At 70.7% G+C, this 112,621-nt stretch carries 103 protein-coding genes, 3 tRNA genes and 4 pseudogenes (2 of these 110 running past the window's edge); 71 read left to right on the forward strand and 39 right to left on the reverse strand.

From position 1 onward, the window contains the following. Positions 1–235, forward strand: partial view of a thiol reductant ABC exporter subunit CydD gene (gene cydD / locus ACR9Y5_RS09520; RefSeq protein WP_481297735.1) — the end only. Its footprint begins 1,445 nt before the window's first position; the window shows 235 of its 1,680 coding nt (coding positions 1,446–1,680); the start codon falls outside the window, past its left edge; the stop codon is at positions 233–235. Next, positions 225–1,898 carry a thiol reductant ABC exporter subunit CydC gene (gene cydC, locus ACR9Y5_RS09525; RefSeq protein WP_481297736.1) on the forward strand — a complete coding sequence of 558 codons (1,674 nt, stop codon included), beginning with the start codon at positions 225–227 and terminating at the stop codon, positions 1,896–1,898. Before cydD ends, cydC begins: the two co-directional genes overlap by 11 nt. Before the next feature lie 12 nt (positions 1,899–1,910). Here the strand turns inward: cydC and ACR9Y5_RS09530 are convergent, their stop codons facing one another. After that, positions 1,911–2,720 (reverse strand): aminotransferase class IV, encoded by an 810-nt coding sequence (locus tag ACR9Y5_RS09530; protein WP_481297737.1) that lies wholly within the window; start codon positions 2,718–2,720, stop codon positions 1,911–1,913. Between the two features lie 17 nt (positions 2,721–2,737). Here ACR9Y5_RS09530 and ACR9Y5_RS09535 point away from each other — a divergent pair, with 17 nt between their 5' ends. The 5 genes and pseudogenes from ACR9Y5_RS09535 (at position 2,738) to holA (ending at position 11,190) form a co-directional block, all read left to right on the forward strand. Beyond that, a complete protein-coding gene (locus ACR9Y5_RS09535; RefSeq protein ID WP_481297738.1) occupies positions 2,738–4,138 on the forward strand; it encodes an anthranilate synthase component I family protein in 1,401 nt (466 codons plus the stop codon). Between the two features lie 128 nt (positions 4,139–4,266). After that, the gene (leuS, locus tag ACR9Y5_RS09540; protein WP_481297739.1) at positions 4,267–6,879 is read left to right on the forward strand and encodes a leucine--tRNA ligase; all 2,613 of its coding nucleotides are present in this window, start codon (positions 4,267–4,269) and stop codon (positions 6,877–6,879) included. 116 nt (positions 6,880–6,995) lie between these two features. After that, on the forward strand, positions 6,996–7,712 hold the full coding sequence (locus ACR9Y5_RS09545; RefSeq protein WP_481297740.1) for a ComEA family DNA-binding protein: 717 nt from the start codon (positions 6,996–6,998) through the stop codon (positions 7,710–7,712). A 371-nt stretch (positions 7,713–8,083) separates the two neighbouring features. Beyond that, positions 8,084–9,520 (forward strand): annotated as a pseudogene (locus ACR9Y5_RS09550) (ComEC/Rec2 family competence protein); the annotation flags it as partial. 629 nt (positions 9,521–10,149) lie between these two features. Continuing rightward, complete coding sequence (gene holA, locus ACR9Y5_RS09555; RefSeq protein WP_481297741.1) at positions 10,150–11,190, forward strand: DNA polymerase III subunit delta; 1,041 nt, start codon at positions 10,150–10,152, stop codon at positions 11,188–11,190. Positions 11,191–11,287: 97 nt separating this feature from the next. On the opposite strand, the gene rpsT is transcribed toward holA, so the two are convergent. Together rpsT and ACR9Y5_RS09565 are read right to left on the reverse strand one after the other, a co-directional pair. Next, a complete protein-coding gene (gene rpsT / locus ACR9Y5_RS09560) occupies positions 11,288–11,548 on the reverse strand; it encodes a 30S ribosomal protein S20 (RefSeq protein ID WP_481297742.1) in 261 nt (86 codons plus the stop codon). A gap of 176 nt (positions 11,549–11,724) precedes the next feature. Next, positions 11,725–12,606: an NAD-dependent epimerase/dehydratase family protein gene (locus ACR9Y5_RS09565; RefSeq protein WP_481297743.1), complete on the reverse strand. Its 882-nt coding sequence runs from the start codon at positions 12,604–12,606 to the stop codon at positions 11,725–11,727. Positions 12,607–12,694: 88 nt separating this feature from the next. Here ACR9Y5_RS09565 and ACR9Y5_RS09570 point away from each other — a divergent pair. From ACR9Y5_RS09570 to hemW, 4 genes and pseudogenes are all read left to right on the forward strand, one after another. Further along, positions 12,695–13,914: pseudogene (locus ACR9Y5_RS09570) on the forward strand (amidohydrolase). 61 nt (positions 13,915–13,975) lie between these two features. Then, positions 13,976–15,826 carry a translation elongation factor 4 gene (lepA, locus tag ACR9Y5_RS09575; RefSeq protein WP_481297744.1) on the forward strand — a complete coding sequence of 617 codons (1,851 nt, stop codon included), beginning with the start codon at positions 13,976–13,978 and terminating at the stop codon, positions 15,824–15,826. A 56-nt stretch (positions 15,827–15,882) separates the two neighbouring features. Beyond that, positions 15,883–16,548, forward strand: a complete 666-nt coding sequence (locus tag ACR9Y5_RS09580) for a DUF1990 family protein (RefSeq protein ID WP_481297745.1) — start codon at positions 15,883–15,885, stop codon at positions 16,546–16,548. After that, positions 16,548–17,798 carry a radical SAM family heme chaperone HemW gene (gene hemW, locus ACR9Y5_RS09585; protein ID WP_481297746.1) on the forward strand — a complete coding sequence of 417 codons (1,251 nt, stop codon included), beginning with the start codon at positions 16,548–16,550 and terminating at the stop codon, positions 17,796–17,798. The genes ACR9Y5_RS09580 and hemW overlap by 1 nt, the downstream gene beginning before the upstream one ends. On the opposite strand, the gene ACR9Y5_RS09590 is transcribed toward hemW, so the two are convergent. Together ACR9Y5_RS09590 and ACR9Y5_RS09595 are read right to left on the reverse strand one after the other, a co-directional pair. Continuing rightward, complete coding sequence (locus tag ACR9Y5_RS09590; protein ID WP_481297747.1) at positions 17,791–18,174, reverse strand: DUF4870 domain-containing protein; 384 nt, start codon at positions 18,172–18,174, stop codon at positions 17,791–17,793. The genes hemW and ACR9Y5_RS09590 overlap by 8 nt on opposite strands. Positions 18,175–18,269: 95 nt before the next feature. Further along, positions 18,270–18,788: a DUF4870 domain-containing protein gene (locus tag ACR9Y5_RS09595; protein WP_481297748.1), complete on the reverse strand. Its 519-nt coding sequence runs from the start codon at positions 18,786–18,788 to the stop codon at positions 18,270–18,272. Between the two features lie 157 nt (positions 18,789–18,945). Between ACR9Y5_RS09595 and hrcA the strand changes: the two genes are divergently transcribed. The 18 genes from hrcA to leuA all read left to right on the forward strand — a co-directional run bounded on the left by hrcA (position 18,946) and on the right by leuA (position 38,153). Beyond that, positions 18,946–19,968: a heat-inducible transcriptional repressor HrcA gene (gene hrcA / locus ACR9Y5_RS09600; RefSeq protein ID WP_481297749.1), complete on the forward strand. Its 1,023-nt coding sequence runs from the start codon at positions 18,946–18,948 to the stop codon at positions 19,966–19,968. A 55-nt stretch (positions 19,969–20,023) separates the two neighbouring features. Beyond that, the gene (gene dnaJ, locus ACR9Y5_RS09605; protein WP_481297750.1) at positions 20,024–21,139 is read left to right on the forward strand and encodes a molecular chaperone DnaJ; all 1,116 of its coding nucleotides are present in this window, start codon (positions 20,024–20,026) and stop codon (positions 21,137–21,139) included. A 6-nt stretch (positions 21,140–21,145) separates the two neighbouring features. Then, positions 21,146–21,874 carry a 16S rRNA (uracil(1498)-N(3))-methyltransferase gene (locus ACR9Y5_RS09610; protein ID WP_481297751.1) on the forward strand — a complete coding sequence of 243 codons (729 nt, stop codon included), beginning with the start codon at positions 21,146–21,148 and terminating at the stop codon, positions 21,872–21,874. Between the two features lie 41 nt (positions 21,875–21,915). Next, on the forward strand, positions 21,916–22,272 hold the full coding sequence (locus ACR9Y5_RS09615; protein ID WP_481297752.1) for a histidine triad nucleotide-binding protein: 357 nt from the start codon (positions 21,916–21,918) through the stop codon (positions 22,270–22,272). Next, positions 22,259–23,353, forward strand: a complete 1,095-nt coding sequence (locus tag ACR9Y5_RS09620) for a PhoH family protein (RefSeq protein ID WP_481297753.1) — start codon at positions 22,259–22,261, stop codon at positions 23,351–23,353. The genes ACR9Y5_RS09615 and ACR9Y5_RS09620 overlap by 14 nt, the downstream gene beginning before the upstream one ends. A 7-nt stretch (positions 23,354–23,360) precedes the next feature. After that, positions 23,361–23,822 (forward strand): rRNA maturation RNase YbeY, encoded by a 462-nt coding sequence (gene ybeY / locus ACR9Y5_RS09625; RefSeq protein ID WP_121260820.1) that lies wholly within the window; start codon positions 23,361–23,363, stop codon positions 23,820–23,822. Between the two features lie 8 nt (positions 23,823–23,830). Beyond that, positions 23,831–25,231 carry a hemolysin family protein gene (locus tag ACR9Y5_RS09630; RefSeq protein ID WP_481297754.1) on the forward strand — a complete coding sequence of 467 codons (1,401 nt, stop codon included), beginning with the start codon at positions 23,831–23,833 and terminating at the stop codon, positions 25,229–25,231. Further along, positions 25,228–26,121, forward strand: a complete 894-nt coding sequence (gene era / locus ACR9Y5_RS09635; RefSeq protein WP_481297755.1) for a GTPase Era — start codon at positions 25,228–25,230, stop codon at positions 26,119–26,121. The genes ACR9Y5_RS09630 and era overlap by 4 nt, the downstream gene beginning before the upstream one ends. 70 nt (positions 26,122–26,191) lie before the next feature. Further along, the gene (locus ACR9Y5_RS09640; RefSeq protein WP_481297756.1) at positions 26,192–26,716 is read left to right on the forward strand and encodes a hypothetical protein; all 525 of its coding nucleotides are present in this window, start codon (positions 26,192–26,194) and stop codon (positions 26,714–26,716) included. A 33-nt stretch (positions 26,717–26,749) separates the two neighbouring features. Beyond that, a complete protein-coding gene (locus tag ACR9Y5_RS09645) occupies positions 26,750–27,085 on the forward strand; it encodes a hypothetical protein (protein ID WP_481297757.1) in 336 nt (111 codons plus the stop codon). After that, positions 27,082–27,420 carry a hypothetical protein gene (locus ACR9Y5_RS09650; protein WP_481297758.1) on the forward strand — a complete coding sequence of 113 codons (339 nt, stop codon included), beginning with the start codon at positions 27,082–27,084 and terminating at the stop codon, positions 27,418–27,420. Before ACR9Y5_RS09645 ends, ACR9Y5_RS09650 begins: the two co-directional genes overlap by 4 nt. 51 nt (positions 27,421–27,471) lie before the next feature. After that, a complete protein-coding gene (locus ACR9Y5_RS09655) occupies positions 27,472–29,337 on the forward strand; it encodes a sensor histidine kinase (protein ID WP_481297759.1) in 1,866 nt (621 codons plus the stop codon). Further along, positions 29,334–30,023, forward strand: coding sequence for a response regulator (locus tag ACR9Y5_RS09660; RefSeq protein WP_481297760.1), 690 nt, complete (start codon positions 29,334–29,336; stop codon positions 30,021–30,023). The genes ACR9Y5_RS09655 and ACR9Y5_RS09660 overlap by 4 nt, the downstream gene beginning before the upstream one ends. A gap of 103 nt (positions 30,024–30,126) precedes the next feature. Next, a complete protein-coding gene (locus ACR9Y5_RS09665; RefSeq protein ID WP_481297761.1) occupies positions 30,127–30,882 on the forward strand; it encodes an ABC transporter ATP-binding protein in 756 nt (251 codons plus the stop codon). Continuing rightward, positions 30,879–32,324, forward strand: a complete 1,446-nt coding sequence (locus ACR9Y5_RS09670; RefSeq protein WP_481297762.1) for an ABC transporter permease — start codon at positions 30,879–30,881, stop codon at positions 32,322–32,324. Before ACR9Y5_RS09665 ends, ACR9Y5_RS09670 begins: the two co-directional genes overlap by 4 nt. 77 nt (positions 32,325–32,401) lie before the next feature. Further along, positions 32,402–33,748: an alpha/beta hydrolase gene (locus ACR9Y5_RS09675; RefSeq protein WP_481297763.1), complete on the forward strand. Its 1,347-nt coding sequence runs from the start codon at positions 32,402–32,404 to the stop codon at positions 33,746–33,748. Next, positions 33,745–36,246 (forward strand): bifunctional lysylphosphatidylglycerol flippase/synthetase MprF, encoded by a 2,502-nt coding sequence (locus ACR9Y5_RS09680; protein WP_481297764.1) that lies wholly within the window; start codon positions 33,745–33,747, stop codon positions 36,244–36,246. Before ACR9Y5_RS09675 ends, ACR9Y5_RS09680 begins: the two co-directional genes overlap by 4 nt. Positions 36,247–36,380: 134 nt before the next feature. Continuing rightward, positions 36,381–38,153, forward strand: a complete 1,773-nt coding sequence (leuA, locus tag ACR9Y5_RS09685) for a 2-isopropylmalate synthase (protein ID WP_481297765.1) — start codon at positions 36,381–36,383, stop codon at positions 38,151–38,153. 225 nt (positions 38,154–38,378) lie between these two features. Here the strand turns inward: leuA and ACR9Y5_RS09690 are convergent, their stop codons facing one another. Continuing rightward, complete coding sequence (locus ACR9Y5_RS09690; protein ID WP_481297766.1) at positions 38,379–39,140, reverse strand: trimeric intracellular cation channel family protein; 762 nt, start codon at positions 39,138–39,140, stop codon at positions 38,379–38,381. Positions 39,141–39,304: 164 nt separating this feature from the next. Here ACR9Y5_RS09690 and recO point away from each other — a divergent pair, with 164 nt between their 5' ends. Genes recO through ACR9Y5_RS09705 form a run of 3 tightly spaced genes read left to right on the forward strand, consistent with a single transcriptional unit; the run spans position 39,305 to position 41,711 of the window. After that, entirely contained in the window at positions 39,305–40,159 is an 855-nt protein-coding gene (gene recO, locus ACR9Y5_RS09695; RefSeq protein WP_481297767.1) for a DNA repair protein RecO, read from the forward strand. Further along, positions 40,156–40,980 (forward strand): isoprenyl transferase, encoded by an 825-nt coding sequence (locus ACR9Y5_RS09700; protein ID WP_481297768.1) that lies wholly within the window; start codon positions 40,156–40,158, stop codon positions 40,978–40,980. The genes recO and ACR9Y5_RS09700 overlap by 4 nt, the downstream gene beginning before the upstream one ends. A 59-nt stretch (positions 40,981–41,039) precedes the next feature. Continuing rightward, positions 41,040–41,711 carry a DsbA family oxidoreductase gene (locus ACR9Y5_RS09705; protein ID WP_481297769.1) on the forward strand — a complete coding sequence of 224 codons (672 nt, stop codon included), beginning with the start codon at positions 41,040–41,042 and terminating at the stop codon, positions 41,709–41,711. Positions 41,712–42,011: 300 nt separating this feature from the next. Here ACR9Y5_RS09705 and ACR9Y5_RS09710 read toward each other — a convergent pair whose 3' ends face one another. Both ACR9Y5_RS09710 and ACR9Y5_RS09715 read right to left on the reverse strand, forming a co-directional pair. Next, positions 42,012–42,908 (reverse strand): endonuclease domain-containing protein, encoded by an 897-nt coding sequence (locus tag ACR9Y5_RS09710; RefSeq protein WP_481297770.1) that lies wholly within the window; start codon positions 42,906–42,908, stop codon positions 42,012–42,014. 160 nt (positions 42,909–43,068) lie between these two features. Continuing rightward, positions 43,069–43,587, reverse strand: coding sequence for an aminoacyl-tRNA deacylase (locus ACR9Y5_RS09715; RefSeq protein ID WP_310129191.1), 519 nt, complete (start codon positions 43,585–43,587; stop codon positions 43,069–43,071). A 33-nt stretch (positions 43,588–43,620) separates the two neighbouring features. Between ACR9Y5_RS09715 and dusB the strand changes: the two genes are divergently transcribed. The 11 genes from dusB to ACR9Y5_RS09770 all read left to right on the forward strand — a co-directional run bounded on the left by dusB (position 43,621) and on the right by ACR9Y5_RS09770 (position 57,370). Next, on the forward strand, positions 43,621–44,811 hold the full coding sequence (gene dusB / locus ACR9Y5_RS09720; protein WP_481297771.1) for a tRNA dihydrouridine synthase DusB: 1,191 nt from the start codon (positions 43,621–43,623) through the stop codon (positions 44,809–44,811). Continuing rightward, positions 44,801–46,258 carry a deoxyguanosinetriphosphate triphosphohydrolase gene (locus ACR9Y5_RS09725; protein ID WP_481297772.1) on the forward strand — a complete coding sequence of 486 codons (1,458 nt, stop codon included), beginning with the start codon at positions 44,801–44,803 and terminating at the stop codon, positions 46,256–46,258. The genes dusB and ACR9Y5_RS09725 overlap by 11 nt, the downstream gene beginning before the upstream one ends. Positions 46,259–46,348: 90 nt before the next feature. Further along, positions 46,349–47,605: a DUF4282 domain-containing protein gene (locus ACR9Y5_RS09730; protein WP_481297773.1), complete on the forward strand. Its 1,257-nt coding sequence runs from the start codon at positions 46,349–46,351 to the stop codon at positions 47,603–47,605. 59 nt (positions 47,606–47,664) lie between these two features. Then, on the forward strand, positions 47,665–49,572 hold the full coding sequence (gene dnaG, locus ACR9Y5_RS09735) for a DNA primase (RefSeq protein ID WP_481297774.1): 1,908 nt from the start codon (positions 47,665–47,667) through the stop codon (positions 49,570–49,572). A gap of 195 nt (positions 49,573–49,767) precedes the next feature. Continuing rightward, positions 49,768–51,393: an ABC transporter substrate-binding protein gene (locus ACR9Y5_RS09740; protein ID WP_481297775.1), complete on the forward strand. Its 1,626-nt coding sequence runs from the start codon at positions 49,768–49,770 to the stop codon at positions 51,391–51,393. 93 nt (positions 51,394–51,486) lie between these two features. Further along, positions 51,487–52,584 carry an ABC transporter permease gene (locus ACR9Y5_RS09745; protein WP_481297776.1) on the forward strand — a complete coding sequence of 366 codons (1,098 nt, stop codon included), beginning with the start codon at positions 51,487–51,489 and terminating at the stop codon, positions 52,582–52,584. A gap of 1 nt (position 52,585) precedes the next feature. Beyond that, a complete protein-coding gene (locus tag ACR9Y5_RS09750) occupies positions 52,586–53,656 on the forward strand; it encodes an ABC transporter permease (protein ID WP_481297777.1) in 1,071 nt (356 codons plus the stop codon). After that, complete coding sequence (locus ACR9Y5_RS09755; protein ID WP_481297778.1) at positions 53,653–55,341, forward strand: ABC transporter ATP-binding protein; 1,689 nt, start codon at positions 53,653–53,655, stop codon at positions 55,339–55,341. Before ACR9Y5_RS09750 ends, ACR9Y5_RS09755 begins: the two co-directional genes overlap by 4 nt. A 10-nt stretch (positions 55,342–55,351) precedes the next feature. After that, positions 55,352–56,224, forward strand: coding sequence for an ATP-binding cassette domain-containing protein (locus ACR9Y5_RS09760; RefSeq protein ID WP_481297779.1), 873 nt, complete (start codon positions 55,352–55,354; stop codon positions 56,222–56,224). Next, entirely contained in the window at positions 56,221–57,219 is a 999-nt protein-coding gene (locus ACR9Y5_RS09765; protein WP_481297780.1) for a D-isomer specific 2-hydroxyacid dehydrogenase family protein, read from the forward strand. Before ACR9Y5_RS09760 ends, ACR9Y5_RS09765 begins: the two co-directional genes overlap by 4 nt. A gap of 78 nt (positions 57,220–57,297) precedes the next feature. Then, positions 57,298–57,370, forward strand: a tRNA-Asn gene (locus tag ACR9Y5_RS09770). Positions 57,371–57,444: 74 nt separating this feature from the next. On the opposite strand, the gene ACR9Y5_RS09775 is transcribed toward ACR9Y5_RS09770, so the two are convergent. The 3 genes from ACR9Y5_RS09775 to ACR9Y5_RS09785 all read right to left on the reverse strand — a co-directional run bounded on the left by ACR9Y5_RS09775 (position 57,445) and on the right by ACR9Y5_RS09785 (position 59,677). Further along, positions 57,445–58,107 (reverse strand): response regulator, encoded by a 663-nt coding sequence (locus ACR9Y5_RS09775; protein ID WP_481297781.1) that lies wholly within the window; start codon positions 58,105–58,107, stop codon positions 57,445–57,447. Then, positions 58,104–59,390 (reverse strand): sensor histidine kinase, encoded by a 1,287-nt coding sequence (locus ACR9Y5_RS09780; RefSeq protein ID WP_481297782.1) that lies wholly within the window; start codon positions 59,388–59,390, stop codon positions 58,104–58,106. Before ACR9Y5_RS09780 ends, ACR9Y5_RS09775 begins: the two co-directional genes overlap by 4 nt. Before the next feature lie 83 nt (positions 59,391–59,473). Then, positions 59,474–59,677 (reverse strand): hypothetical protein, encoded by a 204-nt coding sequence (locus ACR9Y5_RS09785; protein ID WP_481297783.1) that lies wholly within the window; start codon positions 59,675–59,677, stop codon positions 59,474–59,476. A gap of 187 nt (positions 59,678–59,864) precedes the next feature. Here ACR9Y5_RS09785 and ACR9Y5_RS09790 point away from each other — a divergent pair, with 187 nt between their 5' ends. From ACR9Y5_RS09790 to ACR9Y5_RS09800, 3 genes and pseudogenes are all read left to right on the forward strand, one after another. Continuing rightward, a complete protein-coding gene (locus ACR9Y5_RS09790; RefSeq protein ID WP_481297784.1) occupies positions 59,865–60,176 on the forward strand; it encodes an SHOCT domain-containing protein in 312 nt (103 codons plus the stop codon). 68 nt (positions 60,177–60,244) lie between these two features. Continuing rightward, a pseudogene (locus ACR9Y5_RS09795) lies at positions 60,245–60,547 on the forward strand (sensor histidine kinase); the annotation flags it as partial. Positions 60,548–60,662: 115 nt separating this feature from the next. Next, entirely contained in the window at positions 60,663–61,124 is a 462-nt protein-coding gene (locus ACR9Y5_RS09800) for a sensor histidine kinase (RefSeq protein ID WP_481297785.1), read from the forward strand. A 67-nt stretch (positions 61,125–61,191) separates the two neighbouring features. On the opposite strand, the gene def is transcribed toward ACR9Y5_RS09800, so the two are convergent. Then, a complete protein-coding gene (gene def / locus ACR9Y5_RS09805) occupies positions 61,192–61,758 on the reverse strand; it encodes a peptide deformylase (protein ID WP_481297786.1) in 567 nt (188 codons plus the stop codon). Between the two features lie 40 nt (positions 61,759–61,798). Between def and ACR9Y5_RS09810 the strand changes: the two genes are divergently transcribed. The 3 genes from ACR9Y5_RS09810 to ACR9Y5_RS09820 all read left to right on the forward strand — a co-directional run bounded on the left by ACR9Y5_RS09810 (position 61,799) and on the right by ACR9Y5_RS09820 (position 64,430). Then, positions 61,799–62,764 carry a DMT family transporter gene (locus ACR9Y5_RS09810; RefSeq protein WP_481297787.1) on the forward strand — a complete coding sequence of 322 codons (966 nt, stop codon included), beginning with the start codon at positions 61,799–61,801 and terminating at the stop codon, positions 62,762–62,764. Positions 62,765–62,857: 93 nt separating this feature from the next. Then, complete coding sequence (locus ACR9Y5_RS09815; protein ID WP_481297788.1) at positions 62,858–64,111, forward strand: glycosyltransferase; 1,254 nt, start codon at positions 62,858–62,860, stop codon at positions 64,109–64,111. Between the two features lie 245 nt (positions 64,112–64,356). Next, a tRNA-Ile gene (locus ACR9Y5_RS09820) sits at positions 64,357–64,430 on the forward strand. Between the two features lie 74 nt (positions 64,431–64,504). Here the strand turns inward: ACR9Y5_RS09820 and ACR9Y5_RS09825 are convergent. Together ACR9Y5_RS09825 and ACR9Y5_RS09830 are read right to left on the reverse strand one after the other, a co-directional pair. Further along, positions 64,505–65,122: a hypothetical protein gene (locus tag ACR9Y5_RS09825; protein WP_481297789.1), complete on the reverse strand. Its 618-nt coding sequence runs from the start codon at positions 65,120–65,122 to the stop codon at positions 64,505–64,507. A 3-nt stretch (positions 65,123–65,125) separates the two neighbouring features. Further along, positions 65,126–66,340: a GmrSD restriction endonuclease domain-containing protein gene (locus ACR9Y5_RS09830; RefSeq protein WP_481297790.1), complete on the reverse strand. Its 1,215-nt coding sequence runs from the start codon at positions 66,338–66,340 to the stop codon at positions 65,126–65,128. A gap of 882 nt (positions 66,341–67,222) precedes the next feature. On the opposite strand from ACR9Y5_RS09830, the gene ACR9Y5_RS09835 reads away from it, so the two are divergent. The 4 genes from ACR9Y5_RS09835 to ACR9Y5_RS09850 all read left to right on the forward strand — a co-directional run bounded on the left by ACR9Y5_RS09835 (position 67,223) and on the right by ACR9Y5_RS09850 (position 72,135). Beyond that, positions 67,223–68,449, forward strand: coding sequence for an MATE family efflux transporter (locus tag ACR9Y5_RS09835; protein ID WP_481297791.1), 1,227 nt, complete (start codon positions 67,223–67,225; stop codon positions 68,447–68,449). Positions 68,450–68,581: 132 nt separating this feature from the next. Next, positions 68,582–70,807 (forward strand): glycosyltransferase, encoded by a 2,226-nt coding sequence (locus ACR9Y5_RS09840; protein WP_481297792.1) that lies wholly within the window; start codon positions 68,582–68,584, stop codon positions 70,805–70,807. A gap of 33 nt (positions 70,808–70,840) precedes the next feature. After that, positions 70,841–71,443: a hypothetical protein gene (locus ACR9Y5_RS09845; RefSeq protein WP_481297793.1), complete on the forward strand. Its 603-nt coding sequence runs from the start codon at positions 70,841–70,843 to the stop codon at positions 71,441–71,443. A gap of 41 nt (positions 71,444–71,484) precedes the next feature. Then, positions 71,485–72,135, forward strand: coding sequence for a 4'-phosphopantetheinyl transferase family protein (locus ACR9Y5_RS09850; protein WP_481297794.1), 651 nt, complete (start codon positions 71,485–71,487; stop codon positions 72,133–72,135). On the opposite strand, the gene ACR9Y5_RS09855 is transcribed toward ACR9Y5_RS09850, so the two are convergent. The 4 genes from ACR9Y5_RS09855 to ACR9Y5_RS09870 all read right to left on the reverse strand — a co-directional run bounded on the left by ACR9Y5_RS09855 (position 72,105) and on the right by ACR9Y5_RS09870 (position 78,426). Beyond that, the gene (locus tag ACR9Y5_RS09855) at positions 72,105–73,409 is read right to left on the reverse strand and encodes a M1 family metallopeptidase (RefSeq protein ID WP_481297795.1); all 1,305 of its coding nucleotides are present in this window, start codon (positions 73,407–73,409) and stop codon (positions 72,105–72,107) included. The two genes, ACR9Y5_RS09850 and ACR9Y5_RS09855, sit on opposite strands and share 31 nt — an antisense overlap. Further along, positions 73,406–77,404, reverse strand: coding sequence for a Pls/PosA family non-ribosomal peptide synthetase (locus tag ACR9Y5_RS09860; protein WP_481299549.1), 3,999 nt, complete (start codon positions 77,402–77,404; stop codon positions 73,406–73,408). Before ACR9Y5_RS09860 ends, ACR9Y5_RS09855 begins: the two co-directional genes overlap by 4 nt. Before the next feature lie 113 nt (positions 77,405–77,517). Next, complete coding sequence (locus tag ACR9Y5_RS09865) at positions 77,518–77,880, reverse strand: hypothetical protein (protein ID WP_481297796.1); 363 nt, start codon at positions 77,878–77,880, stop codon at positions 77,518–77,520. Between the two features lie 66 nt (positions 77,881–77,946). Then, positions 77,947–78,426, reverse strand: a complete 480-nt coding sequence (locus tag ACR9Y5_RS09870) for an NUDIX hydrolase (RefSeq protein ID WP_481297797.1) — start codon at positions 78,424–78,426, stop codon at positions 77,947–77,949. Between the two features lie 76 nt (positions 78,427–78,502). Here ACR9Y5_RS09870 and ACR9Y5_RS09875 point away from each other — a divergent pair, with 76 nt between their 5' ends. Next, the gene (locus tag ACR9Y5_RS09875) at positions 78,503–78,961 is read left to right on the forward strand and encodes an NUDIX domain-containing protein (RefSeq protein ID WP_481297798.1); all 459 of its coding nucleotides are present in this window, start codon (positions 78,503–78,505) and stop codon (positions 78,959–78,961) included. A gap of 131 nt (positions 78,962–79,092) precedes the next feature. On the opposite strand, the gene ACR9Y5_RS09880 is transcribed toward ACR9Y5_RS09875, so the two are convergent. Further along, positions 79,093–79,428, reverse strand: a complete 336-nt coding sequence (locus ACR9Y5_RS09880; RefSeq protein WP_481297799.1) for a hypothetical protein — start codon at positions 79,426–79,428, stop codon at positions 79,093–79,095. Positions 79,429–79,508: 80 nt separating this feature from the next. Here ACR9Y5_RS09880 and ACR9Y5_RS09885 point away from each other — a divergent pair. Both ACR9Y5_RS09885 and ACR9Y5_RS09890 read left to right on the forward strand, forming a co-directional pair. Then, positions 79,509–81,316: pseudogene (locus ACR9Y5_RS09885) on the forward strand (bifunctional 3'-5' exonuclease/DNA polymerase). A gap of 67 nt (positions 81,317–81,383) precedes the next feature. Then, on the forward strand, positions 81,384–82,244 hold the full coding sequence (locus ACR9Y5_RS09890) for a DUF1684 domain-containing protein (RefSeq protein ID WP_481297800.1): 861 nt from the start codon (positions 81,384–81,386) through the stop codon (positions 82,242–82,244). 594 nt (positions 82,245–82,838) lie between these two features. On the opposite strand, the gene ACR9Y5_RS09895 is transcribed toward ACR9Y5_RS09890, so the two are convergent. Further along, positions 82,839–83,564, reverse strand: coding sequence for a PadR family transcriptional regulator (locus ACR9Y5_RS09895; protein WP_481297801.1), 726 nt, complete (start codon positions 83,562–83,564; stop codon positions 82,839–82,841). 187 nt (positions 83,565–83,751) lie between these two features. Here ACR9Y5_RS09895 and ACR9Y5_RS09900 point away from each other — a divergent pair, with 187 nt between their 5' ends. Beyond that, positions 83,752–84,255, forward strand: a complete 504-nt coding sequence (locus ACR9Y5_RS09900; RefSeq protein ID WP_481297802.1) for a DUF3145 domain-containing protein — start codon at positions 83,752–83,754, stop codon at positions 84,253–84,255. A 119-nt stretch (positions 84,256–84,374) separates the two neighbouring features. Here the strand turns inward: ACR9Y5_RS09900 and ACR9Y5_RS09905 are convergent, their stop codons facing one another. The 6 genes from ACR9Y5_RS09905 to aceE form a co-directional block, all read right to left on the reverse strand. Next, positions 84,375–85,610: a beta-ketoacyl-[acyl-carrier-protein] synthase family protein gene (locus ACR9Y5_RS09905; RefSeq protein WP_481297803.1), complete on the reverse strand. Its 1,236-nt coding sequence runs from the start codon at positions 85,608–85,610 to the stop codon at positions 84,375–84,377. Between the two features lie 104 nt (positions 85,611–85,714). After that, positions 85,715–85,966 carry an acyl carrier protein gene (locus ACR9Y5_RS09910; protein WP_018190963.1) on the reverse strand — a complete coding sequence of 84 codons (252 nt, stop codon included), beginning with the start codon at positions 85,964–85,966 and terminating at the stop codon, positions 85,715–85,717. A 45-nt stretch (positions 85,967–86,011) separates the two neighbouring features. Beyond that, complete coding sequence (locus ACR9Y5_RS09915) at positions 86,012–87,016, reverse strand: beta-ketoacyl-ACP synthase III (protein WP_481297804.1); 1,005 nt, start codon at positions 87,014–87,016, stop codon at positions 86,012–86,014. Between the two features lie 20 nt (positions 87,017–87,036). Beyond that, positions 87,037–87,957, reverse strand: coding sequence for an ACP S-malonyltransferase (locus tag ACR9Y5_RS09920; protein ID WP_481297805.1), 921 nt, complete (start codon positions 87,955–87,957; stop codon positions 87,037–87,039). 94 nt (positions 87,958–88,051) lie between these two features. Further along, positions 88,052–89,251 (reverse strand): PucR family transcriptional regulator, encoded by a 1,200-nt coding sequence (locus ACR9Y5_RS09925; protein WP_310134907.1) that lies wholly within the window; start codon positions 89,249–89,251, stop codon positions 88,052–88,054. Positions 89,252–89,273: 22 nt separating this feature from the next. Then, entirely contained in the window at positions 89,274–92,000 is a 2,727-nt protein-coding gene (gene aceE, locus ACR9Y5_RS09930) for a pyruvate dehydrogenase (acetyl-transferring), homodimeric type (protein ID WP_481297806.1), read from the reverse strand. Between the two features lie 200 nt (positions 92,001–92,200). Here aceE and ACR9Y5_RS09935 point away from each other — a divergent pair, with 200 nt between their 5' ends. Both ACR9Y5_RS09935 and ACR9Y5_RS09940 read left to right on the forward strand, forming a co-directional pair. Continuing rightward, the gene (locus ACR9Y5_RS09935) at positions 92,201–92,671 is read left to right on the forward strand and encodes a peroxiredoxin (protein ID WP_481297807.1); all 471 of its coding nucleotides are present in this window, start codon (positions 92,201–92,203) and stop codon (positions 92,669–92,671) included. A 111-nt stretch (positions 92,672–92,782) separates the two neighbouring features. Beyond that, a tRNA-Val gene (locus tag ACR9Y5_RS09940) sits at positions 92,783–92,855 on the forward strand. 52 nt (positions 92,856–92,907) lie between these two features. Here the strand turns inward: ACR9Y5_RS09940 and ACR9Y5_RS09945 are convergent. After that, positions 92,908–93,519: a TetR/AcrR family transcriptional regulator gene (locus ACR9Y5_RS09945; RefSeq protein WP_481297808.1), complete on the reverse strand. Its 612-nt coding sequence runs from the start codon at positions 93,517–93,519 to the stop codon at positions 92,908–92,910. A gap of 99 nt (positions 93,520–93,618) precedes the next feature. Here ACR9Y5_RS09945 and ACR9Y5_RS09950 point away from each other — a divergent pair, with 99 nt between their 5' ends. From ACR9Y5_RS09950 to ACR9Y5_RS09970, 5 genes are all read left to right on the forward strand, one after another. Next, positions 93,619–94,953, forward strand: coding sequence for an MFS transporter (locus ACR9Y5_RS09950; protein WP_481297809.1), 1,335 nt, complete (start codon positions 93,619–93,621; stop codon positions 94,951–94,953). Positions 94,954–94,997: 44 nt separating this feature from the next. After that, complete coding sequence (locus ACR9Y5_RS09955) at positions 94,998–97,283, forward strand: glycoside hydrolase family 3 C-terminal domain-containing protein (protein WP_481297810.1); 2,286 nt, start codon at positions 94,998–95,000, stop codon at positions 97,281–97,283. 76 nt (positions 97,284–97,359) lie between these two features. Beyond that, the gene (locus ACR9Y5_RS09960; protein WP_481297811.1) at positions 97,360–98,112 is read left to right on the forward strand and encodes a phosphatidylethanolamine N-methyltransferase family domain-containing protein; all 753 of its coding nucleotides are present in this window, start codon (positions 97,360–97,362) and stop codon (positions 98,110–98,112) included. 235 nt (positions 98,113–98,347) lie between these two features. Continuing rightward, complete coding sequence (locus ACR9Y5_RS09965) at positions 98,348–99,415, forward strand: zinc-ribbon domain-containing protein (protein WP_481297812.1); 1,068 nt, start codon at positions 98,348–98,350, stop codon at positions 99,413–99,415. Between the two features lie 101 nt (positions 99,416–99,516). After that, a complete protein-coding gene (locus ACR9Y5_RS09970) occupies positions 99,517–99,945 on the forward strand; it encodes a VOC family protein (RefSeq protein WP_481297813.1) in 429 nt (142 codons plus the stop codon). Positions 99,946–99,956: 11 nt separating this feature from the next. Here ACR9Y5_RS09970 and ACR9Y5_RS09975 read toward each other — a convergent pair whose 3' ends face one another. Next, positions 99,957–100,181, reverse strand: a complete 225-nt coding sequence (locus ACR9Y5_RS09975; protein ID WP_481297814.1) for a hypothetical protein — start codon at positions 100,179–100,181, stop codon at positions 99,957–99,959. A gap of 140 nt (positions 100,182–100,321) precedes the next feature. On the opposite strand from ACR9Y5_RS09975, the gene ACR9Y5_RS09980 reads away from it, so the two are divergent. After that, a complete protein-coding gene (locus ACR9Y5_RS09980; protein ID WP_481297815.1) occupies positions 100,322–101,164 on the forward strand; it encodes a class II glutamine amidotransferase in 843 nt (280 codons plus the stop codon). 40 nt (positions 101,165–101,204) lie between these two features. Here ACR9Y5_RS09980 and ACR9Y5_RS09985 read toward each other — a convergent pair whose 3' ends face one another. After that, positions 101,205–101,693, reverse strand: a complete 489-nt coding sequence (locus tag ACR9Y5_RS09985; protein WP_481297816.1) for an FBP domain-containing protein — start codon at positions 101,691–101,693, stop codon at positions 101,205–101,207. A gap of 343 nt (positions 101,694–102,036) precedes the next feature. Here ACR9Y5_RS09985 and ACR9Y5_RS09990 point away from each other — a divergent pair, with 343 nt between their 5' ends. Further along, on the forward strand, positions 102,037–102,426 hold the full coding sequence (locus ACR9Y5_RS09990) for a RidA family protein (RefSeq protein WP_481297817.1): 390 nt from the start codon (positions 102,037–102,039) through the stop codon (positions 102,424–102,426). A gap of 124 nt (positions 102,427–102,550) precedes the next feature. Here the strand turns inward: ACR9Y5_RS09990 and ACR9Y5_RS09995 are convergent, their stop codons facing one another. Next, positions 102,551–102,778 (reverse strand): hypothetical protein, encoded by a 228-nt coding sequence (locus ACR9Y5_RS09995; RefSeq protein WP_481297818.1) that lies wholly within the window; start codon positions 102,776–102,778, stop codon positions 102,551–102,553. Positions 102,779–103,004: 226 nt separating this feature from the next. Here ACR9Y5_RS09995 and ACR9Y5_RS10000 point away from each other — a divergent pair, with 226 nt between their 5' ends. From ACR9Y5_RS10000 to ACR9Y5_RS10010, 3 genes are all read left to right on the forward strand, one after another. After that, positions 103,005–103,319 (forward strand): hypothetical protein, encoded by a 315-nt coding sequence (locus ACR9Y5_RS10000; protein ID WP_481297819.1) that lies wholly within the window; start codon positions 103,005–103,007, stop codon positions 103,317–103,319. A gap of 33 nt (positions 103,320–103,352) precedes the next feature. Continuing rightward, positions 103,353–104,096 carry a class I SAM-dependent methyltransferase gene (locus ACR9Y5_RS10005; RefSeq protein WP_481297820.1) on the forward strand — a complete coding sequence of 248 codons (744 nt, stop codon included), beginning with the start codon at positions 103,353–103,355 and terminating at the stop codon, positions 104,094–104,096. Between the two features lie 88 nt (positions 104,097–104,184). Further along, positions 104,185–104,598: a YciI family protein gene (locus tag ACR9Y5_RS10010; protein WP_481297821.1), complete on the forward strand. Its 414-nt coding sequence runs from the start codon at positions 104,185–104,187 to the stop codon at positions 104,596–104,598. 235 nt (positions 104,599–104,833) lie between these two features. Here ACR9Y5_RS10010 and ACR9Y5_RS10015 read toward each other — a convergent pair whose 3' ends face one another. The 5 genes from ACR9Y5_RS10015 to ACR9Y5_RS10035 form a co-directional block, all read right to left on the reverse strand. Next, the gene (locus tag ACR9Y5_RS10015; RefSeq protein WP_481297822.1) at positions 104,834–105,598 is read right to left on the reverse strand and encodes an ABC transporter permease; all 765 of its coding nucleotides are present in this window, start codon (positions 105,596–105,598) and stop codon (positions 104,834–104,836) included. Then, on the reverse strand, positions 105,595–106,440 hold the full coding sequence (locus tag ACR9Y5_RS10020; protein WP_481297823.1) for an ABC transporter ATP-binding protein: 846 nt from the start codon (positions 106,438–106,440) through the stop codon (positions 105,595–105,597). The genes ACR9Y5_RS10015 and ACR9Y5_RS10020 overlap by 4 nt, the downstream gene beginning before the upstream one ends. Continuing rightward, complete coding sequence (locus ACR9Y5_RS10025; RefSeq protein WP_481297824.1) at positions 106,437–106,817, reverse strand: DUF1048 domain-containing protein; 381 nt, start codon at positions 106,815–106,817, stop codon at positions 106,437–106,439. Before ACR9Y5_RS10025 ends, ACR9Y5_RS10020 begins: the two co-directional genes overlap by 4 nt. Positions 106,818–106,819: 2 nt before the next feature. Continuing rightward, the gene (locus tag ACR9Y5_RS10030; RefSeq protein ID WP_481297825.1) at positions 106,820–107,209 is read right to left on the reverse strand and encodes a PadR family transcriptional regulator; all 390 of its coding nucleotides are present in this window, start codon (positions 107,207–107,209) and stop codon (positions 106,820–106,822) included. Between the two features lie 122 nt (positions 107,210–107,331). After that, entirely contained in the window at positions 107,332–108,204 is an 873-nt protein-coding gene (locus ACR9Y5_RS10035) for a cytochrome c oxidase assembly protein (RefSeq protein WP_481299550.1), read from the reverse strand. A gap of 96 nt (positions 108,205–108,300) precedes the next feature. Between ACR9Y5_RS10035 and ACR9Y5_RS10040 the strand changes: the two genes are divergently transcribed. Further along, positions 108,301–108,426, forward strand: coding sequence for a hypothetical protein (locus ACR9Y5_RS10040; RefSeq protein ID WP_481297826.1), 126 nt, complete (start codon positions 108,301–108,303; stop codon positions 108,424–108,426). A 47-nt stretch (positions 108,427–108,473) separates the two neighbouring features. Then, on the forward strand, positions 108,474–108,929 hold the full coding sequence (locus ACR9Y5_RS10045; protein WP_481297827.1) for an MBL fold metallo-hydrolase: 456 nt from the start codon (positions 108,474–108,476) through the stop codon (positions 108,927–108,929). A gap of 46 nt (positions 108,930–108,975) precedes the next feature. Here ACR9Y5_RS10045 and ACR9Y5_RS10050 read toward each other — a convergent pair whose 3' ends face one another. The 4 genes from ACR9Y5_RS10050 to ACR9Y5_RS10065 form a co-directional block, all read right to left on the reverse strand. Further along, on the reverse strand, positions 108,976–110,847 hold the full coding sequence (locus ACR9Y5_RS10050) for an alkyl/aryl-sulfatase (protein WP_481297828.1): 1,872 nt from the start codon (positions 110,845–110,847) through the stop codon (positions 108,976–108,978). 82 nt (positions 110,848–110,929) lie between these two features. Beyond that, positions 110,930–111,640, reverse strand: coding sequence for an ANTAR domain-containing protein (locus ACR9Y5_RS10055; protein WP_481297829.1), 711 nt, complete (start codon positions 111,638–111,640; stop codon positions 110,930–110,932). Next, the gene (locus ACR9Y5_RS10060) at positions 111,637–112,341 is read right to left on the reverse strand and encodes a GAF and ANTAR domain-containing protein (RefSeq protein WP_481297830.1); all 705 of its coding nucleotides are present in this window, start codon (positions 112,339–112,341) and stop codon (positions 111,637–111,639) included. The genes ACR9Y5_RS10055 and ACR9Y5_RS10060 overlap by 4 nt, the downstream gene beginning before the upstream one ends. Positions 112,342–112,369: 28 nt before the next feature. After that, on the reverse strand, positions 112,370–112,621 hold the 3' portion of the coding sequence (locus ACR9Y5_RS10065; RefSeq protein WP_481297831.1) for a DUF7882 family protein. It continues 120 nt past the right edge of the window; 252 of the gene's 372 nt are visible here — the last part of the coding sequence; the start codon falls outside the window, past its right edge; it ends in the stop codon at positions 112,370–112,372.

Raw genomic sequence — 112,621 nt, forward strand, 5'->3', positions numbered from 1 at the left:
GGTCGCCCGCGCGCTGTACCGGCTGCGCTCGCGCGGCTGCCGCATCCTCGTGCTCGACGAGCCCACCTCCGCCCTCGACGCGCGTACCGAGGATCGACTGGTCGTACGCCTGCGCCGGATCGCCGCGGAGGGCATCGCGGTGCTCGTGGTCAGCCACCGCGAGGCCGTCGCCTCGGCCGCCGACTCGGTGATCACGCTGGAGGCACATCAGGAGGAGGCGGCGCATGTCGGCTGATCCGGAGGCTCGGCGCATCCTGCGGCTCGCGCTCCCACCGGCGAGGCGGCTCTGGACGGCGATCGCCTTCGGCGTGCTGAGCGGGGGCAGCGCCGTCGCGCTGCTGGGCGTGTCCGCCTGGCTGATCACCCGCGCGTCCGAGCAGCCGGCGATGCTGTACCTCTCGCTGGCGATCGTGGGCGTGCGCGCCTTCGCCCTCGGCCGTGCCTTCTTCCGGTACCTCGAGCGGTTGTCCGGCCACGACGCGGCGTTCCGCCAGCTGGGGACGGTGCGCGCCCGCCTGTACCGGCGCCTGGAGCCGCTCGCTCCGGACGGGCTGCGCGGCGTCCGTTCGGGCGACCTGCTCACCCGGCTGGCCGACGACGTGGACGAGCTGCAGAACCTGTCACTGCGCGTCGTCCAGCCGCTCGTCACGGCGGGAATCGTCGTGGCGGGGAGCGTCGTCGTCACTGCGCTGGTGCTCCCGGCAGCAGCCGTCGTGCTCGCCGTCGCTCTGGCCGGCGCCCTCGCGGCCGGCGTGCTGGTCGACCGGTGGGCGACCGGCACGGCCGAGCGCCGGATCGCCCCGCTCCGCGCGGCGCTGAACGACGCACTGCACGATCTGGTGAGCAATCTGGACGTCCTGACGGCGTTCGGAGCGCTGACGGGAGCACAGGAGCGGGTGCGGGCGGCGAGCAAGCGGCTGACCTCCGTCGCGCGCCGCCGTGCCGTGGGGCTGGGCGTCACGGCGGGAGCCGTGTCCCTGTTCGCCGGTGCGGCCACGCTCGGCGCCCTGGTCGTCGGCGTCCCCGCTGTTGGCCGGACGTTGGACGCGCCGTCGCTCACGGTGATCGCCCTCCTGCCGCTCGCGGTCTTCGAGGTCTTCGGGGCCTTGCCGCTGGCTCTGGGCGCCTGGCGTCGCGTCCGCACGAGCGCCGAGCGGATCGCCGCGACCGCTCCCGTCGGCGTGCCGGACGGCATCCCCGTGGATGCCCGAGATGCCGCATCCTTCGCCGGTCCCGACGTGCCCGAGCTGCGGCTGGAGGGGCTCTCGGCGCAGTGGCCCAGTGCGGACTCGCCGGTGCTGCGCGATCTCACGCTCCGCCTGGCCCCCGGCGAGCGCGTGCTGCTGACCGGCCCCACCGGCGCCGGCAAGACGGCGCTCGCGCACGTCCTCACCCGGCTGCTCGACCACGACGGCGGCTACCTGCTGGGCGGCTGCGAGACGCGCGGCCTGCGCCAGGACGACGTGCGCCGGGCGGTCGGCCTCGTGGAGCAGCGACCGCACGTCTTCGACGCGGACATCCGGCAGAACCTGCTCTTCGCCCGCGACACCGCGAGCGACGACGAGCTGCTCGGCGTGCTGGACCGGGTGGGGCTGCGGGACTGGGTGCTCGAACGCGGCGGACTCTCCGCCCGCGTCGGCGAGCGCGGGGCCCTGGTCTCGGGCGGCCAGGCCCAGCGCATCGCGCTCGCGCGGGCGCTGCTCGCCGGCTTCCCGGTGCTCATCGTCGACGAGCCGGCCGCCAACGTGGATGCCGCGGTGGCCGACCGGATCGTCCGCGATGTGCTGACCACAGCGGAGCAGGATGGACGCACCGTGCTCCTGATCTCGCACACCGAGGTGCCCGGCGAGCTGATCGACCGGAGCCTGCGGATGGAGGACGGGCGGCTGGTGGCCTGACCGCCCGGCGGCCTAGGCCTCCGGTTCGGGCAGCGGCCGGGCGAGCGCGGCGAAGCGTGCACGCCAGGCGTCGGTCCGCGCGGGGTCGACAGCAAGGGCCGGGCCGTCGACCCAGGCCGTGACCGCCCGGATGCCGTGCAGCGCGTTCACCGCCCACACCACGGCGCCGTCGAGCTGCGCCGGCCGCACCTCCTCCTCGTCGACCGGCACGCCGACCGCCGCGGCGATCCCGCGAACGGTCCGCGCGGCGACGCTGTCGACCCGCGGCAGTGCGAGCGGCGGCGTGAACAGCGTGCCGTCGCGCCACCACAGCAGCGCGGTGGTTGCCCCGTCGACCACCCGTCCGTCGTCGAGCAGCACGGCCTCCTGAGCACCCTTGCGCTGCGCGGCCTGACGCGCCGCGCTCAGACGTCCGATGTCCGGTCCCTTGAGATGCGGCACCCGGCGCGGGTCGCGGTCCGCCGTCGCCACCACCAGGCGGTCGGTCAGGTCGGGCGCGGGGCGCACCCGCACGCGCAGCCGGAGCGCGTCCCGCACGCGCACCAGCTCGAACCGAGGGAACCAGACGCCCGTTCGCGGCAGCGCCGCGACCCCGGCCTCCCAGAATCCGGCGACGTCGTCCCCGTCGTACCCCTGCTCGCGCACCGTGTCGGAGAAGCGCGAGCGGTGCAGCCGCAGGGCGAGGGCAGCACCGTGCCGGACCAGGAAGGAGTCCGCGGCCAGCAGCTCGGTCTCGACGACCTCGCAGTCGTCGCGGATCCGCAGCTCGCCGTCCGCCCAGTCGGCGAGGGTCGTCAGGGGTTCCGTTGTGCGCGCATCCACTCGCCTAGGCTAGTCCGGTGGCCCCACCGCTCCGTGTGCTCCGGCTCGACACCTGGGTCGACCCGGCGGACGCGTTCGCCGCGCTGTTCGGTGCGCCGGAGACGGGCGACGCCGTCTGGCTGGACAGCGGCCCGCACGCGTCGGAGGGCCGCAGCCTGATCGGCACCGGCCGCGTCACCGCGACCGCCTCGGTGGCCGAGGGCACCGTGACGCTCGGCGGCCGGACGCGCGAGGGCGACATCCTGAGCGTCCTGCGCGACGACCTGGCGGACCGGGCGAGCGGAGTGGGGTCCGGCCATCCACTGGGATGGTGGGGGCGGCTGGGGTACGAAGCCGGCGCCGCAGCGGCCGGCGCGCCCGTCGCTCCCGCCGGGGTCCCGGACGCCGCCCTCCTGCTCGTCGACCGCCTCCTGTCGTTCGATCACGAGGCGGGGACCATCGAGCTGGTCGCCGCCGACGATGCGGACGGACGGGGCTGGATCGCGACGACGGCCGATGTCCTTCTTGACTGCCGCGGCGCAGCAGCGGCTCACCTCGCGGAGCACCCCGTGCCGGACGCCGCGGCTGCGTGGCGTCACGACGACACCGCGTACCTCGCCGCGATCGCCGCCTGCCAGGAGGCGATCCGCGCCGGCGACGCCTACCAGCTGTGCCTCACCAACCGGGCGGAGGCACGGACGGTCGCAGATCCGCTCGCCGTGCACCTGCGGCTCCGCCGCGCGAGCCCCGCGCCGCACGCCGGGTTCCTCCGGATCGGCGGGGACGTCCTCGTCAGCTCGTCGCCCGAGGAGTTCCTCCGCGTCGAGGCCGACGGACGCGTCCGCACCCGGCCGATCAAGGGCACGCGGCCGCGCGGCGCGACCGTCGCGGACGACCTCGCCCTCCGGGCGGAGCTGGAGGCGAGCGAGAAGGAGCGCGCCGAGAACGTGATGATCGTCGACCTCATGCGCAACGACCTCGGCCGCGTGTGCGAGCTCGGCACGGTCGAGGTGACCCGGCTGCTCGCCGTCGAGAGCTACGCGCAGGTGCACCAGCTCGTCTCGACGGTGGAGGGGCGGCTGCGCGCCGGGCTCGGAGCGCTGGATGCGGTTGCCGCGTGCTTCCCGGCGGGCTCGATGACGGGAACGCCGAAGCTCAGCGCCATGCGCATCCTGAACCGCCTGGAGCGCGGTCCGCGCGGCGCTTTCGCCGGCTGCTTCGGGTACCTCGCACTCGACGGGAGCGCCCGGCTCGCCATGGTCATCCGCAGCCTCCACTTCACCGCCGGAACGGTGACCATCGGGGCGGGCGGCGGCATCACCGCGCTGTCGGTGCCCGAGGAGGAGCTCGCGGAGGTGCGGGTGAAGGCGGCGGCGCTCGTCGCCGCCGCAGGCCTGAGCACACAGGTTCCTCCGGCCGTCACGCCCGCGGCGAACTGAGGGCGCGCTGGGAACGGACTGGGCGGCGTCGACGTTTAGTACTCTGGAGACCCGGGCCATCTCGCCCGGACCTCTTCCGTGCCGCCCGATCCCGCCCGCGGCACGACGGAACCGAGAATGAGAGTCACGTGGCACACGAGCACGACGCAGCCGGCAGCACGGCCGCGAGCACCCCGCAGGACGCACCCGATCGCCCGCAGTACGACTTCGCGGCGATCCAGGAGAAGTGGCTCCCGGTCTGGGAGGAGCTGCGACCCTTCGCCACCGACGACCCGGCCGACAAGCGGCCGCGCAAGTACATCCTCGACATGTTCCCGTACCCGTCCGGCGACCTGCACATGGGCCACGCCGAGGCGTATGCGCTCGGCGACGTGATCGCGCGCTACTGGCGTCAGCAGGGTTTCAACGTGCTGCATCCGATCGGGTGGGATTCGTTCGGCCTGCCCGCCGAGAACGCCGCCATCAAGCGCGGCCTCGACCCGGCCGGCTGGACCAACGACAACATCGCCCAGCAGAAGGCGAGCATGCGCCGCTACGCGCCCAGCTTCGACTGGGACCGCGTGCTGCAGACCTCCGACCCGGCGTACTACCGCTGGAACCAGTGGCTGTTCCTGAAGCTGTACGAGAAGGGCCTGGCCTACCGCAAGGCCAGCCAGGTCAACTGGTGCCCCTTCGACCAGACGGTGCTGGCGAACGAGCAGGTCGTGAACGGCCGCTGCGAGCGGTGCGACAACCTGGTCACGAAGAAGAAGCTGACCCAGTGGTATTTCCGCATCACCGACTACGCGGACCGCCTGCTCGACGACCTGAACCAGCTGGAGGGCGCCTGGCCGTCCAAGGTCATCTCGATGCAGCGCAACTGGATCGGCCGCTCCACGGGCGCCGACGTGATCTTCCAGATCGAGGGGCGCGATGAGCCGGTCACGGTGTACACCACCCGACCGGACACGCTGTACGGCGTCACGTTCATGGTGGTCGCGCCCGACTCCGACCTGGCCTCCGAGCTGGTGAAGGATGCGCGTCCCGAGGTGCGCAAGCGTTTCGACGACTACCTGGAGGCCGTGCGCGGCACCACCGAGATGGACCGTCTCAGCACCGAACGCGAGAAGACCGGGGTGTTCCTGGAGCGCCACGCGATCAACCCGCTGACCGGCGAGCGGCTGCCGATCTGGGCGGCCGACTACGTGCTGAGCGACTACGGCCACGGCGCGATCATGGCCGTGCCGGCGCACGACCAGCGCGACCTCGACTTCGCCCGCGCGTTCGACCTGCCGGTGCGCGTGGTCGTCGACACCACGCAGCCGGTGACCGGCGCCATCCCGGTGATCCACACGGACCCGGCGACCGGCGAGCCGATCCTGCCCGAGGAGGCGGCGCTCGAGAACCCGTCCGAGACGGGGGTGGCGCTGACCGGCGAGGGCCGGCTGATCAACTCCGGTCCGTTCGACGGGCTGAGCAAGTCCAACGCGATCCGCCGGGTCACCGAGGCGTTGCAGGCGTCGCACCTGGGCGCCGCCGCGAAGAACTTCCGGCTGCGCGACTGGCTGATCTCGCGTCAGCGGTACTGGGGCACGCCCATCCCGATCATCCACTGCGAGCAGTGCGGCGAGGTGCCGGTGCCCGAGTCCGACCTGCCGGTGCTGCTGCCGCCGGCCGACGGCCTCGACCTGCAGCCGAAGGGTACCAGCCCGCTGGGCGGAGCGACCGACTGGGTGAACGTCTCCTGCCCGAATTGCGGGGGTCCGGCCAAACGCGACACGGACACGATGGACACGTTCGTCGACAGCTCCTGGTACTTCCTGCGGTTCCTGTCGCCGAACGACGACACGCAGGCGTTCGACCCGCGCGAGGCCGAGAAGTGGGCGCCGGTCGACCAGTACGTGGGAGGCGTGACGCACGCCATCCTGCACCTGCTGTACGCGCGGTTCATCACGAAGGTGCTGTTCGACCTGGGCTACATCAGCTTCACGGAGCCGTTCACGGCGCTGCTGAACCAGGGCCTGGTGCTGATGGACGGCTCCGCGATGTCGAAGTCGCGCGGCAACCTGGTGAAGCTGTCCGAGCAGCTCGACGAGCACGGTGTGGATGCGGTGCGCCTGACGATGGCGTTCGCGGGCCCGCCGGAGGACGACATCGACTGGGCGGACGTGTCACCCGCAGGAAGCGCGAAGTTCCTGGCGCGCGCCTGGCGCATCGCGGACGACGTGACCAGCGCGCCCGACGTGGTCTGGAGGACCGGCGACCCGGCACTGCGCCGGGTGACCCACCGCTTCCTCGCGGACGCGCCGGGCCTGGTCGAGTCCTTCAAGTTCAACGTCGTCGTCGCGCGCCTGATGGAACTGGTCAACGCGACCCGCAAGGCGATCGACTCGGGCGCCGGCCCGGCCGACGCCGCGGTGCGCGAGGCGGCCGAGGTCATCGCCATGGCGCTGAACCTGTTCTCCCCCTACACGGCGGAGGAGATGTGGCAGAAGCTCGGCTACGAGCCCTCGGTCGCCCTCGCCCAGTGGCGCAAGCCCGACCCGACGCTGCTGATCGAGGAGTCGGTCACGGCGGTGGTCCAGGTGGACGGCAAGGTTCGCGACCGCCTCGAGGTGTCGCCGAAGATCGCGTCGGACGAGCTCGAGGCGCTGGCGCGGCAGTCGGACGCCGTGCGCCGCTCGGTCGGCGACCGCGAGGTCGTCAACGTGATCGTGCGCGCGCCGCGGCTGGTGAACATCGCGACCAAGCCGCGAGGCTGAGCGTTCCTTATCGCGCGGAAGCGCCGAGTTGTTTCCACAGCCCGGCGCTTTCGCCGTCTCTGCACCGATTCGGCGTCGGCGCTCTGAGGAGGGCTGCGGCTTTCTAGCGTGAGGGGATGCGACACCGAGCACATCCCTCCCCGGCGGGCGACGCCGTGGATGCCGACCCGCAGAGGGCCGAAGCGGTGGCGACTCCGCCGGGCCGGCTCCGTCTCGGCGTCGGCGCCGCGGTCGTGCTGCTCATCCTGGCCGGGGTCGTCGCGGTGCTGGTCTCCGCGGGCGCGCAGCAGGGGCATTCGACGGGGCTGCCCACGCCCACCACCGCCTCGTCCGCCGGTTCTTCCCTGGGGGCGGCATCCGGCACCGCCGGCCCGAGCGTTCGCGGGGAGGTGCTCGTGCACGTCACCGGCGCGGTACGGAAGCCGGGCCTGGTGTCGCTGGCACCGGGAGCGCGCGTCGTGGATGCGGTCGCCGCGGCGGGCGGCCTCACGGAGGACGCGGAGTCGGCCGGTGTCAACCTCGCGCGGCCGGTCGCCGACGGCGAGCAGCTCGTCGTGCCCCGTATCGGTGAGACGCCGCTGGCGGCCGCGCCGGGTGCCGCCGGCACGGGAGCGTCGGCGAGCGGCGGGTCGGCGGGCGGAGCGACGGTGAACCTGAACACCGCCACGCAGGCCGAGCTCGAGACGCTGCCGCGCATCGGGCCGGCGCTCGCCCAGCGCATCCTGGACTGGCGTCAGGCGAACGGGCGCTTCGCCCAGATCACCGATCTCATGAAGGTGACCGGGATCGGGCCGAAGCTGTTCGACGGGCTCAAGGACCGGGTGGTCGTCTGATGCCCGACCTCCGGCTCGCGTTTCCCGCCGTCGGCCTCTGGGTGACGTGCGCTGTGCTGATCGGGTGGACGGACGGGGCGGCTGCGGTGTCCGTCGTCGCGGGGACCGCTGCTGCGGCGTGCCTCGGAGCCGCGCTTTTTCGGGCGCGACGGGCGTCCGCGAGACCGTGGCGCGCCGGTCGGGGCGGTCTCGACCGGGGCAGGTCGGCGTCGGCGTGCGCGTGGGGAGTGGTCCTTCTCGGGGCCGTCGCGCTGGGAGCGGGGGTCATAGCGGTGCAGGCACCCGGCCGGACGGCGGTGGAGCTGGACCGCGCCGCTCAACACTCCGACGTGGTCCGGGTCCTGGTGCGCGTCGAGCGGCCGCCGCACCGCATGGCCTCTGGCTTCGGCTCGGAGCCGCGCTGGACGCTCCGGGGCACCACCGTGGGGGAGCCGCGCGGAGTCCCGGTGACCATCCAATTCGACGGGAGAGCGGAGGACGCGCGCGCTCTCGCGCTCGGCGCGACCGTGCAGGCCGACGGGGTGCCCCGACGGGACGATCCGGGGGAGGCCACGAGCTACACCGTGCGCAGTTCCGGCGTCGGTGCGGTGCGTGTCGTGGAGCCGCCGCCACCCTGGCTGGCGTGGGCCGCTACGGCGCGGACGACGTTCGCCGCGGCCGCCGCACGGACACCGGGGGAGGGCGGCACGCTGCTGCCAGGCCTCGCCATCGGCGACGAGACCGACCTCTCGCCCAGCCTCGACGAGGCGATGACGGCGTCGTCGCTCAGCCACCTGACAGCGGTGTCCGGGGCGAACTGTGCGCTGGTCGTCGGCCTGGTCTTCCTGATCGCGCGTGCCGCCGGGGCCGGTCGGCGCACCCGCGTCCTGGCGGCCGGAGCAGCGCTCGCCTGCTTCGTCGCCCTCGTCGGTCCGGGCGCGAGCGTGACCCGGGCGGCCGCGATGGCGGGCGTCGTCCTCGTCGGGCTCGCGCGCGGACGACCCGCCGACGGCATCCCGGCTCTGGCACTGGCGGGTGTGGTGCTGCTCGTGCACGACCCGTGGCTGGCCCGCGATTACGGCTTCGTGCTGTCCGCGCTGGCCACGGCGGGGCTGCTGGTGCTCGCCGGTCCGCTCGCGACGCTGCTGACCCGGTGGATGCCGCGTGCGCTGGCGCTCGCCCTGGCGGTCCCGACCGCAGCTCAGCTGGCGTGCCAGCCGGTCCTCGTGCTCCTCTCGCCGACCCTCCCGCTGTACGGCGTGCCGGCCAACCTGCTCGCCGAGCCCGCTGCGCCGATCGCGACCGTGCTCGGCTGCCTCGCCTGCGCGGTCCTTCCCTGGGCGCCGGCACTCGGCGACCTCATCGTGCGGCTCGCCTGGCTGCCCGCCGCGTGGATCGCCCAGGTGGCGACCGCGATGAGCGCGCTTCCCGGTGTGGCTCTCCCGTGGGCCCCGGGTCCGCTGGGGGTCGCGCTGAGCGGGGCGGTGCTGGTGGCGGTCGCCGTCCTGGTGCTCGCCCGGCGGGCACCGCGTGCCGTCGCGATCTCGGCGTGCGTCGCCCTCCTCGTCGGGGCAGTCGGATACGTCGGCGCCCTCGGCGGCGCAGTCGTCGGGCGCGCCGTCGCCCTTCCCGCCGACTGGCAGCTGGCCGCGTGCGACGTCGGGCAGGGCGACGCCCTGCTCGTGCGCGACGGCGACGCCGTCGGGATGATCGATGTCGGACGCCACCCGGAGCCCGCAGCCGCGTGCCTCGACCGGCTCGGCATCCAGCACGTCGACGTCCTGGTGCTCACGCATTTCGACGCCGACCACGTCGGCGGGGTGGCCGGGGTCGCCTCGCGCGTTCGGCGCGCGATCCTGCAACACCCGGTGCGGGATGCCGACGACCGCACGCTCGACATCCTGCGCGCGGCGGGCGTGCCGGTGGAGCAGGGGAGCGCAGGACTGCACGGAGATCTGGGCGCGCTCACCTGGCGCCTGCTCTGGCCGACGGCGACCGCCGCGCCGGGCATGGACACGGGCAACCCCGGCAGCCTCACCCTGGAGACCGAAGGACGAGGGCTGCGGTCGCTGTTCCTAGGCGACCTGGGCGAGGAGGCGCAGGATGCCCTGCTCGCCACCCGGGCGGTCCGCCCCGTCGATGTGGTCAAGGTCGCCCACCACGGATCGGCCGATCAGAGTCCGGCGCTGTATCGCATGCTCGGAGCGCGGCTGGCCCTCGTGTCCGTCGGTGCGCACAACGGCTACGGCCATCCCACACGCCGGGCTCTCGACCTGCTGGCGTCCTGCGGGACGCCGGTGGCGCGCACCGACGAGCAGGGGCTTGTGCTCGTGTCGCCCGGGCCGGACGGCATCCGCGTCTGGAGCGAACGGCCGCCCGCGTCGAGTGCCGGTGGTCCACCGTATCCTGGAGGAGTGAACCGGCCCGATGCCGGTTCCGCACGATCGCAAGGAGACACGTGGCGACCCGAGCCGGCAGCAGGGGCGGAGCGAGCAAGGCGCGGCCCGCCGCGAGCGTCATCCCCCAGGTGCCGTGGAACCAGATCCGGTCGGCCCCGGTGGTGCTGGTCACGGGCTCGGAGGGCTTCCTGGCCGACCGCGCCGTGCGCACACTGCGCGACGCGCTCAAGGCCGACGACCCGAGCCTCGAGATCAGCGATCTGCACGCGGGCGACTACGCGCCGGGAGAGCTGCTCACCCTCGCGAGCCCCTCCCTATTCGATGAGCCGCGGCTCATCCGCGTGGAGGCCGTCGAGAAGTGCAACGACGCGTTCCTGGCCGACATGCTCGACTACCTGACCGCCCCCGCGGACGGCACCGTGGTGACGTTGCGGCACGCCGGCGGTGTGCGCGGCAAGAAGCTGCTGGACGCGATCCGTGCGGGTACCGGCGGAGGCATCGAGGTGGTCTGCGCCGAGCTCAAGAAGGATGCGGAGAAGTACGACTTCGCGCAGGCCGAGTTCGCGTCCGCGGGCCGCAAGGTGACGCCGGGCGCTCTCCGCGCCATCACGTCCGCCTTCTCCGACGACCTCGCCGAACTCGCGGCCGCATGTCAGCAGCTTCTCTCCGATTCGGCCGAGCAGATCACCGAGGCGACGGTCGACAAGTACTACGGGGGACGTGTCGAGACCAACGCGTTCCAGGTGGCGGACGCGGCGATCGCCGGCCGCCACGGCGAGGCGCTCGTCACGATGCGCCACGCCCTCGCGTCGGGAGCCGACCCGGTTCCCATGGTGGCGGCCTTCGCCAGCAAGATCCGCACGATGGCGAAGATCTCCGGCGCACGAGGCGGATCAGGGCAGCTGGCTCAACAGTTCGGGCTGGCGCCCTGGCAGGTCGATCGCGCGCGCCGCGACCTTCAGGGCTGGACGGAGGACGGGCTCGGCCGCTGCATCGAGCTCCTCGCCGAGACCGACGCCAACGTCAAGGGCGGCGGCCGCGACCCGGTGTTCGCGCTGGAGCGCCTGGTCCGCGTGGTCAGCGCCCGCGGACGCGACTGAGCCGCATCTCGCACATGCAGCGAGCCCCCGCCCGGACCATGGTCCAGAAACGGGGGCTCGCTCGCGGCGCGGGACAGGTCCCGCGGTCGGTCGTCGCTTAGAGCGCGGCGACCTGCTTGGCGATCGCAGACTTGCGGTTCGCCGCCTGGTTCTTGTGGATGACGCCCTTGCTGGCCGCCTTGTCGATCTTCTTCGCAGCGAGACGCAGCGCCGCGGTCGCCTTGTCCTTGTCGCCGGCGACGACGGCCTCACGGGTGGCGCGGATGGCGGTCTTGAGCTCGCTCTTGACGGCCTTGTTGCGCTCCTGCGCCTTCTTGTTGGTGCGGTTGCGCTTGATCTGCGACTTGATGTTTGCCACGAGTGGTCACTTTCGTTTCTGAGTGAGTTAGGGATGTGCCGCTCAGCGGAGAGGGCGCCTTGCGGCGTTTCGTGCGGACACATCCACACGCAAGCCAACAAACAACTCTACCAGCGGGTCCCGCATCCCGCCAAAATCGGTGCGACGTCCCGTCGGACGCCGACGCGCGGGAAGGTTCAGACCCGCGCCGGCGCGTACGAACCGACCAGCAGCTCCTCCAGCAGCGTTGCACCGTTCGGCTCCCAGCCGAGGTCGATGCGGGCCTTCGAGCCTCGGGCCTGCTGGTCGAGGAGCAGGGCCTCCGCCAGTCCTTCGCCGAAGCGGGAGCGCGTCTCGTCGACGGGTTCTGCCACCGCGCCACCGGCGAGTCCGGCCGCCTGCGCGGCCGCTTCGCCGAGCTCGCGCACGGTCGGGCTCTGGCCGCCGGCGCCGATGTAGGTGGCGCCGGCCGTCCCGTGCTCCAGCGCCAGCACGTAGAGCGCGGCGAGGTCGTCGACGTGCACGGTGGCCCAGTGCTGCGACCCGTCGCCGATCAGGCGGAGCGCGGGAGCGGCGCCCTCGGTGCGCGGCGCGTCGGCCACCACGTTCGGCAGCCCCTTGCCGTGACCGTAGACGATCGACGGGACCACGACGGTCCCGCGGACGGCGTCGGCGCCACGGACGAGGTCCTCGGCCGCCGAGCGCCAGGCGGTGATCGCCGGAGGTGCGATGGGCGACTCCTCGGTGATGTCGTCGTTCGACCCGTAGGTCCAGATCCCGCCGGTGTGCACGAAGGGCTTCCCGGAACCCGCAATCCCCGCCAGCACAGCCGGCACCAGAACGGCGTCGACGTCCTTCCCGGACGCCAGGTGGATCACGCCGTCGCTGTCGCGCGCGGTCCGCTCCACGAGGGCGGCGTCGGACGCGTCGCCGACGAGCGCGGTCGCGCCCGCGGTCTCGACGGCGGACGCCTTGTCCCCGTCGCGGACCAGAGCGGTGACGCTGTGACCCTCATCGAGAAGGCGGGTGAGCACGGAGGATCCGATGAAGCCGGTCGCGCCGGTGAGGAGGATGTTCATACTCGTCCACAACTCGACCGGCGTCCGGATATTCCACACATCCGGAGGGCCGCCGGAACGGCCGCGGCGACACGCGTACGCTCGGATCATGACTTCCTCCACCATCGCCATCGTCAACGGTCACGTCGTCCCCGTCGCCCAGCCGCCCATCGAGAACGGCACCGTCCTCGTCCGCGACGGCGTCATCGAGGCGGTCGGCCCGGCCGGCGAGGTGACGGTTCCCGACGGCGTCACGGTGGTGGATGCGGCCGGCAAGTGGGTGCTCCCAGGCTTCATCGAGTCGCACGGCCATGTCGGCATCCACGAGGAGGCCAACGGACCGGCGGGCGACGACACGAACGAGATGACGACGCCGAACACGGCCGCGGTCCGCGCCATCGACGCCATCAACATCGACGACGAGGGGTTTCGCGACGCGCTCTCCGGCGGGGTGACCTCCGTGGTGGTGAAGCCGGGGTCGGGCAACCCGATCGGCGGTCAGACGGTGGCGCTCAAGACCTGGGGCGGCCGGATCATCGACGAGCAGATCATCCACGAGGCGGTGAGCGTCAAGTCGGCTCTGGGCGAGAACCCGAAACGCGTCTACGGCGGCAAGAACCAGACGCCGAGCACCCGCCTCGGGGTCGCCATGATCATCCGCGAGGCCTTCGTCGCCGCCCAGAACTACCGGGCGCAGCGCGACAACGCCGAGCGGGAGGGCAAGCCGTTCGACCGGGACCTGTCGAAGGAGACCCTCGTCCGGGTGCTCGACGGCGAGCTCGCGTGGATCAGCACACCCACCGCCACGACGACATCGCCACCGCGCTGCGCCTCGCGGACGAGTTCGGCTACCGCCTGGTGGTCAACCACGGCACCGAGGCGCACAAGATCGCCGACGTCCTGGCCGAACGCGACATCCCCGTGATCTTCGGGCCGATGTTCACGTCGCGATCCAAGGTGGAGCTCCGCGACCGCGCGATCGCCAACCTCGCAGTGCTCGCGAAGGCCGGCGTGCGGGTGGCGATCACGACCGACCACCCGGTCGTGCCGGTCAACTTCCTGATCTACCAGGCTGCCCTCGCCGTGAAAGACGGCCTGCCGCGCGAGACGGCGCTCGAAGCGCTGACCGTCAACCCGGCCGCGTTCCTGAAGCTCGACGACCGCGTCGGCTCGCTGACCCCCGGCCTCGACGGCGACGTCGTCGTGTGGTCGGGCGACCCGCTCGACGTGAATTCGCGGGCCGAGCGCGTGTTCATCCAGGGCGCCGAGGTCTATCGGTTCGAAGACGGGCAGGGGCGCGTGGTCGAGCGCGCCGAGCGATTCGCCTGAGCGCAGGCGCGTCGGCCCGGGTGCGCTGCGCGGCCCGGGGACATGGGAGAATGGCCGGACGATGTCACCACGAGCTCTCCAGGCCCTCGAGCCCGCCGCGACCGACCCGGCCTCCCTCCGCAACTTCTGCATCATCGCGCACATCGACCACGGCAAATCGACGCTGGCCGACCGGATGCTGCAGATCACCGGCGTGGTCTCCGAGCGCGACATGCGCGCGCAGTACCTCGACCGCATGGACATCGAGCGCGAGCGCGGCATCACCATCAAGAGCCAGGCCGTGCGGATGCCGTGGGAGGTCGAGGGCCAGACCTTCGCGCTGAACATGATCGACACCCCCGGGCACGTCGACTTCACGTACGAGGTGTCCCGGTCGCTCGCCGCCTGCGAGGGAGCCATCCTCCTCGTGGACGCCGCCCAGGGCATCGAGGCGCAGACGCTCGCCAACCTCTACCTCGCACTCGAGAACGACCTCACCATCGTCCCCGTGCTCAACAAGATCGACCTGCCCGCCGCCGACCCGGACAAGTACGCGCAGGAGCTCGCCAGCCTCATCGGCGGCAAGCCCGAAGACGTGCTCCGCGTCTCCGGCAAGACCGGGATGGGCGTCGAGGCGCTCCTCGACCGGGTCGTGGCGGAGATCCCGGCGCCGGTCGGCGTCGCCGACGCCCCGGCCCGCGCGATGATCTTCGACTCGGTCTACGACAGCTATCGCGGCGTCGTCACGTACGTCCGCATGGTCGACGGCACGCTGCACCCGCGGGAGCGCATCCAGATGATGTCGACGCGCGCCACCCACGAGATCCTCGAGATCGGCGTCTCGTCGCCCGAGCCCACGCCGTCCAAGGGACTCGGCGTCGGCGAGGTCGGCTACCTGATCACCGGGGTGAAGGACGTCCGTCAGTCCAAGGTCGGCGACACGATCACGACCGCCGCGAAACCCGCCACCGAGGCGCTCCCCGGGTACACCGAGCCGAAGCCCATGGTGTTCTCCGGCCTGTACCCGATCGACGGAAGCGACTACCCGGAGCTCCGCGAGGCGCTCGACAAGCTGAAGCTCTCCGACGCCGCCCTCGTCTACGAGCCGGAGACCTCGGTCGCGCTCGGCTTCGGCTTCCGCTGCGGATTCCTCGGCCTGCTGCACCTCGAGATCATCACCGAGCGGCTCTCCCGCGAGTTCGGCCTCGACCTCATCACCACCGCCCCCAGCGTGATCTACGAGGTGACGACGGAGGACAAGAAGACGGTCACCGTGACCAACCCGAGCGAGTTCCCCGGCGGCAAGATCGAGAAGGTGGAGGAGCCGGTCGTCAAGGCCGCCATCCTCGCCCCGAAGGACTATGTCGGCGTGATCATGGAGCTCTGCCAGGGCCGTCGCGGCTCGTTGCTCGGCATGGAGTACCTGGGCGAGGATCGCGTGGAGATCCGCTACACGATGCCGCTCGGCGAGATCGTCTTCGACTTCTTCGACCAGCTCAAGTCGAAGACCGCCGGCTACGCGTCCCTCGACTACGAACCGTTCGGCGAGCAGGAGTCCGACCTGGTGAAGGTCGACATCCTGCTGCAGGGCGAGACGGTGGATGCGTTCAGCGCGATCGTCCACCGCGACAAGGCCTACGCGTACGGCACCATGATGGCGTCGCGGCTGCGCGAACTGATCCCGCGTCAGCAGTTCGAGGTCCCCATCCAGGCGGCGATCGGCGCCCGCATCATCGCGCGTGAGAACATCCGGGCGATGCGCAAGGACGTCCTCGCGAAGTGCTACGGCGGTGACATCACCCGCAAGCGCAAGCTCCTCGAGAAGCAGAAGGAGGGCAAGAAGCGCATGAAGATGGTGGGCCGTGTCGAGGTCCCCCAGGAGGCCTTCATCGCTGCGCTCTCCGGCGACACGGAGAAGAAGGACAAGAAGTAAGCGCCGGCGCGCCGCCCGGTACCGCGGGCAACCCCCGTTTCGCGAACCCCTCCGTCATGGCGGAAGATGAATACATGCGCCGCTCGACGTTCACCGACCAACCCGTGACGTACGGGGCGGTCGGCGCCACCCAGGCGGCCGATCTGCTGTACTACCCGCCGAAAGGCTACAAGCCGCTCGAGCGCAGCATCCGGCTGGGCAGCGGCGACGAGCGGTTCGAGACCTCGGCCACCGCGCTGATGGCGTGGGGCGTGCAGAAGGGGAGCGGCATCCACGTGACGGATGTGCGCGAGGGCACCGGCGTGCAGTACGAGGGCGTCGAGTTCGGGCCCGACGGCACGCCGATGCGGATGCGCACGAACCGCCCGGAGGAGGACGTCTTCGCCGAGGACGGCACGCCGTTCGTGCGCAACGGCATGACGGCGGTGCTGAAGATCCCGTTCGGACCGTTCCGCGTGTCCGCGCCGATACGCGTCGTGTACGTCGTCGACGAGCCGCACCGGCGCGGTTTCGCCTACGGGACGCTGCACGGGCACCCGGAGAGCGGCGAGGAGCTGTTCCTGGTGGAGCAGCGCGAGGACGGCACCGTCTGGTTCGTGCTGCGCGCTCTGTCCCGCCCGTCGAACGCCTTCTACCGGCTGGCGTCGCCGGTGCTCTCCCTCGTGCAGCGCCGCTATACCGCGAAGTACCTGCGCGCACTGCACCCCGCGAGTTCCGCCTGATGCCCAGCACCCTGCCTCTCGGCGACCCCGCTCCCGCCGATGGACTGCTGCCCGCATCCACCAGGGTGGACGCCCCGCAGCGGGACTTCGGCGTCTACCTGCACGTGCCGTTCTGCCGGGTGCGCTGCGGCTACTGCGACTTCAACACGTACACCGCCACCGAGCTGCGCGGCGTCTCCCAGTCCGACTATGCCGGCCACGCGGTCCGCGAGGTGGAGTTCGCGGCCCGGGCCCTGAGAGCGAGCGGCGTTCCCGACCGCCAGGCGTCGACGGTGTTCTTCGGCGGCGGAACGCCGACCCTGCTGCCACCCGGCGACCTGACGGCGATGCTCGGCGCCGTGCGCGACGCCTGGGGTCTCGCCGGCGGCGCGGAGGTGACCACCGAGGCGAACCCAGACTCGGTGGATGCCGACGATCTGCGCCGGCTCGCCGACGCGGGCTTCACGCGGGTCTCGTTCGGGATGCAGTCGGCCGTGCCCCACGTGCTGGAGACGCTGGAACGTACCCACGACCCCGCGCGCGTCCCGCTCGTCGTGGGCTGGGCGCGGGAGGCGGGACTCCAGGTCAGCCTCGACCTCATCTACGGAACCCCGGGGGAGTCGCTCGACGACTGGTCCCGCAGCCTCGACGCTGCCCTGGCGTGCGAGCCGGACCACCTGTCCGCCTACGCCCTGATCGTCGAGCCCGGCACGAAGCTGGCGCGGCAGATCCGCTCCGGCCAGGTGGCGGAACCGGACGACGACCTCGAAGCCGACATGTACGAGCTCGCCGACCAGCGACTCGCCGACGCCGGCTACGACTGGTACGAGGTCAGCAACTGGGCGACCGACGAGGCGCACCGGTCCCGCCACAACCTGGCCTACTGGCTGGGGCACGACTGGTGGGGGATCGGGCCGGGGGCGCACAGTCACGTCGGCGGAGTCCGCTGGTGGAACGTCAAGCACCCTGCCGCGTACGCGCAGCGCGTGCTGGCCGGCGAGTCCCCGGCGGCGGGGCGCGAGACGCTGGATGCGGACACGCGGCACGTCGAGCGCGTCCTCCTGCTCAGCCGCATCCGGGAGGGTGTGCGCATCGGAGAGCTCGGCGACGCCGGCCGCCGCGAGGTACCGGCCCTCATCGCCGACGGCCTGGTAGACGGACGAGCCGCCCTCCGTGGATCGATCGTGCTGACCCTGCGGGGGCGGCTCCTGGCCGACGCGGTGGTCCGCCGGCTGCTGGCCGACGACGCCGCGGAACGGACCGCTAGCTGACGAAGCGGATGGCGACCGGGTAGGTGTAGAACTCACCCTGGTTCGCCTTCACCGCGGCGATAATGCTGAACACGATGTTCAGCACCCACGCGGCGAGGACGATGAAGATTCCGATCACGACGATCGACAGGATGAAGCCCACCACATAGGCGATGAAGATCGTGATCTGGAAGTTGAGCGCGGTGGCGGAGTGCGCGCGCACGAACGGCCCGCGGTCTTTGAGGACGAGGTAGCCGATGAGCGCCGGGATCCAGCTGAACAGGATGCCGCCGATCTGGATGAGCGTCGCCCAGAGCTTCTCGTCGGCCGGGCTGAGCTGCGGCGCGCCGCCGCCGTAGGGCTGCTGCGGCGGGGGCGGCGGGGGTGTGGCGGACATGGTGCTGTTCTCCTCTGACTGGCCAGGGGTGGACGTGGTGCGTCCAGCCTAGGGCGCGGCGCCGTAGGCTGAAAAGAGTCTGAACGCGCGACCTGCTACTTGATGAAGCGGAAGTTGACCGGGTAGCGGTAGGTGCCGCCGCTGTTCACCCGCACGAAGCCGAGGATCGAGAACACCAGGTTCAGGATGTACAGCGCCCACGGGATGAGCAGGCCGAAGAGCAGGTAGCCGATGCCGTAGGTGAAGCTGCCGATGATGATCCCGATGATCTGCGACGCCACCCAGGCGATGATCCAGGTGATCTGCCAGTTGAGGGCTTCCTTGGCCTCCTGGTCGGTGAGCCGGCCGCGATCCTTGAAGACCAGCCAGATGATGAGCGAGGGAAGGAACCAGAGGATGCCGCCGAGGTGGGCGAACGACGCCCACTGCTTGTCCTGGGCGGGGTCGAGAGGTGCGGCTCCGGCGGCGGCGTACGGCTGCTGTCCCGCGCCGGCCGGCTGCGCGTAAGGCTGCTGGGGCGGCACGTTGCCGTACGGCTGCTGCGGCGGCACGCCTCCGGGCTGCTGCGGGGGGACGCCGCCTGCCGGGTCGGTGGGCTGGTTCGGGTCTGTCATCTGCGGAACCCTTTCATGATCGGTTGCGAGCGGGTCGAACCGGTGCCCATACGGTACTGCCGACGCGTCTCAGCCAGCAATCATCCGGCGGGCGTTTCCGCGCGGTAGGATTGGCACTCAGGATCCGCGAGTGCTAATAGATCGACGGGAGGCGGACATGGTCTCGGAACGCAGCCTCGAAGTGTTGCGCGTCATCGTCCAGGACTACGTGGCGTCGCGCGAGCCCGTCGGCTCCAAGAGCATCGTGGAGCGGCACTCCTTCGGCGTCTCGGCGGCGACCATCCGCAACGACATGGCGCTGCTCGAGGAGGAGGAGCTGATCGCGGCCCCGCACACCTCCTCCGGGCGCGTGCCGACCGACAAGGGGTACCGCCTCTTCGTCGACCACCTCGCCGAGATGCGACCGCTGACGCCGGCGCAGCGGACGGCGATCGAGACCTTCCTCGGCCAGTCCGTCGACCTCGACGACGTGCTCTCGCGCACGGTGCGCCTCCTGTCCCAGCTCACCAGCCAGGTGGCGCTGGTGCAGTACCCGTCGGTCGCCCGCTCCCGCATCCGGCACATCGAGCTCGTCGCGCTGGGCCCGCGGCGGCTCCTCAGCGTGCTGATCACCGACTCCGGAGCGGTCGAGCAGCGTGTCATCGAGCCGGTCGCCAAGCTGAGCGACGAAGACGTGGCCGAGATCCGCGGTGCGATCAACGGCGCCGCGGCGGGCCTCACCCTCGGCGAGGCGACCACGCGGTTGCGGGAGCTGCCCGGCGCTCTCACCGAGCGCACACGCGCCCTCGTCGAGCCGGTCGTCAGCGCCCTGCTCGACCAGATCGCGGTGAACCGCCAGGAGAAGCTCGTCATGGCGGGCGCCGCGAACCTCGTGCGCACCGAGCTCGACTTCCCCGGCACCATCACCCCGGTCCTCGAGGCGATCGAGGAGCAGGTGGTGCTGCTGCGGCTCTTCGACGAGATGGCCTCCGACCAGCACGGGGTCGCGGTCAGCATCGGACGCGAGAACGCCGGATTCGGCCTGACGGAAGCATCCGTCCTCTCCAGCGGTTACAGTGCGGCGGGGTCGGATGTCGCCCGCGTCGGCCTGCTCGGACCGCTCCGCATGGACTACTCGGGCAACATGGCGGCGGTCCGTGCCGTGGCCCGTTACCTCTCCCGGCTGCTCAGCGACCAGTAGGCCGCCCGGCAGCCCTCGATCACCACACGCGACGAAAGAAGAAGGAACAGCCCACGTGGCCGACCACTACGAAGTCCTCGGCGTCGAGCGCGACGCAAGCCCCGACGAGATCAAGAAGGCGTACCGCCGGCTCGCGCGCGAGCTGCACCCGGACGTGAACCCCAGTTCCGAGGCGCAGGAGCGCTTCAAGCTGGTGACGCACGCCTACGACGTGCTCAGCGACCCGCAGCAGCGGCAGCAGTACGACCTCGGCGGCTCCGGGGGATTCGGCGGCGGCGCGGGCACCGCCGACTTCGCCGGTTTCAGCGACATCTTCGAGACGTTCTTCGGCGGTGGCGCCACCGGTGGACGCGGGCCGCGGTCGCGCCGCGAGCGCGGTCAGGACGCCCTTCTGCGGGTGGAGGTCGACCTCGACGAGGTCATCTTCGGCACGCACCGCGACCTGGAGGTCGACACGGCCGTGGTCTGCGAGACCTGCAACGGCTCGTGCTGCCAGCCCGGCACGCAGCCGGTGACCTGCGACATCTGCCACGGGACCGGCAGCATCCAGCGCTCGGTGCGCTCGCTGCTCGGCAACGTCATGACGTCGAGCCCCTGCGGCACCTGCCGCGGCTACGGCACCGTCATCGCGACGCCGTGCGTCACCTGCCAGGGCCAGGGCCGCGTGCGAGCACGCCGCACCGTGCCGGTGGACATCCCGGCCGGCGTCGACACCGGCCTGCGTCTGCAGATGCCGGGCAGCGGCGAGGCCGGTCCCGCCGGTGGCCCCAATGGCGACCTCTATCTGGAGATCAAGGTCAAGCACCACGAGGTGTTCAGCCGCGACGGCGACGACCTGCTCTGCACCCTCGAGCTCTCGATGACGGATGCGATCCTCGGCACGACCGCGAACGTGAAGGCCCTCGACGGCGACATCCGCCTCGAACTCAAGCCCGGCACGCAGTCCGCCGACATCGTCACGGTCAAGGACCGGGGCATCACCCACCTGCGCGGCAGCGGCCGAGGCGACCTGCGGGTGGGCATCCAGGTGGTCACGCCCACCAAGCTCGACCACAAGGAGAAGGAGCTGATCAAGAAGTTCGCGGCGTCCCACAGGGCGCAGGAGCCCTCGCTCGCGCACTTCCAGCAGGGGCTGTTCGCGAAGCTCCGCGACCGGTTCCTCAACCTGTAGCGCCTCATGGCGTCCCTGTACGTGCGCGAGGACCTCGACGACGTCGAGGTCGGAGCGCGCCTGTCGCTGACGGGCGCCGAGGCGAAGCACGCCGCGACCGTCAACCGTACCCGGCCCGGCGAGTCCGTGCTGATCGGCAACGGCCGGGGACTGGTCGCGTCCGGCGAGGTGCTGGTCGCGACGAACACCGAGCTGACGATCGACGTCGAGGCCGTCTCGCGCGTCGAGCGCCCGGCGCCGGCGATCACGCTGGTGCAGGCCCTGGCGAAAGGCGACCGCGACGAGCTCGCGATCCAGGCGGCGACGGAGCTCGGGGTGGATGCGGTGGTGCCGTGGTCCGCATCCCGCTCGGTCTCGCGTTGGGAGGGCGCCAAGGTGCAGAAGGGCCGGGAGCGCTGGAATTCGATCGTCCGGGAGGCGGCGAAGCAGTCCATCCGCGCCTGGACGCCGGAGGTCGGCGAGCTGGCGACGACGAAGCAGATCGCCGCACGGGCCGCGACCGCGCGCGTTCTCGTGCTCGAACCCGACGCGGAGGAGCCTCTGACCGGCGTCGCGCCCGACGGCCGCGACCTCGTGCTGGTGGTCGGGCCGGAGGGCGGAATCGCGCCGCAGGAGCTGGCTATCCTCCGGGACGCGGGTGCGGAGCTCGTGCGTCTCGGCGGGACGGTGCTGCGCACCTCGACCGCGGGACCAGCCGCCCTCGCCGTGCTCAACGCGACGCTCCGCCGCTGGTGAACGCCCGCCGCGCTGTCGGCGGGCGCGAATAGGATAGAGGCATGGCAGAGACGGAGCGTTCGATCTTCTCCCGCATCATCGCGGGCGAGATCCCGGCCGACGTGGTGTACGACTCGGAGCGCATCATCGCGTTCCGCGACATCGCGCCGCAGGCGCCGCTGCACCTGCTCGTGGTCCCCAAGACCGAGCAGTACCGCGACGTGACGGAGCTCGCCGCTGGCGACCCCGACCTGCTCGCGGAGCTCGTGGCGACGGCGAACAAGCTCGCCGCCGAGCACTCCGACGGCGATTTCCGTCTCGTCTTCAACACCGGACGGGGCGCGGGCCAGACCGTGTTCCATGTCCACGCGCACGTATTGAGCGGTCAGCTCGAGGAAGGACGCCTTGGCCAACTCTGATTCCACCGCCCCCGGAGCGCTGCCCGAGGGCAACGCCGCCGAGGCGCACCTGAGCGTCGACGGTGTGCAGATGGTGCGCCTGCTCGGGCCGCAGGACCGGCTGCTCACCACGCTCGAGCGGCAGTACCCCCTGGTCAACGTGCACGTGCGCGGCAACGAGATCACGCTCGCCGGAGACCCGGCTCAGGTGGCCGCAGCGCAGCGGCTCGTCGAGGAGCTGCTGCAGATGGTCCGGAACGGCCAGGAGCTCTCGGCCGCCGAGGTGACCAGCTCCGCCCGCATGCTCGGCACCGACCTCAACCTCAGCCCGTCCGACGTGCTCGGGCAGGCGATCCTCACGGCTCGCGGCAAGAGCATCCGCCCGAAGACCCTCGGCCAGAGCCAGTACGTCGACGCGATCGACCACAACACCATCGTCTTCGGCATCGGCCCGGCCGGCACCGGCAAGACCTACCTGGCGATGGCGAAGGCCGTGCAGGCGCTCCAGCGCAAAGAGGTCAACCGCATCATCCTGACCCGACCGGCGGTGGAGGCGGGGGAGCGGCTGGGCTACCTGCCCGGCACGCTGACGGACAAGATCGACCCGTACCTGCGCCCGCTCTACGACGCGCTCAACGAGATGATGGACCCGGAACTGGTCCCCAAGCTCCTCGCGGCAGGGACGATCGAAGTGGCCCCGCTCGCGTACATGCGCGGTCGCACGCTCAACGACTCCTTCATCGTGCTCGACGAGGCCCAGAACACGACGCCCGAGCAGATGAAGATGTTCCTGACGCGGCTCGGGTTCAACTCGAAGATGGTCGTCACCGGCGACATCACCCAGATCGATCTGCCCAACTCGGCCAGCGGTCTGCGGCTGGTGACCCGCGTGCTGAACGACATCGACGACATCCACTTCGCCCGGCTCACGAGCGAAGACGTGGTGCGGCACAGCCTGGTCGGACGGATCGTCGACGCCTACACCGAGTACGACGCGCGCCAGCAGGCGCGGCACCACGAGCGCGAACAGGCGGCCGAGTTCGCCAACCGCGCCGAGCGCCGCAGCGGCACGCCGCGCGACCACCTCCCGAAGCGACGATAGGGCCGCAGTGAGCATCGAGATCAACAACGAGTCGACCATCGAGGTCGACGAGGCCGCCCTGCAGCGGCTGGCGACGTACGCCTTCGACATCCTGCACGTGCACCCGGATGCGGAGCTCGCGATCGTGCTGGTCGACGAAGCCGCCATGGAGCAGCTCCACGTGCAGTGGATGGACGAGCCCGGCCCCACCGACGTCCTCAGCTTCCCGATGGACGAGCTGCGCCCGGGCACGGAGGAGGAGCCGTCCCCGGCGGGCCTCCTCGGCGACGTGGTGCTGTGCCCGCAGGTCGCCCAGGTGCAGGCCGAGACGGCCGGCCACTCGCTGATGGACGAGCTGCTCCTGCTCACCACCCACGGCATCCTGCATCTGCTCGGCTTCGACCACGCCGAGCCGGCGGAGGAGCGCGAGATGTTCGCGATCCAGCGCGACATCCTCGTCGGCTTCGCCCGCTACGACCGACAGCGGTAGGAGGCGGGATGCTGCAGGCGCTGTTCTTCATCGTCGCGTTCCTGCTCGTGGCTTTCGGCGGCCTCATGGCCGCCGTCGACTCCGCCCTCGCAGTGCAGTCGCGCGGCGACATCGCCGACCTGGCGGAGACATCGCGCGCCAAGAAGTCGCTGCGATCCATCGCGGAGGACCCGGGGGCGTACCTCAACGCCGTCAGCTTCACCCGTCTGCTGGCGGAGACGACCGCCGCCGTGCTCGTCACCCTCGCGTTCGAGCAGATCTTCGCCGAATGGTGGGTGTCGCTCATCCTCGCCGCCCTCATCATGACCGCGGTGTCGTTCGTGCTCGTCGGGGTGAGCCCGCGCAGCGTGGGCCGGGCGAACTCCACCCTGCTGCTGCGGCTCACGGCGCCCCTCGTGCGGTTCGTGCGCGTGGTGCTCGGCCCGATCCCCGGGGGCCTGGTGGCGCTCGGCAACCGCGTCACGCCGTCCCGCGCCCGATCGGCCCCGGTCACCAGCGAGGAGCAGCTGCTCTCGATCGTGGACGAGGCGACCGAGTTCGACGTGCTCGAGGAGGACGACCGCGAGCTCATCCACTCCATCTTCGAGTTCAACGAGACGGTCGTGCGCGAGGTGATGATCCCGCGCACCGACATGATCACCGTCGACGCGACCGCCGGCCTCGGCACCGCGATGGGGCTCTTCTTCTCCACCGGCGTCTCGCGCATGCCCGTGATCGACGGCGGCGACCCGGACGAGGTGGTCGGCATCCTGTATCTGCGCGACACCGCCAAGCTGAGCTTCGAGCGCCCGCTCGGCGCGGACGAGCTCACCGTGCGCGACCTCGCCCGCCCGGCCCTGTTCGTGCCCGAATCGCAGAAGGCGGATGCGCTGCTCGCCCAGATGCAGCGCGAATCGAACCACCTGGCGATGGTGGTGGACGAGTACGGCGGCATCGCCGGCCTCGTGACGCTGGAAGACCTCATCGAGGAGTTGGTGGGCGACATCTCGGACGAGTACGACCACGAGGTCGCGCTCATCCAGCCGCTCGGCGAGGGACGCTACCGCATCGCGACGCGCCTGCCCATCGACGACCTGGGGGAGTTGTTCGACCTCGAGATCGAGGAGGAGGACGTCGACAGCGTCGGCGGCCTCGTCACCAAAGCCCTGGGGCGTCTGCCCGAAGTCGGCTCGACCGTGAACGTGCACGGGCTGCGCTTCACCGTCGACCGGATCGAGGGCAAACACAAGCACGTCGCGTCCGTGCTGGTCGAGCGGGATGTGGCACTGCTGCCCGAGCCCGACGGCGAGCAGGTCCGGATGCCGAAGGACGAGGACCGGCCCGACCGGCACGCGTCAGAGCGGCACCATACCGAGCGGCAAAGCGCCCGCACCGACCACCGACACACCGCGCAGGAGACCAGATCGTGACCGAGTACCACGCCGGATTCGTCTCGTTCGTCGGCCGCCCGAACGTGGGCAAGTCGACGCTGACCAACGCGCTGGTGGGCGAGAAGGTGGCGATCACCAGCTCCAAGCCGCAGACCACGCGCCGCGCGATCCGGGGGATCGTCCACCAGAAGGACGGCCAGCTCATCCTGGTCGACACCCCGGGCATCCACCGCCCCCGCACCCTGCTGGGCGAGCGTCTCAACACGCTCGTGCAGTCGACGCTCGGCGATGTCGACGTGATCGGCTTCTGCGTGCCGGCCGACGAGAAGATCGGACCGGGCGACCGCTTCATCAACGACCAGCTCGACGAGTACCCGCGCGCCAAGAAGGTGGCGATCGTCACCAAGGTGGACGCTGTGGGCAAGGCGCAGGTCGCCGAGCAGCTGCTCGCCGTCTCCGCCCTGCGCGAGTGGGAGGCGATCGTGCCGGTCTCCGCCGTCAGCCACATCCAGCTCGAGACGCTGACCTCGGAGCTCATGAAGCTGCTCCCGGTGTCGCCGGCCCCGCTGTACCCGGACGAGGCCATCACCGACGAGGGCCTCGAGGACCGCATCTCCGAGCTGATCCGCGAGGCCGTGCTCGAGGGCGTCGAGGACGAGCTCCCGCACTCCCTGGCGGTCACCATCGACGACATCGTCGAGCGCGACGACAAAGACCTGGTCGAGATCTACGCGAACCTCTTCGTGGAGCGCGACAGCCAGAAGGCGATCGTCATCGGCAAGGGCGGCAGCCGCATCCGCGACGTCGGTGCCGCCGCGAGGGCCCCCATCGAGGAGCTGATGGGCCGCCACGTCTTCCTGTCGATCCGCGTCAAGGTCGCCAAGCACTGGCAGCGCGACCCGAAGCAGCTGGGGCGCCTCGGGTTCTGAGGCGGGCGACGGGCGCACTATCGGCCTCGCGCGTCGGTGTGAGACCGAGGGGCGATGGGCCGTCCCGATTGTGGCCACTCTGTCAGCCGCCTCGTTCGACGCCGCCAGCGGCGAGGTGATCGGAGCAGGCGAGAGCAAAGTCGACTTCGGGGTGATCCTGTACAACCTCGGCCAGCAGGACGCCGCCCGGGCCTACTGGGCGGCCCAGGGGAACTCCCGGTACGGCCGCATCCTCACCGACATGAAACCCGCCACCGAGCTCGCCGATCGGATCGGCGGGGTGGTCGACACGCTGCGGAAGATCAAGGACACCAACAATGGGCTCGCGGCAGAGATGCAAGCAGAACTCGAACGAGCAAAGACCCTGTATCGCACACTTCATCTCTCCGTGACCCAGTACGACATCGACCAGTGCGTCGACACGCATCGACTGGATGTCGAGCACAACCTGGACCAGGACGAGGTGCACAGGGTCATCAAGCGGGTGGACACGCATATCGCGACGGTGAAGGCGCTCCGTGACGGCATCCACAACGCCGTCACGAACGCGTTGATCCATGACCGCCGGTCTGCCGCCGCATTCGCTGGACAGTAATTTCGCTGGAGAGTAGTAGAGAGAAGCAAGACGATGCGCACCCCATATGACAATCCGCTGGGCGATGCGATCGCCGGCAGCACCGACCCGGACTCGATGCGTGCTGCGGCAGACGACGAACTCCGTCGCTCGGCACTAGCCCTGCTGAATGGCGCCCTGCCCGCGGACGTGCGACATCGCAATGCGGCCTTCCGGCCACGCCGACTGGCGGCGGTGAACGACGCCGAGCGCGCGGTCTGGGCGGTCCTGGCGAACGCTCGGGTTGATGGCGTCCTCGCCGGGGCGGTTGCTGAGAAGGTCAAGCAGGGCCTCGCCCAGGTGGCCGGCGACAACGACTATTCGACGGCGATCAGGAGCATCCGATCGTGACATCTCCCTCGCTCAGCGCACTCGAGAGGGATCACGACGACGAGGCCGCCGGAGCGCGACGCCGGTTAGAGCACGCCGAAGAGAACTTCATGTACTACCGGGCGGAGGCGTTCCGCTTGCAGGAGACGGCCCATGCGATCGCCCGGCACGAGGGCTTTCTCGACGACCCGGGATTCGCGCACGTCTTCGCCCAGGTGCACGCGGACATCAACGAGAACCTGCACGGAGGAGGCCGCGCCGTCGGTGAGCTGTACGACGAGCTTCAGGACCTCACCGTGCGGCACCAGCGCGAGCGGGAAGAGCTGCTGGCTCGCACCCGTACATCCCGAGGATGATTCCTCCGGCAGGATGCCCGGCGCCGGCGGTACGGACTCTACGGTAGAAGCATGCCCTCGCGCCGCCGACTCCTGAGCGCGCTGGCCCCGTACCGCTGGGTGCTGGAGCCCGCGCTGGCCGTCGCGCTGTTCGGGGCGTGGTTCGTCACGGGGCTGCCGTTCGAGCTCGCCGCGGCGCTCGCGCTCGTGTTCTACTGCGGTGCGGTCGCGCTGTCGCGCATCCTGCCCGCGGTGTCGCTCGCACTGGTGTGGGTGGCGGTGCTGCTGGAGCTGACCGAGCAGGAGTCGGCGCATGGCGCGTTCCGGGTGATCGCGGCGATCGCCGTGGTCGCCGCGCTGGTCGGGGTCGCCGCGCACGGCGGGCGCGTGCTGCGGTGGGTCGACTTCGGCTCGGCCATCCTGCTCGCGCCGGCGATGGCGTACCTGTTCACGGTGCGCGGCGAGCTGAAGTTCCCGCAGTTCGGTCCCGTGATCGGCGGCTATTACACCAGCCAGGGGGTCGGCTTCCTGCTGATGAGCCTGCTGCTCGCGGTGATCTTCGTCGCCGGCTGGCTGCTCGGGTTCCTCGTCGCGCGTCAGCGTGCCGCGCAGGCCGGTCAGGGTTCCCACGGCTCGTCGGTGCTCGTCTGGCTGGCGTCGAGCGGAGGGGCGGAGGTCGCCGAGGACGACCCGGACCGCGCCCAGCTGGTGCGGCGGCTGACCCGGACCCAGCTGACGGCGGACATCATCGGCGCGGTCGTGTTCGAGGTGTTCTGCCTGGTCGTCGGGGAGCAGGACCGCACCGCGTTCGTCGTGATCACCGTGTTCGCGGTCGCCGTCGCCCTGCGCCGCATGTCGCCCGCGGTCGCGCTCTCCCTGGCGTGGCTCGCGGCGGTCGTGCAGATGACGAGCGGCCACAGCATCCTTGTCAGCGACCTCGGCGTGCTCATCGTGCTGTACGCGACCGCGGCGTACGGCGACCGCATCGTGCGGGCCGCGGGTCTCATCTCCGCCGGTCTCGGCGCGCTGGTCGCCGCCCTGTATCTAACGGTGACCGCGGCCGTCGCGCAGGGGTACTACGACCTCCTGTCGAGCGCAATCGCGAGCGTCGCGCTGCAGTTCGCGTTCCTCTTCGTAGTGAGCGTGACCGTGCTCGGGCTCTCGTGGGTGCTCGGCCTGCTGGTGCGCACCTGGCGCAACGCCCGGGTGGCGCGCCGCGCCCGGCAGGCGGCAGAGCTCGACCGGGACCGCGCCGTCGAGGATGTCGTGGTCGAGCAGGAGCGCACCCGCATCGCGCGGGACATGCACGACGTGGTCGCCCACTCGCTCGCGGTCGTCATCGCGCAGGCGGACGGTGCGCGCTACGCGCGGCACTCCGACCCGGACGCGGTGGACGAGGCCCTGAGCACCATCGCCTCCACCGCGCGGTCGGCGCTCGGGGACGTCCGCGTGCTGCTCGCCGAGCTGCGGCAGTCGCATCCGGCCGACTCCGCGGGCGGGCCGCCCGGTCACGACGGACCGCAGCCGTCGCTCGCCGACCTCGACCAGACGGTCGAGCACATCCGCTCGGCCGGTCTCGACGTGGCCCTCGAGCGCACGACGACCGGCGAGGCGCTCGGGTCGGCGCAGCAGCTGGCGGCCTTCCGCATCGTGCAGGAGGCGCTCACCAACGCGCTGCGCCACGGCGACACCAGCCGCCCCGCGAGCGTCGTGCTCGCCGACGCCCCGGACGAGCGGGGTCCCGGACTCATCATCACCGTGAGGAACACCATGAGAGACACCACCGTCGAACCGACCGCCACCGGCTCGTTGTCACGCATCGGCCACGGCCTGCCCGGAATGCGCGAACGCGCCTCCCTCGCCGGCGGCTCGCTGACCGCGGGACCGCAGGGGCACGAGTTCGTCGTGTCGGCGTTCCTGCCGGGGGCGGCCGCATGACCGGGACGGGCGTGGGCACGCGCATCCGGGTGCTGCTGGTGGACGACCAGCCGCTGTTCCGCGCCGGGGTGCGGATGCTGCTGGGCTCGCAGGAGGACCTGGAGTTCGCGGGCGAGGCCGGCAACGGTCAGGAGGGCGTGCGGCTCGCGGCCGAGACGCGTCCGGATGTCGTGCTGATGGACATCCGGATGCCCGTCATGGACGGCATCGCGGCGACCAGCGCCATCATCGCCGACGCCGAGCGCGCCGGCCGCACGCCGCCGCGGATCGTCGTGCTCACCACGTTCGACCTCGACGAGGCGGCCGCCCGGGCGATCCGGGGCGGCGCGAGCGGGTTCGTGCTCAAAGACGCGGAGCCGGAGTTCCTGCTCGCCGCCATCCGGACGGTCCACGCAGGCAATGCGGTCATCGCCGCCGGCGCGACCCGGGAGCTGTTCGAGTACTTCTCCTCCGCACAGCCGACGCGGCCGGAGCCGCCGGAGTTCGCGTCCCTCACCTCGCGCGAGCGGGAGATCTTCGTTCTCGCCGCGCGTGGGCTCAGCAACGCGGAGATCGCCGGCTCGGAGTTCCTCAGCGAGGCGACCGTGAAGACGCACATCTCCCGCATCCTCGCCAAGCTGGGGCTGCGCGACCGCGTGCAGATGGTCGTCTACGCCTTCGAGCACGGCCTCACAGCGTCGGAGTAGCGGCGTCGGCGCCCGGGCCGGGTCCACGTCATCCTCCGGGAGGACACAGGATCGGCCCGCCGCCCGATCCGCCGGCGCAGGCCCGCTCCCTAGCGTTGATGGCATGGAGCTGACTCTCACCGGAACGGTGGCGCGCGTCGAAGCGGCCACGAAGACCTACGGCAGTGGAGCCGGGCGCGTGAACGCGCTCGACGACGTCACCATCGGCATCCCCGCCGCCGCCTTCACTGCCATCATGGGCCCGAGCGGTTCGGGCAAGTCCACGCTGATGCACGTGATGGCCGGCCTCGACTCGGTGACGAGCGGTCGCGCGTTCCTCGGCGACACCGAGATCACGGACCTGGGGGATGCGGAGCTGACGTTGCTGCGCCGACGCCGCGTCGGGTTCGTCTTCCAGTCGTTCAATCTGGTTCCCACCCTGGATGTGCGCGGCAACATCCTGCTGCCGTTCGAACTCGACGGGCGGAGGCCCACCCGCAGCCAGATGGAGTGGATCGACCACCTCATCGACACGCTCGGCCTGCGGGGACGGCTGACCCACCGGCCGCACGAGCTCTCCGGCGGCCAGCAGCAGCGCGCCGCGATCGTGCGCGCGCTCGCCACCCGCCCGGACCTCGTGTTCGCCGACGAGCCGACCGGCAACCTCGACTCGCGCACCGGCCGGGAGGTGCTCGGTGTGCTGCAGGAGGCGTCGCGCACCTTCGGCCAGAGCATCGCCATGGTGACGCATGACCCGGTCGCCGCGAGCTTCGCCGACCACATCGTGTTCCTCGCGGACGGCCGCGTCGTCGCCGAACGGTCGGCGTCGAGCGCCGAGGAGATCTCCTCGTTCATGCTCGGGATGGAGACGGGCGCGTGAGCCGGCCCTTCTCCGCCTTCCGGGCGAACGCCCGCGACCACCGCGCCGGCATCCTGGTCGCCGCCCTGAGTGCGGCGTTCGGGGTCGCACTGGTCGGCGGAGTGAACGTGCTCGGCGCGTACATCGGCCGGTCGGCGATGGGGGAGCACGGCAGCGTGCAGCTCGCGATCACCGTGGTGGCCGCCATCTTCTTCGTCGTGGCTGTGTATGTGGGCGCGATCGTCACGACCAACACCTTCGCCACGGTGATCGCCGGGCGCACCCGGACGATCGCCCTGCTGCGGCTGATCGGATCGAGCGCGCGGGCGCAACGCCGCTCCGTCGCCGGCGAGGGGTTGGCCGTCGGCCTCCTGGGGGCCGTCGTCGGCGGGGGTGCGGCCGCCGTGCTGGCGCTCGTGGCCGTGCGCGTACTCGTCCTGACGAGCGTGCTCCCCGACGCTCGCTACCCGGTGCTGTCGTGGACGATGATCCCGCCGGCCGTGATGGTCGTGCTCACCACCTGGCTGGCCTCCTGGGTCGGGAGCCGCCGCGTCCTCACCGTCACGCCCGTCCAGGCGCTGGGCGCCGCGCAGGAGCGACCGGCCGCTGCGGTGCGCAGCCGGGGGCGCCTGACCGTGTCCCTGCTCCTGATCGTCGCGGGCGGCGGGCTGCTCGTCCTCGGCCTCCTGCTCGGGCTCGGTGTGCTCGCCAGGCTCGGCGCGACCCTCGCCGCGCTGTCGCCGTTCGGGGTGCTCGTCGCGATGCTCGGCGGCATCCTCTCGTTCACCGGGATCGTGCTGGCCGCGCCGTTCTTCCTGCCCGGCGTGCTGCGCGTGGTCGGACTCCTCGTCGGGCGCGGCGCTGCAGGCCGACTCGCCGCGGCGAACGCGGTGCGCAACCCCGAGCGCAGCTCGCGCACCGCGATCGGCCTGGTGATCGGCGTCACCCTCATCACGATGTTCGTGGTGGCGGCGTCGAGCTGGCAGCAGCTCATCCGCCAGGCCGCGGCCGCGGAGCCGGGGATGTACGAGGGCGCCGACGGAGTGATCGGCGGAACCCTGGCCGTGTTCACCGTGCTGGTCGGTTTCTCCGCCGTGATCGCCGCGTGCGGAGTCGTCAACACCCTGTCGCTGAGCGTGCTGCAGCGTGCCCGCGAGCTCGGGCTGCTGCGCGCACTCGGCTTCAGCGCCGGGCAGGTGCGACGGATGATCCTGACCGAGAGCGCGCAGCTGACCGTCGCCTCGGTGCTCACCGGGCTGGCGCTCGGCACGCTGTACGGATGGATCGGCGCGCAGTCGCTCCTCGGGATGATCCCCGGCGGCGGTCTGCTCGCGCCCGCGCTCCCGTGGCCGTTCCTGGCCTCCATCGTCGTCGCGGCGGCGGCTCTCGCCGTGCTGGCTGCGCTGGCGCCGACGCGCCGTGCCACCCGGGTGTCGCCCGTGGAGGCGCTGGCCGTCGAGTGACCGCCGCTGAATGTTGGCTGAACTCTCACAGAGCCTCAGCTATCGGTGAACTGGGCACTGAATAATCGAACGCGGCCGTGCCGCCGAGCACCGTATCCACGCCCGCACCGAGAGGACCCGCCCTGAACTGGCTGCTGACCCTGAGGATCGACAAGCCGCCGTTCCTCATCGCGCTCGACGTCCTCGCCGCCGTTCTCGCGCTGTACCTGCTGATCCGGCCCACGTGGAAGCGGACGCTCGCCGGCCTGATCGCCGCTCTGCTGGGTGGGCTCCTCGGGTGGTTCCTGGTCTGGCTGCTGACGGATGCGATGGACCTCTTCGGCGTGGCGCTGACGCCGGTCACCACCCTCTGGACGGCGCTGGGCTTCGGCGGCGTCAGCCTGGCGGTGGCGAACCTGTTCCGCTCGCGCTGGTGGCGCAAGCTCATCGCGATCGTCAGCATCCCGGTCTTCCTGGCCGCGGCGTTCTGCGGGATCAACGTGGACTTCGGCGCCTACCGCAACCTCAACGACGCTCTCGGCGTCGTGCCCTACAAGGCGCTCGACCTGCATTCCGAGCGGGGGGAGGTGGTGGTCGGGACGGACTGGAAGGCCACCGCGGCCGCGGCCGACCCCGGCACGGTGCCGGCGAAGGGCGAGATCGGCACGGTGCGCATCCCGGGCACGGAGTCGCGTTTCCCGGCGCGTAAGGCCGTCGTCTACCTGCCGCCGATCGCGCTCACCGCGAATCCGCCCGCGCTGCCCGTGCTGTACGCGCTCTCCGGACAGCCGGGCGCCCCCGCCGACATGTTCACGGCCGGCGGAGTGGGCACAGCGATGGACCGGTTCGCCGCGGAGCACGGCGGCTACGCCCCGATCGTCGTCGCCGCCGACCAGCTCGGCGGTCCCGGGCGGAACCCGATGTGCGTCGACTCGCGCGATTACGGGAACTCTGCGACGTATCTGCTGGCGGATGTGCGGAATTGGGTGCGTTCGAACCTGCGGGTGAGCGGCGATCCGGCAGGATGGGGGGTGTTCGGCTACTCGCAGGGCGCCACCTGCGCGGTGCAGTTCGCGAGCGGCCGGCCGGACCTGTTCGGTTCGGCGTTGGCCTCGTCGAGCGAGTTGGGTCCGACACTGGGGGACGAGGGACTGACCATCAGCACGGGATTCGGCGGGTCGAAGGCCGCCTACGAGGCGGCGCAGCCCCCGGCGATGATGACGAGGAACGCGCCGTACCGCGACTCGGTGATGGTCTTCGGGGCCGGCCAGGACGACGCGAAGTACAGCGCGTTCGCCCGGACGCTCTACGGCGACGCGGAGCGCGCCGGGGTGCGTGCTCAGCTGCTGAGCTCGCCGGGCACCGCACACGACTGGAAGACCGTCCGGTATGTGCTCGCCCACGGGTTCCCGGCGATCGCCGCTCAGATGGGGCTCGGATCGTGAAACCGGCCGCTCTGCTCACGCGGACCGGCCGGCTGATCGCGCAGCATCCCTTCACGACCGGGTTGACGCTGCTGATCCTGGTGCTGGCCCTGGCGACGGGGCCCCTCCGCGGCCCGCACCGCCCGCTCCGCGGCTGGCTCGGCGCGGGCGCAGTCCAGCTGCTCGACGGGCACTGGTGGTCGCCGTTCACCGCGGTGCTCTTCACCGACGACCTGGTCGAGCTGATCGTCGTGCTCGTGCTGACCGTGGTGCTCGTCGGCGCCTCCGAGCGCCTGATGGGCACCTGGCGCACCGTGCTCGCCTTCTTCGGAACCGCGGTTGTCGGCATCGTGGTCGGCGCCCTGCTGCAGGTCGCCGCCAACGACATCGGCGAGCTGTGGGCGAGGAACGTGCACGGTCTCCTGGTGCTCGACGCGTACACGGCGATCGGCGGGACGATCATGACCGCGAGCGCCTTCGCCGGCACGCTCTGGCGGCGCCGCATCCGCGTGATCACGCTCCTCGTCGCCATCATGTACGTGCTGTACTCCGGACTCCCCTCCGATCTCTACCGCCTGATCGCGGTGCTGACCGGGCTGGCCCTCGGGCCATTGCTGCGCCAGACGAAGATCGCGGGGGACTGGCTGCGCAGCTCCCACCACGAGGTCCGGGTGCTGCTGGCCTCCGCCGTGACCATCACGGCTCTGGGGCCGGTGATCGGCCTCCTGGGCTCGACGCGCTACGGCCTGCTGTCGCCGATCGGCCTCCTGTTCAGCAACGAGGCGCCGAACGCGAGCTCGGTGGTGGAACGCTGCCAGGCGTTCGCCGTCACCCGGCAGTGCGTGCGCGATCTGACCCTGGAGCGGATCAACGGGCTCGGCCCCGTCCTCCTCTCGGTCCTTCCGCTCCTGCTGCTGCTGGTCGCCGCCTACGGTCTCGTGCGCGGGCGCCGGTTCGCCGTCTGGCTCGGCGTCGCGGTGAACGGCCTGCTCGCCCTGCTCTCCGCGCTCTATTACGGCATCCTGCCGATCGCGTCCGCCCGTCCGACGGTGTCGGCGAGGTACTGGGAGATCACGGCGATCCTGGCCCTCTCGACGCTGGTGCCGCTGGCCATGGCCGTGCTGCTGATCGTCTTCCGCCGGCACTTCACCGTGATGCCGTCCGCCCGGGCCGTCCGGCGGTACCTGGTGCTCGTGACGACGACCGGTGTGGCGCTGATCGGTCTGTACGTCCTGGTCGGCTGGTTGCAGAAGGACACCGGGTTCACCCGGCCCATCGACCTCAGCGACCTCTTCGACGACGTCCTCGAACGCTTCGTGCCGGTCAGCTTCCTGCGGCGGGAGCCGGTGCAATACCTGCCGACCACGCCTCTTGCGACGATCGTCTACCACAACATCGGAACGGTGTTCTGGCTGGTCGCGATCGTCGGCGCCATCCCCGCGATGCTCGGCCGCGGGCTCCGGAGACGCGGCACGGGCGAGGCCGCTCACGTCCGCGAGCTGCTGCACCGTGGCGGTGGCGACGCGATCTCCTTCATGGCGACCTGGCCGGGCAGCTCCTACTGGTTCGACCCCATCGGGGGCGGCGCGATCGCGTACCGGGTCGAGGGACGCGTCGCTCTCACCACCGGCGGTCCGTTCGGCGCCCCGGGCCCGCACGACGGGGCCATCCAGGGCTTCGCGCGATTCTGCGACGACAACGGCTGGATCCCCGTGTTCTACAGCGTGGATGCGCACCACACCGGCCTGTTCGAACGCCTCGGCTGGTCGACGATGACGGTCGCGGAGGAGACGGTCATCCTCCCGCAGCTGTGGGCGACGACCGGCAAGAAGTGGCAGGACGTCCGCTCCTCGATCAACCGGGCGGAACGGGCGGGCATCCGCTCGGAATGGACGACCTACGCGGCCCTGAGCCTGTCGGCGGCGGTGCAGCTCTCCGACATCTCGGAGCAGTGGGTGGCCGAGAAGGACCTGCCCGAGATGGGCTTCACCCTCGGCGGGCTCGACGAGCTGCGCGACCCGGAGGTGCGGCTCATGCTCGCCGTCAATGAGGGGGATGGTCCGGAGAACGGCCGCATCGAGGCCGTCACCAGCTGGCTGCCCACCTATCGCAACGGCATCGTGGTGGGATGGACGCTGGACTTCATGCGCCGACGTCCCGACAGCATCAACGGCGTCATGGAGTTCCTGATCGCCGAGGCCGCGACGCGGATGAAGGCGGACGGCATCGAGTTCATGTCGCTCTCCGCCGCCCCGCTCGCCCACACCGCGGCGACGCAGGAGGGGGAGAAGGACACGATGGACCGGCTCCTCGGCTACCTCAGCTCGTCGCTCGAACCGGTGTACGGCTTCCGCTCGCTGTTGAAGTTCAAGCAGAAGTTCCAGCCGGAGCTGCACCCGCTGATCATGGCCTACCCGGACCCGGTCGCACTGCCGGCCATCGGGATCGCCCTGGTCCGCGCCTACCTTCCCGGGCTGTCGGTGCGCCAGGCCGCGACGTTCGTGCGGGGGCGTGGCTGACCCGAAGGTGGTAGTCTCGGTGCTGTGTACGGTCTGCTCCTCCTTAGCTGCCGCGACGAGTCCTAGTTCCGGGCCTCACTCGTCGCGGAGTTCGTCGTCGGCTCTCCAGACACACCGCGAGGAGTAAGAAGACCATGAAGAACACGCAGGCGCCGAGCGCCATGCCGATCCACAAGTACCGTCCCTTCCACGAGCAGATCCGCGTCGACCTGCCCGACCGCACCTGGCCCGCGGCCCGCATCACGCAGGCCCCCCGCTGGTGCGCCGTCGACCTCCGCGACGGCAACCAGGCGCTGATCGACCCGATGAGCCCCGAGCGCAAGCGCATCATGTTCGACCTGCTGGTGCGCATGGGCTACAAGGAGATCGAGGTCGGCTTCCCGTCTGCCAGCCAGACCGACTTCGACTTCGTCCGCAGCCTGATCGAAGAGGACGCGATCCCCGACGACGTCACCATCCAGGTCCTGACGCAGTCGCGCGAGCACCTGATCAAGCGCACCTACGAGTCGCTGGTCGGCGCCAAGCAGGCGATCGTGCACCTCTACAACTCCACCAGCATCCTGCAGCGCGAGGTGGTGTTCCGCACCGACCAGCAGGGCATCATCGACATCGCGCTGAGCGGCGCACGTCTGTGCCGCCGGTTCGAGGAGCTGGTTCCCGGAACGACGATCTACTACGAGTACTCGCCCGAGAGCTACACCGGGACCGAGCTCGAATTCGCCGCCGACATCTGCAACCAGGTGCTCGAGGTGTTCGAGCCGACGCCCGAGCGCAAGGTCATCATCAACCTGCCGGCCACCGTCGAGATGGCGACGCCGAACGTCTACGCCGACTCGATCGAGTGGATGTCGCGCCACCTGAACCACCGCGAGAACGTCATCCTGTCGCTGCACCCGCACAACGACCGTGGGACCGCTGTCGCCGCCGCCGAGCTCGGCTACATGGCCGGCGCCGACCGGATCGAGGGCTGCCTGTTCGGCAACGGCGAGCGCACCGGCAACGTCGACCTGGTCACGCTGGGCGTCAACCTGTTCACGCAGGGCATCGACCCCCAGATCGACTTCAGCGACATCGACCAGATCAAGCGCACGGTCGAGCACTGCAACCAGCTGCCCGTCGGCGAGCGCAGCCCCTGGGGCGGCGACCTCGTCTTCACCGCGTTCAGCGGGTCGCACCAGGACGCCATCAAGAAGGGCTTCGAGGCGATGGAGGCGCGGGCCGAGCGCGAGGGCGTGTCGGTCGACGACCTGGTCTGGGCGGTTCCTTACCTGCCGGTCGACCCGAAGGATCTGGGCCGCAGCTACGAGGCGGTCATCCGCGTCAACTCGCAGTCCGGCAAGGGCGGCGTCGCCTACCTGCTGAAGAACGACCACTCCATCGACCTGCCGCGCAAGCTGCAGATCGAGTTCTCGGGCGTCGTGCAGGCCAAGACGGATGCCGAGGGCGGCGAGGTCACCAGCGACCAGATCTGGGAGATCTTCCAGGACGAGTACCTCCCGGCGCCGACCACCGACCCGGACGCCAAGTGGGGCCGGTTCGAGCTGGGCAGCACCACCACATCGAACGAGACCGGCGACCACGTCGTGCTCACCGTGACGCTGCGCGACGGGGACACCGTGTCGAAGGCCACCGGGGAGGGCAACGGCCCGATCGCGGCGTTCTTCGACATCCTGCACCAGCACGGTGTGGACGCCCACCTCTACGACTACTCGCAGCACACGCTGTCGGCGAGCGAGTCCGCCCTCGCGGCGGCCTACGTCGAGGTGGATGTGGACGGCCAGCGCCGCTGGGGCGTCGGAATCGACGCGGACACGACCACGGCATCCTTCAAGGCGGTCGTCTCCGCCGTCAACCGCGCCGTGCGCGCGGGCGCCGGCCGCTCGGAGGAGCAGCTCGTCGGGGTGTGACCCCGCGCGCTCTCTCTGCGCTACGCTCCGGAACCCGACATTCGTGCCGAATGTCGGGTTCCGTGCGTGCGGGGCGCGCATTCGTGACGAATGCGCGTCTCGGCGCGTGCCGACATTCGTGCCGAATGTCGGGTTCCGTGCGTGCGGGACGCGCATTCGTGACGAATGTGCGTCTCGGCGCGTGCCGACATTCGTCACGAATGTCGCTGCCGGAACGGCGAGACGCTACTCGCCGCGGTCGATACGGTAGCGCGGGATCGCGCCGGTCTCGGTGCGCTCGTCGGTCTGCGCGGCGCTCTGGCGGCGAGTGAAGCGCGGCCAGCGCATCCGAGGGAGGCGGCCGAGCTCGCGCTGTTCCGGCAGGCTCCAGCCGAAGCGCACGGCGAGCAGCCGGATGACGAGGGTCACGACGACGCACACCACCGCAGCCGGGATGAGCGGGACGCCGAGGTCCACCATGACGACCAGCACGATCGTCCCCGCACCGGCGGCGACCGCGTAGAGGGAGCCGACGTGCATGAGGGCGATCGGCAGGTTGAGCAGCATGTCGCGGAGGATCGAGCCTCCCACGGCCGACACCACGCCAACGAACACGGCCGGCACCTCCGGCAGCCCGAGCGCGAGCGCCTTCGTGGCACCGATCGCACCGAACAGGCCGATCGTCAGAGCGTCGAGGAACGTGATGATCGGGTCGAGCCGGCGGAACAGCCGCACCAGCAGCATCCCGAGCAGCGCCGCGACCACGGTGATCGGCAGGTACCAGTTCGACTGCAGCGCCACCGGCGTCACGTTCAACAGGATGTCGCGCAGCAGGCCGCCGCCGACGCCGGTGGCGACGCCGATGATCGCGACGCCGAGCAGGTCGAGCCGGCGGTCGCGGAAGCCGGAGGCGAACATCGCGCCCTGAAGGCTGCCCACGCCGACGGCGAGGAGGTCGCCCCACAGTGGGATGGCCAATGCGCCGATGTTGAGGGCGGTCGTGCTCACCCGTCATGTGTACCATGCGCGCGGTGGAGCTCATGGGCAGCGCGGAGCGATGCCGCGACCCCAGCGCCGCGGGAGCCCGCGCCCGAGGTCAGAAGCTGCGACCGAGGTCACAGCGGACGGCCGCGCGTCCGCCGCGCTGTCAGCCGCAGGCGCGATACTGGAGTGTGCCTGTCTATCGTGATGAAGCCGTCGTGCTCCGCACCCACAAGCTGGGGGAAGCCGACCGCATCGTCACCATGCTCAGCCGCCAGCACGGCAAGATCCGCGCGGTGGCGAAGGGCGTGCGGCGCACGGCGTCCCGGTTCGGCTCTCGGCTGGAGCCGTTCATGGTCGCGGACGTGCAGCTGTACGAAGGCCGCAGCCTCGACACGATCACGCAGGCCGAGACGCTCGGGGCGTACGGCGCCCTGATCGCGGACGACTACGCCAGCTACACCGCCGCGAACGCGATGGTGGAGGCGGCCGACCGGCTCACGGATGCCGAGGCGTCGCTGCAGCAGTACCTCCTCCTCGTCGGCGCGTTGCGCTCCCTCTCCCGGCGCGAGCACGGACCGGGCCTGACGCTCGACTCCTACCTGCTGCGCGCTCTCTCCTTGGCGGGCTGGGCGCCGAGCTTCCAGGACTGCTCGCGCTGCGGCGCGCCGGGCCCGCACACCGCGGTCGTGGTCCAGCTCGGCGGCGTGGTGTGCCCCGACTGCGCCCCGCAGGGTGCGCCGAGGGTCGACCCGGAGACGATCGCCCTGCTCGGCGCGCTGCTGGCCGGAGACTGGGAGGCGGCGGAGGCCGCGTCCGAGACGACGCAGGGGCGCGCCAACGGCGTGGTCGCCGCGTACACGCAATGGCACCTCGAGCGCGGGCTGCGGTCGCTCCAGCACGTGCAGCACGACCGGGATCGCCCGGTCGCGCAGGCGGCCCGTGTCGCCGGCGCCGCGTCCACGGATGCCGTCCCCACCGACCTCGGTAGCGCCGACCTCGGTACCGCCGACCCCGTCCCCACCGACCAGAAGGCGAGTGGATGAGTCCCAAGCCGTACACGCACAAGGATGCGGTCGAGTACCGCCCGCTCGACTGGACCGGGGTGCACCCGCCCGCGTTCCCAGCGGGCGGCGTCCCGGAGCATGTCGCCATCGTCATGGATGGCAACGGTCGCTGGGCGAACCGCCGGGGCCTGACCCGGATCGAAGGTCACCGCGCGGGAGAGGCGGCGCTCCTCGATGTCGTCGCCGGCGCCATCCAGGCCGGGGTGAAGCATCTCAGCGTGTACGCCTTCTCGACCGAGAACTGGAAGCGGTCGCCCGAGGAGGTGCGGTTCCTGATGGGCTTCAACCGCGACGTGCTGCACCGGCGACGCGACCAGCTCAACGAGTGGGGCGTGCGCGTCCGCTGGGCCGGGCGCAAGCCGCGGCTGTGGTCCTCCGTCATCAAGGAGTTGCAGTACGCCGAGCAGCTGACCGCCGGGAACGACGTGCTCACCCTGACGATGTGCGTCAACTACGGCGGACGGACGGAGATCGCTGACGCCGTGCGCTCCATCGCCGACGATGTCGCGGCCGGGAGGCTGCGGCCGTCCGCCGTGAATGAGAAGACCATCCAGCGTCACCTCTACCTGCCCGACATGCCGGACGTCGATCTCTTCGTGCGGAGTTCGGGCGAGCAGCGCACCAGCAACTTCCTGCTCTGGCAGAGCGCCTACGCCGAGATGGTATTCCTCGACACGCTGTGGCCCGACTTCAGCCGCACGGACCTGTGGGATGCGATCGAGCTGTACATGAGCCGCAACCGCCGGTTCGGGGGAGCGGTGGATGCGCCCAGCGCGGGAACGGCGGGCGCGGCGTCCTGAGCCCTGCGCTCTTCTCGGCGCTCCAGGAATAGGTGCAGTACTGCAGCGTTGTCCTCAGCGTGAGCGAACCCATCAAGATCGACATCTGGTCCGACATCGCCTGCCCGTGGTGCTACATCGGCAAGCGCAAGTTCGAGGCGGGCAGCGGCCTGTTCTCCGGGGCCGGTGAGGGCCGCGCCGTAGAGGTCGAATACCACTCGTTCGAGCTGTCGCCGGACACGCCGGTCGACTTCGAGGGCAGCGAGATCGACTTCCTCGCAGGCCACAAGGGTCTCCCCGCCGGCCAGGTGGAGCAGATGCTGGAGCGTGTCGAGGGCATCGCCTCCTCCGTCGGTCTCGACTACGACTTCGACAACCTCAAGCACACCAACACCGTCAAGGCGCACGAGCTGCTCCACTTCGCCAAGGAGCGGGGCGTGCAGCTCGAACTGGCCGAGCGACTGTTCCGCGCGTACTTCGTGGAGGGACGCCACGTCGGTCGCGTCGAGGACCTCGCCGACCTCGCAGCCGAAGTCGGCCTCGACCGCGCCCAGGCGCTCGAGGCGCTCGAGTCGTCGCGCTTCGAGCCCGCCGTGCGGGCCGACCAGGCGACCGCGGCCGAGTACGGCATCAACGGCATCCCCTTCTTCGTGATCGACGGTCGCTACGGCGTCTCCGGTGCCCAGGACGCCCAGACCTTCGCGCAGGTCCTCGAGCAGGTCTGGTCGGAGCGCGCGACGGTGACCGCGTGAGCGGCGCTGCGCAGGGCACCGCGTTAGAGACGGCTGCGAGGGGCGCGGCTGCGTCCGACGCGGCTGCCAGGGGCGCGGCCGCGGCCGACGCGGCTGCGAGGGACGCAGCTGCGTCCGTGACTGCAGCGGCGCCGGCCGGCCCGCCTGCGGCGGCCGCTCCCGCCGTGCGCCCGTCCCTGATCCCGCTGGGCGGCCCCGGAGCCGCTTGCGAGGGCGACACCTGCGCCATCCCGTGATCGAAGGGTCGCAACACGCCGTTATCGCCCGCGCATAACGGCGTGTTGCGACCCTTTGTTGCGCTCAGCGCGCGGTGAGCGCACGGCGGACGCGGTCGACGGCCTCGCGGGCGTGGTCGGTCATGTGCGAGCGGTTGAGGCGGATCACCCGCCAGCCGGCGGACTCGATCCGCCACAGCCGGTCGCCGTCGATGCGGTACTGGCGATCGTCGGTGCGGTGGTGGTCGCCGTCGTACTCGATGGCGACGCGGAGGTGCGGATAGGCGAGGTCGAGGTGAGCCGAACGTCCACCCCCGAGGTCGATCAGACGGTTGACCTGGGGTTCCGGCAGACCGGCTCGCACGAGCGCGAGGCGGACCTTCGTCTCCATCGGGGAGTCGGTGCGGGCCCTCACCAGCGTCGTCGCCTCACGGAGCATCCGGATGCCGGGACGTCCCGATGCCTCGGCGACGGCGGTCTGGAGTTGCTGCACGGTCGCCAGCGGGGCCTGACGTCGAACGAGCGCATCCCCGACCTCGACGAGTGCATCCACCGGGAGGAGCGCCGCCAGTTCGCAATAGACCTCGACAGGCGGAGGCACGGGGAGTCCGCGGATCGACCCGACGAGCGCGGGATCGAGTTGCAGCCGGTGGCCGACGGTCCCTTTCGCCCGGGGCGCCCGTCTCGGGTGGATGACGGAGACGTGGAGTTCGTCGCCGTGCATGCTGGGAAGCGGTAACCCGTACAGTTCGGCCGCGGTGAGATGGCTGAAGAACGCCCCGTGCGGCAGCACCGCGGCGTAGGCCCGGCAGCGCGCCTCGGTCGAGGCGGGCGGGGCGGCGCCGGCCTGCCGGACGCCGTGGAACGGCGCGACGAGGTCGCCGCGACGCAGACGGGAGGACGGGACGCCCGCTCGCCGGGCGGCCGCCGTGGAGAACGGGGCGGCCGCGACGCTCGCGGGGAGGGTGGCAGGTCGACGCATCCCGTCACCTTGCCGCATCCGGCGCCGGCTCGCGCCGGTTATCCACAGGCCCGCTATCGAGGGGGGGCAACACGCCGTTATCGCACGCGCATAACGGCGTGTTGCGACCCCTCGATAGGAAGGGCGCAAGGGAGGAAGGGCGCCAGCCGCGCCGCGGCCGCTACTCGGGGTCGGTGATGTCGGCGACCGTGGCGCCGAAGGCGGCGATCAGGGCGTCCGCGTCGACGTACAGCGAATAGCCGTGCTCGCCGGCTCCCATCGAGACCGTGCGTCCGGGGATCGTCGCGTCGGCGACGACCGGCCACGCCGTCGTGCTGCCGAACGGGGTGATGGTCCCGCGCTCGTAACCGGTCGCGGCGAGGGCCACGCTCGCGTCGGGCAGCTGCAGCTTGTTGACGCCGAGCACCGAGCGCAGCTTCGGCCAGGCGATCTTCCGGCCGCCGGGCACGAGCGCGAAGACGAACGTGTCGTCGCTGCGCTTCACCACGAGCGTCTTGACGATGTCTCCGGGCTGGATGCCGAGCAGCTCGGCGGCCTCGTGGAGGCTGCGGGCGGCGGGCCGTTCGACGATCCGGATCTCGACGCCACGGGCCGCAGCATCCGCCGCAACGCGCTGCCGTCCTTCGTCAACAGGACCGCCGTCGGGGGAGTACTCCACGGATTCCGGGCTCTCGGCCATAGCTCAGCACGCTTTCTGGGAGAATCGAGTGAGATGTCTACCACTGCAACGATAAGCCACGCCCCCCAGCTGACCATCGGTCCGCTGGCGCTCGACGTGCCCGTGGTCCTCGCACCCATGGCCGGGATCACCAACACGGCGTTCCGGCGGCTCTGCCGCGAGTTCGGCGCCGGGCTCTATGTCAGCGAGATGATCACATCGCGGGCGCTCGTCGAGCGCACGCCCGAGTCGCTGCGGCTCATCACCCACCACGAGTCCGAGACGCCCCGCTCCATCCAGCTCTACGGCGTCGACCCGAAGACCGTCCGCGAGGCCGTCACCATGCTGGTGGCGGAGGATCGCGCCGACCACATCGACCTCAACTTCGGCTGCCCCGTGCCGAAAGTCACGCGCAAGGGCGGTGGAGCGGCTCTGCCCTGGAAGCTCGGGCTGTTCCGCGAGATCGTCGAGGGCGCGGTCCAGGCCGCGGGCGACATCCCGCTCACGATCAAGATGCGCAAGGGCATCGACGGCGACCACCTCACCTATCTCGAGGCCGGGCGCATCGCCGAGGGCGCAGGCGTGGCCTCGATGGCCCTGCATGCTCGAACGGCCGCCGAGTTCTACTCGGGCCACGCCGACTGGTCGGCGATCGCGAAGCTGAAGGAGACGGTCACCTCCACGCCGGTGCTCGGCAACGGCGACATCTGGTCCGCCGCCGACGCGATCCGGATGGTGGAGGAGACGGGCTGCGACGGAGTCGTCGTCGGTCGGGGCTGCCTCGGCCGCCCATGGCTGTTCGGCGACCTGGCCGCGGCGTTCCGCGCCCGCGCCGGCGAGCTCAGCCAGGCCGAGGCCGACGCCGCGCAGGCGCGTCCGACGCTGGGGCAGGTTGCGCAGACGTTCCGCCGTCACGCCGAGCTGCTGGTCGAGTTCTTCGAGAGCGAGGAGCGCGGCTGCCGCGACATCCGCAAGCACGTGGCCTGGTACTTCAAGGGATACCCGGTCGGCGGCGACCTGCGGGCCAGCCTCGCGACCGTCGACACGCTGCAGCACCTCGACGACCTGCTCGCCACCCTCGACGGGGAGCAGGAGTATCCGGGCGAGGCCGCCGAGGGCCAGCGCGGACGAGCCGGCTCTCCCAAGCGCCCGGCGCTGCCGGACGGCTGGCTGCAGAGCCGCGACCTCGACGGCGTGCAGCGCGCCGAGGTCGCCGACGCGGAGGTGCACAACAGTGGTGGATGAGGTGGCGGCGAGCACGCGCGCGGCGGCGAACGCAGCGGGTGCCGATAGATCGGCGCAGGACGCATCGACGCACGACGCATCAGCGCACGACGCATCGGCGCACGACGCATCGGCGCACGATGCATCAGCGCACGACGCATCGGCGCACGACGCATCGACGCACGATGCATCAGCGCACGACGCAGCGGCGAGCGATGCATCGGCGCAGGCCGGATACACCGAGCACGACCGCGAGCGGTGGCTGCCGGAGCACCACTCGAACCGCCGGAGCGACTTCGCGCGCGACCGCGCGCGCCTGCTGCACTCCAGCGCGCTCCGCCGCCTGGCGGCGAAGACGCAGGTGCTGAGCCCCACCGCGGGACTCGACTTCGCCCGCAACCGGCTCACGCACTCCCTCGAGGTGGCGCAGGTCGGGCGCGAGCTCGCCAACAGCCTCGGCCTCGATCCCGACATCGTCGACACCGCGTGCCTCGCGCACGACATCGGGCACCCGCCGTTCGGCCACAACGGCGAACGCGCGCTCAATTCGTGGGCGGAGGACATCGGCGGTTTCGAAGGCAACGCGCAGACCCTGCGGCTGCTCACGCGCCTGGAGCCCAAGGTGTTCGGCCGCGATGGCCGCCCGTACGGGCTGAACCTGACGCGTGCGAGCCTCGACGCCAGCTGCAAGTATCCGTGGCCGGCGACGTCGTCGGTCGCCGACCCGAGTGGACGCGCGAAGTTCGGCTTCTACCCCGACGACCGGGCGGTGTTCGAGTGGATGCGCGCCGGCGCGCCCGACCGCCAGCGCTGCATCGAGGCGCAGGTCATGGACCTCTCCGACGACATCGCCTACTCGGTTCACGACTTCGAGGACGCTGTCGTCAACGGCTACATCGACGTCGCCGCGCTCGGCAGCCGAGTCGACCACGAAGACCTGGTCGAGTCCATGCATGAGTGGGTCGGGGGCGAGGTCAGCCACCAGGAGCTCATCGAGGCGTTCGACCGGCTCGACAGCATGGACATCTGGCTCGACGGCTGGGACGGCTCCCGCCGCTCGCAGGCACGCCTGAAGAACCTCACGAGCCAGCTCATCGGGCGCTTCGCTCACGCGGCCGTCCACGCCACGAAAGAGGCGGCGGGCCGCACCGACCTCATCCGCTTCGGCGCCGATGTCGTCGTCCCGCTCGGCATCCGCGCCGAGATCGCCGTGCTGAAGGGCATCGTGGCGACCTTCGTGATGTCGCGGAACACCCGCCAGCCGATCTACGCGCAGCAGCGTCAGATCCTCACCACGCTGGCCGACCTGCTCTACCAGCGCGGACCGGCCGAACTCGACCCCGGGTTCGCGGAGGACTGGCGCGACGCCGGCAGCGACGAGGAGCGCCTCCGCGTGATCGTCGATCAGGTGGCCAGCCTGACGGACCAGTCCGCGCTCAGCTGGTACGAACGACTCGTGCAGCATTGACGGGGCGGCCGACGGGATGCGCGCACGACCGGGGTTGAAACCGGTGACCGTGTGCAGAATGCTTGAGGTCAGGCCTTCGGGAGGAGACGAATGAGCAACGCACTACCACCGTCGGACGGCGACCGCCCCGAACAGGGCGGAGAAGCGGAGGCGAGCCCGGCGACGCCGGCGACTCCCCGCCGCGCGCCGCGCGCGTCCACGGGGAGCGGTGCCGCTCGTTCGAGCTCCCGCTCCGCGGCGGCCGCACCATCCGATACCACGGACGCCGACTCCGCCCCGGCCGCCCGGAAGCCCGCGGCCACGAAGCCGGCCGCCGGCTCCGCCGGAGCCGCCAAGACCCCGGCTGCCCGCAAGCCCGCCGGCACGGCCGCGTCCGCGACGAAGAAGCCGACCACTCCGCGGACGCGCCGGACGACCGCGAAGACCGCCCCGATCGCCCCGGAAGGCGAGGCCCCCGGCATCATGGACGCCACCCTCGGGGCCAGGGAGCCGCTCGCGCCCCCGTCGATCACGGACACCGACACCTCCTCGTCTCCGGCGGAACCACTGGTGGAGACGGGTCCCGCGTCGGCGGACGCGACCGGCGACGCCACGGGCGATGCGGCCACCAAGCGCCTGCCGACCGCTGCCGAGCTCTACGGGGAGGTGCCCGCGGGCGCACCCGCGGTCGGGCCCGCACAGGCCGCCGATGAGGTACCCGCACAGGTCGCCGATGAGGTACACGCAGAGGCCGCCGATGAGGTACCCGCGGAGGCCGCCGACGTGGTCGCCGCCGGGCCCGATCCGGCGCCGTTCGCCGCTTCGGGCGAGGAGCGGGAGGATGTGGCGTCCGCGACAGCTACCGGGGCCGCTTCCGACGCGGCTCCCGGCCGAATCGCCGGGTCCGCCGCAACGACGGATGCTGCCGCGACGACCCCCCTCACCAGTCAGCCGGAGTCGCACCCCGCGAGCGCCCACCCCACCGGCACCCACCCCACCGAACCCCACGCCGCCCACCAGGGGCGCACCGTCCACGACCTCGCCGACCGCCTGGACGACTCGCGCTTCTTCTCGTCGCTGTTCGACTTCACGTTCACCAATTACGTGACACGGAAGCTGGCCGGCCCGGTGTACGTGGTCGGGCTCGTGCTGATCGGCCTCGGGATCGTGGTCGGCTTCGCGAACTCGCTCACGTCGGCCATCGCGACGCATTCGCCGATCGGGGCGTTCGTCTTCCTGTTCGGCGTGCTGATCACGCTCGTCGGGGCGATGCTCTCCGTGCTGCTGCTGCGCGTCGGGATCGAGGTGTTCTGCGCCATCATCGAGATCGCCCAGAACACGCGCCGGCGGCGGCCGCCGGGGGAGTGACGGGAGGCCGGGCCCCGGTTCGCGGGATGAGCGTCGGTCCGGCTCACTAGAATCGAAGCATGGCCGGCCGGATTCGACAGAGCGACATCGAAGAGGTCAAGGCCCGCACCAACATCGGCGACGTCGTCGGCGACTACGTCAGCCTCAAGACCGGCGGGGTCGGCGCTCTGAAGGGCCTCTGCCCGTTCCACGACGAGAAGAGCCCGAGCTTCTACGTGCGCCCGGGCGTCGGCCGGTACCACTGCTTCGGCTGCGGCGAGGGCGGCGACGTCTACGAGTTCCTGCTGAAGATGGACCACGTCTCGTTCACGGACGCGGTGGAGCGGCTGGCCGCCCGCATCGGCTACCAGCTGCACTACGAGGAGGGTGGCGGCGGTCCCTCCGAGAGCAGCGGAAACCGTGCGCGCCTGCTCGCCGCCAACTCGGCGGCGGAGGAGTTCTTCCGAGAGCGTCTCTCCGCGCCCGATGCGGACCCGGGTCGCCGCTTCCTCGGTGAGCGCGGCTTCGACGCGGTCGCGGCCGCCCACTTCGGCGTCGGTTTCGCGCCGAAGAGCTGGGACGAGCTGACCAAGCACCTGCGGAGCAAGGGCTACACCCCGGAGGAGCTGCTGGCGGCCGGTCTGGTGTCGCAGGGCGACCGGGGCGTCTACGACCGGTTCCGCGGCCGGCTGGTCTGGCCGATCCGCGACGTCACCGGGCAGACGATCGGCTTCGGCGCGCGGCGGCTGCTCGAGGACGACAAGGGCCCCAAGTACCTGAACACCCCGGAGACGGCCGTCTACAAGAAGGCTCAGGTGCTCTACGGCCTCGACCTCGCCAAGCGCGATATCTCGCGCCAGGACCAGGTCGTCGTGGTGGAGGGCTACACCGACGTGATGGCCTGCCACCTCGCCGGCATCACGACCGCCGTCGCGACATGCGGCACGTCGTTCGGCGTCGACCACATCAAGGTGATCCGCCGCGTGATGGGCGACGACAACAGCCAGGGGTCGGTCATCTTCACGTTCGACCCGGATGCCGCCGGCCAGAAGGCGGCGACGCGCGCGTTCGGCGAGGAGCAGCGCTTCTCGGCGCAGACCTACGTCGCCGTCGGACCGGATGGGCTCGACCCGTGCGACCTGCGGCTCAGCAAGGGCGACGACGCCGTGCGCAGGATGATCGACGCGCGCAAGCCGATGTTCGAGTTCATGATCCGCCAGGTCGTCGAACGCTTCGACCTCGACTCGGTGGAGGGACGAACCGCGGCCCTGCGCGCCGGAGCGCCGATCGTGGCGACGATCCGCGACCCCGCGTCGCAGAACGGCTACACCCGCGAGCTCGCCCGTCTCTCCGGGGCGGACCTCCAGGACGCGATCCGAGCGGTCCGCGCCGCCCAGCGCAGCGGCGGCAGCGGCGGCGGCCGCGACGGGCGCGACGGGCGCGCAGACGCCCGTGACGGCTCCCGCGGCGGCCCCGGCGCCGCGTCGAGCGGGTACCCGGACGATCGGCCCGGCGACCGTGCATCGCGCCCGGTCCCGCTGACCGAGCCGACCGACCCGACACAGCGCACCGAGCGCGAGAGCCTCATGGTGCTCCTGCAGCTGCCGGGCGAGGTCGGGCAGGAGCGCGCCGCGCGCGCCGTGCAGGTGCCCTTCACCAACCCCACGCACGCGGTGGTGCGGGACGCCATCGCGAGTCAGCTCCCGACGATGGCCCAGCCGGGCTGGGTGGATCGCGTGCTCGCGGAGGTCCCGCAGGCGTACGCCCCGACGGTGAACGCTCTGGCGGTCGCCGAGCTGCCGCAGGGCGGTGACCCCGGGCCCTACGCCCGCTCGATCGTCGACGGGCTGATCGACCGCGACCTGCTGCGCGAGAAGGCGGAGCTCACCTCGCGTCTTGGCCGCACGGAGGACCCGGAGCTGCGTCGCCAGATCTCGATCGCCATGGTCGCCATCGAGACGGAACGGCGCCGGCTCCGCGGCGAGTGACGGCAGACGAAATCCTCCGCGAACTGCGCGGATGAGCGCTCTTTTGTTGCGTCCGTGTAAAGATCACGCCCGGATCCGCATCCGAATGCGGGGTCCATGAGCATTCCGTGCTAGGAAAGTTCTCACGCGATCGGCGATCACGCACGCCTGCAACGACGCCGCCGCGCATCCCACACCAGGAAGAGGTATTCGGATATGACATCCGCACACAACGGCGGACGGCGGTTGCTCGCCGTATCCGCCGCGTTCGCGGCCGCGGCACTGGTGCTCGCCGGCTGCTCGGGGAGCAACAACGGCTCCGGAGGCGGTGGCGCCCTCACCATCGGCACGACCGACAAGATCACCTCGATCGACCCGGCCGGTTCGTACGACAACGGCTCCTTCGCCGTCATGAACCAGGTCTACCCGTTCCTGCTGAACACCCCGTACGGCAGCCCCGACGTCAAGCCGGACATCGCCGAGAGCGCGGCCTTCACGTCCCCGACCGAGTACACGGTCAAGCTGAAGCCGGGCCTGAAGTTCGCGAACGGCCATGACCTCACGTCGTCGGATGTGAAGTTCACCTTCGACCGCCAGCTCAAGATCAACGACCCCAACGGTCCCGCGTCGCTGCTGGCGAACCTGGACAGCGTGTCGACGCCGGACAAGACCACCGTCGTCTTCAAGCTGAAGGTGCCGAACGACCAGACGTTCCCGCAGGTGCTGTCCAGCCCTGCCGGTCCGATCGTCGACGAGCAGGTCTTCTCGGCCGACAAGGTCACGCCGGACAACACGATCGTCAAGGGTCACCCGTTCGCCGGCCAGTACGACATCACCAGCTACGACTTCAACAACCTGATCGCCTACAAGGCCTTCGACGGCTACAAGGGCCTCCTGGGCAAGCCGGCCACGGCGAAGGTGAACGTCAAGTACTACACCGAGTCGTCGAACCTGAAGCTCGACATCCAGAAGAACGCCATCGACGTCGCCTACCGCAGCCTCTCGGCGACCGACATCGCGAGCCTCGAGAACGACAACAAGGTGAAGGTCGTCAAGGGCCCGGGCGGCGAGATCCGCTACATCGTGTTCAACTTCAACACGCAGCCCTTCGGCGCGACGACGTCGGACGCCGACGCGAAGAAGGCCCTCGCAGTGCGCCAGGCGGCCGCCGACCTCGTCGACCGCTCCGCGATCGCCGACCAGGTCTACAAGGGCACCTACACGCCCCTCTACTCGTTCGTCCCGGACGGCCTGACCGGCGCCACCACGGTGCTCAAGGACCTCTACGGCGACGGCAAGGGAGGCCCCAGCCTCGACAAGGCGAAGCAGACCCTCCAGGCGGCCGGTGTCTCCACCCCGGTCTCGCTGAACCTCCAGTACAACCCGGACCACTACGGCCCGTCCTCCGGTGACGAGTACGCGCTGGTCAAGGAGCAGCTGGAGAACGGTGGCCTGTTCAAGGTCAACCTGCAGTCGACCGAGTGGGTGCAGTACTCCAAGGACCGCACCAACGACGTCTACCCGGCGTACCAGCTGGGCTGGTTCCCGGACTACTCCGACGCCGACAACTACCTGTCGCCGTTCTTCATCAAGGACAACTTCCTGGCGAACCACTACGACAACGCCGAGGTCCAGGACCTCATCGCGAAGCAGGCGGGCACGACCGACAAGGCCGAGCGCACCAAGCTGATCGAGGAGATCCAGGCCAAGGTCGGCGCCGACCTCAGCACCCTGCCGCTGCTGCAGGGCGCGCAGGTCGCCGTCGTCGGCAAGGACGTGAAGGGCGCCGACAAGACGCTCGACCCGTCGTTCAAGTTCCGCTACGCGGCGCTCTCGAAGTAAGAAGGCGCGGAGCCACCAGCTCTGAGCCGACCGGGGGGTGGCTCGCTCACGTAGCGAGCCACCCCCTTCCACGAACCACCACGATTGGCTTCCATGACAGCGACTGTCAGCACCGCGGGCGCGGGAACGGCCCCCGGTCCCGAACGGACGAAGGCGAAGCGGCGATCGGGAGGCGGCCTCGGCCGCTACATCCTCGTGCGCGCCGTCCTCATCATCCCCACCATCTTCATCCTGGTCAGCGTCGTCTTCTTCCTGATGCGGTCGACCGGCGACCCGATCACGGCGGCGCTGGGCGGAAAGCTCCCGCCCTCGCAGCTCGCCGAGCGGGTGCACGAAGCCGGGTACGACCGGCCGATCATCGTGCAGTACTTCGAGTACCTCGGGCAGCTGCTGCGCGGGGACTTCGGCACCACGTTCACCGACAACCAGCCGGTGACCCAGGTGCTCCTGACCTACGGCGCGGCGACTCTGGAGCTCGCGTTCTACGCGCTCATCGTCGCGTTCGTCGTCGGCATCCCCTTGGGCCTCGTCGCCGCGTACTTCCGCGACAGGGCTCAGGATGCGAGCCTCCGCGTGTTCGCGATCCTCTGCTACGCGACCCCGGTGTTCTTCGTCGGACTGGTGCTCAAGCTCGTCTTCTCGATCTGGCTGGGCTGGCTCCCGGTCTCCGGCCGCGCATCCACCAGCTCGGAGCTGGAGATGCAGACGCTGGAGAACAAGACCGGCATCTACCTGATCGACGCCTTCCAGACCGGTGACCCGGCGGTGGTCGGCGACGTGCTGCTGCACGCGATCCTCCCCGCCGTCGCCCTCGGCCTCCTCACGGCGGGCATCTTCCTGCGCCTCGTGCGCACGAACGTCATCGGGACGCTGTCCACCGACTATGTGGATGCGGCGCGCTCGCGCGGCGTCACAGAGTCGCGGCTGCTGCGCAAGCACGCCTACCGTCCTGCGCTCATCCCGATCATCACGGTCATCGGCCTGCAGATCGCGCTGCTGCTCGGCGGCGCGGTGCTGACCAAGTCCACCTTCGAGTGGAAGGGGCTCGGCTTCCAGCTGGTGCACTACCTGCAGGCGCGCGACTTCGTGGCCGTGCAAGGCATGGTCGTGCTGCTCGCGGTGATCGTCACGCTCACCAACTTCGTGGTCGACGTCATCGCGGCCCTCATCGACCCGAGAGTGAGGTACTGACATGTCGACGGCATCGCTCACCTCCCGCAAGCGTCCCCTCTGGGACCGCCTGCCCGTCGTGCACCAGCTGCGGCAGAGCGTCGGGCTCCAGCGCGGGATGCTCGTGGCTGGACTGGTCCTGACGGCCGTCTTCGTCCTGCTCTCGATCTTCGCGCCGCTGGTCGCGCCGTACGGCTTCGCGCAGTCGAAGGCCGACGGGAAGTCGTTCGGCGCTCAGCAGCCGCCGAGCGCCGCGCACATCTGGGGCACCACCTCCGGCGGGTACGACGTGTTCTCGCGGGTGATCTGGGGAACGCAGACCGCCATCCTGGTGATCATCGTCGCCGTGATCCTGTCGATCTTCCTCGGCGTGTTCCTCGGCCTCATCTCCGGGTACTTCGGCGGCTGGCTCGACCGCGTCCTCGTCGTCGTCTGCGACGCGATCTACGCGTTCCCGTCGCTGCTCCTCGCCATCGTCATGGCCATCGCGATCAGCGGCGGCCAGTCGAGCCTCTGGGGCGGCATCCTGGCCGCGGCGATCTCGATCACCGTGGTCTACATACCGCAGTACTTCCGGGTGATCCGGTCCGAGGTGGTCCGCATCAAGGCGGAGGCGTACGTCGAGGCCGCGAAGGTGGTCGGCGCGAGCAACGCCCGCATCATGTCCCGTCACGTGCTGCGCAACTCCACCCGCACGCTGCCGCTGATCTTCACGCTGAACTCGTCCGAGGCGATCCTCACCCTCGCCGGCCTCGGCTTCCTCGGGTTCGGCATCGAGCCGACCGCGGCGGCCGAATGGGGCTACGACCTCAACAAGGCCGTCGACGACGTGACCAGCGGCATCTGGTGGACGGCGATCTATCCCGGCCTCGCGATCGTGCTCGTGGTGCTCGGCATCACGCTCGTCGGCGAGAGCCTGAACGACCTGGCGGACCCGCGGCTGCGCGGGCGCCGCCGCGCCGCCGCCGCGTCCGGGGAGGTCGCCGAGACCTCGGTCGTCCCGGGCGGAACCCTCACCGCCGGCCCCGGCGGGGTGGACGGCCTCGAGGGCGGGGAGTCCTTCGACGAGCACGGAATCGAGGTGCGTCCATGAGCGACGTCGTCCGGATCGACGACCTGTCGGTCTCCTTCTCCACCGACGCCGGCGCCGTCAAGGCGGTCGACGGCGTCAGCCTGACTGTCGGACCGGGCGAGGTGCTCGCGATCGTCGGCGAGTCGGGTTCGGGCAAGACCGTCACCGCGAAGACCATCCTGGGCCTGCTGCCGGAGACCGCGACCGCCTCGGGCACCGTGGTGCTGCGCAGCCGCGACGGGCAGACCGAGGCGGACATCGTCTCGATCGACAAGCGCCGCCTCCGGGAAGTGCGCGGCACCGATGTCGCGATGGTCTTCCAGGAGCCGTCGACGGCGCTCAACCCGGTGTACCCGGTCGGCTGGCAGATCGCCGAGGGGCTTCGCGCCCACGGCAAGCTGTCGAAGAAGGAGGCGCAGGCCAAGGCGGTCGAGATCCTCGGCCGGGTGGGCATCCCGGAGCCGGAGAAGCGGGTCAAGTACTACCCGCACCAGTTCTCGGGCGGTCAGAAGCAGCGCATCGTGATCGCGATGGCGCTGGTGCTGAACCCCGGGCTGATCGTCGCCGACGAGCCGACGACGGCGCTGGACGTGACGGTGCAGGCCGAGATCCTCGACCTGCTGCGCCGCTGCCGCGACGAGTTCGGCGCGGCAATCGTGCTGATCACCCACAACATGGGCGTCGTCGCCGACCTGGCCGACCGGGTCGCGGTGATGTACCAGGGCAAGCTGGTCGAGGAGGCCGACGTGCGCACGCTGTTCGCGTCGCCGCAGGCCGACTACACCAAGAAGCTGCTCGCCGCCGTCCCGAAGATCGGCCAGGGCCTGGTCGCGACGCAGGACCGCGCGATCGCGCGGGCCGAGCGCCCGGACCAGGCGCCGGTGGTGCAGGCGCGCGATCTGCGCATCCAGTACCCGGGCCGGCTCGGCCGTCCCGGCTTCGTCGCAGTCGACGGCGTCTCGTTCGACATCCGCCCCGGCGAGGTGCTCGGCCTGGTGGGCGAGTCCGGGTCGGGCAAGACGACCATCGGGCGCGCGATCGCCGGTCTGAACAAGGTCACCGGCGGCTCGCTCGAGGTGCTGGGCCTGGAGATGAACGGCGTGCGCGAGCGGCAGTTCCGGAAGGTGCGGAGCGACATCGGCTTCGTGTTCCAGGACCCGGCGTCGAGCTTCAACCCGCTGCTCACCATCGCGGAGTGCGTCGCCGAGCCGCTCGTCGTGCACGGACGCGCGTCCAATCCCCTCGAGGCGCGCCGCCGCGTCGACGAGCTGCTGGAGGCGGTGCAGCTGCCGCGCGCCTACGGCGACCGGTTCCCGCACGAGCTGTCGGGCGGCCAGCGCCAACGCGCCAGCCTCGCGAGGGCGCTCGCGCTCGAGCCGACCCTGCTGATCGCCGACGAGCCGACCTCCGCGCTCGACGTGTCGGTGCAGGCGCGCGTGCTGGAGCTGTTCGCCGACCTGCAGAAGGAGTTCGGGTTCGCGTCGCTGTTCATCAGCCACGACCTGGCCGTGGTCGACCTCCTCGCCGACCGGATCGCAGTGCTGCACCGCGGCAAGCTGGTCGAGGAGGGGACCGGCGCCGACGTGCTCGGCAACCCCCGTGAGGCGTACACGCAGCGGCTGCTCGCCTCCCTCCCCGTGCCGGATCCGATCGAACAGGCCGACCGGCGGGAGGAGCTTCACCGGTTGCAGACGCAGAGCGCCTAGGGTCGAGGGTGTGAGTTCCGAGCCCGCCATCGCCGTCAGCGACCTGTCCGTCGAGTACCCCGCGCGGGGCCCGAGCGCCTCGTGCGTCGCCCTGCGCGGGGTCACCTTCCGCCTGGAGCAGGGCCAGGTGCTCGGCATCCTCGGCGAGACGGGGTCCGGCAAGAGCACGCTCGCGCAGGTGCTCGCCGGGCGTGTGCTGCCGGCGCGGGCGTCCGAGCCGGGCCCGCGGATCAGCGGGGGCGAGGCGTCGGTGCTGGGGCACCGGCTGCGCAAGGCCAGGAAGCGCGACCTGGCGGAGGTGACCTTCCACGTCGGCTACCTGCCGCAGGAGGCCGGCTCGACGCTGGAGCCTTCGCTCAGCGTGCAGGACAACGTCGCGCTCCCGATCTTCGAACGCGACGAGCACTACCCGAGGCGGGCCGCGGGGGAGCGCGCGGCGACGATGCTCGACACCGTCCACCTGCCCCTCAGCGTGCTGAACAAGTACCCGTACGAGCTGAGCTCCGGGCAGCGCCAGCGGGTGGCCCTCGCACGGGCGCTCGTGCTCGGGCCCAGCATCCTGATCGCCGACGAGCCGACCGCGGGGATCGACGCGACCGTGCGCGACGCGGTGATCGATCTGCTCGCACAGTTGCGCGAGCACAAGGACTTCACGGCCGTCGTCGTCAGCCACGATCTGGCCGTGCTGCGGCGTGCGACTGACGTATCGCTCGTGCTTCAAGCGGGCCGGCCGGTCGGCTACGGGCCCATCGAGGAGGTGCTCGCCGACCCGGCGCACCCCTTCGTCGCGGGCCTCGCCCGCGCGCTCAACCCGCCGCAGCGGCGCACGGAACGCCGACCGCAGCGTGCCGCGGCACGCCCGACGACGAAGGAGAACGGATGAACGGCGAAGGACGGCACCGCGCGGTGCTCGCGGACGAGGTCACGGCACTGCCCGAGGACCGACGCCCCGAACCGGGCCCGATCGCGGTGCTGCCGACGCCCGAGCGGCAGTTCGTCGACGCCGTCGAGGCGGCCGGCGGCACGGTGGAACCGCTGTCGGACCGCACGCGCGGCGTCGTGTGGCTGTCGAACAAGGACGCCGCGGCGTTCCCGCCCGTGCTGGAGGCGCATCCCGGAATCGGCTGGGTGCAGCTTCCCTTCGCCGGTGTGGATGCGTTCAGCCGCATCATCGCGGACGAGGACCGGCCCGGGCTCGTCTGGACGAGCGCCAAGGGCGCCTATGCGCAGCCGGTCGCCGAGCACGCGCTCGTGCTCAGCCTCGCGCTGCTGCGGATGCTGCCCAAGCGCATCCGCGCCCGCTCGTGGGCGACGGAGCCCGAAGGCCGCTCGCTCTACGGCCTCGACGTCGTGATCGTCGGAGCGGGCGGGATCGCGCTGGAGCTGATGCGGCTGCTGGAGCCGTTCGGCGTCCGCGTGACGATCGTCCGCCGGTCCGAGTCGCCGGTCCCGGGCGCCGCCCGTACGGTGACCGCTGCGCACCTCGGCGAGGTGCTGCCGTCGGCCGACCTCGTCGTGATCGCCGCCGCGCTCACCGACGGCACGCGCCGCCTGTTCGGGCCGGAGGAGTTCGCGGCGATGAAGGACACGGCCTACCTCGTCAACATCGCACGCGGCGGCCTGGTGGACACGGACGCCCTGGTGGAGGCCCTGCGCGACGGTGCGATCGCGGGCGCGGGCCTCGATGTCACCGATCCCGAGCCCCTGCCGGACGCCCATCCGCTGTGGGACGAGCCGAACGTGGTCATCACCCCGCACCAGGCCGACACCCCCGAGATGACGGCGCCGTTGCTGGCGGAGCGCATCCGTCTGAACGTCCGCGCGTTCCTCGACGACGGCCGCTTCGTGGGCGTCGTCGACCCGAAGGCGGGCTACTGACCTCGACGCACCCGGGATGCCGTCCCGATTTCCGGAGCGGCGGCGAATCTTGCTAGAGTAGCTTCGCTGATCAAGCATTCCTCGATAGCTCAATTGGCAGAGCAGCCGGCTGTTAACCGGCAGGTTCTTGGTTCGAGTCCAAGTCGGGGAGCGATCGAAACCCCCGGTCTTCTGCGGAAGACCGGGGTTTTCTGGTTCCCGGGCAACCGCATCCCGTCGGCTCGGCTACTGCCAGCCGGGCTGCACGAGGCCCGTCTCGTAGGCCAGCACGACCAGGTGCACGCGGTCGCGCGCATCCAGCTTCGTCATGATCCGCGACACGTGGGTCTTCGCGGTCAGCGGGCTCAGATACAGCCGCTCGCCGATCTCGGTGTTGGTCAGACCGTGCGCGACCAGAGCCAGCACCTCGCGCTCGCGCTCCGTGAGCTGCTCGAGCCGAGCGGAGTCGGGGGCCGGGCGCAGGCCGCCCGACACGCGTTCGATCAGCCGCCGCGTCACTCCGGGCGACAGCAGGGCGTCGCCGGCGGCGACCACGCGCACCGCGCGGATGAGTTCGACGGGCTCGGTGTCCTTGACGAGGAACCCGCTCGCACCCGCGACGATCGCCTGGGCGACGTACTCGTCGAGCTCGAAGGTCGTCACGATCACCATCTGGGTCCCGGCGAGCGAGGGATCGCCGACGATCTCACCGGTCGCCCAGAGGCCGTCCCCGTCGGGCATCCGGATGTCCATCAGCACCACGTCGGGATGCTCCCGGCGGACGAGGTCGACCGCGTCGCGGCCGGTCGCCGCCTCCCCGACGACGTCCATGTCGTCCTCCGCCTCGAGGAGCGCACGGAAGCCCGCCCGGACCAGGTGCTGGTCGTCGGCCAGCGCGACGCGGATCACGAGAGGCCGCCCGGATGCGTCGGTGAGGAGGGTCGGGAGGACGCGGCCGGAACGGCGGCGGGGATGCGCGCCTCCAGCAGCAGGCCGCCCCCGGCCGGTGACCGGGCCTCGAAGGTGCCACCGAGCAGTTCGGCGCGCTCGCGCATCCCGAGCATGCCGCGACCGGTGCTGCCCGTGTCGGCGGCAGCGGCATCGCCGGGCAGACCCCGTCCGTCATCCTGCACGGTCAGCACGTACCAGCCCGGCTCCTCCGTCAGCACGATCGTCGCACGGCTCGCCTGCGCGTGACGTCCGATGTTGGTGAGCGCCTCCTGCACGATCCGGTAGAGGGCGAGCTGAGTCGCGGCGGACGGTGCCGAGTGCAGCTCGGGCCGGTACTCGACCAGCAGCCCCGCCTTCCGGTACGTCTCCACGAGTACGGGCACGCGGGCGAGATCGGGTTCGGGGGAGCGGGCGGCGTACCCGTCGGGGCCGCGGAGGAAGCCGAGCACCCCGCGCACCTCCTCGAGCGCCTGGCTGCTGGTGGTCTTGATGGCCTCCAGGCTCTCTCGCGCCTTCTCAGGACGGGAGTCGAACAAGTGGAGGCCCACGCCGGCCTGCACGCTGATCTGCGACAGCGAGTGCGCGAGCACGTCGTGGAGCTCTCGGGCGATCCGCAGCCGCTCGGCTTCCGCGGCGGCCTCCCGGCGTGCCGCGACCGAGCGGGCCACCTCCCGGTACCGCTCCCGCCGGTTGCGGAGGGCTTCGCCGACTCCGACCAGGAGGCACAGCAGCAGCGCGACGATCAGCGGGCGGATCATGGCGGCCGGCTGCCCGCGCAGCAGGTACGCGGCCGCCGGTCCGGCGACGGCGAAACCGGCGAGCGTCCACCACGCCCAGACGCGGGCTCCGCGCACGACGGCGCCGACCACGGCGAACGCCAGCGGGACCGCCGAGAACGGGGGACCGGTCGTCACCGCGATGGCCGGCGCGCACAGGGCCGCCACCAGCACCACCGTGAGGCCGGGATGGCTGCGCCCGGCGAGGAGCAGGAACGAGGCGGCGAAGGCGAGCAGTGTGAAGGCGAGGGTGACGGGATCCGTCGCTCCGTCATGTGCGGCGAGAACCACCCCCGGCAACTGGATCAGGACGGCGACGATGACCGCGAACCAGCGCGCACCCCGTGGCCGGCCGCGGTCGGTCCAGGGCGGCCGTCCCCAGCCGCCGCTGGCCGTGGTCACCGGGAGGTCAGAGCTTCCGGAGCGCACGTCTCCGCCTCGATCGGCGGGCGCGTTCCAGGGCATCTCCTCATGCTAGCCAGGGGTTCCTGTGCGGACGTCGGCCCAACGGTGTCTCGGGGGTACTCCCGGGGGAGTACCCGGGCGCCTCACGGGTTGTTCTGCGCGTTGAAACCGCCGTCGTCCGGATGGCGGTCGAACAGGTGCCCGAAGGTCGGGCCGCCGAACGAGGTCAGGCCCGCCTCCCGTTCGAGCGACTCGCGATTCTCCGCATCGTCGTTCTCGTACGCCTGGACCTCGTCGTCCGGCTCCCCGGTGCTGCGGTCGTCGTGCCGTGCGTCTTCGTGCTCCATGCGCGCATCGTACGTCGGTGCGCCGGCGCTCCGACAGGCGGCGTCTCCCTAGACGCGGCCGTGCCCCCACGTGCTCCCCGGGGAGTACCCGGCGACGCACCCGCAGGCGGATTCGCGGAAGCGCGCCGCGGACGAGGCTGACAGTGCTGTCCGCGAGAGTCGCGGACCCTCATCGATTGGACACATCATGCTCAGCACACTGGCCACCGCCGTCGCCGCCGCCCCGTGCGTCGTGCACTACGGGCCGCCGTTCATCGGCTGGTGGTGGATCTTCATCCCGATCTTCTGGATCCTCGTGTTCGCGCTCATCTTCGCCTTCGCCGGACGCCGGTGGCGCCGGGCGGCCGCGATGCGCGGCGGCTACGACGGCTGGGGCCCGCGCGGCGCCACCCGCTCCGCCGAGCAGACGCTCGCCCAGCGCTACGCCAACGGGGACATCGACGAGCAGGAGTACCGCGCCCGCCTGGAAGTGCTTCGCGCCAACCGCGACAGCGCCTGAGGATCCCCGCCCCGCGCGGCCCGGTAGGATCGACCGGGCCGCGCGGCGCGCGGCGGAGAGGAGGCGTGATGGAGGTCATCGCCCTGGTGGCCGCGATCGCCGCCGCGGTCGTCGCGCTCCTCTTCCTCGTGCTGTGGCTCACGGAGCGCGCCCGCCGCATCAGGCTGCGCGACTCCCGGCAGGAGTCGGAGTGGGACCGCGTCGACCGCGAACTCGACCTTGCCGAGCAGGCCGGGCGCTTCCGCATCGTCGGCGACCTCGGCGACGTGGCCATCCAGTCCGTCTCGCGGCTGGTGTCCCAGGCGGAAGGTGTCCGCTATGCGGCCGACGCCGACCCCGTGGCGGCCGTGCGCTCCGTCGGCGCCCTCGAGACCGCCGCCCGGGATGCGCTCGGCGACCTCCGCCGGCTGCAGGCCGTCGCCCGCGAAGCGCAGGATGCGGCACTGCCGAAGCCGAGCCTCCATTTCGGCCCGCGACCTGTTCCGCGTGCTCCGCGACGCCGGGCTCGCGGTCACGTTCCGCGAGAACGGGGAGCGCTTCGAGCTCCGTCAGGGGGCGGAGCTCGCGGTGTTCCGCATCCTGCAGACGAGCCTCGAGAACGCGCTGAAGCACGGCGGACCCGGCACGAACGCGTCCGTCGCCTTCTCCTGGACGGCCCAGGGCCTCCAGGTCAGCGTGGAGGACGACGGCATCCGTGCGGCCGCCCGCCGCCTGGGACTCGACCGCGACGGCGTCGACCAGGCGACGGCGTACACGATCCGCGACGACGTGCAGGCGCTGACCGAGCACTACGAGGGCGCGGGGATCATCGAGATGCGGGAGCGGGCGGCGCTGTTCGGCGGCACCCTCACCGCGCAGACCATCCCGGGCGTCGGTTTCACCCTGTCGGTGGTGTTCCCGGCGCTCCGCCACCACAACGGAGTGCACGGGGTCGATCTCGGGCACTGACGCCGGCGACGCTGACGCCGGCGACGCTGACGCCGGCGATACTCGCCGGACGCCCGCTTCGCGGTGCTCAGTCCTCCAGGTGGTCGCGTCCGGGCAGCCAGCTGAGCCCCGGCACGCCCCAGCTGTTCTTGCGCTGCGTCTTGAGTGCGGCCTTGCCGTAGGGATGCGTCAGCCGGTCGACGTACAGGATGCCGTCGAGGTGGTCGTACTCGTGCTGGAAGATCCGGGCGAGCCAGCCCTCCGCGCGCACCTCGTAGGCGGCGCCGTCGAGGTCGGTCGCCTGCAGGATGGCGCTCTGCGACCGGCGCAGCGGGAACCGCTCGCCGGGGAACGACAGGCACCCCTCGGACTCCGAGTCCTCGTCGGGCTCGCCGACCGCGGCGGGGCTGAGCCAGAGCGTCGGGTTGATCGCGACCCCGCGGTGCAGCACGTCGTCGTCGTCCGTCCAGCCGTAGACGAACAGGCGCAGGGGCACTCCGACCTGGGGCGCCGCGAGCCCGACGCCGGGGGCCTCGTCCATGGTCTCGAACATGTCGGCCACCAGCGTGCGGATCTCGTCGTCGATCTCCGCGACCGGACGGGCGGGGGAGTGCAGGACGGGGTCACCGGTGATCCGGATGGGGAGGACGGCCATTCAGCAAGACTATCCGGATCATTCCCGGTAGGGTCGTGGGGTGGGTACGGAACTGATGGACGCTTTCGACCTGTCCTATCAGCCCAGCCAGCTCCTGGGCATCCCGGTCGCGCTGGTCGGTGCCGTGTTCCTGTCCGTCGGCGCGCAGCTCCAGCACCACGGAGTCGCGAAGGTCGAGGCGACCGCGGGGCGCGCCGAGAGCGGGCTCAACCCCCGCCAGCTCGGGCTCCTGCTCGCGCGGCCGTCGTGGGTCATCGGGACGCTGCTGCTCGGTCTCTCCATCGTCTTCCAGTTGGTCAGCCTGAAGCTCTCGCCGATCATCCTGGTACAGCCGCTCGGCGTCGTCGGGCTGGTCATCACGAGCATCCTGAACGCCCGGGTGAGCGGTGTGAAGCTCAACCACCAGTCGGTGATCGCCGTCACGCTCTGCGTCAGCGGTGTCGGCGCGTTCGTGCTGCTGGCGGCGGTATTCGCACGCGACCTGCCGGTGACCAGCCGAGCGCTCATCGTCATCCTGATCATCCTGGCGGTCGTGCTCATCGCCTTCGGCGTGCTGTTCGCGTTCCTCCGGCACCGCTTCAAGGCGATCATCTACATCGTCGGCGCCGGCGTGCTGTACGGCTTCGTGGCGACGCTCGCCAAAGTGGCCATCGACCGCATCTCCAACCAGGAGTGGGACTGGCTGCTCGTCGCCTGCATCGTCGCCCTGCTGCTCGCGGCGGTGCTGGGCGCCTACTTCGTCCAGAACGCCTACTCGTCCGGGCCGCCCGACCTCGTCATCGCCGGGCTCACCGTGATCGACCCGATGGTCGCCGTCACGATCGGCATCGTCGTCCTCAACGAGGCGGCGGGCGCGCCGTGGTGGGCCATGGTCGGATTCGCCGTCACCGGCGCCGTCGCCGTCCTCGGCGTATTCCGGCTCGCGAAGTACCACCCGCAGAGCGCCTCGGACGCGCCGGTGGCCGACCGCATTGCGGACGTCGCGAGTCAAAGCGGCTTAGACTAAGCGCTTGAACCGACCGGGCGAACACGAGCCCGGGCCGCGAACGCCGTCGCCGGATTCGCCATCCGAAGCCCACGACCGTAGGGAACGAACCACGTGCCTGATACGAGCGGACCGCAACCGACCCCGCCCGCCCCGGCAGCCAAGAAGCCGTTGACCATCGTCATGGGGTGCGACACCTTCGCCCCCGACGTCAACGGCGCCGCCCGATTCGCCGAGCGCCTCGCGGCCGGCCTGGTCGAGCGCGGCCACGACGTGCACATCGTGGCCCCCGCGGCGGGCCGCACCCACGGCACGTGGATCGAGGAGCACGAGGGGCAGAAGATGACCGCCCACCGGCTCCGCAGCTGGCGCTGGTACCCGCACGACTGGCTGCGCTTCGCTCTGCCGTGGATGAGCAAGGCGAACGCGCGGCGCGTGCTGGATGCGGTGCAGCCGGACGTCGTGCACTTCCAGTCGCACATCGTGGTCGGCCGCGGTCTCGCCGCCGAGGCGGAGAAGCGCGGCATCCGCATCGTCGCGACGAACCACGTGATGGCGGACAACATCGTCGAGTTCACGCTGCTGCCGAAATTCCTGCGCAAGACGTTCGTCAAGCTCGCCTGGGCCGACGCCCGCAAGAGCTTCGACCGCGCGGAGTCGGTCACCACGCCGACGCGGAAGGCGGCCGAGTTCCTGGAGGCGTCGACCGGTCTGCGCGGCGTCCACGCCGTCTCTTGCGGGATCGACGCACACAACTACACGCCCGACTTCTCCCCGCGCACGGCGAACCGCATCCTCTTCGTCGGCCGCGTGACCGGCGAGAAGCACATCGACGTGCTCCTCAACGCCGTCAAGCTGCTGCCCGAGAGCCTGGATGCGCGGCTGCAGATCGTCGGAGGCGGCGACCAGCTGAAGAACCTGCAGACGATGTCCGAGACGCTCGGCATCGCGGACCGGGTCGAGTTCCTCGGCTACGTCAGCGACGAGGAACTGCGCCAGGCGTACACGCGCGCCACTGTCTTCGCGATGCCGTCGATCGCCGAGCTGCAGTCGATCGCGACGATGGAGGCCATGGCCTCCGCGCTGCCCGTGGTGGCGGCCGACGCGATGGCGCTGCCCCACCTGGTGCACGACGGCGAGAACGGCCACCTCTTCCGCCCGGGCGACGCGCAAGACCTGGCCGACAAGCTGGAGAGCGTGCTCACCCTGCCCCAGGAGGAGCTCGACCGCCTCAAGCACGCGTCGCTGCGCATCGTCGCGGCGCACGACATCCAGACCACGATCAGCACGTTCGAAAGCCTGTATCGTGGTGAGCCGGTGGCCGACCCGGAGACGGAATCGGCCTCCAGCGTGTCCGCTCCGGAGTGACCGGGCCGGCGCGCGACCGGGGCGGTAGCTCAGCTGGTCAGAGCAGGGAACTCATAATTCCTCCACTACCGAAATCAGCCGAGGAAACTCGCGCGTTCGGTGTCCCTAGTGTCCCCTACGGTTTCCCCTACGCGCGGTGGCCCGTGAACAAGGGATTTTGCGGATCGTTGCTGGCGTGGTGACCTATGTCTGCGGACGCATGAGCTATGTTTTTGGAGGGTAAATCCACGTCGGTACGCCGACATGGGGCGGTAGCTCAGCTGGTTAGAGCAAGCGGCTCATAACCGTTCGGTCACGGGTTCAAGTCCCGTCCGCCCTACCGATGTATATACAGGATCGCCGGTTTCAGCGAGCGCTTTCCCGCGTTAGCAGCTCTCGATAGCCCTCGGGCCGTTAGATTGGAAACTCAGTTGCCGCGCGACCGAGGTGATCGTCAACCAGCTCCAGATCAAGAATGACCTGGTCTACGAGGTCTCGCTCGGCCTTCGGCTCTCTAAGCGATCTGGCCCGGTTGACGTGAGTGTGGGACGCAGGATTTCGCCGCGCAGCCATAGTGTCGAGGCTCGCCGTAATCGTGCCGGGTAATTCGGCATCTCTGAGGCCCACAGGAAACACCAATTTAAGGAAGTCTCTTCCGTCGATCCCGTGACTATTTTTTACGACGTCTGAGTACGCACGCAGGGCATCGTCGGCGCTGGCAGTTAGTGCGAACATTTCGTTCTCACGAACAGGCGTCGCTCGCATGGACTTTCTCACGACGTGCCAAGTAACTAGCGATCTACCCGTAGTGGTCAACTTGCCGGTTTTGAAGCGCTCGGCTCCTAGCGTTGCGATTTGAACGCAACGTTTCTCGACGAAGGATTCAATCTCAGCGCTCGCGAGCAACGAGAAAGCAATCGCATGCGCGTGATCGGCATCGCTGTACTCCTTGTAGTCCGGCTTTCGAACAATGAAGTACGAATCCAATAGCTGAATCTGCGACTTGAGCGAGACAAGAAGCGGTGAAGGCACGATCTAGCGATTCAGTAGCGCTTGCGCACGGGGAAGAATCTCGAGTGACTTCCCGGTGATTCTCTCGACCCCACCTCCAAAGGTCAGCACACGTCCGGCGGTAGAGGGAATCGTCTTTGTCGTTGTCTGCAGGCTCTCCGCAAACACCTGATCTGTTTCGCAAAGCTCCTCGAATAGCGCTCGGATAGCCACTTTGTGGGAGTCGACATCGTCGTCTGATAGTCCGTTGTCACCAAGCACTGATGTCATCACGTCGAACACGGCGATGTTGAATCGACGGTTGTATGTTCCTTCCTCGAAACGCTCGAACGAGTTGAATTGGTCAAAGACGTTGAACGTTCTCAGAATCGCCCGCTCGCAGCGGTCTGCGAGCTCGTCGTAGTAGGGCTGGCCGTGAGTTTCCCATCTTTCTTCACCGATGACGCATGCCTGGTCCAGAAATTCACGTAGATTTCCGCGATAGCTCTCGAACGACTCAGCGAAAGCGACATACCGGAGGAGCATTTCGGCGTCACGCATTCGGAAATCCGGGCGGTTGATCCTTCGGGCTCGCTGGATCAGTTCACTGTCCGCAGACCGTGCATTTACCCATCTCGTGAACTCGCTAGGAAAAAGCGCTTGTCTTAGCTCTTGCGGCGACAGTGACAGACTTCCTTGGTTCAAGCGCACGAACACTTGATACAGAACCGCGGGATCGCTCCAGTTCCGAACGACGATCGTCCTAATTGGCTGCGCGAGAAAATTCTCCGCCTGTTCCTGCGCGGTGAGCGAGCTCTGCATATCGGCAAACGTCATGTTCTCGACGTCTTTCGCAAACTCGAGCTTCTTGAGTTTGAACGACGGGAAGGCTGCATCCGGCGCGGCGAACTGCTTGAGCGTGATTAGCCTTTGCTTGCCGTCGAGTACGATGAAGCGCCCCTTATGCTCGCGGTCTTCCGCGAGCACGATTTGAGGAACGGGCAGCCCAACGATGAGCGATTCGATGTAAAGACTCTTGCGCTCCAAGGTCCACGCGTCGCGACGCTGAAACGTCGGGTTGATGTCGAAGCTTGTGCCGATACGTTCCAAGAGCGACTGCACGCTCCAATCGAGCCCGTAGAGTACGAGGCTAGAAAGCGATTCGAGCGTAAGAGTCTCGTCCTCTACCAGATCGTAGTCAACGACATCATCTTCGAGTTCGATATCGCTTGTGGCTGCGGGCGCGTTGGACGTCGTCATGATGTGACCATATATCCCTGAGGGATCGTCGCCGGCTATGCGTTCGAAACGAGATCCCCCCGGGGCGTCTCATTGTCAGTTCAACTCATGAGGTGCCCCGGGGCGTCGCTTAGCCGGTCAGAAGAAGCTGCCGTTTGGGCGGGGGTCAAGACTGTGAGCCCTACTACGTGAGAAGACGCGGCGACCGCTCATGCTGCTGGTGCTCGATCTCGACCTGAAAGGGCGGAGGTCGGTCACGAGGCGTTCGGCGCATCCTGGCGCGTCGGAGGCGACCTAACGGTGAGACGGCTAGTGCCGGGGTTCGACATTCCACCGCTCGCGAAGGGTCTTCCCGAAGTCGTCGATGCGCTGACGGACCGGATTGTCATTAAAGAGCCTTCTGTACAGTGACGTGACTTTCGGTGAAGCGGACTCTCGAGGACGCGTTTCGATACAATCGAGCGCATAGTCGTCCGTGCCGGTACGAGGGACAAAATCACGTCAACGTCCGACTACGTAGGGGACAGTGTCCTCTGGGCAACACCTGAATCGCTCTAGATGTCGGCATCGGGCCCGACGCACCGATGCCCTTCTGAACATCAGGGAACGACCGCAAGTGTCCCCTAAAGTGTCCCCTAAAGTGTCCCCTACGCTGGGAGTTGTATGGAGTTGCTGGGAACGTCACGTCGCCTGTGTCTCCTGGAAATTCCGCGGAATTCCGCGGAACTCTCACCGTGAACAGAGGATCATCCCGAAACTCATAATTCCTCGGTCACGGGTTCAAGTCCCGTCCGCCCTACGTCCGTGTGCGATGCGTGCCTTCGTCGGCCGGTCAGACGAGGCGAGGCGGAGGATCGTGTCGGCACACGTGCCGCCGATCCGGCGGCTGGTAGAGTCCCTCGGGTGAATCAGTCCCGCCGGGCCCTGGCGGGCGGCATCCTCCTGGTCGGAGCCGCGACCATGCTGGCCAACGCGGCCTCCTATCTGCTGTCGATGTTCGCCGCCCGCTGGATGAGCGTGCCCGAGTACGGCGCGCTCGGTGCGATGCTCAGCGTGTCGATCATCGGCGGCACAGCGGCGCTCGGGGTGCAGGCGGTCGCCGCGCGTCGCGTGGCCGCGGCCGGGGCGGGCGGTGTGGAGGAGCGCGCGGCCGTCGTCTCCCTCGGGCTGCGCCTGACGGCCCTGATCGCGGTCGGCGGCCTGGCCGTCGCCTGGCCGCTCGCGGCGCTGCTCACAGTGCCTCCGGCCGCGGTGATCCTCACGTTCCTGGCGACGGCGGCCTCCATCCCCGGCTTCGGCGCTCTCGGCCTGGTACAGGGCGAGGAGCGGCACCGTCACTACGGCTACGCGTACACCGCCATCGGCGTGCTGCGGGCGGCGGGGGGCATCGTCGCTCTGGCGATCGCACCGGATGTCACGTCGGCGTGCGCGGGCATCCTGATCGGGAGTCTTGCCGGGACGGTCGCGGCCGTGTGGTTCGCCGGCCCGGTCCGTCCGCAGCGCCGGCTCACCCCGCAGCTGGTGCGCGAGCTGACGGCGACCACCGGAACGCTGGTCGCCCTGTACGCCCTGTCGAACACCGACCTGCTGCTCGCACGGATCTTCCTCGACGGCCATGGCTCCGGGGAGTACGCGCTCGGGGCGCTCATCGCGAAGATCGCCTTCTTCCTGCCGTACGCGGTCATCACGGTGTTCTTCCCGAAGATGACGGCGGGGACGATGCGGCATGCGTTCACCGTCGCGGTCGGGCTGTCGGCGGCGATCGGCGTCGTGGCGACGGCGGCGACCGCGGTGCTCGCCGTGCCGATCGTGTGGATCATCGGCGGCGAGAAGTACGCGGATTTCGCCTCGCTCGCCTGGCTCTTCGCGCTCGAAGGCAGCCTGTTCGCGATCGTCCAGGTGATCCTGTACGCCGGCTTCTCGTCTCGGGCGCGCGCCCTCGGGGTGCTGACCGCCGTCGGCCTGATCTGCCAGATCGTCGTCGTCTCGCTCTGGACCCACCAGTCGGTGACGTCGATCGTCCTCACCAGTTCGGCCATCGCCGCCGCGCTCGTGCTGGTGGGGTTCGCCGTCGAGGTGCGGCGTGCGCGCTCTCCGCGGAACCCGGTCCCGGCCGCACTGGACGCATAGCTTGCTTGCATTGCATGTATACATGTGATATTCGACGGGTTCGCTGGTAGACTCGCGGCGAGCGTTCGACCTACGCCCGCTCCCAGGCGGCCCTCACGGGCGCCACGACCAGCCGAGGAAAACTGCTCCACCATGTCCCGAAGCTCAGACGGCCCGTCCACCAACCGGCTGTGGCCGCGCTCCACCAGCATCTTCCTCCTCCTCGTCGGCGTCGTGCTCAGTGTGATCTCGTTCGTCGTGGTCATCAACATGCCCGCGCTCGGCTGGCACTCCGCGCGCGACCATGAGCTGCGCGCGACCTACGACGCGTTCCGCGAGACCGGCACCCTGCTCATCAAGGCCGTCAACTCGGGCTCGAACTACACCCAGGTCGCTTCGCCGGGTCCGTGGGTCTCCGCCGCGTGGGATGACGACCCGGGCGCGTACATCGTCGCCAGCCTGATGAGCCTGGTGACGCACTCCCCGTCTCCGTACCCGGGCCTGGGGATCGCCGAGGCGCTCCTGGTGGCGCTGCCGCTCCTCTGGCTCCCGACCGCGGTCGCCCGTATCTTCAAGCGCGCGCGAGCCGGTTACGCGGTGGTGCTGCTTCCCCCGCTCATGTGGCTGCTCAACAACGGGACCATCCTCGCCGGTACGGAGTACGGGCTCTCCGACTCGGTCAGCACCACACGGGTGTACGCGCTGTACGGGATCGCCGCGTCCATCGCCTTCCTCTCACTCTCGCTGCTCGTGTTCTTCTGCACCTTCCGGCTGCGGACCAGCCTGCTGATCGCGGTGAGCGTCGGCTTCGTCGTGCTCGCCGCCATCGGCAACCTGTCGCGGTCCCTGTCCGGTATGGGCATCGCCGCCGCCGTCGGGGTGCTCTGGTGGCTGCACACACGCAAGAAATGGCGCTGGGTCGCCGGCATCGTCGCCGCGCTGACGGCGATCGCGCTCACGATCGGGCTGCAGAGCGCGACCATGACAGGACTCAATGCCGCGCGCGCGGCGGCCACCGGCCAGTCGATGGACAATCTGCCCAACGCCCACGGCACCTGGCACCCGCTCTACCTCGGGCTCTCCTACCCGCAGCCGATCACCGGCCAGCCCTCGCCGCTCGGCATCGTCTGGTCGGACGAGTTCGGTTGGAACAAGGCGCGAGCCATCGACCCGGATGTCGTGATCGCGAGCGAGAAGTACGACCTGATCCTCAAGGGCCTCTACCTCGACGAGGTCAAGGCGCACCCGCTGACCGTCGCGAAACTGTACCTGCAGAAGTTCCTCTACGTCGTCAAGCATTTCGGCGCGATGCTGGTGTTCATCCTGGTCGGCCTGGTGCTCGCGTTGATGAGGAGGGCTCCGCAACGGCGGCCGCTCGGGGCTGCCATCACCGTGACGATCCCGACCATCCTGATCGGACTGATCCCTCCGGTACTGGTGATGCCCCTGCTGTATTACTACTCGGAGCTCACGGCCGCGCTGAGCGTGCTCGTCGCCATCGCACTCGGCGGACTCGTGTGGTCGCTCACCTCCATGCCCTCGCACGTTCGCGCGTCGGAGCGCAACCGGCTCAGCTCGCGTGTCCTCCCCGCCGAGCCGCGCCCCGAGTCCACTGTGCGCCTCAGCGTCATCGTTCCCTCCCGCAACGGCTCGCGGGTGGTGGGCGCGACACTCGCCACGCTCGGCGAGACGCTCACCGCCGCGGACGAGATCGTCGTCGTCGAGAACGGCTCCACCGACGGCACCTGGGAGCTGCTGCAGCACGAGCAGTCCGCCTGGTCGGCCGCGCCGGCGCTGGTGCTGCGGCAGTCACCGCCCGGGCTGGGGGAGGCCCTCCGCACGGGTCTCCTGGCGAGCCGCGGTCGCCGCGTGCTCCTCACGGCCGACGACCTGCCTTTCGGGATGTCGGACTACGAGCAGTTCACCCGGCTCCCGGACGACGTGATGGTCGCGATCGGGTCCAAGGCGCATCCCGACTCGCAGGTGCGCCGGTCGTGGCGGCGGTCGATCCAGTCGAAGGTCTTCCGGTTCCTCCGCGAGGCGCTGCTGCAGTCCCGGGTCGGCGACAGCCAGGGCACGATCTGGGCGGACGGGGAATGGTGCCGATCGCTCGCGGTCGTCTCACGCGAGTCCGGCCTGATGTGGACGACCGAACTCGTCCTCGCCGCTGAACAGCAGGGTCTGCACGTCGTAGAGGTGCCGGTCGCGCTGGCCGACGGCCACGAAACGGGCTCGAGCCGCTTCCGCTTCGGCGACGCCTGGCGCTCCGTGGTCGGCTTCACCCGGCTCGCCGTCTACAAGGACGACTATTCGGACGAGAACTGGGTCGTGCCGCTTGCGCCACATACGCTCACGGCGGCGGATCGTTCAATCCCCTAGCTATTCCGCGCCGCGGGAGTACCGTGACGCGTCATGAACACAACTGGATGGATCATCCTGATCGTCGTCGTGGTGATCGTGATCGTGGTGATCGCCATCATCGCCGCCACCGTCGGCCGCAACCGCAAGCGCGAGGCGGACCGCCGCCGCGCCGAGGAGATGCGCCAGAGCGCCGCGCAGGCGCAACTCGACGCGCAGGAGCGGGAGGCGAAGGCCGCCCGCGCCGCCGCAGACGCCAAGCAGGCCGAGGTGGACGCGGAGCGCCTGCGTCGCGAAGCCCAGGAGCGCGAGTCGTCCGCTGCCGAGGCGCGCGCCCAGTCGGATGATGCGCTGCGGAAGGCCGACCACGTCGACCCCGACGTGCGCACCGACCGCCACGGCAACCGCGTCGATGACGGCGCGCGTGCCGCCGACGACCGCGCCGCGGCAGGCGCAGCACCCGCCGGAACCGCACCGGGTGCTCCCGGAACCGCACCGGCTGCTCCCGGAACCGCACCGGCCGGGACCGCACCGGCTGCTCCCGGCGCCGCACCGGCTCCCGCCGCTCCCACCGCCCCCGTCGACGACTCCACCGCTCGCGGCCCGCGCCACGAAGCGCCTCGCTTCGACGACGGCAGCGGCACGACCGGCCGCTGACGCCGTAGCATCGGTCCGTCGGACGACGGACGGAGGACGCGATGCCCGCCTTCGTCGTCGTGCCGTACGACACCGCCGACCCGTCCACCGTCGCGGCGCTCTCGCCCGGCGACCGCGCCCGCCTCGCCGCATTGAGCGGCGACGCGGGCGCGGAACGGCGCTTCCTCGCCGGCCGGTCGGCCCTGCTGCTGGCCGCCGCCCGGCTCGGTGAGCGCGACATCCTGATCGACGCCACCTGCCCGGACTGCGGCCTTGCGCACGGTCGCCCGTCCGCATCCCGCACCGCAGAGCCGCTGTATCTCTCGCTGGCGCACGCCGCCGGCACGGCCTTCGCCGTGGCCTCCCGCGCCCCGGTCGGCATCGACGCGGAGCCCGCGTCCACACCGCCGGAGCGTCTCGCCGCCATCGACCTGCTCGCGCCCGGCCGCTCGCATCCGCTCCGTCGCTGGACGGCCGCCGAGGCGGTGCTGAAGGCCGACGGCCGGGGACTCCGCGTCCCGCCCGGTGAGGTGCGGCTCGCGCTGCGGCGCGCCCGGCTGGACGACCGCCGCTATCGCGTGCGCACCGCACATGCCGCCGGATGCGTCGTCACCGTCGCGGAGCTCCTGCCCGCCTCAGCTCGCCCCGCAGCCGCACGCATGCCCGGCCGACCCGCCACCCCCTATGCGGACAGCGACGGCAGCCGCGTCTGACGCAGCCACCCGTCGAAGAACGCCCCCAGCGGCGCCCCGGAGACCCGCTCGGCCAGCGTCTCGAAGTCGGCGCTCGTCACGGTCCCGAACCGGTGCACCCGCGTCCACTCGCGCAGCAGGCCGAAGAAGCGCTCGTCGCCGATGCGGTTACGCAGCGCGTGCAGCAGGCACGCTCCACGCTTGTAGACGCGGTCGTCGAACATCGCATCCGGGCCCGGGTCGCCGAGCAGCAGATCCTGGGGCGCGACCCGCAGCCGGGCACGGTGGGCGCGGGCCTGCGTCGCCGCCGAGGGCCCGCCGGACGCCTCCGACCACAGCCACTCCGCATAACAGGCGAACCCCTCGTTGAGCCAGATGTCGCGCCAGGTCGCCAGGCCCACGCTGTTGCCGAACCATTGGTGGGCGAGCTCGTGCGCGATCAGCCGCTCGGAGCCTCCGCGCCCGTCGGCGTGGCTCGATCCGAACGTGGCCATCGCCTGCGATTCGAGCGGGATCTCCAGCGGGTCCTCCGTGACGACGACCGTGTACGACGGGAAGGGATACGGGCCGAAGAGCTCCTGGAAGCTCTCGAGCATCCTGCCCACCGGCGCGAAGTCGTGCAGCACCCGCCTGGCGAGCGCGGGAGGGTAGGCGACCGCCCAGTCGACGCCGGCCGTGCGCCGACGTTCGAGGGTGTAGCGGCCGATCTGCACGGCCGCGAGGTAGGTCGCGGTGGGCTCCTCCCGTTCGAACACCCAGGTGCCGCGTCCGCCGCCGACGCTGTGGCTGATCGGCTCGCCGGTCGCCACGACGGTGTACGCCTGCTCGGTGGTGACGCGGATGCGGTACGCGGCCTTGTCGAACGGCCGGTCGTTGCACGGGAACCAGGTCGGCGCGCCGGACGGCTGCGCTGCGACGATCGCGCCGTCCGTGAGCTCCTCCCAGCCGAGGGAGCCCCAGCGCGTGCGCCGCGGAGCGGGGGAGCCGTCGTAGGAGACCTCGACCGTGAACTCGGTGCCGGCCGGGATGAGCGACGCCGGGACGACGCGCAGGTGGGTGGCGTTCTGCGAGAACCGGACGCGCTTCTGGCCGTCCAGCCGCACGCGTTTCGCCTTCAGATGGACCAGGTCGAGCACGACGGCGCGCAGTTCGGTGACCGCCCGGCCCCGGATGACCGCGGTAGCGTCCAGCCGGTTGGTGGCGACCCGGTAGTTCAGGTCGAGGTCGTAGCTCAGCACGGCGTACTCGTCGGTTCCCGACCGGGGCAGGTAGCTGTGCGGCGGGACGTCCGTCATCCGCCGGCCCGTGCCCGGTACTCGCGCACGACGACCTCGCGCCACGGACCGATCGGGTTGCCGCTCCAGCGGCTGCCGGCCGGGACCGTCTCGCCGCGCATCACGAGCGACGCCGGTCCGACGGTCGCCTCCGGGCCGATGTCGGCGGCGGGCAGGATGACGCTGTGCGGGCCGAGCGTGCCGCCGCGCTCGATGGTGACCTGGTCCATGCTCATGATTCGATCATGGAACAGGTGCGTCTGCACCACGCAGCCCCGATTGACGGTGGATGCGTCCCCGAGCGTGACCAGGTCCGCCTCCGGCAACCAGTAGCTGTCGATCCAGGCGCCGGTGCCGATGCGGGCGCCGAGGCTGCGCAACCACCAGACCAGCGCAGGCGTTCCCGTCGCGGCCCAGGCGAACCAGGGCGCCGCCACCATCTCGGTGAACGTATCGGAGACCTCGCTGCGCCAGATGAACGACGACCACAGCGGATGCTCGCCCGGCCGCAGCCGGCCGAGCAGAGCCCACTTCGCGGCGGTGCTCACGGCCGCCGCGACAGCGCCCGCGACCAGGAGCACGGGCCCGCTCAGCACCACCGCCCAGACGGTTCCCCACGCGCTGTCGATCGCGCCGAGCCCGATCACCACGCCCAGCCCGATCGCGCACGTGACGAAGACGGGGAGGATGCGCAGCAGCTCCCACGCGGTACGGGCGACGCGGAGGGCGGTCGGCGGCTCGAACGTGCGGCTGAGGTCCGCATCCCGGGCCTGACGGCGAAGCCTCACCGGGGGCGATCCGAGCCACGACGACCCGGCCTTTGCCTTGCGCGGGGCGAACGAGAGGACGGCCACCAGGCCGTCGCGCGGCACGCGGTTGCCGCCCCCGGCCATCCCCGAGTTGCCGAGGAACGCGCGCGCGCCGATGTCGACCGCCGCGATGCGCACATACCCGCCGCCGAGCTCGTACGACGCCACCAGCGTGTCGTCGGCGAGGAACGCGCCGTCGCGGATGCGGGTCATCCGGGGAAGGAGGAGCACCGTGGACGCCTCGACGTCCGTGCCGACGCGTGCTCCGAGCATCCGGAGCCACACCGGCGTGAACAGGCTGGAGTAGAGCGGGAAGAGCACGGTGCGGGCGAGGTCGAGCAGCCGCTCGGTGGACCACGCCTGCCAGCCGGTCCGGCTGCGCACCGGGTAGACGCCCTCGCGCATCCCGATGCCGAGCAGGCGCACGAACAGCACGACGCTGACGGCGAGCGCCAGCCCGGCCGCGAGGGTGCCCGGGACGAGACCGGCGGCCGCGTGGGCGACGACCTCGACCCACGAGGCGGCGCCGCGGACGAACGCGGCCACGACCGCCGCGCCCGCGGCGAGAGAGAGGACGGGAACCAGCGAGACGACCAGCGACGCGAGCGCGTAGGCGCCCACCCAGCGCGTGCGCCGCGGCGGGCGCTCGGCCGGCCACCAGTCGTGTGCACGGCCCACCCGCACGGCTGGCGAGCCCGACCAGTTCTGGCCGGCCGGCACGCGGCCGAAGACCGCCGAACCGGGTGCCACCGTGGCGTTCCGGCCGATCTTCGTCCCCGGCATCAGCGAGCTGCGCGCACCGACCGCGCTTCCGGCGCCGATCCGGATCTCGCCGATGCGGACGACGTCCCCGTCGATCCAGTACCCGGCGAGGTCGACCTCGGGTTCGATGGAGGCGCCGGCGCCGATGCGCAGCATCCCCGTGACCGGCGGGAGGGTGTGGAGGTCGACGCCGCGGTCGATCGTCGCGCCGAGCGCCCGTGCGTAGTAGAGGATCCACGGCGCCCCTGCGAGGCTGGCGGCCCCGATCTGGTGCGCCACCTGCTCGGCGAGCCAGAGCCGGAGGTGCACGCCGCCGCCGCGCGGATGGTCACCCGCCTTCACCCCGGCGAGCAGCAGCCGGGCCGCCACCACAGCGATCGCCATGCGGCCCCACGGGGTGACGAAGACGATGAGTCCCACGATCAGCCACACCGGGTCGACCACCGGCAGCACGTCGAAGCCGCCGAGCGGGCGGAGCAGGAAAGCCGCCGTCAGCAGGTAGAGCAGCCAGCGGATGCCGCCCAGGATGAACAGCGGCACTCCGAGCACAGTCTGCAGCGCGCGCATCCGGAGCGGGGTGGGCGGCACCACGTGCGTGGAGGCGGCGGAGGCCGACGGCGAGCTGTCGGCCAGCGCCTGCACCATCGCCCCGAACCGCGGCGTCGCGTAGATGTCGGCGACGGTGATGTCGGGATGCCGCCGGCGGATCAGCGACACCAGCTGCGCCGCCGCCAGCGAGCCGCCGCCGAGGTCGAAGAAGTTATCGTCGGGGCCGGACACGGGCAGGCCCAGCACGCTGCGCCAGTCGTCGGCGAGCGCCCGCGCGATCGGGTCGTCGGTGACCGCGCTGTCGCCGACGTCCGCATCCACCAGCGGCCAGGGGAGCGCGGCCTTGTCCACCTTGCCGGAGGTGCGCACGGGCAGCTCGTCCACGACCGCGAGCAGGGGGACGAGGGCGGCAGGCAGGGTCTCGCGCAGGTGCGCCAGTGCGGCGCGGCGGTCGAAAGCGGCGGCATCCGGAACGGCCAGGTAGCCGACGAGCACGTCGTTGCCCGCCGACGATCGCCGGACGGCCGCAGCAGCCCCCGAGACGCCGAGCAACTGCTGAAGCGCCGCCTCCACCTCGCCGAGCTCGATCCGGCGGCCGCCGAGCTTCACCTGGTCGTCCGCGCGGCCCAGGTAGAACAAGCCGGCCGGGTCGAAGCGCACCAGGTCTCCGCTCCGGTACGCACGCTCCCAGCCGAGCGACGGCATCGGGGCGTACTTCTCGGCATCCTTCGCCTGGTCGAGATACCGGGCGAGTCCGACGCCGCCGATGACGAGCTCACCGCTGCCGCCGTCCGCCACCGGGGCGCCGTGCGCATCCACCACCGCCAGGTCCCAGCCGTCGAGCGGCAGGCCGATGCGCACCGGCTCGCCCGCGACGAGCGGGGCGGCGCAGGCCACGACCGTCGCCTCGGTCGGACCGTAGGTGTTCCAGACCTCGCGGCCCGGCACCGCGAGCCGGCTCACCAGCTCCGGCGGGCAGGTCTCGCCGCCGAAGATCAGCAGCCGGACGTTGTCGAGCGCATCCACCGGCCACAGCGCCGCGAGCGTCGGAACGGTGGACACGACGGTGATGCGCCGCGCGGAGAGCCACGGGCCGAGGTCCATGCCTGTGCGCACGAGCGACCGCGGCGCCGGGACGAGGCACGCGCCGTGGCCCCAGGCCAGCCACATCTCCTCGCACGAGGCGTCGAAGGCGACGGAGAGCCCTGCGAGGACGCGGTCCTGCGGGCCGATCGGCTCCTCTTGCAGGAACAGCCGTGCCTCCGCATCCACGAACGCCGCCGCCGAGCGGTGCCGCACGGCGACGCCTTTCGGCGTGCCGGTCGAGCCCGACGTGAAGATGATCCACGCGTCGTGCTCCGGAGTCGGCGGCTCGACGACCGGGAGGGCCGCGGTGCTCGGATGCGGTGCCGCGGTGGCGAACACCGGCTCCGGCCGTGCGACGCTGTGCACCTGCAGCCCGGCATCGTGCAGCCCGACATCGTGCAGCCCGGCGTCGTGCAGCCCGGCGTCTGTCAGCACGGCCCGCACCGCCGCCTCGCCGAAGACCAGCTCCGCACGCTCCTCGGGGTCGTCCACGTCGACCGGCACGTAGGCGGCGCCGACGGCGAGCACGCTCAGGATGGCCAGGTACAGGTCACGGGTGCCCGAGCTCATCCGCACGCCCACGCGGTCGCCACGGCGCACGCCGCTCTCGCGCAGGCGCGCGGCCGCGGCCGACACCCGGGCCAGCAGCTCCCGGTAGCTCAGCGCGCCCGCGGCATCCTCGAGCGCGGAGGCGTCCGGGTACCGCCGCGCGGTGTCGGCGAGGATGTCGATGAGCGTCCGTGCGGGAGGCGCCGCGTCGCCGCGCACCAGCAGCCCGGCCGGGCCAACCGTTGCGGCGGCGGGCTCGATCGCGTCGTCCTCGGACGGAAGGTCGGCTGTCGGTCGCTGGACCGCGTCGGGCACGTCGGGCACATCCGCACGCTACGGGCGGCGGGTTAAGGGCCGGTGAACGCGGGACGTGGTCAGCCCTCGCCGAGCGCGTGCAGCAGCTGCGCCTTGTTCATCCGCGAGTAGCCCTGGATGCCGCGCCCCTTCGCGCGGTCCCGCAGCTCGCGGAAGGTCGGGATGCCCGTGCTCGACGCGGGGCCGGCGACGTGGTCGGCCACCGACGCCGCAGACGTCCGCGCCTCCACGGCCGTCTTCTTGGCGCGGCGGACCGCCTTCTTTGCGTCCTTCGCGGCCTGCGCGAGCCGGTCGGCCAGATCCTCCGCCTCCCGGCGGGTCTTCTTGTCGAGCTTCTTCACGGCCCGTTCGGCATCGCCGACGGCGACGCGCGCCGTCACCAATGCCTTCTCGGCGGCCTTCTCGGCCTTGCTCTTCGCCACGGTGCCTCCTTCGCCAGGTGTCGCCCCTTGTGGGCCCAACCATACGGGCGCGGGAGGCTCTGCGGGCTAGTGGATTTCCGCGTCCTCCTCCAGGCGCGTGAGCAGCGCGTCCAGAATGGGCCGCTGGGCCTTCGTCAGTTTCGGGCGAGCCTCCTCCAGCGGGAACCAGCGCGCGTCGTCGACCTCCGGGAAGGACCGCATCCTCCCGGAGCGCGGCGGCCACTCCAGCTCGAATGTGTTGCTGCGCAGCACCTCCGGCTGGAACTCGCTCTCCGCGGCGAACACCACGATCGTCTTGCCCGAGCCGCGGAACTCGCCGAGCGGCACGTAGTCGGCGTCGGGCGGTGGTGTCCCGATCTCCTCCGTGAACTCCCGCCGGGCCGCCGTCAGCTCGTCGCCGAGGTCGCCGTCCTCCACGATGCCCTTCGGGAACGACCATGCGGCCTCGTCCTTGCGTGCCCAGAACGGGCCGCCCATGTGGGCGATCCACACCTCCACGTCGGCGCGACGGCGGTACAGGAGCAGGGCGGCGCTGCGGACGGTCATGAGCACAGCCTCCCACCGCGCGTCGCCGTGTGACACCTCGTGCGTCCGCCCTTCCCGCCACGACTAACGTGGAGACGTGGACTCGGGTGACGCGTGGGTGGAAGGGCCGGACGGCCAGCGGTTCTGGGGCCGATTCGGCGCGGCCGGCCTGCTCGTGCACGACCTTCGGCGAGGCGTGCTGCTGCAGCACCGCGCCGACTGGAGCCACTTCGGCGGCACCTGGGGCCTCCCCGGCGGCGCACGGCACGCAGGGGAGAGCGCTGTCGACGGTGCGCTCCGCGAGGCGGCCGAGGAGGCGGCGGTGCCGCCGGACGCGCTGCACGTGCTGTTCGAGAGCGTGCTCGACCTCGGCTTCTGGTCGTACACCACGGTCGTCGCCCAGGCGGTGCGCTCGTTCGAGCCGCACATGGCGGATGTGGAGAGCATCGAACTGCGCTGGGTGCCGGTCGACGAGGTGGTCGCGCTGCCGCTGCACCCCGGCTTCGCCGCATCCTGGCCGTCGCTGCGCGCGCGCCTGGCGGCCCTGTCGGACTAGCCGGGCACACACCGGTGTGCAACGAGGGGTCGCAACACGCCGTTATCGCAGCCGCGTAACGGCGTGTTGCGTCCCCTCGTTGCGCGAGCGGCGACGCGAGCGGCTGCGCGAGCGGCGACGGGACGCGCGTGTCAGGATGCGACGCGCGGCCAGAGCAGCGAGCTGGGCACGTCCTCGCAGTCGTCGGGCAGGCCCGTGTACGAGGCGGCGCCAGGGTACGGCGCGCCGCCGGGGTACGCAGGTGCGCCGGGATAGCCGGGCGAGCCGCGGTAGTGGAACGAGCTGCGGGCGAACAGGCGGTCGCCGCGGACCGTGCCGAGGTAGTCGCCCTCGGGGGTGACGGCGTCGTCGTCCCCCCAGGGGAACCAGCCGATCCAGTCACCATCGGGGTTGAACAGGTCGCGGGAGCTCGGGTCGGTCCGGAACGCTATCCAGACCCCCTGGCTGTCATGCAGGTAGACGGTCATCGTCGATCATGCCTTTCGGGTCGGCATCGTCGTTCCGTGAATTATCCTCACACTCCGCGCCGCGCGCAAGAGACGCGCCAATGCGTGTCGGCGGCAAGCCGGAGAATGGGAGGGTGCACATCCTCCTCGAGCGCTCCGGACGCGACGCCGCGCGCGTGACGTGGGTCGGCTCCGCGCGACGGGATGCGGATGCGGCCCCCGAGCGCAGCGGGGTCGTGCCGCTCGCCGAGCTGCCCGACCTGGTCGCCGCCGAGGAGGCCGGCAGCGAGCGGCCGCGCTGGGTGTGGGACGACACGCGCGCCTGGTATCCTGCGCTGCTGGCGGCGGGTGTCCGCGTCGAGCGGTGCGTCGACCTGCGGCTGTGCCACGCCATCCTGCGCACGTCGACCCTGACGGCGGCGACGGCTCTGGCCACCGCCGGCCCGGGCCCGTGGGATGCGGCGCAGGAGCCCGTGGCGGAGGCGGCGCCCCGCCACACGGCGCTCTTCGACCTGGACGACGCGGCGGGCGAGGCGGCGGGCGACGCGGCGGGCGAGGCCGCGGGCGAGGCCGCGGGCGACGGGACGGCGGCAGCGCCGACCGTCGGCGGTCCGGCGAGCCGCGATGCCCGCGCCGAGTTCGCGCTGCAGGAGGACGCCATGGCGCAGAGCGCCGACCCGCGACGCCTGCGCCTGCTGCTCGCCGCCGAATCCGCCGGCGCCCTCATCGGTGTCGAGCTGCAGCACGCCGGCCTGCCGTACAGCGCGGAGCGCCACGACGAGCTGCTCACCGGCCTGCTCGGCCGGCGGCCCGCCTACGGGCGTCCGGCGGTACTCGAGGAACTGGTCCGCGCCATCCGCGACGGGCTCGACAGCCCCGAGCTCAATCCGGACAGCCCGCCCGACCTGCTGAAGGCCCTGCAGCGAGCCGGGGTGATGGCCACCTCGACCCGTTCGTGGGAGCTCCGCCGCATCGAGCATCCCGTGATCGAGCCGCTGCTGCGGTACAAGAAGCTGTCCCGGCTCCTCACCGCGAATGGATGGACGTGGCTCGACGCGTGGGTGCGCGACGGCCGGTTCCGGCCCGACTACGTGCCCGGCGGCGTCGTCACCGGCCGCTGGGCCACGCGCGGCGGTGGCGCCCTGCAGCTGCCGAAGCAGGTGCGTGGGGCGGTCGTCGCGGATCCCGGCTGGAAGCTGGTGGTCGCGGATGCGGCGCAGCTGGAGCCGCGCGTCCTCACCGGACTCGCCGCCGACCAGGCGATGGCTGCCGCCGGGCGAGGGAAAGACCTGTACGAGGGGATCGTCGCCTCCGGGGCGGTGGACGAGCGCGCGCATGCGAAGGTCGCCATGCTCGGGGCGATGTACGGCGCGACGACGGGGGAGAGCGGCCGGCTCATGCCACGCCTGCAGCGTGCGTTCCCCCGGGCCGTCGCGCTGGTGGAGGAGGCGGCGCGCGCGGGGAGCGCGGCGAGAAGGTGACGTCGCGGCTCGGTCGCAGCTCGCCGCTGCCCGGCACCGGCTGGGCGGCCGCCCAGGCCGCGGCGTTCGCGGCGGAGTCGACGGCCGCCGACGAGCGCCGGGCCCGCAGCCGGGCGCGCGACTGGGGCCGGTTCACCCGCAACTTCGTGGTGCAGGCGAGCGCGGCCGAGTGGGCGCTGTGCTGGATGGCCGAGCTGCGCAACCGCCTCACCGCGCTGGCGCCGGGCGCCGCCCTGACCGAGGCGCCGCACCTGGTGTACTTCCTGCACGACGAGGTGATCGTCCACACACCGGCCGACCGGGCGGAGGAGGTCGCGGCGGCCGTCCGGGCCTCGGCGGAGCAGGCGGGACGGCTGCTGTTCGGCGCCTTCCCGGTCGAGTTCCCGGTGACCGCCGCGATCGTCGACAGCTACGCCGAGGCGAAATGATCCCGCGGACGGAATGCCCGAGTGTCGGACTTGGTTCTCACTGGCGACCTGACCGAGGATGGACACCATGACCGACACCGCCACCGCCCGCGACGAGACCGCGAAGCCCACTCCCGACGACGTGCTGGCGCGCTACCGCGCCCGCCGCGAGCAGGCGGTCACCGCCCCGCAGGGCAACCTGGCGCTCGTGAACACGCAGTGGATCACCGGCGACCCGGACACCGAGCAGCCGATCTGGGGCGTCCCGGGCCTGTGGTCGCCGCTGCCGAAGGGGCAGTCCGGACTCAAGGTCACCGCTTCCGCGACCGACAACATCTTCGTGGACGATGTGCTGGTGGACGGGTCCGCCATCGTGCGCGGCAAGGACGACCCCAACCCGGGCAAGATCCGCTTCAGTGACACCGTGAGCGGGTTCGTCATCGCCAGCGAGGACGGCGACTACGCACTGCGGGTGTGGGATGCGAATTCCGAGGCCATCCAGGAGTTCGGTTCGATCGACGCGTTCCCGTTCAACCCGGAGTGGATCATCCAGGCGGCCTTCACCCCGATCGAGGGCGGCAAGACCGTCGGCTTCGAGCACCTGAAGGACGACGGCGCGACCCGCGACATGGTCGTCCCCGGCGAGATCACGTTCACCAAGGACGGCGTCGACTACAACCTCGCCGCCTTCAAGGCCGGCCGCGCGCTGCAGCTCGTGTTCGCGGACACCACGAACGGCGACAGCACCTACTCGGTCGGCCGCTTCCTGTTCGTCGTGCCCAACGACGACGGGACAGTGACCCTCGACTTCAACCTCGCCGTACTGCCGCCGTGCGCGTTCAGCTACAACTTCAACTGCCCGCTGCCGCCGGCGCAGAACCGCTTCGCCGTGCCGATCGAGGCCGGGGAGAAGAACGTCCTCAACAAGCAGGGCGAGCTGCTCCACTGAGCGCGGCGTCCTGAGCGCCTGCGGGCCGCATCGTCCCGGAGCCGGCGCGCGCTGAGCTTGCGTCGGAGAATGGGCCCCAAATCTCCGACGCAACGCTCTGCAGCAGGAGTTTCCGCCCGAATCTCCGACGTACCGCGCCGGATCTCCGACGTACCGCGCCGGATCTCCGACGTAGCGCATCCGACCCCCCAGGCGGTGGGCCACTGGGCTTGCGTCAGGCGGTGGGCCACTGGGCTTGCGGCGGGCGATCGGCCGCTGGGCTTGCGTCGGAGAATGGGCCCCAAATCTCCGACGCAACGCTCTACAGCAGGAGTTTCCGCCCGAATCGGCCCGGATCTCCGACGTACCGTGCCGGATCTCCGACGTAGCGCGCCGGATCTCCGATGTACCGCGCGGGAGCGTCGACCCGCCACGCCGGACCCTCGACGCACCGCCCCCGATCCGCCACACCGTTGGCCGCGGTGCTTGCGTCGGAGAATGAGTCCCAAATGTCCGACGCAGCGCTCTGCGGCGGGAGATTCGGGTCGAATCGGCCCGGATCTCCGACGTACCGCGCAGGATCTCCGACGCACGCGGCACGCCGCGTCGGAGCGGTCAGCCGCCCGCGGCGCCCACGCCGCCCGCGGCGCCCACGCCGCCCGCGGCGCCCACGCCGCCCGCGGCGCCCACGCCGCCCGCGGCGCCCACGCCGCCCGCGGCGCCCACGCCGCCCGCGGCGCCCGCGCCGCCCGCGCCGCCCGCGGCGCCCGCGGCGGCCGCCGTCTCGGCGGCCGGGCGGCGCCCGCGCCGCGGGCGCTCGGGCGAGCGGGCCTGCACCAGCGCGCCGGGGTGCGCCCGCAGGGTCGCGGCAACCTCGTCCAGCCACTCGATGGCCGCTTTCGCGCCCAATTCGGCGGCGCGATTGGCGGCGAGGAGGGCGCGCGAGTCAGCCTCGTGCGTGAGGTAGCGGATCCGCTCGGCGTAGGCGGCGCGGTAGCCGTCGACGATGGTGAGCGCGTCGACCCCGCCGAGGGATGCCGCGATCAGCACCTGGTCCTGCATCTCGTCCCAGTCGGGGCGTCCGTCGGCGGGCCCGGCCGTCAGCCACGCGGTGGCCGCCTCCCGCCCGGCCGGCGTCAGGTCGTAGAGAGGGAGGCCGTCGTCGGTCGAGCCGGCGGAGGCCACGAGGCCCTGGTCGGTCATGCGGTCGAGGGTGGAGTACACCTGCCCCGGGTTCAGCTGGCGGCGGTGGGCGGCGCGGCAGAGGAACTCGCTCTGCAGCTGCGACCCGTAGGCGGGGCCCTGCGTCAGCAGGGCCAGGAAACCGTTCTGCACGGACATACTCGGTATGGTATTCCGGTCCGGCGTTCGCTGGGCGACCGAATCGCCGAATCACAATCTTGTAACTACCCGCGGTTCTCAGGCATAATCGTGGCAACGCGCGTGAGCGCATCCAACTTCACACCGCCGAAGCACTCCACCCGTTCCTGGTCGTAGGGGAAGACGCACCAACGAACGGAGGAGAATCATGTCGGCACACGCAGCTCGAGGGGTGCTCTACGTGCACTCCTCTCCCAGCGCGCTCTGCCCCCACATCGAGTGGGCGGCCGGTCGTGCACTGGGTCGCGCGGTCAACTTCACCTGGGAGACACAGCCCGTGCTGAAGGGCGCCCAGCGCACGGAGTTCTTCTGGGACGGCCCGCAGGGGACCGGCGCCCGGCTGGCGTCCGCCCTGCGCGGGTGGGAGCACCTGCGCTACGAGGTGACGGAGGACGCCGGGCACGGCACCGACGGCGGCCGCTGGATGCACACCCCCGACCTCGGCATCTTCTTCGCCCAGGTGGACACGGCCGGCAACATGGTCGTGCCGGAGGACCGCATCCGCTACGCCATGGAGATCGCCGGCGCCAACGCACTGGAGCTGCACCGCGAACTGCGCCTCGCCCTCGGGCAGGCCTGGGACGACGAGCTGGAGCCGTTCCGTCACGCCCACGACGACACCTCGGTGATCTGGCTGCACAACGTCGGCTGACCATCCGGGTGTCCACCCCAGACGTCCCGCGGCGGGCCGGGCTCCGGCCGCCCGCAGGCGGTGACACGCAGAAGGCCCCGGTCCGAACGACCGGGGCCTTCTGCTGTCGGGAGTTCCGCTCAGTAGGTGCGGAACGCGGCGACCGCGTTGTGGCCGCCGAAGCCGAACGAGTTGCTGATCGCCAGCTGGGGTCCGTCGCCGAGCGGCTGCGGCTCGCTCTTCACCTGCAGCGGGATGGCCGGGTCCATCTCGGTGATGTTGATCGTCGGCGGAGCCTGACGGTCGCGCATCGCGAGGATGGTGAACACGGCCTCCAGGGCGCCGGTGCCGCCGAGCAGGTGGCCGGTGGACGCCTTGGTGGCCGAGACGGGGATGGTGTGCACCCGCTCGCCGAACACCTCGCGCAGCGCGACGTACTCGGACGGGTCGCCGACCGGCGTGCTCGTGGCGTGCGCATTGATGTGGGTGACCTCGTCCGGGGTGGCGCCGGCGCGCTCCAGGGCGATGTGCACCGCGCGGCTGGCGCCGCGGCCCTCGGGGTCGTTCGCAGTGATGTGGTACGAGTCGGCGGTGACGCCGCCGCCGGCGAGCTCCGCGTAGATGCGGGCGCCGCGGGCGAGCGCGTGCTCCTCGGTCTCCAGCACCAGGCTGGCGGCGCCCTCGCCCATCACGAAGCCGTCGCGGTCGACGCTGTACGGGCGGGAGGCGTGGGCCGGGTCGTTGTTGCGGCGCGACAGTGCCTGCATCGACGAGAAGGAGGCGACCGTGATCGGGTGGATCGCGGACTCGGTGCCGCCGGCGATCACCACGTCGGCGAGACCGGCCTGCAGGTGCTCGTAGGCATTCACGAGGGATTCGGTGCTCGACGCGCACGCGGAGGCGACGGTGCGGGCGAACGCGCGCGCCTCGAAGTGCATCGACACCGCAGCGGAGGCGGCGTTCGGCATCAGCATCGGCACGGTCATCGGCAGAACACGGCGCGGACCGCGCTCGCGCAGCGTGTCCCACGCGTCGAGCAACGTCCACACGCCGCCGATGCCGGTGGCGTAGTCGACGCCGAGACGCTCGGGGGCGACCTCCGGGCGGCCGGCGTCCTCCCAGGCCTCCATCGCGGAGATGAGGGCGAACTGGCTCGACGGGTCGAGGCGCTTGGCGACCGGGCGCTCGAGCACCTCCTCCGGGCGCACCTTGGCCTCGGCGGCGAAGGTGACGGGGAGCTCATACTGGGCGACCCAGTCGTGCTCCAGGGTGCGTGCGCCGGACTCGCCGGCGAGCAGTGCGGCCCAGCTCTCGGGCGCGGTGCCACCGAGGGGCGAGGATGCGCCCACGCCGGTGATCACGATCTTCTTGGTCATAACGGCAACTCTCCGTGAATCAGGACGACGACGCGCTCAGCGGAGCGCGACGCACGCGCGGGCGGCCACTCGGCGTGCCGCCCGCGCGGAAGCATGCGCGAAGCTCAGGCGTTCTGCGCCTTGACGATGAACTCGACCGCGTCACCCACGGTCTTGAGGTTCTTGACCTCCTCGTCCGGGATCTTGACGTCGAACTTGTCCTCGGCGTTGACCACGATGGTCATCATCGAGATCGAGTCGATGTCGAGGTCGTCGGTGAACGACTTGTCCAGCTCAACCGTGTCGGTCGCGATACCGGTCTCGTCGTTGATGAGCTCGGCCAGGCCGGCAAGAACTTCTTCGGTGGACAATGCCATGGTTTATCTCTCCTTGAGGGGGTGTCGTTGTGACCGGGAAACAGTCTAGGGCAGCACGACGACCTGCGCGCCGAACACCAGACCGGCCCCGAAGCCGATCTGCAGCGCCAGTCCGCCGCTCAGCTCCGGGCGTTCCTGGAGCAGTCGGTGGGTCGCGAGGGGGATGGATGCGGCGGACGTGTTGCCCGTCGTCTCGATGTCGCGGGCGATGGCGACGGTGTCCGGCAGCTTGAGCTGCTTGGCGAACTCGTCGACGATCCGCATGTTGGCCTGGTGCGGGATGAAGGCGGCCAGCTGGTCGGGGGAGACCCCGGCCTCGTCGAGCGCCTGCTTGGCGACCTTGGCCATCTCCCAGACGGCCCAGCGGAACACCGTCTGGCCCTCCTGGCGCAGCGTCGGCCACGGCGCCTCGCCGTCGCGGAACTCGAGAAGGGTGTTGCCCATCCCCACCGCGTCGGCCTTCGAGCCGTCGGATCCCCACACCGTCTTGGCGATGCCGGGGTAATCGCTGGGTCCGATGACGACGGCTCCCGCGCCGTCTCCGAGCAGGAACGAGATCGTGCGGTCGGTGGGGTCGACGACGTCGGACAGCTTCTCGGCGCCGACGACGAGCGCGTAGTGCGCTGCGCCGGTGCGGATGAGGGCATCCGCCTGGGCGACGGCGTAGGCGTACCCGGCGCACGCGGCGTTCATGTCGTACGCGGCAGCGGGATTGGCGCCCACCCGGTCGGCGAGGACCGCCGCGATGGACGGGGTCTGCTGTACGTTCGAGACGGTCGCGACGATGACGGCATCGATCAGCTTCGGGTCGACGCCCGACTTCTCGATCGCCTCCTTCGATGCCTCGGTGGCGAGGTCGACGGCGAGCACATCGCGGCCCGCCCGCGTGCGGGTGATGATCCCGGTGCGCTGCCGGATCCACTCGTCGGACGAGTTGATCGGGCCGACCAGGTCGTCGTTCGGCACGATGTTCTCGCCACGGGCGGCGCCGATCGAGAGGATGCGCGTGTACTGCGGGCCGTGGGACTGCTGCAGGGTGGGGTGGGTCATCGGGGGAGCTCCTTGCGGCCTTACGCGGCCTGGTCGATGAGGTCGAACGCGGCGGCCAGGTCGTCGGGCGTCTTGATGGCTACGGTCGGCACGCCCTTGAGGCCGCGCTTGGCGAGGCCGACGAGCGCTCCGGCGGGGGCGACCTCGATCAGGCCGGTGACGCCGGCCTCCTCGAAGGCCTTCATGTCGAGGTCCCAGCGGACCGGCGAGGAGACCTGGCCCACCAGCAGCCGCAGGAACTCGGCGCCGTCGGTCACCTCCGAGCCGTCCTTGTTGGTCCAGAGCCGCAGGGTCGGGTCGTTCGTGGCCAGGCCGGCCGCGACCTGCTCCAGCGCAGGGACGGCGGGCGCCATGTAGCGGGTGTGGAAGGCGCCCGCGACCTGAAGGGGGATGACGCGGGCGCGAGCCGGCGGGTTCTCGGACAGCCGGGCCAGCGCATCGAGGGCGCCGGCGACGACGATCTGGCCGCCGCCGTTGTAGTTGGCGGGGGAGAGGCCCAGCTCGTCCAGCCGCGCCATCAGCTCGGACTCGTCGGCGCCGATCACGGCGCTCATGCCGGTCTGCACCTCGGCCGCCGCACGGGCCATGGCCGCCCCGCGCTCGCGCACGAAGGCCACGGCGTCGGTCTCGCTGAGCACGCCCGCGCCGGCCGCGGCGGTGAGCTCGCCGACCGAGTGGCCCGCGATGCCGCCGATCCGGTCACGACGGCCGTCCGCGAACAGGGCGGACAGCGTGAGCAGCCCGGCCGAGACGATGAGCGGCTGCGCGATCGCGGTGTCGCGGATGGTGTCGGCATCGCTCACGGTGCCGTGCGCGACCAGGTCGATGCCGACCGCGTCGGAGATGCCGGTGAGCTGATCGCGGAACGAGGACTCGGCGAGCCAGGGCTCGAGGAACCCGGGGGTCTGGGATCCCTGCCCCGGGCACACGATGACGATCACGGTTTCCAGTCTGCCAATCTTCCGCCGGGCGGATGTGTCGGATGGATACGAACTATTCGAAGAATGCTTGTGGTTGTCTACAAGCAGGAGGCACTCACCCGCCGCGGCGGGGCGAGTCCGGCTCGTTGATCGAGCCGACGATGAGCGCCGCCTGCAGGATGAGCGCCTCGCGCGCGCCTGTCGCATCCCACCCGATCACCTCGGAGACGCGCTTCAGGCGGTAGCGCACGGTGTTGGGGTGCACGAACAGCTCGCGGGCGGTCGCCTCCAGCGAGCGGCCGTTGTCGAGATAGCACCAGAGAGTTGTCAGCAGCTCGGTCGAGTACGCCTGCAGCGGCCGGTAGATGCGGCTGATCAGGGTGGCCCGGGCCAGGCCGTCACCCGCGAGCGCGCGCTCCGGGAGCAGGTCGTCGGCGTGCACCGGACGCGGGCAGTTGCGCCACGCCTTGGCGACCGCGAAGCCGGCGAGAGCCGCCTTCGCGCTCTTGGACGCATCCACGAGGCTCGGCACCTCGTGGCCGAGCACCAGGTGCCCGGCGCCGAATCCCGGCTCCAGCTGCTGGGCGATCTCCAGGAACGAGACGACGGGCGCCGGCCCGATCGCATCCTCGGGCGTGCTGTTGCTCGGCCAGGCGCGGCCGATCACCAGCACCAGGCGGCTGCCCTGCACGCCGATCAGCACATCCGCCGACATGTGCCGGGCCGTGCGGCGCAGCTGGTCGACGTCGAGCATCTTGGGCGCGGTGCCGACCAGGACGCTGACCTCGCCGTGCCCGTGCCAGCCGAGCGCTGCGATGCGGCTGGGGAGCTCGTCGTCGTACTCGCCGGTCAGGATGCTGTCGACGACCAGCGCCTCCAGACGCGCGTCCCACAGGCCACGCGCCTCGGCCGCGCGGGCGTAGACGTCGGCCGCGGCGAACGCGATCTCGCGCGAGTACAGCAGGATGGCCTCCCGCAGGTCCTCGCCGCCCCCGCTCTTCACCCGCTCCTCGACCACCTCGACGGTGATCTTGATCAGCTGGAGGGTCTGCTGCAGGCTCACGCTCCGCAGCAGCTCCCGGGGCGCCGCGCCGAACACGTCGGCCGCGATCCAGGGCGTCGACCGTGGGTCGTCGTACCACGAGATGAAGGACGAGATGCCCGCCTGGGCCACCAGGCCGACGGCGCTGCGCCGGCCCGGTGGCATGTCGCGGTACCAGGGAAGGGTGTCCTCGAGTCGCTTGAGCGTGGTCGTCGCCAGCTCACCCGAGATCTTGCGCAACCACGCGAGCGTCTCGGGCTTGGTCCTCTCCACCGCGCTGCCTGCCACGGCGGTGTTACGCCTCGCCGCCCGCCGAGCCGGTGGTGCCGGCGTTCACGTCGTGCAGGAGGTACTTCTCGATCGCCCACGCCGGAGCGTTCGGGTCGACCTTCCCCTGCGCGGCGAGCAGTTCGAGCGTCCGCACCACCATCGACGGTCCGTCGATCTTGAAGAACCGGCGGGCGGCGGGGCGGGTGTCCGAGAAGCCGAAGCCGTCGGCGCCCAGGGTGGCGAACTCGCCGGGGACGAACTGACGGATCATGTCCGGCACCGCGTGCGAGTAGTCGGTCACGGCGACGAAGGGACCCTCGGATCCCTGGAACTTGCGGGTGACGTACGGCACCTGCTTCTCCTGCTGCGGGTAGAGGAAGTTGTGCTCCTCCGCGGCCAGGCCGTCGCGGCGCAGCTCGCCCCACGAGGTGACGCTCCACACGTCGGCGGACACGCCCCAGTCCTGCGCGAGCAGGTGCTGGGCCTCGAGCGCCCACGGCACCGAGACGCCGGAGGCGAGCAGCTGGGCCTTCGGCCCGTCGCCCTCGCCGGCGCGGAGCTTGTAGACGCCGCGGACGATGCCGTCCACATCCACGCCCTCCGGCTCCGCCGGCTGCACGATCGGCTCGTTGTAGACGGTGAGGTAGTACATGACGTTCGGGTCGGGGTGGTTGCCGCCGTACATCCGCTCGAGGCCGGCGCGCACGATGTGGCCGATCTCGTAGCCGTAGGCCGGGTCGTACTGCACCACGGCCGGGTTCGTCGCCGCGAGCAGCGGCGAGTGGCCGTCGGCGTGCTGCAGGCCCTCGCCGGTCAGCGTGGTGCGACCGGCGGTGGCGCCGATCAGGAAGCCGCGCGCCATCTGGTCGCCGGCCGCCCACAGGGCGTCGCCGGTGCGCTGGAAGCCGAACATCGAGTAGAAGACGTACACCGGGATGAGCGGCTCGCCCTGCGTCGAGTACGACGTCCCGACGTTGGTGAACGCGGCCAGCGCGCCCGCCTCGTTGATGCCGACGTGGATGATCTGGCCCTGCGGGCTCTCCTTGTAGGCGAGGAGCAGCTCGCGGTCGACCGACGTGTAGTGCTGGCCGTTCGGGTTGTAGATCTTCGCGTTCGGGAAGAAGGCGTCCATGCCGAAGGTGCGGGCCTCGTCCGGGATGATCGGGACGATGCGGTGACCGAAGTCCTTCGAGCGCAGCAGGTCCTTCAGCAGACGGACGAACGCCATGGTGGTGGCGACCTCCTGCGTGCCGGAGCCCTTCTTCGAGATCGCGTACGCGGAGTCGTCCGGCAGGTTCAGCTGCGTGTACGTCGCGCGGCGCTCCGGCACGTAGCCGCCCAGGTCACGGCGGCGCTCGTGCAGGTAGCGGATCGTCTCGTCCTCGGCGCCGGGGTTGAAGTACGGCGGGAGGTACGGGTTCTCCTCGAGCTGCGCATCCGACACGGGGATGCGCATGGCGTCGCGGAACGCCTTCAGGTTGTCGAGGGTCATCTTCTTCATCTGGTGGGTCGCGTTGCGGCCCTCGAAGGACGGACCCAGGCCGTAGCCCTTGATCGTCTTCGCGATGATGACGGTCGGCTGGCCCTTGTGCTCGACGGCCGCCTTGAACGCGGCGTAGACCTTGCGGTAGTCGTGGCCGCCGCGCTTGAGGCCCCAGACCTGGTCGTCGCTGTAGTCCTTGACGAGCTCGAGCGTGCGCGGGTCGCGGCCGAAGAAGTTCTCGCGCACGTAGGCGCCGTTCTCCGTCTTGTACGTCTGGTAGTCGCCGTCCGGCGTCTGGTTCATCAGGTTGACCAGTGCGCCGTCGGTGTCGCGGGCGAGCAGGTCGTCCCACTCGCGGCCCCAGATCACCTTGATGACGTTCCAGCCGGCGCCGCGGAAGTAGCTCTCCAGCTCCTGGATGATCTTGCCGTTGCCGCGCACCGGGCCGTCGAGGCGCTGCAGGTTCGCGTTGATGACGAAGGTCAGGTTGTCGAGCTTCTCGTTGGCAGCCACCTGGAGCTGGCCGCGCGACTCGACCTCGTCCATCTCGCCGTCGCCGAGGAACGCCCAGACGTGCTGGTCCGACGCATCCTTGATGCCGCGGTTGGTGAGGTACTTGTTGAGCTGGGCCTGGTAGATCGCGTTGATCGGGCCGAGACCCATCGACACGGTCGGGAACTGCCAGAACTCGGGCATCAGACGCGGGTGCGGGTAGCTGGAGAGGCCGCCGCCGGCGTGCGACTTCTCCTGGCGGAAGCCGTCGAGCTGGTCGGCGCTCAGGCGCCCCTCGAGGAACGCGCGGGCGTAGACGCCGGGGGAGGCGTGGCCCTGGAAGAAGACCTGGTCGCCGCCGCCCGGGTGGTCCTGGCCGCGGAAGAAGTGGTTGAAGCCGACCTCGAAGAGCGTCGCGCTGGAGGCGTAGCTGGAGAGGTGGCCGCCGACGGCGATGCCGGGGCGCTGAGCGCGGTGCACCATGACGGCCGCGTTCCAGCGGACCCACGCCCGGTACCGGCGCTCGATCTCCTCGTCGCCCGGGAACTCGGGCTCGTTCTCCGGGGAGATGGTGTTGATGTAGTCGGTGGTCGGCACCATCGGGACGCCGACGTGCAGGTCCTTCGAGCGCTTCAGCAGGCTGAGCATGATCTCGCGAGCACGCTCGTGGCCCTGGGCCGCAACCAGTTGGTCGAGGGATTCACGCCACTCGGCGGTCTCCTCCGGGTCCGAATCGATGTTGTTCACCGAGTACGGGTCCTGGTCGTTTACAGTCACCCTCGACCTCTTTCTTGTGTCGGATGGATCGTGGACGTGCCGGAGCGCTGTCGGTTCTCGACAACTGCGGGCACCATCGTTCAGCCTAGCCTCACTCGGGACGTGCTGATGACCGTCGCTTGGCGCTCGGCGAGCGCGGGTCTATGCTGTGTGCTCGTGCCCGCGCGGAGCCACGTCGTGCGGGCCTGAAAGGACGACCGATGGCCCTCGAGAACGACACCCAGGCACCCGACTTCGAGCTGCTCAACCAGTTCGGCGAGACGGTGCGGCTCAGCGACTTCCGCGGGCGCAAGGCGGTGGCGCTGGTGTTCTTCCCGCTCGCGTTCTCCGGCACCTGCACGGGCGAGCTGTGCGAGCTGCGGGACAACCTGGGCCTGTTCGCGGACCACCGCGTCGAGCTGCTGGCGGTCTCCGTCGACTCCAAGTTCACATTGCGCGCGTGGGCGGAGAAGGAGGGCTACACCTTCTCGCTGCTGGCCGACTTCTGGCCCCACGGCGACATCGCCAAGGAGTACGGCGTGTTCCTGCACGAGAAGGGGATCGCCAACCGAGCGACCTTCCTCATCGACGAGCGCGGCATCATCCGCGCGTCCTTCATCACCGCGCCGGGCGAGGCCCGCTCGATCGAGGCCTACCGCGCGGCCCTCGACCGCCTGCCCGCGCACGTCTGACGCGCCCGCTGGGCCGCGATTCGTGCCGAATAGTGGTTATGGGCGTCGCATAACCGAGATGTGGCACAAATCTTCGAGACGGTACGGGTTCGGTAGGGTGGAGGGCGTTCAGGGCCTTTAGCTCAGCTGGTAGAGCGCCACGTTTACACCGTGGATGTCGTCGGTTCGATCCCGGCAGGGCCCACTTCACCAGAGGGTGTCGTCGGCTCGATCCTGCGCACCGAGCCAGGGCCCACCTATTCGCCCGGCGTTGCTGAAGCACCCCGCGCCAGCAGCGCGAACAGCGCGTCGACGGCGGCGGCCATGTCGACCGTCGGGTCCTGCAGCCACTGCAGCTGCAGGCCGTCGGAGACCGCCTGCACCAGCCGTGCGAGCGTGTCGGCGTCGACCGCCGCCGGGAGGTCGCCGCGCTGCTGCTGCGCCTCGAACGTCCGCGCGAACATCGCACGCAGGGCCGCGCTGCGCTCCACGAAGTAGTCGTGCGCAGGATGCGCGGGGTCGCCGGCCTCCACAGCCAGGCGCGAGAACAGCTGCACCAGTCCCGGCACCTCCGCGTTGTGGCGGACGATTCCGACGTAGCCCTCGCGCAGCCGTTCGGGGGTCGGGTCGGCGTCGACGTCGCCGAAGCGGCGCGAGTCCACCTCGTCCCTCTTGCGCAGGATGGCCGTGAACAGCTCGTCCTTGCTGTCGAAGTAGTGCAGCAGCCCGGCCTGGCTCAAGCCCACCGCTTCCGCGAGCTCCTTCACCGAGGCGCCGCGGTAACCCTCCCGCGCGATCACCTCGAGGGCGCTCTCCAGGATCTCGTCCCGCTTCGCTACGCCCTTCGCGTAGGAACCCCGTCGTGCCATGACTCCACCATAAACCGAGCGACGCTTGCATTCTGAAAACCGAGTGACGTAAGGTTTTGCTCACCATCCACGGTGGATGGTGAGAGGACCCCTTCGACAATGACGTCAGACACCTCCGTACCGACCGGCCCATCGACGGGAGACACAGCCGCCGCCGAACCCGTCGCGCCCGTCACTACCAACACCTTCGTCGGCACCGCCTCCGGCAACGACGACCCGCCCGCGCCGATCAAGGGCCTCCGCCGGCTCATGGTGTGGATCATCCCGGCCAACCTCGGCATCTACCTGATCTGGGGAGCGCTGCCCGGCATCCTCCTCCCGCAGCAGATCACGCTGCTGTTCGGCGAGCAGGACAAGGTCGCCAACCTCGCGATCGCGGCCACCATCGGCGCGTTCGCCGCCATGGTCGCCCAGCCGATCGCCGGGCAGATCTCGGACCGGACGCGCTCCCGCTTCGGACGCCGCGCGCCGTGGATCGTGATCGGTTCGCTCGCGGGAGGTCTGTCGCTGGTCGGGCTGGCCTTCGCGAACTCGCTGGTCGGCGTCGTCATCGCCTGGACGCTGGTGCAGATCAGCTACAACTTCGCCCAGGGCCCGCTCACCGCGATCATGCCCGACCGCGTGCCGCTCAAGCGCCGCGGCACCTTCGCCGCGCTCTCCGGCATCGGCCTCATGGTGGGAGCGCTCGGCGGCCAGATCGTCGGATCGCTGTTCTTCAACAGCCTCACGGTCGGGTACATCTTCTTCGCGGTCTTCTCGCTCGTCGTCCTGAGCCTGTTCGTCCTCGCCAACCCGGACTATTCGAGCGCCCGGATGGAGCGCGAGCCGTTCACGCTCGTCGACTTCCTCAAGACCTTCTGGGTGAACCCGATCGCGCACCCCGACTTCTTCTGGGCGTTCACCGGCCGTCTCCTGCTGTACACCGGCTACTTCGCCGTGACAGGGTTCCAGCTCTTCCTGCTCACCGACTACTTCCACGTCGCGCATCCCGAGCAGCTCATCCCGCTGCTCGGACTGCTGAGCCTCGTCGGCATCATCGTCTCCACCGTCGTCTCCGGCCCGCTGTCGGACCGGTTCGGCCGCCGCAAGCCGTTCGTCTTCGCGTCCGCCGCGGTCGTCAGTCTGGGCTTCCTGCTGCCCTGGCTGTGGCCGGATGTGACCGCCTGGATCATCATGACGATCATCGCCGGCTTCGGGTTCGGGATGTTCCAGGCCGTCGACACGGCGCTCATGAGCGAGGTGCTCCCCTCCGCGAAGTCGTTCGCGAAGGACCTCGGCGTCGTCAACATCGCCGCCACGCTCCCGCAGACTCTGGCCCCCGGAGTCGCCGGCGCCATCGTCCTCGCCTTCGGCTACGCCGCGCTCTTCCCGATCGCGATCGTCCTCGGCATCCTGGGGGCACTGGCCGTGTGGCCGATCAAGGCGACCCGCTGACGCACCGACCCATGCTCCACGCACCATCTGAAAGGGAAACGCACATGACGGACACCAGCACGACGACGACGGCCGCCGCCGACCTCACCGGGCTCACGGTCGAGCAGAAGGCGTCGCTCACCAGCGGCGAGGGCTTCTGGCGCACGAAGCCGGTGGAGGCCGCGGGCATCCCCTCGGTCATGCTCACCGACGGACCGCACGGCCTGCGCAAGCAGCGCGAGGGCGGCGACCACCTGGGGATCGGGGACAGCGTGCCCGCCACCTGCTTCCCGCCCGCGGTGGCGCTGGGCTCCTCCTGGGATGCCGGGCTGGCCGAGCGCATCGGAACGGCCCTCGGGGTCGAGTCGTCGATCGAGGACGTGGCGGTCATCCTCGGTCCCGGCATCAACATCAAGCGGTCGCCGCTGTGCGGCCGCAACTTCGAGTACCTGAGCGAGGACCCGATCGTGTCCGGGGTCCTCGGCGCCGGAATCGTGCGCGGCATCCAGTCGCAGGGCGTCGGCGCGTCGCTGAAGCACTTCGCCGCGAACAACCAGGAGGACGACCGGATGCGGTCCTCGTCCGACGTCGATCCGCGGCCGCTGCGCGAGATCTACCTGCGCGGGTTCCAGCGGGTGGTCGAGGATGCACAGCCGCACACCGTCATGTGCTCCTACAACCGCATCAACGGCGTGTTCGCGTCCGAGAACCGCTGGCTGCTGACCGATGTGCTGCGCGGGGAGTGGGGCTTCGAGGGCCTCGTGGTCTCCGACTGGGGCGCCGTGAGCGACCGCGTGGCCGCGCTGCGCGCCGGGCTGGACCTGGAGATGCCGGGCAACGGCGGGCAGTCCGACGCCGAGGTGGTGGCCGCCGTCGCCGAGGGGCGCCTCGACGAAGAGCTGCTGGATGCGTCCGCCCAGCGGAACGCCGACCTGGCCGTGCGCTGGGCGGTGACGCCGCGCGTCGAGGGCCCGCTCGACGTGGATGCGCACCACGAGCTGGCGCGCGAGGCGGCGGCCCGGTCGATCGTGCTGCTCCAGAACGACGGCGCCGAGCCCCTCCTGCCGCTGCATGCGGACCGGTCGCTCGCGGTGATCGGCGCTTTCGCGGAGAAGCCGCGGTACCAGGGCGCGGGCTCGTCGATGATCCACCCGACCCGGCTGGACGACGCGCTCACGGCGATCCGTGCCGTAGCACCGGACGCCGTCTACGCCGCCGGATTCTCGCTTTCGGCGGATGCTCCGGAGGACGAGACGGCACGCCTGCGCGACGAGGCGGTCCGGGCCGCCGCGGCGGCGGAGGTGGCCGTGGTCTTCGCGGGGCTGCCCGCACGTCTGGAGTCCGAGGGCTACGACCGGGAGGACATCGACCTCCCTGCCGACCAGCTCGCCGTGATCGACGCCGTCGTCGCGGCCAACCCGCGCACGGTCGTCGTACTGTCGAACGGCGGCGTCGTGGCGCTGCCGTTCGCGGAGCGGGTGCCCGCCATCGTCGAGGCCTGGCTGCTCGGCCAGGCCGGGGGATCGGCGACCGCCGACGTGCTCTTCGGCGCCGTGAACCCGTCCGGCAAGCTGACCGAGACCATCCCGCTGCGCCTCGAGGACACCCCTGCGTTCCTCAACTTCCCTGGCGAGCAGGGACACGTCCGCTACGGAGAGGGCCTGTTCGTGGGATACCGCTGGTACGACGCCCGGCGGATGCCCGTCGCGTTCCCGTTCGGCCACGGGCTCTCGTACACGACCTTCTCCTACGGCGAGGCGACGGCGGAGGTCACCGGGAGCGGAGACGTGGAGGTGCGGCTCACCGTCACCAACACCGGCGACCGCGCTGGACGGGAGATCGTCCAGGTCTACACGTCGCTCGCGGGATCGTCGGTGCAGCGTCCCGTGCGCGAACTGAAAGGGTTCGCGTCGGTGGAGCTGGCGGCGGGGGAGTCGCGCGAGGTCTCCGTCGCCGTCCGGCGCTCCGACCTGTCGTACTGGGATGCGCGGGCCGAGCGCTGGGTGGTCGAGCGCGGCGAGTACACCGTCGAGGTCGGGGCGAGCAGCCGCGACCTGCGTTCCCGCGCGACGGTGTCCCTCGATGGCGATGAGGTGCGCCTGCCGCTCACGCGGGAGTCGTCGCTCGGCGAGGTGCTCGCGCATCCTGTCGCCGGTCCGATGGTGCAGACGGCGCTGGCCGGCATGGCGCAGATGATGGAGGGTGCCTCGGCGATCATGCCGGAGGGGGTCTCGATGGAGAAGATGATGAACTCGTTCCCGATCGGCCGCGTCGGGATGCTGTCCGGGGGTCAGGTCACGACGGAGATGATCGACGGCCTGCTCGCGGCGGCGAACGCACAGCAGGGCTGACGCGGGCGGCGCCGGTCCGGCACCCGTGTCGGCGCACTTCCTGCGTCGCCACCGGGTGCCGCGCTAGCCTGACCGCATGCCCGAGGGACCGTACCGCTGGTTCGTCTACGCCGAGCTCGCCCTGGCGGCGGTGACGTTCGTCGCCCTGCTGTTCGTGGTCGCCCCGTACGGCGGCCGCCACGGGCGGAGCGGCTGGGGTCCGACAGTGCCGGCGCGGGTCGGCTGGGTCGTGATGGAGGCGCCCGCGTCCATCCTGTTCGTGGCCTTCTACCTGCTCGGGTCGCACCGCTTCGAACCGGTGCCGCTGCTGTTCCTGGCGCTCTGGCTGCTGCACTACGTGTACCGGGCGTTCGTCTACCCGTTCCTGATGCGATCGGGATCCCGGATGCCGGTGCTCGTGATGCTGCTGGCCATCGCCTTCAACCTGCTCAACGCATGGGTGAACGCACGGTGGATCTCCGAGTACGGGGACTACCCGGTGGCGTGGCTCGCTGACGGGCGGTTCTGGGCAGGCGTCGTCCTGTTCGCGGGCGGGCTGACGCTGAACGCGCGCTCCGACCGGACGCTGCGGCTGCTGCGGCGGTCGGGAGACGGGTACCGCATCCCCCGGGGCGGCGGGTTCCGGTACGTCTCGAGCCCCAACTACCTGGGCGAGATGATCGAGTGGACGGGGTGGGCGATCGCCACCTGGTCGCTCGCCGGCACCGCTTTCGCGCTGTACACGTTCGCGAACCTCGCGCCGCGCGCGTTCGCGAACCACCGGTGGTACCGCGCCACGTTCCCGGACTATCCGCCGGAGCGCCGCGCGCTCATCCCGTTCCTGCTCTGACCCGCTGCGCACATTCGTGACGAATGCCGCCTTACGCGCGTCGGGAGCGCACATTCGTGACGAATGTAGGTGGCGGTGCAAGGCGCACATTCGTGACGAATGTCGCGTCTCGGGGGCCCGGAGCGTGCATTCGTGACGAATGTCGCGTCTCGGGGGCCCGGAGCGTGCATTCGTGACGAATGTGCGCGGTGGAGTGACGGTGGTGCGTTCTAGCCTCGGGATGAGGAGGGATGCCGTGCCGGAGAGCGTCGAGCAGTGGTGGTCGCGCCGCCAGTGGTCGAAGGGCGTCCGCGTGCCCTACGAGATCGGGCGGTACCGCGGCGACTGGGAGCGGTACCCGGTGCTCGTCCGGCAGTACCATCCCGACCTCAACCATGGCATCACGCTCACCCAGGTCCCGCCCGCGGCCGACGTCTACCTGGTCTGGGAGTGCGACGCCGGTCACCGGTTCGTCGCCACCCCGGAGGAGCAGCGCTCGCGTCCGGGCGGAACCCGGCGCCGGTCGGCGTGGTGCCCGGAGTGCGCGGAGGCGGCAGCGCCGCGCCCGGTCCGGACGCCCGCACCCGACGCGGGCACCCACGTGTGCGGGCACGCACGCGACCCGCGCCGCATCGAGGCGGACCCGTCCGACGACCGCTGCTACCTGTGCCGCCGGCTCGACCGCGAGAGCCTCACGCGGGAGCAGCTGGTCAGCATGGCGACGCCTGGCGCGCGGGTGGCGGTGTCGGCCGAGAACGGGACCGCAGGAACGTACTCCTGGCAGTGCGAGGCGGGGCATCCGTCGTACCAGGCGAGCATCGAGCGCATCCTGGGCGGCCGGCGCTGCCCGATCTGCCGGCACGCCCGTGGCGGCGCGGACCGGGTGCCGGTCGGCGACGCGTTCGTCAGCCGCTGGGCGCCGGCGCCCGCCTCGGCGGCCGAGCCCGAGCTCAAACGTCGGCTGGCCGCTCGGCTCGACGTCGACCTGAGCAGGAACGCGGTGCGGGTCGCGACGCCGTTCCACGCGCACCTCGAGGTCTGGCCCGACATCCTGGTGCCCGAGCTGAAGGTGGCGATCGAGTACGACACCACCGGGCGGCACGGACTCGAGCACGTCGGACCGCGCGAGACCTCCGACCGGCGGAAGGACCGGCTGCTGCGGGCCGTCGGCTGGGAGGTCGTCAGGGTGCGGTGCGGCAAGCTCCAGCCGCTCGGCCCGTACGACGTGCGAGCCGGAGGGATCACCGACGCGCTCGTCGAGCGGATCCTGGACCGGCTGGAGGAGATCCGGGGCGACCTGTTCGTCGCCGCCTACCGGCGCTGAACGACTGCATTTCGGGGCATCCGCCCTCTGGTGGGCCGCCGTGGACGGCCGTTACGCTGGGCGGCGAACCGGCATCCACGAGCTCTCACGAGGAGGACACCATGCCGTCGATCCTGAACCCGTACCTCAACTTCCGGGGCTCCGCCCGGGAGGCCATGGACTTCTACCGGTCCGTCTTCGGCGGGGAGGTGCAGCGCAGTACCTTCGCCGAATACCAGATGGCCCAAGATCCGGCAGACAACGATCTGATCATGCACTCGCAGCTGACCAGCCCGGCCGGTTTCACGCTCATGGCCGCGGATGTGCCTGCTCACATGGACTTCACCCAGGGCTCCTCGATCTCCATCTCCCTCAGCGGGGACGACGAGGCCGAGCTGACCGGCTACTGGGAGAAGCTGATCGAGGGCGGGAACGTCATCGAGCCGCTCAACAAGGCGCCATGGGGCGACAGCTTCGGCATGGCGATCGACCGGTTCGGGGTGCAGTGGCTGGTCAACATCGCGGGCACGCCGCCGGCGCAGCAAGGCTGACGCCGGCCGGCTCAGTCCTGCAGCTCGGCTAGAGCGGCGTCGAACGACCGGAAGTATGTCCGGCGACCGGGGCGGCCGATCTGCGTCACCTCGTACATCGCGTCCAGCTGCAGGATGAAGCCGACGACCGGAGGACCGCCGATCGCGGCGGCGCGGGTGTCGCTCACCCGCCACTCGTGGTCCGAGATCTCCGACACCTCCAGCCCCTGCCGGACGAACCTCGTGTGCGTCTTCATGACACCAGCCAAGTGGACCGCTCGTTCTGCTGCCAGGGCTTGACAGCCGATATCCGGCGGTGTGAGGGAGTGTATTCCCGCGCGCCACTGGGCGGAGCTATGGTTCAGCCGTCCGCATCCGGAACGTCGTGGAGGTCGTCATGTGCCGTTGGCTCGCATACTGGGGAGAGCCGCTGAAGCCCTCCGAACTGATCCTGGACACGCAGCACTCGCTGGTGGCCCAGTCGCTGAACTCCCCGCTGGGCGCGGAGACGGTCAACGGCGACGGCTTCGGGTTCGGCTGGTACCCCGAAGACGCGAGCCACGGCAACGTGCCGGCTCTCTTCCACAGCATCGAGCCGGCCTGGCACGACGAGAACCTGCGCGAGCTGACGAGCTCCATCGCGAGCCCGCTCTTCTTCGGGCACGTCCGCGCGGCGGCGGGCCCGCCCATCCAGCAGTCGAACTGCCACCCGTTCCGTCACGAGAACTGGCTGTTCATGCACAACGGCTTCCTCGAGGGGTTCCTGAAGATGAAGCGCGACCTGGCCTTCGCGATCGACCCGTCGCTGTATCCGCTTATCCATGGGACCACGGACACGGAGGTGCTCTTCTACCTGGCGCTGACGATGGGCCTGCAGGACGACCCCGCCGCGGGACTGGCGCGCGCCATCCGGATGGTGGAGCAGGTCGGGCAGAGCAAGGGCATCCAGTTCCCGATGCAGGGGACGGTGGCCGTATCGGACGGCACGACGCTCTGGGCGTTCCGGTACTCGACCTCGCACAAGAGCCGCACGCTCTACCACTCGGTCGATATCCCCGAGCTCCGTGAGCTGTACCCGGACGCCGCACGGCTCGAGGTCTTCGGCGAGAAGGCCAAGGTCGTGGTGTCGGAACCGCTGACCGACCTCCCGGGCGCCTTCGTTGAGGTGCCCGAGTCGACCCTCGCGATCGTCGACGAGTCCGGCTACCACCACGAGCCGTTCCTGGACGAGGCCGCCTGAACGGCGGCCCCGCCCGGGGTGCGACGCGCGTGCCGCGCGATCAGTCCCCGTCCAGCACCCTGCGCGCGAACGCGTCCACATGCTCGCGGAGCGCCTCGATCCGCTGCTCCCGTGCCGCCTCGACGTCGAACCCGACGTAGGCAGTCGGTGGGCGGCGACGGACGTTCGCCGAGCACTGGAACTCCGCGCAGACGAGCGTGCCGAGGGTGTTGCCGTTGCGTCCGGCGCGGCCGGCGCGCTTGGCGATGAAGAACAGCACGTCGTTCGGCAGGTGGACGTCCTCGCACCACGAGCACTGCGGACGCGACCGGATGCTGCCCTCGGCCCGGCGCAGGAGCACACCGACGGGTGCGCCGTCGAGTTCGACGACGATGTAGCCCACCTGCGGCTGCCGGCGGTCGCGCCAGCCGAGGAAGTCGAGCTGGTCCCAGCGGATGCCGGCCAGGTCGGGGAGGGTGAGCTCCTTGCGCTCGCGCTGGGACGCGTTGACGAAGGAGGAACGGAGTTGCTGCTCAGTGAGCGGAAGCATGGATGAACGCCTGACTGTCGTGAATCGGTCGTGAGCGGACGGAGGTCCGCGAGGGGTCGCCGGCCATGCCGGAGCGACAGAGCGCGCCACGGCGCGCGGGAATCACCGAGAGGGGACAGCGCTATCTCGCGCCGGCGCTGAGCGCGCCGACGACCTCCAGACGCCCAGCGGGCGACGGCGCGACGGCCGAGGCTGCAGCGGGCTGCGAGATGAGCGGGTTCACCCGTCCACTGTATCGCGGGCGCCTGCAGCGGACGCCGCCCGACGGCACCGCCCCGCGCTCGTGCCTTCCCGCGTGTCGGTGGTCGGCGGGATGATGGCCACACCGCCGAGAGGAGCTCTCATGTCCGTCCAGGTGACCCCTGTAGACCCGCCGGAGCTGTTCCGCAGCCCCGCCTTCGCGCAGGGGATGATCGTGTCCGCCGGCCCGCTGCTGTTCGTGGGCGGCCAGAACGGCGTGGATGCCGAGGGTGCGCTCCTCGATGGCCTCGCCGCCCAGACCGAGCAGGCGCTCCGCAATGTGCTCGCCGTGCTCGCCGCAGCTGGGAGCGGTCCGGAGCAGGTAGCCCGGCTGACCATCCATCTGGCGCCGGGCATCGACCCCACCGAGGCCTACGCGGCCACCCGCGAGGTCTGGGGCGACCACCGCACCACGGTCACCGTGCTGACCGTGGCGCCGGCCCGGCCCGGTGCCCTGGTGGAGATCGACGCCGTGGCGGCCGTCCCGGGGTGAGCCGGGCGCGTCGCCGGGGTCATTCGTCCGGCGGGATCGTTCGTCCCGCGAGGTCATTCGCCCCGGCGGGATCATTCGTCCCGCGAGGTCATTCGTCCCCGCGAGGTCATTCGTCCCCGCGAGGTCACTCGTCCCGCGAGTCGGGCCCGTCGAACTCCTCGAGTTCTTCCACGACAGCCTCGCCCTCCGCGCCGGTGTCGTCGCGCCCGCCGTCGTCGGCGGCCTCGTCGCCGGTCGGACCGGAGTGGAAGGCGCCGGTGCCCTCGTCGAGCGTTCCCTCGCCGTCCGGATACCCGGCGTCGTCCGGGTACTCGTCACCACGGTCGCGGTCGTCCCTGTCGTCGTGCGCCATCTCGTCCTCCTCGGTCGGCGGGGACCCAGCGGCCCCGGATATCGCCCACCGGCATCATCCCCCTGCGCACGGACGCCGCACACCCCGCAGCACACCCGCAGCACACCCGGCGACCCACCGCTCCGCATCCCGATAACGACCGAACTGACTGTTCCGATGGCCCAGGACGACCGGCTCGTCCGCATGATCACGCGCGCCCACCGCACCTGGCGCCGGATGGACCGTCGTGCGCGCCGGCGTGGCGTCCTCCGACGACCCGCTGCTGACGCTCGTCGAGAGCCGCGACGAGCCGTGCCGGCTGGTGGGCGCCGACGGCGCGATCCCCGCACTGGACGGCGTCAGCCGCAGCATCGGCGACGTGCCGTTGATCGACCGCTGCCTGCTGCTCGCGGCGACGGGCGCCGAGCCGCTGAGCACACACGAGCTGGAGCGCGGCGTCATCGCCATCGAAACGGGACGGACGGCGAAGCAGCTCGTGCAGGCGGCGAATGCGGCGATGCACCGAGCGAAGAGCTCCGGCCGCAACCGCGTCGCCCTCTGAGCCGGCCGCTCTCGCCCGCGTAGGCTGCTCGGCATGCCGGATCCGATGCATTTCGATCGCCACGCCGCGCTCTACGACCGTGCTCGGCCGCCGTACCCGGACAGCCTCCGCGACCGATTGCGACAGCTGGGGCTCTTGAATGCAGGACGCCGCGCCCTCGATCTGGGAGCGGGCAGCGGTCAGGCCACGCGCATCCTGGTGGACGCGGGGATGGTCGTGACCGCCGTCGAACCGGGCCCGGCCCTCGCAGACATCCTGCAGCAGAGCCTCCCCGGGGTGGAGGTGGTCCGCTCTACGGCCGAGGGGTACCTACCGGAGCCGGGCTCTGTCGACCTCGTCACGATCGCGACGGCCGTGCACTGGTTCGACCTCGACCGGGTGCTCCCGGCGGTGCGGCGCGCGCTGGCACCCGGCGGCCGGCTGGCGGTATGGCGCACCGCCTACGGTGACAGGACGGTACCGCCGTCGCCCTTCCGCGAACGCGTCCAGGCCATCGTCGAACGGCGTGACGCTCCCGCGCGGCCCGGACCCGACGAGACGGAGACGGACGCGTGGGCGCGGCTGCTGACCGCCGGAGGGCTGTTCGTCGTCGAGCACCGCGAGGAGCTCCGCTGGAGCGTCGCGCTCGACGCCGAAGGCATCCGGGCGCTCTTCACGACGTTCAGCGACTGGTCGCAGGCCGAGGCCGACCAGGCGGCCGAGGCCGCGCGCGAGCTCGGCGGGACGGTCGTGGAGCACTACGTGACACCGCTGATCGTGCTCGCTCCGGCCGGCTGACCGGAGCCGGAGCGGGCTCGCTGTCGATCCGCGGTCTTCCCGTTCGACGTCTGGTCAGGAGATCATCCGAGACGAAGGAGGACATGTCATGAGCGAGTTCATCATCCTGATCCAGGGCGACCCGCAGCGGTGGGCGTCGATGAGCGAGGCCGACCGCGCCGGGATCGATGCGGCGCACCGCGAGTTCCGGCAGCACGCCGGGGAGGCGATCCTCGCCTCCGGGGAACTGCAGGGCCCTGCGACGGCGGTGACGCTGCGTCGCGGGACGGACGGCGAGCCGATCGCAGTGGACGGGCCGTTCACCGAGGCGAAGGAGGTGGTCGGCGGCTTCTATGTCATCGACGTCGACGACCGCGACGCGGCCGTCGAGCTGGCCTCGCTGCTGGCGGAGGCCCGGCACGACCACAGCGGGGTGCAGGTGCAGCCGCTCGTCGATCACAGTGCGGACCGGCGTGCCGAGGCTGAGGCCCGGGGAGCCTCCGCGGCGCCTGTCGCCGGGTAGGGTTCCCCCGGGATGCCGTCCGTTCGCGTCGGGTTGAGACGTATCCGTTCGAAGGATTCGTTTCCGCGTCGGGGCCGGCATCCCCGGGCCTTGACAACGTTATCGACCCGCGGGCCCTGTCCTCAATTCGGCGGACAGAAACCGTCAAGAGTTGACGGGTGGGACCCCCGTTCACGCCGATCGCCGCCCGCCTCCGAGAGGAGACGGGCGGCGAGCGGCGCACGGGGGCGTCAGGTCAGTTGAACTTCCTCCGGTACTTCACGATGGCGTACGCGTAGGCGGCGACCAGGATGCCGACCAGCCACGCCAGCGCCACCCAGATGTCGGTGCCCACCGGCTGGCCGGAGAACAGCGCCCGGATGGTGTCGACGATGGACGTGACCGGCTGGTTCTCCGCGAACCAGGCCACCGGCGCCGGCATCGACGCGGTCGGGACGAAGGCGGAGCTGATGAACGGCAGGAAGATCAGCGGGTAGCTGAATGCGCTCGCGCCGTCCACCGTCTTCGCCGAGAGCCCGGCGATCACGGCGATCCAGGTGAGGGCCAGCGTGAACAGGATCAGGATGCCCGCGACCGCCAGCCAAGCGCCGACCGAGGCGCCTGTGCGGAACCCCATGATGAGGGCGACGCCGATCACCAGCGCGACCGAGACCAGGTTGGCCACGAGCGAGGTCAGCACGTGCGCCCACAGGACGGACGAGCGGGCGATCGGCATGGACTGGAACCGTTCGAAGATGCCGCCCTGGAGGTCGAGGAACAGCCGGTAGGCCGTGTAGGCGATGCCGGAGGCGATGGTGATCAGGAGGATGCCCGGCAGCATGTAGTCGATGTACGACTCGCCGGACCCGATCCGGATCGCCCCGCCGAGCACGTAGACGAAGAGCAGCATCAGCGCGATCGGGGTGACAGCGGTGGTGATGATCGTGTCCGGGCTCCGGAGGATGTGGCGCAGCGAACGCCCGGTGAGGGTGCGCGTGTCGCTGAGGACGTAGGTGCTCATCGGAGTTCCTTTCGTGACGTGCGTGACGCGCCGGACGTGCCGGACGCTCCGGCATCGGCGGCCGCCGGCTCGGGCTCCCCGTCGTCTCCGACGAGGGCGAGGAAGACCTCCTCGAGGGTGGGCTGCTTCTCCACGTACTCGACGGTGGCCGAGGGGAGGAGCTTCTTCAGCTCGGCCAGCGTGCCGTTCTGGATGATGACCCCCTTGTGCAGGATCGCGATCCGATCGGCCAGCTGCTCCGCCTCGTCGAGGTACTGCGTGGTGAGCAGCACCGTGGTGCCCGCGCGGGCCAGCTCCTTCACCGTGTCCCAGACCTCGATCCGCGCCTGCGGGTCGAGACCGGTCGTCGGCTCGTCCAGGAAGATCAACGGCGGATCGCCGATCAGGCTCATCGCGATGTCGAGCCGCCGGCGCATCCCGCCGGAGTAGGTTCCCGCCTTGCGGCCGCCGGCCTCGGTGAGCGAGAACCGCTCCAGCATCCGGTCGGCGACGGCGCCCGCATCGCGCAGATGCCGGAGCTTCGCGACCAGCACGAGGTTCTCCCGCCCGGTGAGCACCTCGTCCACCGCCGCGAACTGGCCGGTGAGGCTGAGGGATCTGCGGACGTCTGCCGGGGCGGACGCCACGTCGAACCCGTGCACGGACGCAGTGCCGCCGTCGGCTGCGATGAGCGTGGCGAGGATGCGGACGAGCGTGGTCTTGCCCGCGCCGTTGGAGCCGAGGAGGGCGAAGATGGTGCCCGGCGCGACCTCGAAGTCGACGCCGCGCAGCACCTCTAGGTCCTTGAACGACTTGGTGATGCCTTGGACCCGGATGGCCGGGTCGAGCGTTGCGGTGCTCATGCGTTCTTCCCCTTCCTCTCCTCGTCGACGGCCGTGTCGATCGCCGCGCTGAGACGATCGCGTTCCTTGTCCATCCAGCGCTTGCCGGTGTAGGCCTCGGCGAACGTCTCGGCGAACTCCGCCGGGTCGTCGCCGACCACGTCGCGGATGGGTGTGCCGTCCGTGGCCGCGCGCTCCCACAGGTCTGCGAAGTCGCCCAGCATGGTGACCAGCACGTCGCCGTCGACCAGGCCGCCCTGGTACAGGAAGTAGCGGTGGAAGGCCTTGGCAGAGCCCCGGTAGGGCTCCGGGAGCGCGTCGATGCGCGCGACGTACTGCTTGTACTGCTTCTTCTGCTCGAGCGAGCCGGTGAGGGCTTCGAACCACTTCGCTGCCATGATCAGTCGTTCCCTTCGGTGTGCGCGGCGTCCGCCGCTGTGCTGTCGGTGCTGGTGCTGTTGTCGGTGCTGTCGGCGTGGAGCCGCTGGATGCGCTGCGAGAGGAACTCCCACGTCGACCAGAACTCGTCGAGCTGCGTGCGCCCCTGCTCGTTGAGGGAGAACACCTTGCGCGGCGGTCCCTTCTCGGACGGGACCTTCGTCACGTCGACGAAGCCGCGCTGCTCGATCCGGACGAGGAGCGCGTACACGGTGCCCTCGACGAGGTCGGTGAAACCCTGGTCCCGCAGGCGAGCGGTGATCTCGTATCCGTACGCCGGCCGTTCCGCGATGATCGCGAGGACCATACCTTCGAGAGTGCCCTTCAGCATCTCGGTCATCTGGTTGCCCATCGGGTCACCTCCTACTCAGTGATGTTGACTACTGGTAGAAAGTAACACTGAGTACCGGTACTTGGCAACACTGAATACCGAAGAATTTCGGAGGGATGCGAGGCGGGGAGGAGAAGAGCGCGTCAGCCGCGGTGGCCGAGGTGCTGGCGGGTCAGTTCCGCCATCTCCTCGTCGCTCAGCTCATCCAGGCGACGGCCTTCGCGCCGATCGAGGCGCATCCAGCGCACGAAGAGCAGCACGAGGATCGGCACGTCCGCGATCTCTGCGATGAACCAGAGCAGGTCGCCGGACAGATGCTGGTCGTGCAGGGGACTGGGGAACCACAGCGGCAGCCTGCCCAGGATCGCCGGCGCGTGGTCGAGCACGCCGTCGTTGAGCCGCAGCAGCAGCCCGGGGATCGCGTCGAGCACCAGCTCGACGAACGCGAGGAGGAACTCCACCGTGATGAACAGCCCGGTCCGGATCACCGAGTGCGCGGCGATCGGAAGCACCAGCAGGAGCCCGCACAGCGGAACGACGACCGAGATCGACCACTCGGACCACACCGAGTCGCGCAGGATCGCCGCCACCGGCGTCAGGAACACCAGGAACACGGCGCAGGCGAAAGCGGGCGCGAAGATCGCGTTGCCGAACACCCGCGCGGGCCACGAGCGCGTCGCCCGGTCGGCACGCCGACGGCCCACAGGACCCAGCGCCACGCGCGCGAGGGCGACCGGCCGGCCCAGGCTGACCAGGGCGGGCACCACGAAGAGCAGCAGCGCGATGCGGGTCGTGAACGCCCAGCGCAGGTCGGTGCTCTCCGCCCCGAGGAAACCGAAGGACACCACAGCGTACGAGCCGAGCCCGAGCACCAGGAAGGCCGCGGTGAGTCGTAGGGGCCAGCGATGCCCGCGCGCCCGCAGCCGGAGCACGCCCAGGAGGTAGAGCGCAGCCGCCGCGACCAGCAGGATGGCTGCGGCAGGGTCGAACGACCAGGTGGTCAGGAGGACGGACAGGGATGGCGTGGGCGGCTCCGATCGGTGGGTGTCGTTCTCCCATTCTCACCCGTCCGGCACAGTGCTCCGCGCCGCGCGCCGTGCGAAGCTGAACGCATGCAGCTCCTGACCGAGGGCGTGTACCGCCTGCAGAAGGCGACCGGCGCCAATGCGTACCTGATCGACACCGGCGCGTCGTCCGTCATCGTGGACACCGGGACGCGCGGGGAGCGCGCGCCCTGACCACCGAGCTGCGCGACGAACGCGGGGTCTCGCCGGTCACCGGCATCGTGCTGACGCACTACGACCCGGACCACGCCGGCACCGCCGCTGTGCTGCAGCGGCAGACCGGCGCCCGGGTGTGGATCGGCGAGAGGGATGCGCGCATCCTGCGCGGTCAGGATGCGCCGCCGACCCGGTTCCGCCGGTTCCTGGCTCGCGTATCACCCCGCAGCGAGGTACCGGCGGACCTCCAGGAGCTGTCCGCGACCGAGGAGACGGAGGTGGCACCCGGGGTGGTCGCCATCCCGGCGCCCGGGCACACTCCGGGCCATGTCATCGTGGCGTGGCGCGGCATCGTGTTCGCGGGCGACTCGGTGCGGGTGTCGAAGGGCCGCCTGGTGCAGATGCCGCGCCTGCTCACCAGCGACCGCGGGCAGGCGGAGGCGACGGAGCGGCTCATCGCCGGCCGGTCGCCGCGGCTCGTCTGCCCGGGCCACGGCCGGCCGGGGCGGATCACGGCCTGACCGGACCGCTCGGGGTGCGCGCGTGAGCGCGTAGCGCGCGGGGCGCCTACGGCGTGACGATCGCGAAGTCCGGGTCGCCCGGGTCGAGCACCGCTGTGAGCCGCGCCAGCACGTCCGCATCGCCCTCGAGGGTGAGCCCCGGGGATGCGGTGTCGCCGGCCGCGAGGGCCAGGAACCGCGGGTGCGTCGCCGTCACGTGCAGCTGCGCATCCGCGGTGGGCTCCTTCTCGACATGCACCAGGACCCCGTTGTGCAGGGTGACGCGGAAACTGCGGCCCAGGTCGCTGAACGTTATGTCCATCGACAGATCGAGATCCCAGGCCGCCGGGCCGTCGATCTGGATCGCGATGGCGTCGAACAGCTGGTCCGGGGAGAGGTGCGCCACGATGGTCGGTGCGTTGGCCTGGATCGGTGTCCCCAAGTTGCCGTCACGCAGCTCGGTCGCGCCGGAGAGGTAGAAATTGCGCCAGGTGGCGTTCTCCGCGCCGTACCCGAGCTGCTCGTAGGTGTCCGCCAGCAGCGCCTTCGCCTCGTCGTTCTCCGGATCGGCGAACACGGCCGTGTCGAGCACGGTCGCCGCCCACCGGTAGTCGCCGGCGGCGTACGCCTCCCGCCCGCCGGCGATCAGCGCATCCACCCCGCCCACGAGCGCCGCCCAGCGTCGGGCCTGCTCGACCGGCGGATGCGGCCAGAGCCGCGACGGGTTCCCGTCGAAGAAGCCCATGTACCGCTGGTAGATCGCCCGGACGTTGTGCGACACCGAGCCGTAGTACCCGTGCGTGCTCCACTCCGCCTCGAGCGCCGGCGGCATCCGGAAGCCCTCGGCGATCTCGGCGCCGTTCAGGCCCTGGTTCAACAGGCGCAGCGTCTGGTCGTGCAGGTAGGCGTACAGGTCGCGCTGCACGCCGAGGAAGTGGACGATGCGGTCGTTGCCCCAGGTGGGCCAGTGGTGGGAGGCGAACAGCACGTCCGACCGGCCGGCGTAGCGTTCGATCGCCTCGGTGAGGTACCGGGACCACATCCGGGGATCGCGGACGAGCGCGCCGCGCAGGGTCAGCAGGTTGTGGAGGTTGTGCGTCGCGTTCTCCGCCATGCACAGCGCACGGAACCGCGGCAGGTAGAAGTGCATCTCGGCCGGCGCTTCGGAGTTCGGGGCGAGCTGGAACTCGACCTCGACCCCGTCCAGTGTCTGCTCGAGGCTGTCAGGAGTGACGCTGACGGTCGGCGGCAGGATCCCCGGGGTGCCGATGGAGTTCGTCGGGCCGAGCCCCGAGCCGACCTGGCCGAGCGGGCCGCGCGGGAGCACGGCGCCGTACATGTAACTCGCCCGCCGGGCCATCGCCGTCCCCGCGTAGACGTTCTCCTCGATGGCGTGCTCGAGGAACCCCTCCGGTGCGACGACGGCGACCCTGCCCGCCTCGACGTCGGCCGGGTCGATGATGCCGAGCACCCCGCCGAAGTGGTCGATGTGCGAGTGGGTGAAGATCACGGCGACCACGGGACGGTCGCCGCGGTGCGCCCGGTAGAGCTCCAGTGCCGCCGCAGCGGTCTCCTGCGACACCAGCGGGTCGACGACGATGACGCCGGTGTCGCCCTCGATGAGCGACATCACCGACAGATCGAAGCCCCGCACCTGGTACAGCCCCTCGACGACCTCGTAGAGCCCGTGGCGCCGGATCAGAGCGCCCTGCCGCCACAGGCTGGGGTTCACCGAGTCGGGTGCGGCTCCGGTGAGGAACGCGAAGCCGGACGGGTCGAACACCACCGTTCCGTCGGCGCGCCGGATCGCCGGATCGTCGCGCGTCCCCAGGAAGCCGCGGTCCGCGTCCGCGAAATCCGCGGTGTCGCGGAACTCCTCGCGGTCGAGCCACGCCCTGTTGGCGGTGACGATGGATTCGGTCGGCTGGTTCTGCGGCATGTCGCGCCCTCCGGGATGGTTCCTGCGGTTCGTGCCCACAGCATCCCGGCAGCCGCCTCCCCGCGGCTAGACCGCACCTGGTTCAGAGCCGCAGGCGCCGCTCGACGATGGTGGACGCGACCACGGAGATGCCGAGCCGATTGCGCCGCGCGTAGTCGCGGATCAGTTCGAACGCATGGTCGATGGACACGCCGCGCGTCTGCGCGACCACACCTTTCGCCTGTTCGATGACGATGCGGCTGTTCAGCGCGAACTGCAGCTGCTGACGGATCGCGTCGCTCTCCGCGAGCGTCCGCTGGTGCAGGATGCCGATGGTCGCCACATCGGCGAAGGCCTGGGCCGCGACCAGATCGTCCTCGGGCAGGTCGCCGGGGGTGGTGCGGAAGAGGTTGAGTGTGCCGATGGTCAGATCGCGAAGACGCATGGGGATCGCATCGATCGCCGCGAAGCCCTGCTCGTCGGCGCGCTCACGGAACGCCTGCCAGCGGGCGGGGACCTGTGAGATGTCCGGCACCGACACCACGGCGCCCGAGGTGAAGCTCTCGATGCACGGCCCGGCATATGCGCTCAGCTGCATCACCTCGACCAGTCGGCTCGCCTCGCTGGTGGACGCGATCAGGTCGAGTTCGCCCCTCTCATCGGCGAGCATCACGCCGGCTGCCGAGGCGCCGAGCCAGCGGCTCGACGAATCGACGAGGTTCTGCAGCAGGTCAACGACGTCGTAGTCGGCCACCATCGTGTCCGCCAGGCCCGCGAACGCCCGCAGCATCCCCTGCTCCCGTGTCAGCGTCATCGCGTCCTGCCCCCGCCCGTGTCCGAGCTCCCGAAATCGAGCCGTCCCTCCAGGACCTCGCGGGAGACCTCCATCATCGACCGGTCGGTCGCGTAGGCATGCGCCTGGATGATCATCCGCGCATCGTCCGCGTCGACGTCCAGCTGGGCCAGCACCATGCCGGTGGCCTGGTGCACGATCCGCCGGGAGAACGGGTTGTCGTCCTGCGGCCGGAGTTCGTCGGACATCGCGCTCAGGGCGTCGTGGAGCAGGCGACGGCCTGCCAGTTCTGCGAGCCGGCCGGCATGCCGGGTGTCCGCTTCGTCCAGCATGAGCGGTTCCCGGGCGTACATGTCGACCGCACCGATCTGGAGCGGACCGATGAGCATGGGGAAGGCGAACAGTGCGGCGACGCCGACGTCCAGCGCCGCGGGACTGAACGCCGGCCACAGCGACGGCGGTCGTTCGCGCAGGTCCGGCTCGAAGACCGGGCGACGCGAGCGCAGCGCATCCCAGCACGGGCCCTCGCCGAGGTCGAACTGCAGTTCGTCCAGGCGTGCGGCGACTGCATCGGTCGCGGACACCGTCTCCGTGCCGAGGAGGTCTCCGATGGTCGAGACCGCGGTACCCGCTACGGGCAGCGCCTCCATGAACGCGCGCGCGTAATCGTCGTGCGGCCGCTCCGCATCGTGCCCGTCGTCGCTCATGCGGCCGCTCTCCATTCCGCCAACGCTATCGAATCCACTGCGCTCAGGAGTGTCTCGGCCGCAGATCCTGCAGATGCGGCGAGGCGGTCGCGAGCGTGATGGTGTCTGCCTGGACCTTGGCCACGCTGTCCTCCGTCATGATCAGCAGCCCCTTCGAGCTGTTGGCGGAGTTCATGAGCGCTTCGACCCATTCCGTGTTGATCTTCGGAAAGCGGCTGCCGCTGAACTTGAAGTAGAGGTTCTGAGTGGGGTGGATCCAGATGGAGCTGTGGCCGTCACCGGTCTCGGGCGAGTC

The sequence above is a fragment of the Leifsonia sp. KNZ13-11D genome (assembly GCF_056754895.1).

Excerpts from the sequence above, each read along its gene's own strand:
- lepA (WP_481297744.1), top strand. The coding sequence starts at position 13,976 with ATGTCACCACGAGCTCTCCAGGCCCTCGAGCCCGCCGCGACCGACCCG.
- ACR9Y5_RS09660 (WP_481297760.1), top strand. The coding sequence starts at position 29,334 with ATGACCGGGACGGGCGTGGGCACGCGCATCCGGGTGCTGCTGGTGGAC.
- ACR9Y5_RS09955 (WP_481297810.1), top strand. The coding sequence starts at position 94,998 with ATGACGGACACCAGCACGACGACGACGGCCGCCGCCGACCTCACCGGG.
- ACR9Y5_RS10055 (WP_481297829.1), bottom strand. The coding sequence starts at position 111,640 with ATGACGCTGACACGGGAGCAGGGGATGCTGCGGGCGTTCGCGGGCCTG.
- ACR9Y5_RS10050 (WP_481297828.1), bottom strand. The coding sequence starts at position 110,847 with ATGCCGCAGAACCAGCCGACCGAATCCATCGTCACCGCCAACAGGGCG.
- dnaG (WP_481297774.1), top strand. The coding sequence starts at position 47,665 with ATGGCCGGCCGGATTCGACAGAGCGACATCGAAGAGGTCAAGGCCCGC.
- ACR9Y5_RS09780 (WP_481297782.1), bottom strand. The coding sequence starts at position 59,390 with ATGCCCTGGAACGCGCCCGCCGATCGAGGCGGAGACGTGCGCTCCGGA.
- ACR9Y5_RS09895 (WP_481297801.1), bottom strand. The coding sequence starts at position 83,564 with ATGTCCGTGCAGAACGGTTTCCTGGCCCTGCTGACGCAGGGCCCCGCC.
- ACR9Y5_RS10015 (WP_481297822.1), bottom strand. The coding sequence starts at position 105,598 with ATGAGCACCTACGTCCTCAGCGACACGCGCACCCTCACCGGGCGTTCG.
- cydC (WP_481297736.1), top strand. The coding sequence starts at position 225 with ATGTCGGCTGATCCGGAGGCTCGGCGCATCCTGCGGCTCGCGCTCCCA.
- ACR9Y5_RS09945 (WP_481297808.1), bottom strand. The coding sequence starts at position 93,519 with ATGGCACGACGGGGTTCCTACGCGAAGGGCGTAGCGAAGCGGGACGAG.
- ACR9Y5_RS09565 (WP_481297743.1), bottom strand. The coding sequence starts at position 12,606 with ATGAACATCCTCCTCACCGGCGCGACCGGCTTCATCGGATCCTCCGTG.
- ACR9Y5_RS09610 (WP_481297751.1), top strand. The coding sequence starts at position 21,146 with ATGGCGTCCCTGTACGTGCGCGAGGACCTCGACGACGTCGAGGTCGGA.
- ACR9Y5_RS09590 (WP_481297747.1), bottom strand. The coding sequence starts at position 18,174 with ATGTCCGCCACACCCCCGCCGCCCCCGCCGCAGCAGCCCTACGGCGGC.
- ACR9Y5_RS09910 (WP_018190963.1), bottom strand. The coding sequence starts at position 85,966 with ATGGCATTGTCCACCGAAGAAGTTCTTGCCGGCCTGGCCGAGCTCATC.
- hemW (WP_481297746.1), top strand. The coding sequence starts at position 16,548 with ATGCCCAGCACCCTGCCTCTCGGCGACCCCGCTCCCGCCGATGGACTG.
- ACR9Y5_RS09990 (WP_481297817.1), top strand. The coding sequence starts at position 102,037 with ATGTCCGTCCAGGTGACCCCTGTAGACCCGCCGGAGCTGTTCCGCAGC.
- ACR9Y5_RS09740 (WP_481297775.1), top strand. The coding sequence starts at position 49,768 with ATGACATCCGCACACAACGGCGGACGGCGGTTGCTCGCCGTATCCGCC.
- ACR9Y5_RS09765 (WP_481297780.1), top strand. The coding sequence starts at position 56,221 with ATGAACGGCGAAGGACGGCACCGCGCGGTGCTCGCGGACGAGGTCACG.
- ACR9Y5_RS09890 (WP_481297800.1), top strand. The coding sequence starts at position 81,384 with ATGACCGACACCGCCACCGCCCGCGACGAGACCGCGAAGCCCACTCCC.
- dusB (WP_481297771.1), top strand. The coding sequence starts at position 43,621 with ATGTCTACCACTGCAACGATAAGCCACGCCCCCCAGCTGACCATCGGT.
- ACR9Y5_RS09880 (WP_481297799.1), bottom strand. The coding sequence starts at position 79,428 with ATGACCGTCTACCTGCATGACAGCCAGGGGGTCTGGATAGCGTTCCGG.
- ACR9Y5_RS09790 (WP_481297784.1), top strand. The coding sequence starts at position 59,865 with ATGCTCAGCACACTGGCCACCGCCGTCGCCGCCGCCCCGTGCGTCGTG.
- ACR9Y5_RS09700 (WP_481297768.1), top strand. The coding sequence starts at position 40,156 with ATGAGTCCCAAGCCGTACACGCACAAGGATGCGGTCGAGTACCGCCCG.
- ACR9Y5_RS10005 (WP_481297820.1), top strand. The coding sequence starts at position 103,353 with ATGCCGGATCCGATGCATTTCGATCGCCACGCCGCGCTCTACGACCGT.
- ACR9Y5_RS09915 (WP_481297804.1), bottom strand. The coding sequence starts at position 87,016 with ATGACCCACCCCACCCTGCAGCAGTCCCACGGCCCGCAGTACACGCGC.
- ACR9Y5_RS09595 (WP_481297748.1), bottom strand. The coding sequence starts at position 18,788 with ATGACAGACCCGAACCAGCCCACCGACCCGGCAGGCGGCGTCCCCCCG.
- ACR9Y5_RS09830 (WP_481297790.1), bottom strand. The coding sequence starts at position 66,340 with ATGACGACGTCCAACGCGCCCGCAGCCACAAGCGATATCGAACTCGAA.
- ACR9Y5_RS10020 (WP_481297823.1), bottom strand. The coding sequence starts at position 106,440 with ATGAGCACCGCAACGCTCGACCCGGCCATCCGGGTCCAAGGCATCACC.
- def (WP_481297786.1), bottom strand. The coding sequence starts at position 61,758 with ATGGCCGTCCTCCCCATCCGGATCACCGGTGACCCCGTCCTGCACTCC.
- ACR9Y5_RS09950 (WP_481297809.1), top strand. The coding sequence starts at position 93,619 with ATGACGTCAGACACCTCCGTACCGACCGGCCCATCGACGGGAGACACA.
- ACR9Y5_RS10010 (WP_481297821.1), top strand. The coding sequence starts at position 104,185 with ATGAGCGAGTTCATCATCCTGATCCAGGGCGACCCGCAGCGGTGGGCG.
- ACR9Y5_RS09665 (WP_481297761.1), top strand. The coding sequence starts at position 30,127 with ATGGAGCTGACTCTCACCGGAACGGTGGCGCGCGTCGAAGCGGCCACG.
- ACR9Y5_RS09975 (WP_481297814.1), bottom strand. The coding sequence starts at position 100,181 with ATGAAGACGCACACGAGGTTCGTCCGGCAGGGGCTGGAGGTGTCGGAG.
- ACR9Y5_RS09935 (WP_481297807.1), top strand. The coding sequence starts at position 92,201 with ATGGCCCTCGAGAACGACACCCAGGCACCCGACTTCGAGCTGCTCAAC.
- ACR9Y5_RS09845 (WP_481297793.1), top strand. The coding sequence starts at position 70,841 with ATGAACACAACTGGATGGATCATCCTGATCGTCGTCGTGGTGATCGTG.
- ACR9Y5_RS09755 (WP_481297778.1), top strand. The coding sequence starts at position 53,653 with ATGAGCGACGTCGTCCGGATCGACGACCTGTCGGTCTCCTTCTCCACC.
- ACR9Y5_RS09995 (WP_481297818.1), bottom strand. The coding sequence starts at position 102,778 with ATGGCGCACGACGACAGGGACGACCGCGACCGTGGTGACGAGTACCCG.
- ACR9Y5_RS09960 (WP_481297811.1), top strand. The coding sequence starts at position 97,360 with ATGCCCGAGGGACCGTACCGCTGGTTCGTCTACGCCGAGCTCGCCCTG.
- ACR9Y5_RS09630 (WP_481297754.1), top strand. The coding sequence starts at position 23,831 with ATGCTGCAGGCGCTGTTCTTCATCGTCGCGTTCCTGCTCGTGGCTTTC.
- ACR9Y5_RS09840 (WP_481297792.1), top strand. The coding sequence starts at position 68,582 with ATGTCCCGAAGCTCAGACGGCCCGTCCACCAACCGGCTGTGGCCGCGC.
- ACR9Y5_RS09905 (WP_481297803.1), bottom strand. The coding sequence starts at position 85,610 with ATGACCAAGAAGATCGTGATCACCGGCGTGGGCGCATCCTCGCCCCTC.
- ACR9Y5_RS09710 (WP_481297770.1), bottom strand. The coding sequence starts at position 42,908 with ATGCGTCGACCTGCCACCCTCCCCGCGAGCGTCGCGGCCGCCCCGTTC.
- ACR9Y5_RS09730 (WP_481297773.1), top strand. The coding sequence starts at position 46,349 with ATGAGCAACGCACTACCACCGTCGGACGGCGACCGCCCCGAACAGGGC.
- ACR9Y5_RS09850 (WP_481297794.1), top strand. The coding sequence starts at position 71,485 with ATGCCCGCCTTCGTCGTCGTGCCGTACGACACCGCCGACCCGTCCACC.
- ACR9Y5_RS09645 (WP_481297757.1), top strand. The coding sequence starts at position 26,750 with ATGCGCACCCCATATGACAATCCGCTGGGCGATGCGATCGCCGGCAGC.
- leuA (WP_481297765.1), top strand. The coding sequence starts at position 36,381 with ATGAAGAACACGCAGGCGCCGAGCGCCATGCCGATCCACAAGTACCGT.
- ACR9Y5_RS09855 (WP_481297795.1), bottom strand. The coding sequence starts at position 73,409 with ATGACGGACGTCCCGCCGCACAGCTACCTGCCCCGGTCGGGAACCGAC.
- ACR9Y5_RS09545 (WP_481297740.1), top strand. The coding sequence starts at position 6,996 with ATGCGACACCGAGCACATCCCTCCCCGGCGGGCGACGCCGTGGATGCC.
- ACR9Y5_RS09580 (WP_481297745.1), top strand. The coding sequence starts at position 15,883 with ATGGCGGAAGATGAATACATGCGCCGCTCGACGTTCACCGACCAACCC.
- ACR9Y5_RS09900 (WP_481297802.1), top strand. The coding sequence starts at position 83,752 with ATGTCGGCACACGCAGCTCGAGGGGTGCTCTACGTGCACTCCTCTCCC.
- ACR9Y5_RS09985 (WP_481297816.1), bottom strand. The coding sequence starts at position 101,693 with ATGCTTCCGCTCACTGAGCAGCAACTCCGTTCCTCCTTCGTCAACGCG.
- ACR9Y5_RS10060 (WP_481297830.1), bottom strand. The coding sequence starts at position 112,341 with ATGGAGAGCGGCCGCATGAGCGACGACGGGCACGATGCGGAGCGGCCG.
- ACR9Y5_RS09615 (WP_481297752.1), top strand. The coding sequence starts at position 21,916 with ATGGCAGAGACGGAGCGTTCGATCTTCTCCCGCATCATCGCGGGCGAG.
- ACR9Y5_RS09715 (WP_310129191.1), bottom strand. The coding sequence starts at position 43,587 with ATGGCCGAGAGCCCGGAATCCGTGGAGTACTCCCCCGACGGCGGTCCT.
- ACR9Y5_RS10030 (WP_481297825.1), bottom strand. The coding sequence starts at position 107,209 with ATGGGCAACCAGATGACCGAGATGCTGAAGGGCACTCTCGAAGGTATG.
- ACR9Y5_RS09870 (WP_481297797.1), bottom strand. The coding sequence starts at position 78,426 with ATGACCGTCCGCAGCGCCGCCCTGCTCCTGTACCGCCGTCGCGCCGAC.
- hrcA (WP_481297749.1), top strand. The coding sequence starts at position 18,946 with ATGGTCTCGGAACGCAGCCTCGAAGTGTTGCGCGTCATCGTCCAGGAC.
- ACR9Y5_RS09970 (WP_481297813.1), top strand. The coding sequence starts at position 99,517 with ATGCCGTCGATCCTGAACCCGTACCTCAACTTCCGGGGCTCCGCCCGG.
- ACR9Y5_RS09785 (WP_481297783.1), bottom strand. The coding sequence starts at position 59,677 with ATGGAGCACGAAGACGCACGGCACGACGACCGCAGCACCGGGGAGCCG.
- ACR9Y5_RS09745 (WP_481297776.1), top strand. The coding sequence starts at position 51,487 with ATGACAGCGACTGTCAGCACCGCGGGCGCGGGAACGGCCCCCGGTCCC.
- ACR9Y5_RS09750 (WP_481297777.1), top strand. The coding sequence starts at position 52,586 with ATGTCGACGGCATCGCTCACCTCCCGCAAGCGTCCCCTCTGGGACCGC.
- ACR9Y5_RS09655 (WP_481297759.1), top strand. The coding sequence starts at position 27,472 with ATGCCCTCGCGCCGCCGACTCCTGAGCGCGCTGGCCCCGTACCGCTGG.
- ACR9Y5_RS10040 (WP_481297826.1), top strand. The coding sequence starts at position 108,301 with ATGCAGCTCCTGACCGAGGGCGTGTACCGCCTGCAGAAGGCGACCGGC.
- ACR9Y5_RS10025 (WP_481297824.1), bottom strand. The coding sequence starts at position 106,817 with ATGGCAGCGAAGTGGTTCGAAGCCCTCACCGGCTCGCTCGAGCAGAAG.
- ACR9Y5_RS09980 (WP_481297815.1), top strand. The coding sequence starts at position 100,322 with ATGTGCCGTTGGCTCGCATACTGGGGAGAGCCGCTGAAGCCCTCCGAA.